General features: G+C 58.2%; 116 protein-coding genes, 1 tRNA gene and 3 pseudogenes (2 of these 120 cut by a window edge). 66 read left to right on the top strand and 54 right to left on the bottom strand.

Annotated elements, in window-relative coordinates:
* Nucleotides 1-247, top strand: the 3' portion of a protein-coding gene (locus V7660_RS00745) for a GNAT family N-acetyltransferase (protein WP_335601205.1). Its footprint begins 197 nt before the window's first position; the window shows 247 of its 444 coding nt (coding positions 198-444); its start codon lies off the left edge, out of view; it ends in the stop codon at nt 245-247.
* A gap of 13 nt (nt 248-260) precedes the next feature.
* Here V7660_RS00745 and V7660_RS00750 read toward each other — a convergent pair whose 3' ends face one another.
* Nucleotides 261-1,019, bottom strand: a complete 759-nt coding sequence (locus tag V7660_RS00750) for a YebC/PmpR family DNA-binding transcriptional regulator (protein WP_335601206.1) — start codon at nt 1,017-1,019, stop codon at nt 261-263.
* Nucleotides 1,020-1,273: 254 nt separating this feature from the next.
* On the opposite strand from V7660_RS00750, the gene V7660_RS00755 reads away from it, so the two are divergent.
* From V7660_RS00755 to V7660_RS00775, 5 genes are all read left to right on the top strand, one after another.
* Nucleotides 1,274-2,020, top strand: a complete 747-nt coding sequence (locus tag V7660_RS00755; RefSeq protein WP_035547930.1) for an electron transfer flavoprotein subunit beta/FixA family protein — start codon at nt 1,274-1,276, stop codon at nt 2,018-2,020.
* A complete protein-coding gene (locus tag V7660_RS00760; RefSeq protein ID WP_335601207.1) occupies nt 2,020-2,949 on the top strand; it encodes an electron transfer flavoprotein subunit alpha/FixB family protein in 930 nt (309 codons plus the stop codon). The genes V7660_RS00755 and V7660_RS00760 overlap by 1 nt, the downstream gene beginning before the upstream one ends.
* Nucleotides 2,950-3,045: 96 nt before the next feature.
* Entirely contained in the window at nt 3,046-3,744 is a 699-nt protein-coding gene (locus tag V7660_RS00765) for an SDR family oxidoreductase (protein WP_335601208.1), read from the top strand.
* Nucleotides 3,745-3,901: 157 nt separating this feature from the next.
* The gene (locus tag V7660_RS00770; protein WP_335601209.1) at nt 3,902-4,780 is read left to right on the top strand and encodes a 3-hydroxybutyryl-CoA dehydrogenase; all 879 of its coding nucleotides are present in this window, start codon (nt 3,902-3,904) and stop codon (nt 4,778-4,780) included.
* 323 nt (nt 4,781-5,103) lie between these two features.
* Entirely contained in the window at nt 5,104-5,709 is a 606-nt protein-coding gene (locus tag V7660_RS00775; protein ID WP_335601210.1) for a sigma-70 family RNA polymerase sigma factor, read from the top strand.
* A 6-nt stretch (nt 5,710-5,715) separates the two neighbouring features.
* Here the strand turns inward: V7660_RS00775 and V7660_RS00780 are convergent, their stop codons facing one another.
* The 3 genes from V7660_RS00780 to V7660_RS00790 form a co-directional block, all read right to left on the bottom strand.
* A complete protein-coding gene (locus tag V7660_RS00780; protein ID WP_335601211.1) occupies nt 5,716-6,363 on the bottom strand; it encodes a hypothetical protein in 648 nt (215 codons plus the stop codon).
* A 57-nt stretch (nt 6,364-6,420) separates the two neighbouring features.
* Nucleotides 6,421-6,723, bottom strand: a complete 303-nt coding sequence (locus V7660_RS00785) for a hypothetical protein (RefSeq protein WP_335601212.1) — start codon at nt 6,721-6,723, stop codon at nt 6,421-6,423.
* Nucleotides 6,724-6,822: 99 nt separating this feature from the next.
* On the bottom strand, nt 6,823-7,122 hold the full coding sequence (locus tag V7660_RS00790; protein ID WP_335601213.1) for a DUF883 family protein: 300 nt from the start codon (nt 7,120-7,122) through the stop codon (nt 6,823-6,825).
* 114 nt (nt 7,123-7,236) lie between these two features.
* On the opposite strand from V7660_RS00790, the gene V7660_RS00795 reads away from it, so the two are divergent.
* Complete coding sequence (locus V7660_RS00795) at nt 7,237-8,049, top strand: Crp/Fnr family transcriptional regulator (protein WP_335601214.1); 813 nt, start codon at nt 7,237-7,239, stop codon at nt 8,047-8,049.
* A gap of 42 nt (nt 8,050-8,091) precedes the next feature.
* Complete coding sequence (locus V7660_RS00800; protein ID WP_335601215.1) at nt 8,092-8,256, top strand: hypothetical protein; 165 nt, start codon at nt 8,092-8,094, stop codon at nt 8,254-8,256.
* Between the two features lie 73 nt (nt 8,257-8,329).
* Here the strand turns inward: V7660_RS00800 and V7660_RS00805 are convergent, their stop codons facing one another.
* Nucleotides 8,330-9,124: a response regulator gene (locus V7660_RS00805; RefSeq protein WP_335601216.1), complete on the bottom strand. Its 795-nt coding sequence runs from the start codon at nt 9,122-9,124 to the stop codon at nt 8,330-8,332.
* A gap of 167 nt (nt 9,125-9,291) precedes the next feature.
* On the opposite strand from V7660_RS00805, the gene V7660_RS00810 reads away from it, so the two are divergent.
* The 3 genes from V7660_RS00810 to V7660_RS00820 are packed head-to-tail and all read left to right on the top strand — an operon-like array spanning nt 9,292 to nt 11,765.
* Nucleotides 9,292-9,480 (top strand): NepR family anti-sigma factor, encoded by a 189-nt coding sequence (locus tag V7660_RS00810; RefSeq protein WP_335601217.1) that lies wholly within the window; start codon nt 9,292-9,294, stop codon nt 9,478-9,480.
* Nucleotides 9,481-9,490: 10 nt separating this feature from the next.
* On the top strand, nt 9,491-10,087 hold the full coding sequence (locus V7660_RS00815; RefSeq protein ID WP_335601218.1) for a sigma-70 family RNA polymerase sigma factor: 597 nt from the start codon (nt 9,491-9,493) through the stop codon (nt 10,085-10,087).
* The gene (locus V7660_RS00820; protein WP_335601219.1) at nt 10,065-11,765 is read left to right on the top strand and encodes a sensor histidine kinase; all 1,701 of its coding nucleotides are present in this window, start codon (nt 10,065-10,067) and stop codon (nt 11,763-11,765) included. Before V7660_RS00815 ends, V7660_RS00820 begins: the two co-directional genes overlap by 23 nt.
* Nucleotides 11,766-11,829: 64 nt before the next feature.
* Here the strand turns inward: V7660_RS00820 and V7660_RS00825 are convergent, their stop codons facing one another.
* Complete coding sequence (locus tag V7660_RS00825; protein WP_335601220.1) at nt 11,830-12,036, bottom strand: hypothetical protein; 207 nt, start codon at nt 12,034-12,036, stop codon at nt 11,830-11,832.
* A 498-nt stretch (nt 12,037-12,534) separates the two neighbouring features.
* On the bottom strand, nt 12,535-12,696 hold the full coding sequence (locus V7660_RS00830; protein WP_335601221.1) for an entericidin A/B family lipoprotein: 162 nt from the start codon (nt 12,694-12,696) through the stop codon (nt 12,535-12,537).
* Between the two features lie 164 nt (nt 12,697-12,860).
* Between V7660_RS00830 and V7660_RS00835 the strand changes: the two genes are divergently transcribed.
* A complete protein-coding gene (locus V7660_RS00835) occupies nt 12,861-13,034 on the top strand; it encodes a DUF1328 domain-containing protein (RefSeq protein WP_034814608.1) in 174 nt (57 codons plus the stop codon).
* Nucleotides 13,035-13,175: 141 nt separating this feature from the next.
* Nucleotides 13,176-14,330 (top strand): AI-2E family transporter, encoded by a 1,155-nt coding sequence (locus tag V7660_RS00840; protein WP_335601222.1) that lies wholly within the window; start codon nt 13,176-13,178, stop codon nt 14,328-14,330.
* Between the two features lie 8 nt (nt 14,331-14,338).
* On the opposite strand, the gene V7660_RS00845 is transcribed toward V7660_RS00840, so the two are convergent.
* A complete protein-coding gene (locus tag V7660_RS00845) occupies nt 14,339-16,669 on the bottom strand; it encodes a glycoside hydrolase family 3 protein (RefSeq protein ID WP_335601223.1) in 2,331 nt (776 codons plus the stop codon).
* 108 nt (nt 16,670-16,777) lie between these two features.
* Nucleotides 16,778-18,709, bottom strand: coding sequence for a sodium:solute symporter family protein (locus V7660_RS00850; protein ID WP_442910007.1), 1,932 nt, complete (start codon nt 18,707-18,709; stop codon nt 16,778-16,780).
* A gap of 242 nt (nt 18,710-18,951) precedes the next feature.
* Here V7660_RS00850 and V7660_RS00855 point away from each other — a divergent pair, with 242 nt between their 5' ends.
* A complete protein-coding gene (locus V7660_RS00855; RefSeq protein WP_335601225.1) occupies nt 18,952-19,953 on the top strand; it encodes a LacI family DNA-binding transcriptional regulator in 1,002 nt (333 codons plus the stop codon).
* A 22-nt stretch (nt 19,954-19,975) separates the two neighbouring features.
* On the opposite strand, the gene V7660_RS00860 is transcribed toward V7660_RS00855, so the two are convergent.
* The gene (locus V7660_RS00860; RefSeq protein WP_335601226.1) at nt 19,976-23,173 is read right to left on the bottom strand and encodes a PAS domain S-box protein; all 3,198 of its coding nucleotides are present in this window, start codon (nt 23,171-23,173) and stop codon (nt 19,976-19,978) included.
* A 454-nt stretch (nt 23,174-23,627) separates the two neighbouring features.
* On the opposite strand from V7660_RS00860, the gene V7660_RS00865 reads away from it, so the two are divergent.
* Nucleotides 23,628-24,398 (top strand): response regulator, encoded by a 771-nt coding sequence (locus V7660_RS00865; RefSeq protein ID WP_335601227.1) that lies wholly within the window; start codon nt 23,628-23,630, stop codon nt 24,396-24,398.
* A gap of 38 nt (nt 24,399-24,436) precedes the next feature.
* On the opposite strand, the gene V7660_RS00870 is transcribed toward V7660_RS00865, so the two are convergent.
* From V7660_RS00870 to V7660_RS00880, 3 genes are read right to left on the bottom strand one after another with little or no spacing between them, the layout of a single operon-like run.
* A complete protein-coding gene (locus tag V7660_RS00870) occupies nt 24,437-25,042 on the bottom strand; it encodes a MotE family protein (protein ID WP_335601228.1) in 606 nt (201 codons plus the stop codon).
* On the bottom strand, nt 25,026-25,541 hold the full coding sequence (locus tag V7660_RS00875) for a hypothetical protein (protein WP_335601229.1): 516 nt from the start codon (nt 25,539-25,541) through the stop codon (nt 25,026-25,028). The genes V7660_RS00870 and V7660_RS00875 overlap by 17 nt, the downstream gene beginning before the upstream one ends.
* Before the next feature lie 4 nt (nt 25,542-25,545).
* Nucleotides 25,546-25,992 (bottom strand): flagellar basal body-associated FliL family protein, encoded by a 447-nt coding sequence (locus V7660_RS00880; RefSeq protein WP_335601230.1) that lies wholly within the window; start codon nt 25,990-25,992, stop codon nt 25,546-25,548.
* A gap of 179 nt (nt 25,993-26,171) precedes the next feature.
* On the opposite strand from V7660_RS00880, the gene fliF reads away from it, so the two are divergent.
* The 5 genes from fliF to V7660_RS00905 all read left to right on the top strand — a co-directional run bounded on the left by fliF (nt 26,172) and on the right by V7660_RS00905 (nt 30,452).
* Nucleotides 26,172-27,692 (top strand): flagellar basal-body MS-ring/collar protein FliF, encoded by a 1,521-nt coding sequence (gene fliF, locus V7660_RS00885; protein ID WP_335601231.1) that lies wholly within the window; start codon nt 26,172-26,174, stop codon nt 27,690-27,692.
* A complete protein-coding gene (locus tag V7660_RS00890) occupies nt 27,685-28,254 on the top strand; it encodes a hypothetical protein (RefSeq protein ID WP_335601232.1) in 570 nt (189 codons plus the stop codon). Before fliF ends, V7660_RS00890 begins: the two co-directional genes overlap by 8 nt.
* A complete protein-coding gene (locus tag V7660_RS00895; RefSeq protein WP_335601233.1) occupies nt 28,254-28,577 on the top strand; it encodes a FliM/FliN family flagellar motor switch protein in 324 nt (107 codons plus the stop codon). The genes V7660_RS00890 and V7660_RS00895 overlap by 1 nt, the downstream gene beginning before the upstream one ends.
* Nucleotides 28,561-29,343: a flagellar type III secretion system pore protein FliP gene (gene fliP, locus V7660_RS00900; protein WP_335601234.1), complete on the top strand. Its 783-nt coding sequence runs from the start codon at nt 28,561-28,563 to the stop codon at nt 29,341-29,343. Before V7660_RS00895 ends, fliP begins: the two co-directional genes overlap by 17 nt.
* Nucleotides 29,344-29,420: 77 nt before the next feature.
* Nucleotides 29,421-30,452 carry a FliG C-terminal domain-containing protein gene (locus tag V7660_RS00905; RefSeq protein ID WP_335601235.1) on the top strand — a complete coding sequence of 344 codons (1,032 nt, stop codon included), beginning with the start codon at nt 29,421-29,423 and terminating at the stop codon, nt 30,450-30,452.
* 44 nt (nt 30,453-30,496) lie between these two features.
* Here V7660_RS00905 and V7660_RS00910 read toward each other — a convergent pair whose 3' ends face one another.
* Genes V7660_RS00910 through V7660_RS00930 form a run of 5 tightly spaced genes read right to left on the bottom strand, consistent with a single transcriptional unit; the run spans nt 30,497 to nt 36,288 of the window.
* Entirely contained in the window at nt 30,497-31,609 is a 1,113-nt protein-coding gene (locus V7660_RS00910; protein WP_335601236.1) for a flagellar basal body P-ring protein FlgI, read from the bottom strand.
* A gap of 2 nt (nt 31,610-31,611) precedes the next feature.
* Nucleotides 31,612-32,592, bottom strand: coding sequence for a flagellin (locus V7660_RS00915; protein WP_335601237.1), 981 nt, complete (start codon nt 32,590-32,592; stop codon nt 31,612-31,614).
* A gap of 1 nt (nt 32,593) precedes the next feature.
* The gene (gene flgK / locus V7660_RS00920; RefSeq protein WP_335601238.1) at nt 32,594-34,042 is read right to left on the bottom strand and encodes a flagellar hook-associated protein FlgK; all 1,449 of its coding nucleotides are present in this window, start codon (nt 34,040-34,042) and stop codon (nt 32,594-32,596) included.
* 28 nt (nt 34,043-34,070) lie between these two features.
* Nucleotides 34,071-35,381, bottom strand: coding sequence for a flagellar hook protein FlgE (locus tag V7660_RS00925; RefSeq protein WP_335601239.1), 1,311 nt, complete (start codon nt 35,379-35,381; stop codon nt 34,071-34,073).
* A gap of 46 nt (nt 35,382-35,427) precedes the next feature.
* Entirely contained in the window at nt 35,428-36,288 is an 861-nt protein-coding gene (locus tag V7660_RS00930; RefSeq protein WP_335601240.1) for a flagellar motor protein MotB, read from the bottom strand.
* A gap of 241 nt (nt 36,289-36,529) precedes the next feature.
* On the opposite strand from V7660_RS00930, the gene V7660_RS00935 reads away from it, so the two are divergent.
* Genes V7660_RS00935 through V7660_RS00970 form a run of 8 tightly spaced genes read left to right on the top strand, consistent with a single transcriptional unit; the run spans nt 36,530 to nt 43,230 of the window.
* Nucleotides 36,530-37,375, top strand: a complete 846-nt coding sequence (locus tag V7660_RS00935; RefSeq protein WP_335601241.1) for a FliM/FliN family flagellar motor switch protein — start codon at nt 36,530-36,532, stop codon at nt 37,373-37,375.
* A 42-nt stretch (nt 37,376-37,417) separates the two neighbouring features.
* Nucleotides 37,418-38,284 (top strand): flagellar motor stator protein MotA, encoded by an 867-nt coding sequence (gene motA, locus V7660_RS00940; protein ID WP_335601242.1) that lies wholly within the window; start codon nt 37,418-37,420, stop codon nt 38,282-38,284.
* Nucleotides 38,284-40,032, top strand: coding sequence for a hypothetical protein (locus V7660_RS00945; RefSeq protein ID WP_335601243.1), 1,749 nt, complete (start codon nt 38,284-38,286; stop codon nt 40,030-40,032). The genes motA and V7660_RS00945 overlap by 1 nt, the downstream gene beginning before the upstream one ends.
* Nucleotides 40,032-40,745 (top strand): flagellar hook-basal body complex protein, encoded by a 714-nt coding sequence (locus tag V7660_RS00950; RefSeq protein ID WP_335601244.1) that lies wholly within the window; start codon nt 40,032-40,034, stop codon nt 40,743-40,745. The genes V7660_RS00945 and V7660_RS00950 overlap by 1 nt, the downstream gene beginning before the upstream one ends.
* A gap of 28 nt (nt 40,746-40,773) precedes the next feature.
* Nucleotides 40,774-41,559, top strand: coding sequence for a flagellar basal-body rod protein FlgG (gene flgG / locus V7660_RS00955; RefSeq protein WP_335601245.1), 786 nt, complete (start codon nt 40,774-40,776; stop codon nt 41,557-41,559).
* Between the two features lie 4 nt (nt 41,560-41,563).
* A complete protein-coding gene (gene flgA, locus V7660_RS00960) occupies nt 41,564-41,971 on the top strand; it encodes a flagellar basal body P-ring formation chaperone FlgA (RefSeq protein WP_335601246.1) in 408 nt (135 codons plus the stop codon).
* Nucleotides 41,968-42,675 (top strand): flagellar basal body L-ring protein FlgH, encoded by a 708-nt coding sequence (locus tag V7660_RS00965; RefSeq protein ID WP_335601247.1) that lies wholly within the window; start codon nt 41,968-41,970, stop codon nt 42,673-42,675. The genes flgA and V7660_RS00965 overlap by 4 nt, the downstream gene beginning before the upstream one ends.
* Before the next feature lie 9 nt (nt 42,676-42,684).
* Nucleotides 42,685-43,230: a flagellar basal body-associated FliL family protein gene (locus V7660_RS00970; protein WP_335601248.1), complete on the top strand. Its 546-nt coding sequence runs from the start codon at nt 42,685-42,687 to the stop codon at nt 43,228-43,230.
* A gap of 36 nt (nt 43,231-43,266) precedes the next feature.
* Here V7660_RS00970 and V7660_RS00975 read toward each other — a convergent pair whose 3' ends face one another.
* Entirely contained in the window at nt 43,267-43,938 is a 672-nt protein-coding gene (locus V7660_RS00975; protein WP_335601250.1) for a flagellar hook assembly protein FlgD, read from the bottom strand.
* 12 nt (nt 43,939-43,950) lie between these two features.
* Nucleotides 43,951-45,405, bottom strand: coding sequence for a flagellar hook-length control protein FliK (fliK, locus tag V7660_RS00980; protein ID WP_335601251.1), 1,455 nt, complete (start codon nt 45,403-45,405; stop codon nt 43,951-43,953).
* A 110-nt stretch (nt 45,406-45,515) separates the two neighbouring features.
* On the opposite strand from fliK, the gene V7660_RS00985 reads away from it, so the two are divergent.
* The 6 genes from V7660_RS00985 (at nt 45,516) to V7660_RS01010 (ending at nt 49,655) form a co-directional block, all read left to right on the top strand.
* Nucleotides 45,516-45,818, top strand: a complete 303-nt coding sequence (locus tag V7660_RS00985; RefSeq protein WP_335601252.1) for a hypothetical protein — start codon at nt 45,516-45,518, stop codon at nt 45,816-45,818.
* The gene (locus tag V7660_RS00990; protein WP_335601253.1) at nt 45,811-46,194 is read left to right on the top strand and encodes a hypothetical protein; all 384 of its coding nucleotides are present in this window, start codon (nt 45,811-45,813) and stop codon (nt 46,192-46,194) included. The genes V7660_RS00985 and V7660_RS00990 overlap by 8 nt, the downstream gene beginning before the upstream one ends.
* A gap of 144 nt (nt 46,195-46,338) precedes the next feature.
* Nucleotides 46,339-47,922, top strand: coding sequence for a flagellin (locus V7660_RS00995; protein ID WP_335601254.1), 1,584 nt, complete (start codon nt 46,339-46,341; stop codon nt 47,920-47,922).
* A 65-nt stretch (nt 47,923-47,987) separates the two neighbouring features.
* Nucleotides 47,988-48,377, top strand: a complete 390-nt coding sequence (locus tag V7660_RS01000; protein ID WP_335601255.1) for a flagellar biosynthesis regulator FlaF — start codon at nt 47,988-47,990, stop codon at nt 48,375-48,377.
* Nucleotides 48,377-48,811, top strand: a complete 435-nt coding sequence (locus tag V7660_RS01005; RefSeq protein ID WP_335601256.1) for a flagellar biosynthesis repressor FlbT — start codon at nt 48,377-48,379, stop codon at nt 48,809-48,811. The genes V7660_RS01000 and V7660_RS01005 overlap by 1 nt, the downstream gene beginning before the upstream one ends.
* Before the next feature lies 1 nt (nt 48,812).
* On the top strand, nt 48,813-49,655 hold the full coding sequence (locus tag V7660_RS01010; RefSeq protein WP_335601257.1) for a DUF1217 domain-containing protein: 843 nt from the start codon (nt 48,813-48,815) through the stop codon (nt 49,653-49,655).
* Here the strand turns inward: V7660_RS01010 and V7660_RS01015 are convergent.
* Nucleotides 49,652-50,977 carry a FliI/YscN family ATPase gene (locus V7660_RS01015; RefSeq protein WP_335601258.1) on the bottom strand — a complete coding sequence of 442 codons (1,326 nt, stop codon included), beginning with the start codon at nt 50,975-50,977 and terminating at the stop codon, nt 49,652-49,654. The genes V7660_RS01010 and V7660_RS01015 overlap by 4 nt on opposite strands.
* An 85-nt stretch (nt 50,978-51,062) precedes the next feature.
* Here V7660_RS01015 and V7660_RS01020 point away from each other — a divergent pair, with 85 nt between their 5' ends.
* The 8 genes from V7660_RS01020 to V7660_RS01055 are packed head-to-tail and all read left to right on the top strand — an operon-like array spanning nt 51,063 to nt 56,661.
* On the top strand, nt 51,063-51,422 hold the full coding sequence (locus V7660_RS01020) for a flagellar biosynthesis protein FlgB (protein WP_335601259.1): 360 nt from the start codon (nt 51,063-51,065) through the stop codon (nt 51,420-51,422).
* 3 nt (nt 51,423-51,425) lie between these two features.
* Nucleotides 51,426-51,809 (top strand): flagellar basal body rod C-terminal domain-containing protein, encoded by a 384-nt coding sequence (locus tag V7660_RS01025; RefSeq protein ID WP_335601260.1) that lies wholly within the window; start codon nt 51,426-51,428, stop codon nt 51,807-51,809.
* Between the two features lie 12 nt (nt 51,810-51,821).
* Nucleotides 51,822-52,118 carry a flagellar hook-basal body complex protein FliE gene (locus tag V7660_RS01030; RefSeq protein WP_335601261.1) on the top strand — a complete coding sequence of 99 codons (297 nt, stop codon included), beginning with the start codon at nt 51,822-51,824 and terminating at the stop codon, nt 52,116-52,118.
* A 15-nt stretch (nt 52,119-52,133) separates the two neighbouring features.
* Entirely contained in the window at nt 52,134-52,397 is a 264-nt protein-coding gene (locus V7660_RS01035; protein WP_335601262.1) for a flagellar biosynthetic protein FliQ, read from the top strand.
* A gap of 7 nt (nt 52,398-52,404) precedes the next feature.
* Nucleotides 52,405-54,483, top strand: coding sequence for a flagellar biosynthesis protein FlhA (locus V7660_RS01040; protein WP_335601263.1), 2,079 nt, complete (start codon nt 52,405-52,407; stop codon nt 54,481-54,483).
* Entirely contained in the window at nt 54,483-55,238 is a 756-nt protein-coding gene (locus V7660_RS01045; RefSeq protein WP_335601264.1) for a flagellar biosynthetic protein FliR, read from the top strand. Before V7660_RS01040 ends, V7660_RS01045 begins: the two co-directional genes overlap by 1 nt.
* 8 nt (nt 55,239-55,246) lie before the next feature.
* Nucleotides 55,247-56,329, top strand: a complete 1,083-nt coding sequence (locus V7660_RS01050) for an EscU/YscU/HrcU family type III secretion system export apparatus switch protein (RefSeq protein WP_335601265.1) — start codon at nt 55,247-55,249, stop codon at nt 56,327-56,329.
* Entirely contained in the window at nt 56,329-56,661 is a 333-nt protein-coding gene (locus V7660_RS01055) for a hypothetical protein (protein ID WP_335601266.1), read from the top strand. The genes V7660_RS01050 and V7660_RS01055 overlap by 1 nt, the downstream gene beginning before the upstream one ends.
* Nucleotides 56,662-56,698: 37 nt before the next feature.
* On the opposite strand, the gene V7660_RS01060 is transcribed toward V7660_RS01055, so the two are convergent.
* Nucleotides 56,699-57,772, bottom strand: coding sequence for a GGDEF domain-containing protein (locus V7660_RS01060; protein WP_335601267.1), 1,074 nt, complete (start codon nt 57,770-57,772; stop codon nt 56,699-56,701).
* Nucleotides 57,773-58,127: 355 nt separating this feature from the next.
* Here V7660_RS01060 and V7660_RS01065 point away from each other — a divergent pair, with 355 nt between their 5' ends.
* Genes V7660_RS01065 through V7660_RS01080 form a run of 4 tightly spaced genes read left to right on the top strand, consistent with a single transcriptional unit; the run spans nt 58,128 to nt 61,524 of the window.
* Nucleotides 58,128-59,270: a tyrosine-type recombinase/integrase gene (locus tag V7660_RS01065; protein WP_335601268.1), complete on the top strand. Its 1,143-nt coding sequence runs from the start codon at nt 58,128-58,130 to the stop codon at nt 59,268-59,270.
* A gap of 20 nt (nt 59,271-59,290) precedes the next feature.
* Nucleotides 59,291-60,289 (top strand): hypothetical protein, encoded by a 999-nt coding sequence (locus V7660_RS01070; RefSeq protein ID WP_335601269.1) that lies wholly within the window; start codon nt 59,291-59,293, stop codon nt 60,287-60,289.
* Nucleotides 60,290-60,329: 40 nt separating this feature from the next.
* Nucleotides 60,330-60,590, top strand: coding sequence for a helix-turn-helix transcriptional regulator (locus tag V7660_RS01075; RefSeq protein WP_335601270.1), 261 nt, complete (start codon nt 60,330-60,332; stop codon nt 60,588-60,590).
* Entirely contained in the window at nt 60,583-61,524 is a 942-nt protein-coding gene (locus V7660_RS01080; RefSeq protein WP_335601271.1) for a helix-turn-helix domain-containing protein, read from the top strand. Before V7660_RS01075 ends, V7660_RS01080 begins: the two co-directional genes overlap by 8 nt.
* Before the next feature lie 258 nt (nt 61,525-61,782).
* Here the strand turns inward: V7660_RS01080 and V7660_RS17205 are convergent.
* From V7660_RS17205 to V7660_RS01105, 5 genes and pseudogenes are all read right to left on the bottom strand, one after another.
* Nucleotides 61,783-62,253 (bottom strand): annotated as a pseudogene (locus V7660_RS17205) (very short patch repair endonuclease).
* Nucleotides 62,254-62,294: 41 nt separating this feature from the next.
* Complete coding sequence (locus V7660_RS01090; protein WP_335601273.1) at nt 62,295-63,017, bottom strand: hypothetical protein; 723 nt, start codon at nt 63,015-63,017, stop codon at nt 62,295-62,297.
* A complete protein-coding gene (locus V7660_RS01095; RefSeq protein ID WP_335601274.1) occupies nt 63,014-63,751 on the bottom strand; it encodes a hypothetical protein in 738 nt (245 codons plus the stop codon). The genes V7660_RS01090 and V7660_RS01095 overlap by 4 nt, the downstream gene beginning before the upstream one ends.
* Complete coding sequence (locus tag V7660_RS01100) at nt 63,748-65,604, bottom strand: hypothetical protein (RefSeq protein ID WP_335601275.1); 1,857 nt, start codon at nt 65,602-65,604, stop codon at nt 63,748-63,750. Before V7660_RS01100 ends, V7660_RS01095 begins: the two co-directional genes overlap by 4 nt.
* Before the next feature lie 121 nt (nt 65,605-65,725).
* Nucleotides 65,726-65,956, bottom strand: a complete 231-nt coding sequence (locus tag V7660_RS01105) for a hypothetical protein (RefSeq protein ID WP_335601276.1) — start codon at nt 65,954-65,956, stop codon at nt 65,726-65,728.
* A gap of 348 nt (nt 65,957-66,304) precedes the next feature.
* Here V7660_RS01105 and dcm point away from each other — a divergent pair, with 348 nt between their 5' ends.
* From dcm to V7660_RS01120, 3 genes are read left to right on the top strand one after another with little or no spacing between them, the layout of a single operon-like run.
* Nucleotides 66,305-67,543, top strand: a complete 1,239-nt coding sequence (dcm, locus tag V7660_RS01110; RefSeq protein WP_335601277.1) for a DNA (cytosine-5-)-methyltransferase — start codon at nt 66,305-66,307, stop codon at nt 67,541-67,543.
* On the top strand, nt 67,536-68,018 hold the full coding sequence (locus V7660_RS01115; protein WP_335601278.1) for a very short patch repair endonuclease: 483 nt from the start codon (nt 67,536-67,538) through the stop codon (nt 68,016-68,018). The genes dcm and V7660_RS01115 overlap by 8 nt, the downstream gene beginning before the upstream one ends.
* Entirely contained in the window at nt 68,015-69,235 is a 1,221-nt protein-coding gene (locus tag V7660_RS01120; RefSeq protein ID WP_335601279.1) for a type II restriction endonuclease, read from the top strand. The genes V7660_RS01115 and V7660_RS01120 overlap by 4 nt, the downstream gene beginning before the upstream one ends.
* Here the strand turns inward: V7660_RS01120 and V7660_RS17210 are convergent.
* A pseudogene (locus V7660_RS17210) lies at nt 69,228-69,587 on the bottom strand (integrase core domain-containing protein); the annotation flags it as partial. The gene V7660_RS01120 and the pseudogene V7660_RS17210 overlap by 8 nt on opposite strands.
* Nucleotides 69,588-70,097: 510 nt before the next feature.
* Between V7660_RS17210 and V7660_RS01125 the strand changes: the two are divergent.
* Together V7660_RS01125 and V7660_RS01130 are read left to right on the top strand one after the other, a co-directional pair.
* The gene (locus V7660_RS01125) at nt 70,098-71,219 is read left to right on the top strand and encodes a hypothetical protein (protein WP_335601280.1); all 1,122 of its coding nucleotides are present in this window, start codon (nt 70,098-70,100) and stop codon (nt 71,217-71,219) included.
* Nucleotides 71,219-71,503 (top strand): hypothetical protein, encoded by a 285-nt coding sequence (locus V7660_RS01130; protein WP_335601281.1) that lies wholly within the window; start codon nt 71,219-71,221, stop codon nt 71,501-71,503. The genes V7660_RS01125 and V7660_RS01130 overlap by 1 nt, the downstream gene beginning before the upstream one ends.
* A 726-nt stretch (nt 71,504-72,229) precedes the next feature.
* Here V7660_RS01130 and V7660_RS01135 read toward each other — a convergent pair.
* The 3 genes from V7660_RS01135 to V7660_RS01145 form a co-directional block, all read right to left on the bottom strand.
* Nucleotides 72,230-72,595 carry a hypothetical protein gene (locus V7660_RS01135; protein WP_335601282.1) on the bottom strand — a complete coding sequence of 122 codons (366 nt, stop codon included), beginning with the start codon at nt 72,593-72,595 and terminating at the stop codon, nt 72,230-72,232.
* A 217-nt stretch (nt 72,596-72,812) separates the two neighbouring features.
* Entirely contained in the window at nt 72,813-73,421 is a 609-nt protein-coding gene (locus tag V7660_RS01140) for a hypothetical protein (RefSeq protein ID WP_335601283.1), read from the bottom strand.
* 51 nt (nt 73,422-73,472) lie between these two features.
* Nucleotides 73,473-76,388, bottom strand: a complete 2,916-nt coding sequence (locus V7660_RS01145; protein WP_335601284.1) for an AAA family ATPase — start codon at nt 76,386-76,388, stop codon at nt 73,473-73,475.
* 228 nt (nt 76,389-76,616) lie between these two features.
* On the opposite strand from V7660_RS01145, the gene V7660_RS01150 reads away from it, so the two are divergent.
* Both V7660_RS01150 and V7660_RS01155 read left to right on the top strand, forming a co-directional pair.
* Nucleotides 76,617-77,765, top strand: a complete 1,149-nt coding sequence (locus tag V7660_RS01150; RefSeq protein WP_335601285.1) for an MBL fold metallo-hydrolase — start codon at nt 76,617-76,619, stop codon at nt 77,763-77,765.
* Between the two features lie 2 nt (nt 77,766-77,767).
* Nucleotides 77,768-78,403, top strand: a complete 636-nt coding sequence (locus tag V7660_RS01155) for a hypothetical protein (RefSeq protein WP_335601286.1) — start codon at nt 77,768-77,770, stop codon at nt 78,401-78,403.
* A 23-nt stretch (nt 78,404-78,426) separates the two neighbouring features.
* On the opposite strand, the gene V7660_RS01160 is transcribed toward V7660_RS01155, so the two are convergent.
* Complete coding sequence (locus V7660_RS01160) at nt 78,427-79,371, bottom strand: DUF4238 domain-containing protein (protein WP_335601287.1); 945 nt, start codon at nt 79,369-79,371, stop codon at nt 78,427-78,429.
* A gap of 726 nt (nt 79,372-80,097) precedes the next feature.
* Nucleotides 80,098-80,174, bottom strand: a tRNA-Arg gene (locus V7660_RS01165).
* A 119-nt stretch (nt 80,175-80,293) separates the two neighbouring features.
* On the opposite strand from V7660_RS01165, the gene V7660_RS01170 reads away from it, so the two are divergent.
* The gene (locus V7660_RS01170; protein ID WP_335601288.1) at nt 80,294-81,061 is read left to right on the top strand and encodes a thermonuclease family protein; all 768 of its coding nucleotides are present in this window, start codon (nt 80,294-80,296) and stop codon (nt 81,059-81,061) included.
* On the opposite strand, the gene V7660_RS01175 is transcribed toward V7660_RS01170, so the two are convergent.
* Entirely contained in the window at nt 81,058-81,945 is an 888-nt protein-coding gene (locus tag V7660_RS01175) for an RNA polymerase factor sigma-32 (protein ID WP_335601289.1), read from the bottom strand. The genes V7660_RS01170 and V7660_RS01175 overlap by 4 nt on opposite strands.
* A gap of 200 nt (nt 81,946-82,145) precedes the next feature.
* On the opposite strand from V7660_RS01175, the gene V7660_RS01180 reads away from it, so the two are divergent.
* Both V7660_RS01180 and V7660_RS01185 read left to right on the top strand, forming a co-directional pair.
* Entirely contained in the window at nt 82,146-82,619 is a 474-nt protein-coding gene (locus V7660_RS01180) for an MmcB family DNA repair protein (RefSeq protein WP_335601290.1), read from the top strand.
* Between the two features lie 5 nt (nt 82,620-82,624).
* Nucleotides 82,625-83,062: a hypothetical protein gene (locus V7660_RS01185; RefSeq protein ID WP_335601291.1), complete on the top strand. Its 438-nt coding sequence runs from the start codon at nt 82,625-82,627 to the stop codon at nt 83,060-83,062.
* Here the strand turns inward: V7660_RS01185 and tkt are convergent.
* Nucleotides 83,059-85,035 carry a transketolase gene (gene tkt, locus V7660_RS01190; protein WP_335601292.1) on the bottom strand — a complete coding sequence of 659 codons (1,977 nt, stop codon included), beginning with the start codon at nt 85,033-85,035 and terminating at the stop codon, nt 83,059-83,061. The genes V7660_RS01185 and tkt overlap by 4 nt on opposite strands.
* Nucleotides 85,036-85,136: 101 nt before the next feature.
* On the opposite strand from tkt, the gene V7660_RS01195 reads away from it, so the two are divergent.
* From V7660_RS01195 to V7660_RS01210, 4 genes are all read left to right on the top strand, one after another.
* A complete protein-coding gene (locus V7660_RS01195; RefSeq protein WP_335601293.1) occupies nt 85,137-85,418 on the top strand; it encodes a DUF4164 family protein in 282 nt (93 codons plus the stop codon).
* A complete protein-coding gene (locus V7660_RS01200) occupies nt 85,411-85,719 on the top strand; it encodes a cell division protein ZapA (RefSeq protein ID WP_335601294.1) in 309 nt (102 codons plus the stop codon). The genes V7660_RS01195 and V7660_RS01200 overlap by 8 nt, the downstream gene beginning before the upstream one ends.
* A gap of 78 nt (nt 85,720-85,797) precedes the next feature.
* Entirely contained in the window at nt 85,798-86,010 is a 213-nt protein-coding gene (locus V7660_RS01205) for an HIG1 domain-containing protein (RefSeq protein WP_335601295.1), read from the top strand.
* A 10-nt stretch (nt 86,011-86,020) separates the two neighbouring features.
* Entirely contained in the window at nt 86,021-86,593 is a 573-nt protein-coding gene (locus tag V7660_RS01210; protein WP_335601296.1) for a cob(I)yrinic acid a,c-diamide adenosyltransferase, read from the top strand.
* On the opposite strand, the gene V7660_RS01215 is transcribed toward V7660_RS01210, so the two are convergent.
* The 6 genes from V7660_RS01215 to argH are packed head-to-tail and all read right to left on the bottom strand — an operon-like array spanning nt 86,590 to nt 93,511.
* Nucleotides 86,590-87,552: an MBL fold metallo-hydrolase gene (locus V7660_RS01215; protein ID WP_335601297.1), complete on the bottom strand. Its 963-nt coding sequence runs from the start codon at nt 87,550-87,552 to the stop codon at nt 86,590-86,592. The genes V7660_RS01210 and V7660_RS01215 overlap by 4 nt on opposite strands.
* Before the next feature lie 52 nt (nt 87,553-87,604).
* Nucleotides 87,605-90,367, bottom strand: coding sequence for a DUF4175 domain-containing protein (locus V7660_RS01220; protein WP_335601298.1), 2,763 nt, complete (start codon nt 90,365-90,367; stop codon nt 87,605-87,607).
* The gene (gene lysA, locus V7660_RS01225; protein WP_335601299.1) at nt 90,346-91,620 is read right to left on the bottom strand and encodes a diaminopimelate decarboxylase; all 1,275 of its coding nucleotides are present in this window, start codon (nt 91,618-91,620) and stop codon (nt 90,346-90,348) included. Before lysA ends, V7660_RS01220 begins: the two co-directional genes overlap by 22 nt.
* 3 nt (nt 91,621-91,623) lie before the next feature.
* A complete protein-coding gene (locus V7660_RS01230) occupies nt 91,624-91,887 on the bottom strand; it encodes a hypothetical protein (RefSeq protein ID WP_335601300.1) in 264 nt (87 codons plus the stop codon).
* A 10-nt stretch (nt 91,888-91,897) separates the two neighbouring features.
* A complete protein-coding gene (lptM, locus tag V7660_RS01235) occupies nt 91,898-92,131 on the bottom strand; it encodes an LPS translocon maturation chaperone LptM (protein ID WP_335601301.1) in 234 nt (77 codons plus the stop codon).
* A 6-nt stretch (nt 92,132-92,137) separates the two neighbouring features.
* Entirely contained in the window at nt 92,138-93,511 is a 1,374-nt protein-coding gene (gene argH / locus V7660_RS01240) for an argininosuccinate lyase (protein WP_442910016.1), read from the bottom strand.
* Between the two features lie 63 nt (nt 93,512-93,574).
* On the opposite strand from argH, the gene V7660_RS01245 reads away from it, so the two are divergent.
* Entirely contained in the window at nt 93,575-94,159 is a 585-nt protein-coding gene (locus V7660_RS01245) for a TlpA family protein disulfide reductase (protein ID WP_335601303.1), read from the top strand.
* On the opposite strand, the gene V7660_RS01250 is transcribed toward V7660_RS01245, so the two are convergent.
* The 3 genes from V7660_RS01250 to rpmE all read right to left on the bottom strand — a co-directional run bounded on the left by V7660_RS01250 (nt 94,148) and on the right by rpmE (nt 95,854).
* Entirely contained in the window at nt 94,148-94,912 is a 765-nt protein-coding gene (locus V7660_RS01250; protein ID WP_335601304.1) for a hypothetical protein, read from the bottom strand. The two genes, V7660_RS01245 and V7660_RS01250, sit on opposite strands and share 12 nt — an antisense overlap.
* Before the next feature lie 71 nt (nt 94,913-94,983).
* Nucleotides 94,984-95,472, bottom strand: coding sequence for a thermonuclease family protein (locus tag V7660_RS01255; RefSeq protein ID WP_335601305.1), 489 nt, complete (start codon nt 95,470-95,472; stop codon nt 94,984-94,986).
* A gap of 163 nt (nt 95,473-95,635) precedes the next feature.
* Nucleotides 95,636-95,854 carry a 50S ribosomal protein L31 gene (rpmE, locus tag V7660_RS01260; RefSeq protein WP_034814727.1) on the bottom strand — a complete coding sequence of 73 codons (219 nt, stop codon included), beginning with the start codon at nt 95,852-95,854 and terminating at the stop codon, nt 95,636-95,638.
* A gap of 158 nt (nt 95,855-96,012) precedes the next feature.
* Between rpmE and V7660_RS01265 the strand changes: the two genes are divergently transcribed.
* On the top strand, nt 96,013-97,845 hold the full coding sequence (locus tag V7660_RS01265; RefSeq protein WP_335601306.1) for an ABC transporter transmembrane domain-containing protein: 1,833 nt from the start codon (nt 96,013-96,015) through the stop codon (nt 97,843-97,845).
* 2 nt (nt 97,846-97,847) lie between these two features.
* Here the strand turns inward: V7660_RS01265 and V7660_RS01270 are convergent, their stop codons facing one another.
* From V7660_RS01270 to gap, 9 genes and pseudogenes are all read right to left on the bottom strand, one after another.
* Nucleotides 97,848-98,006, bottom strand: a complete 159-nt coding sequence (locus V7660_RS01270) for a hypothetical protein (protein WP_335601307.1) — start codon at nt 98,004-98,006, stop codon at nt 97,848-97,850.
* 70 nt (nt 98,007-98,076) lie between these two features.
* Complete coding sequence (locus V7660_RS01275) at nt 98,077-99,573, bottom strand: flavin-containing monooxygenase (RefSeq protein ID WP_335601308.1); 1,497 nt, start codon at nt 99,571-99,573, stop codon at nt 98,077-98,079.
* A 99-nt stretch (nt 99,574-99,672) separates the two neighbouring features.
* Nucleotides 99,673-100,491 carry an inositol monophosphatase family protein gene (locus V7660_RS01280; protein WP_335601309.1) on the bottom strand — a complete coding sequence of 273 codons (819 nt, stop codon included), beginning with the start codon at nt 100,489-100,491 and terminating at the stop codon, nt 99,673-99,675.
* Between the two features lie 8 nt (nt 100,492-100,499).
* Entirely contained in the window at nt 100,500-101,066 is a 567-nt protein-coding gene (gene efp, locus V7660_RS01285; protein ID WP_335601310.1) for an elongation factor P, read from the bottom strand.
* Between the two features lie 117 nt (nt 101,067-101,183).
* Nucleotides 101,184-101,864 carry a thiamine phosphate synthase gene (gene thiE, locus V7660_RS01290; protein ID WP_335601311.1) on the bottom strand — a complete coding sequence of 227 codons (681 nt, stop codon included), beginning with the start codon at nt 101,862-101,864 and terminating at the stop codon, nt 101,184-101,186.
* A gap of 26 nt (nt 101,865-101,890) precedes the next feature.
* Nucleotides 101,891-102,126, bottom strand: a pseudogene (locus V7660_RS01295) (DUF1272 domain-containing protein).
* Between the two features lie 86 nt (nt 102,127-102,212).
* Nucleotides 102,213-103,106, bottom strand: coding sequence for a fructose bisphosphate aldolase (locus V7660_RS01300; RefSeq protein WP_335601313.1), 894 nt, complete (start codon nt 103,104-103,106; stop codon nt 102,213-102,215).
* A 297-nt stretch (nt 103,107-103,403) separates the two neighbouring features.
* The gene (locus V7660_RS01305; protein ID WP_335601314.1) at nt 103,404-104,600 is read right to left on the bottom strand and encodes a phosphoglycerate kinase; all 1,197 of its coding nucleotides are present in this window, start codon (nt 104,598-104,600) and stop codon (nt 103,404-103,406) included.
* A gap of 92 nt (nt 104,601-104,692) precedes the next feature.
* Nucleotides 104,693-105,700, bottom strand: coding sequence for a type I glyceraldehyde-3-phosphate dehydrogenase (gene gap, locus V7660_RS01310; RefSeq protein ID WP_335601315.1), 1,008 nt, complete (start codon nt 105,698-105,700; stop codon nt 104,693-104,695).
* 183 nt (nt 105,701-105,883) lie between these two features.
* Between gap and V7660_RS01315 the strand changes: the two genes are divergently transcribed.
* Together V7660_RS01315 and V7660_RS01320 are read left to right on the top strand one after the other, a co-directional pair.
* Nucleotides 105,884-106,786 carry an aldo/keto reductase gene (locus V7660_RS01315; protein ID WP_335601316.1) on the top strand — a complete coding sequence of 301 codons (903 nt, stop codon included), beginning with the start codon at nt 105,884-105,886 and terminating at the stop codon, nt 106,784-106,786.
* On the top strand, nt 106,783-107,712 hold the full coding sequence (locus tag V7660_RS01320; RefSeq protein ID WP_335601317.1) for a DMT family transporter: 930 nt from the start codon (nt 106,783-106,785) through the stop codon (nt 107,710-107,712). Before V7660_RS01315 ends, V7660_RS01320 begins: the two co-directional genes overlap by 4 nt.
* A 73-nt stretch (nt 107,713-107,785) precedes the next feature.
* On the opposite strand, the gene V7660_RS01325 is transcribed toward V7660_RS01320, so the two are convergent.
* Nucleotides 107,786-108,145 (bottom strand): hypothetical protein, encoded by a 360-nt coding sequence (locus V7660_RS01325; RefSeq protein ID WP_335601318.1) that lies wholly within the window; start codon nt 108,143-108,145, stop codon nt 107,786-107,788.
* Between the two features lie 135 nt (nt 108,146-108,280).
* On the opposite strand from V7660_RS01325, the gene V7660_RS01330 reads away from it, so the two are divergent.
* The gene (locus V7660_RS01330) at nt 108,281-109,084 is read left to right on the top strand and encodes a UDP-2,3-diacylglucosamine diphosphatase (RefSeq protein ID WP_335601319.1); all 804 of its coding nucleotides are present in this window, start codon (nt 108,281-108,283) and stop codon (nt 109,082-109,084) included.
* Between the two features lie 60 nt (nt 109,085-109,144).
* Nucleotides 109,145-111,594: the 5' portion of a helicase-related protein gene (locus tag V7660_RS01335; RefSeq protein WP_335601320.1), read on the top strand. Its footprint extends 265 nt past the window's final position; only the first 2,450 of its 2,715 coding nucleotides appear in the window; its start codon is at nt 109,145-109,147; the stop codon falls past the right edge of the window.

A 111,594-nucleotide genomic window follows, 5' to 3' on the forward strand; every position in this document is an offset into this window, starting at 1 on the left:
GGGCTTCCTGACACTGCGCCCGGATTCCGGCTATGTCGATCATCTCTTCGTCGCGCCGGACTGGCGCCTGTGCGGCGTGGGCCGGGGCCTGTTGCATGTCGGACGGGAAGATATGGGCCAGCCGCTATTGTTGGATGTGGACGCGCAGAATACAGCGGCGCGGGACGCCTATGAGGCGCTCGGCTGGAAAGTGCTGGCCAAGGCCGGTGAGGCTGGCCACGAGCAGATTCGCCTGATCGGACCGTAGGGCGGGGCCTGACTCAACCTTCTGCGAGGCGGGCCATTTCCGCTTCGGACAGTTCGGAATTGTCATAGACGTTCTGCACGTCATCCAACTCGTCGAGCACATCCAGCAACTTCATCAGCGTGTCGGCCGCGTCGCCATCGACCGGAATATTGTTCTGCGGTTTCCAGATCAGCTTGGTGGATTTGGCTTCCACCTCTTCGCCGAAATGTTCGGTCAGCGCGTCCGCCACGGACTGGAGATCCTCGCGGGCGGTATAGATCCAGTGGCTTTCGGCATCGGATTCCACGTCCTGTGCGCCCGCCATGATGGCCGCTTCCATGACTTCGTCTTCCGTCCCCACGCTCACGGGATATTCGATTTCGCCAACCTGATCGAAGCTGAACGAGACAGAACCTGTTTCGCCGAGATTGCCGCCATTCTTCGAAAAGGCTGTGCGCACATCGGTCGCCGTGCGGTTCTTGTTGTCAGTCGAGGCTTCAACGATCACGCCGACACCGCCGGGCCCGAAGCCTTCATAGCGGATGTCCACATAATCTTCGCCGCCGCCGCCCTGACCCTTGTCGATGGCACGCTGGATATTGTCCTTGGGGACCGACTGGCCCTTGGCGTTCTGAATCGCGAGGCGAAGGCGGGGGTTTCCGTCCGGATCTGGCCCGCCCATCTTGGACGCGATCGTGATCTCTTTTGACAGACGCGCGAAAAGGACGGCGCGCTTCTTGTCCTGCGCACCTTTGCGGTGCTGGATGTTTGCCCATTTACTATGGCCTGCCATGGAGCCCTCGTCGAATTTGGTCGGATCAGGAGAAGGGAGGCGTTTAGCGCAGGTTTGCGAAACGGCCAAGCTCCCACTGTGTAACGGGCTCTTTTGGGCCCGGAATTGCGTTTTTGCAGATCGCAGGGCCGGGCTTTGCAAAATTTTCCGCGCCAAATTGACACTTACGTCAACGTCAACCTTGCGTCTTTTATGCGCGGGCGTTAGGCACACCCCACACGAGTTTAATTCCAACAAATGTCTGGAGCGGTTGTATGAAGGTCCTGGTGCCGGTCAAACGCGTCATCGACTATAACGTCAAGGTTCGGGTGAAGCCCGATCAGACGGGCGTCGATCTCGCAAACGTCAAAATGTCGATGAACCCATTTGACGAGATTTCTGTCGAAGAAGCGGTTCGCATGAAGGAAGCCGGTACGGCGACCGAAGTCGTGATCGTCTCGATTGGCCCGAAACAGGCTCAGGAAACCATCCGCACGGCGCTCGCCATGGGCGGTGACCGCGGTATCCTGATCAATACCGACGAAACCGTCGAGCCACTGGCCGTTGCGAAAATCCTTGCAAAAGTCGTTGCCGACGAGAGCCCGGACCTGGTGCTGCTCGGCAAGCAGGCCATCGATGATGATTCCAACCAGACCGGCCAGATGCTGGCCGCGCTCCTGGACTGGCCGCAAGGCACCTTCGCTTACAAGATCGAGAAGGACGGCGACGCCCTGACCGTGACCCGCGAAGTGGATGGCGGCCTGCAGACCGTGAAACTGGCCACGCCGGCCATCGTCACCGTCGATCTGCGCCTCAACGAGCCGCGCTACGCGTCCCTGCCAAACATCATGAAGGCGAAGAAGAAGCCGATTGATGAGAAGGCTCCGGGCGATTATGGCGTCGACATCTCGCCGCGCCTCTCGGTTGTGAAAGTGACTGAGCCGCCTGTCCGCGAGGCTGGTGAAAAGGTCGAAGACGTTGCGACGCTTGTTTCGAAACTCAAATCAGCAGGAGCGATCTAATGGCTGTTCTGGTTATTGCTGAACACGACAATGCGTCTCTGAACGACGCGACCCACAAGGTTGTCACCGCAGCGGCGAAGTTCGGCGGCGACGTCGACATCCTGGTGGCTGGTGAAGGCGCAGGCGATGTTGCGGCTGCGGCTGCCAAGGTTTCCGGTGTCCGCAAAGTCGTTCACGCCGACGGCACCTCGGTTGCCAAGCAATTGGCGGAAGCCATGGAAGCCCTCGTGGTGCCAATGATGTCCGGCTATGACGCCGTCTTCATTCCGGCTACGACGACGGGCAAGAACATGGCTCCGCGTATCGCCGCGAAGCTGGACGTCATGCAGCTGTCGGACATCACGGATGTCATCGACACCGACACATTCGAGCGTCCGATCTATGCCGGTAACGCCATTCTGACCGTGAAATCTTCCGATGCGAAGAAAGTCATCACGGTTCGCGGCACGGCCTTCGAAGCGGCGGGTGAAGATGGTTCGGCATCTGTCGAGACTGCAGAGGTACCTGCAGGCCCGTTCAAATCCGAATTCGTCTCCGAGCAGATGGTCAAGTCCGACCGTCCGGAACTGGCTGGCGCGAAACGCGTCGTGTCGGGTGGCCGCGCACTGGGCTCGAAAGAAGAGTTCGACCGCCTGATCGTGCCGCTGGCGGACAAGCTGGAAGCGGCTGTCGGCGCGTCACGCGCTGCTGTCGATGCGGGCTACGCGCCCAACGACTACCAAGTCGGCCAGACCGGCAAGATCGTTGCCCCGGAGCTTTACGTCGCTGTTGGTATTTCGGGCGCCATCCAGCACCTTGCTGGCATGAAGGATTCCAAGATCATCGTGGCGATCAACAAGGATGAAGAGGCTCCGATCTTCCAGATTGCCGATTACGGCCTGGTCGCAGACCTCTTCAATGCCGTGCCGGAGCTGACCGAAGCCCTGTAAGCTTCTCAGGCCTGACTGAATTCAGCCCGCAACTCCTTGCCGGAGTTGCGGGTTGTTTCGTTTGAGGCCCAAATCAAAGGCAGGCAGGAGATTTCCATGAAGACAATCATCGTGACAGGGGCCGCATCCGGCATCGGCCGGGCAGTGGCAAAACACTTTGCCGGGCAGGGCTGGCAAGTCGCGGCGCTGGACATTGATCGCGACGGGCTCGCCACTCTGGGAGACTCCGTTCGTGCGATTGAATGTGATCTTTCCTCGGAAGACAGCATCCGCGCGGCCGTTGCCGCAACCGGCTTCGACCGGCTTGATTTACTGGTCAACAATGGCGGACCTGCCGACCCTGTTGCAGGGCCAATTGAGGGTATGAGTCTCGCCGACTGGAATAGCTGGATCGCGCCACATCTGACCGGTAGTTTTCTGATGGTGCGGGAGTGCGTTGACCTGCTGCGCGGCGCGAAGGGCAGCGTCGTCAACATGGCGTCCACCCGCGCGTACCAGTCCGAACCAGACACTTATGGCTATGCGGCGGCGAAGGGCGGCATTGTCGGCCTGACACATGCGCTGGCGATTGGTCTCGGCCCTGACATAAGGGCCAATGCTATTGCACCAGGCTGGATCAATTCGGCGAATGAGGAGCTGTCCGAGGACGCGCACGCCCAGCATCCGGTCGGTCGTGTCGGCAAGGTGGAGGACATCGTACAGGCTGTGGCCCACCTTTCCGAGGCCGGATTTGTGACTGGGCAGGTTTTGACGGTCGACGGCGGGATGACGCGAAAGATGATCTATACGGCGTAAAACGGGGTCATTCCCGCTGCGGCGGTTTCATCCGCTGTGTTGGGCCGCCATCCAGGACTGTGGAGGCCCGATCAGGGGCTGCGTCTCAGACTTGTATTTGACGCACTGCACAAACAGGATATGACATCACCTTTTTACGACGTTCTGGACGAATTCTATGGCAGACCTGAAGACGATTGGCGTGATTGGCGCGGGCCAGATGGGCAACGGTATCGCCCATGTCAGTGCACTCGCTGGATATGACGTGATCCTCAGCGATATTTCGGATGAATCACTTGCCAAGGGCATGAAGGCCATCGAACGCAACATGGCGCGCCAGGTGGGTCGCGGCCAGTATGATCACGGCGCCATGGATACAGCGCTGGCACGCATCAAGCCGACCACGGTGTTGAAGGATCATGAGGCGGCAAACATGGTGATCGAGGCCGCCACCGAGCGGCGTGAGATCAAGGAACAGATCTTCCGCTCGATCTGTGAAATTGTTCCTTCAGACACCTATCTTGCCACGAATACTTCTTCCATCTCCATCACGCGGCTTGCTTCGGTAACCGACCGTCCGGAACGGTTCATCGGACTGCATTTCATGAACCCGGTTCCCCTGATGAAGCTGGTCGAAGTGATCCGCGGTCTCGCAACCGGCCAAGAGACCTATGAGACGGCGATCGAATTTGCGGGGCGCCTCGAAAAGACCACCACCAATGCCGAGGATTATCCGGCTTTCATCGTGAACCGGATTCTCGTGCCGATGATCAATGAGGCCGTCTATGCCCTCTATGAAGGGGTCGGAACGGTCGAGAGCATTGATACGGCAATGCATCTAGGGGCCAATCACCCCATGGGGCCGCTTACCCTGGCCGACTTTATCGGGCTCGATACCTGCCTGTCGATCATGCAGGTTCTGCATGATGGTCTCGCCGATACCAAATACCGGCCTTGCCCGCTGCTCGTGAAATATGTCGAGGCTGGCTGGGTCGGCAAAAAGGTCGGCAAGGGGTTCTATGACTATTCCGGCCCTGAGCCTGTCCCAACCCGATAAATTCTCGCATGCTGTCGTTCTAACTGCGCAATGCGAATTTTTGGAAGATGCTTCACGCATAAGTGGTTTCAGGGGCAAAAAATTCAACCAAGAGTAATTGTTAATTCGTTAACCTGCTGCTGCTTTACTTTGCGAGCTGGTCGAACCAGCATGAGGCGGGGACGGATTATGGTTTGTGATTTGAGTGCCGGGAAGAGCAGCTCTTGTGAGCGGGCGACTCCCGAATTGACGGTATGGGCGCGCGGCCACGTGTCGTTCCCCACAGCTCCTCGCTTCGCTGATACAGGCAGAGCCGCCCAAAAAGCGACAGGAGCTCGGATCGTATGACAAAATCTCCAGAGCCTTTTGCTCCACACTGGTCCTTTGTCGACGAGCTGGAAGCCTTGTTGCCCCAGATGCGCGCATTTGCCCGCAGCCTTTGCCACGATGCCACACTGGCAGACGACATTGTCCAGTCAGCATGTCTGAAGGCGTGGGCGGCTTCCGGAACATTTGACCCCACCGCCAAGATGCGGCCCTGGATCCTGCGCATTGTCCGCAATGAATACCTCCAGCATTGCCGACGCGCCTGGCGAAACGTGGATGTCGAAAGCGGTTTCCTCGAAGAGATACTGGTGGATCATACATCGGCGGAAATGCTGAGCGATGCGTCCCGCGCGATCCAGGCGATTTACGCGCTACCTATCAAACAGCGGGATGCGGTTATTCTGGTTCTGGCGGCGGGACTCACCTATGAAGAAGCTGGCGTCATCATGAATTGCTCGCCTGGTACCATCAAAAGTCGGGTGAACCGGGCGCGCGCCATATTAGTGGATGAGTTGAACGGGGTTGTGCCCCTCATCTCCAATGATCTGATGGGAAAACCGGAACAGGCTACGCTGTATGAATTGGTGGTGCACGCCGAAGGCTTGATGGCCGAAGCCGCCTGACCGGAGTTATGCCATGAGCAGGAAGACGCTCACCGAATAGATTATCATTAATGCGCCCGTCTTGATGCCGGCTGAAATCAGGAACGGTCGCAGATCTGACCAGGATGTATCTCGGGCGATTGCGGCCACGGATGTCGCAATGTCATGCTCAAGCCCTTCGCGCGATTGACCGGCGAGGACCAGCATGACTTTCGAAGAGCGCGAGGCCGGCACGGATTGGGCTTCGGTCAGCACTTGCTGGAAGACATGGCCGGCCACCACTTCTCCGAGGGCGCGTTTGGGATGCCAGCCATAGCGGGAGAGTTCCGTCACCCCGAGCCGTACAAAGGGCCAGGTCACCCAGATATCCCGGATGAGGAATACCGCCAGGACGCCGGTCACGCTCCAGATGAAATAGGGACGCTCAAACACGCCTGCATGGGAAAGACCCCAGAGGCTAGCCAGGATAAGTAATTTGATTCCCGTCGCTATAGCGAATGAGCGGAAGCTCTTCCTGAGAAAGTCATCGGCATGACGCTTGATCTGCCGGCGCGTTTCGACCGCAGCGGATTCGATGGCCTTGTTCTTCTGGGCCGAGACACCGCGTTCAAGATACTTCCGGCCAAAGGCCAGTCCGGCACCAACCGCCGATGCAATGAACAGAATGGATCTCATATCTACAATATAGGGATCCTGCTGCGGTTTGTCTGCAAGACATAGGATGCGCTGTGATCAGAGCAGCCCGAGTAGGAGTCGTTGGGCATGGCGCGTAGCTGTTTTCGGGTCGCGCACAAGCGTGTATCCCAACAGCATCGCGCCTGCAGAGACTGAAACCGGGTATTTCTGGACAAGAGATTTCAGCGTGTCGAAGGGCAGGTCGGCCAATGCATTGGCTGTCGACTCTTCCAGATCATCGATTTCTTCGGAGGATTTGCGATAGGGCAGCAGGAAGATGTAGAGCATCAGTGCTGCGATAGCCACGAGAATTGCCGCGATGGTGAAGCAAGCCGCCGTCAGGCCTATTACAGAGGCCAAGGCCAATATTCCGGCTACTGATAATGCAAACATGCCGCCGAAACCGCAAACGATTCCGGCGACAGCTGCGAAAAGCCGAAGCTTGGTCGCATCCATGAATTATTTGCCCCTCATCATCGCGAGGATGAGGCCAGCCCCAAATGCAATCCCCACTGCAGCCAGTGGATTCTTGCGGATTTCCGATTCCACATCGGCGCGTGTTTCCTTGAACTGCCCGGAGGCTTTGTCGGCAAATTCCTTGCCCTTTTCTACGCCGGCCTGGGCTTTAACTTTTGCGAGACCCTGCATGTCAGCCATAACGTTCTTGAGGTCGCCGCGCAGCATGGCGATGTCATCTTTCAACGCTGCGTAGTCGCCTTCAGTTTCGGCTTTCAAAGTAGTCGCTGTCTTGGTATTCACGTTAAATCTCCTGATTTCGTGTGCGCTAATTCAACGCCCGACTTCAGAACTCGTTCCACTCAGGACGCGATTCTTCACGGCGGAACAAAGCCCGTAACGACACGTTGGCTTCGCATGGATGTGTTCAGAAACCGACTCTCCCAATACGTGTCTCTCAAGGATGATACTTGGGAAAAATTCGACCAACTCGATTTCCAGTCGCGTGTGTATCAGGCCGGAGATGATATTATCCGCGTAGGGGAAACCCCTCAGAAGATGTTCTTCGTCAAGGATGGCTGGGCCATACGCTACAGGTCCTTGGATGATGGCCGAAGGCAGATCGTGAATTTCATGCTACCTGGTGACGTTTTCGACATGCAGGTGGTGGCGGGTGTCAAAGCTGACCACTCGGTTACCACGGTCACGCGCACAGTCGTAATGACAATATCCGCCGAACAATTTGTTTCCGTGTTGCGGCATGATGCAGATGTTGCGTCCGCCTTCTGGTGGGCTGCCGTGCAGGAAGAATCCATTTTACGCGAACAGATCGTCCGTGTAGGCCGGCGCTCCGCGAAGGAGCGTATTGCCCACCTCTTGCTGGAATTGCAGCGCCGCCTGTACGCGGCTGTGGGTGGCTCAGAAAACCATTTGCCTATGCCCCTGACGCGCACAGATTTGGCTGATGCACTGGGCCTCACACCCGTCCATGTCTCGCGTACCATGTCCGCTTTGCGTCGGTCAGGGCTAATCGATGAATCACGGGGTCAGGTGACCATTCTCGACAAGCGTAAGCTGGCATGCATGTCGCAGTTCGACACGGATTATCTTCACGCCCGGAAGCTCGACTTTGCCGTGCCCCAAGAATTCAGCGGCCGCAGCGAAATGCCCCGGCCCAATGGCGTGATCCCAAGCCAAGCAAATGCCCCCCGAATGCCTCGAGACGACTGATTGTCTCATTCGCAAGATTCAAATGAAACTGGAGTACATCTCATGCAAGACTCAACACACCAAGATGATCTGTCTACCGTTGAAGCGCGTCAGGGACGCCGACGCATGGGGCTTCTTAGCGTCATGGGAATCGGCATTGCGATCGCGCTTGTCGGCATGCTCTTGGCACTGGCGGTAACGGGCCTGCTTTCGCCATCCGGTGTTTGATCCGGGAGGAAGTATTTATAAAAAAACGCCCCGAACGAAGTTCGGGGCGTTTTTCTTTATGTTATCGGGGGACTTATGCGTCGACCCGCGCGCCATTCGCCGGATGGAAGAAGAGGGCCTGACCGATCGCCGCTTTCACAGTGTTCTCCTGGAAAGGCTTCGGGATGAGATAGGTGGGCTCTGGCCGTTCGCCCGTGAGCAGGCGCTCCGGGAAGGCCGTGATGAAGATGATCGGCACATCATGGTCGGCCAGGATATCATGCGCCGCATCAATACCAGACGATCCATCAGCGAGCTGGATATCGCACAGAACCAGACCTGGCGGATTGGCGCCGAAGAGAGAGAGCGCCTCGCGATGGGTAGTGGCAATGCCGGTAACGGTATGACCGAGATCTTCGACAAGGCTCTCCAGATCGGCCGCAATAATGGGCTCGTCCTCGATGATCAGCACCTTGGTGGCGAGTTCGCCTTCGATCTCTTTCTGGGCATCCTGCTCAAGCACACGCTGCTCTTTTTCGGAAATTCCGAGAATATAGGCTGCTTCCGAGGCGGAGAAGCCTTCAAGGGCTGTCAGCAGGAAGGCCTGGCGCTGGATCGGGGCAAGGGATTGGAGTCGCTTGTCGGCGGGATCACCGGCTGGGCCATCCCTTCCCTCAAGCTGGGCGCCTGTTGTGCCCCAGATCACGTGGAAGAATCGATAGAGGGATAGTCGAGGATCTTCCAAATTATCAACGACTTCCGGGTTTTCGACGAGCGCCTGGAGCGACGTACGAATATAGGCGTCCCCGCTTTCCTGGCTGCCTGTCAGCGCCCGCGCATAACGCCGCAGAAACGGCAAATGGGGAGCAAACGATTGTACCAAACTCATGGGGAACCTCTCTTCTGGGACCGCATTAACAATTCATAAAAACCGCATTGGTTCCACAATAGTGCAAAAAACAGCACTATGTGGGAACTAATGCGCACTCTGGCTGTTTAACTATCAGACTCATATAGTTAGGTATTTAGATCGTGAATCAGGATAGTTTAAGCGGAATGGAAAAAAACGGACGCAATAACTCCGTCAAGTCCGACCTCGGCAGCAAGAGGCGGACGCAGCGCATTGGAGAGCAACTCCGCCGCGTTTATGACGAAGTTGCGCAAGAAGACGTGCCGGACGAGTTCCTGCGGCTTCTCGAAGAAGCCGACAAAGCTCGGCCATCTTCCACCTCAGATAAATCCTGAGGGGATTTCCATGACAGACAATACGGAAAAACTCAGTGACGTTGATTTCAAACGTGAGCTGGCCGCGCTGATTCCTCATTTGCGGGCCTTTGCGCGCAGTTTGTGTGGTGATGCCACGCTGGCAGATGATCTCGCGCAGGACGCGATGCTGAAGGCGTGGAATGCCCGCGCATCCTTTCAAGCCGGTACGAATATGAAGGCCTGGGCATTCACGATCCTCAGAAACGTCTTCTATTCCGAGAAACGCCGGTCCTGGCGCCGGACGCCGCTTGATCCGGAAGTGGCCGAGGCCACGCTTGTCTCCAACAGCAATCCGTCTGACACGCTCGACTTGCTTGCCATGCGTAACGCATTGGGCAGGTTGCCCATCGACCAGCGCGAAGCCCTGATTCTGGTGGGGGCTGGTGGGCTCCCGTATGAAGAGGCCGCAGAGATTTGTGGTGTGGCTGTGGGCACGATCAAGAGCCGCGTCTCCCGCGCGCGAAAGGCTGTCGTCGAAATCCTCGAATCCAATGGTGCGGGCTATAGCGACGACTCCAATATGAAAGCGGAAGACGCATTCAACGATATCATGCGACAGGCGGATGATATTGCCGGTGTCGGATGAAGACGGCGACCTGAACCAGTCAGGCCGGGCCCCCAGCGCCGCACCGCTTCGCAACAAGCTTGTCTTGACGCTAGCGGCGGCACTGACACCTGTTCTGCTCCTGTCTGCGTTCAAAGCGTATATTGATGCGCGCGACATACGAGATAGTCAGGCGCAGAATCTCGTGCTCGTTGCGGGCGCGGCCATTGATGGTGTCAACCAGTCCCTGCAACAGGCGGAACTGTTGCTGTCACTGTATGAGCCCCGACTGGCAGCCGGGGAATGCAGTGGCGTCTACAATGAGCTGTCAGTTTACCTGCCCTCTCTGACCAATGTCGTCGCGTTTGATGAAAATAGTGAAGTCATTTGCTCGGCCGTGGGCACACCGGCTCTCAGCCGCGAAAATCAGGTTCTGCATGACCGCCTGCGGGCAGGGGGAGATTCCTTCGCGCGGAGCGATGCCTTCTTCGGATCTGCCAGCGATGAATGGGTGTTTGCGCTGAACAAGCGCGTCGAAGACGAAGCCGGAAATTTCACAGGCATCAATACGTTTGCGCTCGGCGCGATAGATTTGGCCAACCTCGTGCGGGCGGGATATCTGCCGGACTATGTTTCGCTGTCCATTGCCGACGAAACGGGCCGCGTATTCGGCGATCCTCTTGTCGGGCCAATCCCGGCTGAATGGATTGAGGGAGTGAGGCGTGCCCAGGATGCGCAATTGTTCCGGGTTGATCATCCCGATGGCACATCCGTTGATGTGGTATTGAGGCCTGTCGGTAATTCCAACATTTTCGCCGTCATTGCCCGGCCTTCCTATGGCCTGTGGAATGATTTTTTTGTTCGTCCCGCGACATCCTTCGGACTGCCGTTGTTGGCTTTTGCTGTCACCTTGCTTGCGGCCTGGATGGCGATTGACGGGTTGGTCCTGCGATGGATTTCTCGCCTCACACGCACGGTGCGTATCTATGGCGCCGGCCGGTACCAGTTCAAGGCGGGCAATTCATTTGTGGATGCGCCGTCGGAAATCCGTAGCCTGGCGACGGCGATGGAAGTCATGGCGCAGGATATTGATCATCGTGACCGGGATTTGAAAGAAGCCATTGCCACCCGTGACGCGGCGGTGAAGGAAATCCATCATCGCGTGAAGAACAATCTCCAGATCGTTACCAGCTTCCTGAACCTGCAGGGGCGTCAGTTGAAGGATCCGCAAGCCAAGGAAGCCATCGCCGCGACGCGTCATCGGATCGATGCGCTGGCGATCGTCCACCAGACCCTGTACCAGAATGAGCGGCTCGAAAGCGTCGACATGCGCCCCTTCCTGACGGGCCTTCTTAATCACCTCTCCGATGCCCTTGGCATGTCGGAAGCAGGCATCAGTCTGGTTCAGTCTTATGCCGAAATCCAGCGGGACGCTGACGATGCCATCCCCATGGCCTTGTTCATCGTCGAGGCTGTCACCAATGCCATGAAGTATGCGTTCGAGGAAGACGGAGGCGAGGTGTCGGTCTGTCTGTCGGCGACGGATGACCAGGTTACGTTGGAGATCAGGGATACCGGGCTCGGATACGACAGCACCGATGGCAGTTCGGGCCTCGGCTCGAAGCTGATGGTCGCCTTTGCGCGCCAGCTCTCTGCTGAATTCACGACGGAAGCACGTCCCGGCCTTGGCTGCTCACATAAATTGGTCATGCCATTCTGATCCTTGACGCAGAAAAGCCCGGTCAACTCACCGGGCTCGTCATATTTTTATATGAAAACGGATGTTATTGAGGAGTATCGGTTGGCTCCGTCATGGCTTCGCCCGCATCATTCACCGCAGCTTCAGCGTCATCACCGGCTTCTTCCAACTCGTCGGAAAGCGTGTCTGGTTCCTCAACTGTGATGTCGACCTCGTCGGGTTCGTCCGTGGCATCGCACGCAGCAAAAGTACCGAGGCTGAGAAAGGCTGTCGCAAGCATCATCTTTTTCATGGCTGACTCCTTATCGTCTGCGCCCTTAAAACGCTGAAGGGGGCAGCAGGTTCCCTGGATGGGGTGGGAGCCTTTCCAGCTACAGCGTCAGTTAGGTGCTGGCGGAACCTGTGGCGAACACGCGCGTATGTTTGATATGCTTAACACGGCCCGCCCCCGGATAGATATTCAACGCAGGTCTCGCGGTCTGGCTTCACACTTTCGTACCTTCAAGCGTATTAGCGGCCCAGGCTCGATCGGCAGAGTTGTCTCTCTACTGATCATAGGTTTTGGGCAGGTCTGGGCCTGTATGAGAAAGCACAGGGAATTAATGCGTTCGGGTAGACGCACCCGTGTCCTGCTTATTTCGTTTTCAGGCTGACCGCCTATTTCCTTGTCCTATAGATGTTGATGGCCGACACGGAGTCGGTGTGGGATCATATAAAATCCTGAATACAGCACATAAATAAAGACACGCCCCAAGTGGGGCGTGTCTGGTTCAGTCATGGATGACCCGATTTAGTCGTTGATATCTTCTTCAACGTCCTGAGCAGTGTCCTGAATAACTTCGCCGCCGGCTTCAACGTCTCTGCCGACGCCGTCGACAGTGTTGCAGGCTGCCAGCAGTATGGCAAGCGCGCCAAGGGCGCCGAGACTGGCGATCTTCACGGTGTTTTTCATAATGAGTCCTTTCCGCATTAAGCAGGGAAGAAACGTTACCCCTCTGGCTTGGTTCCAGAGTGCACAGAAAAAATATTCGGGAACTTCGGTGCACGGACTCGGGTTGTACTGGCATCTCATCGGCATGCATCGCCGGTTTGTTTGATTGAAAAGGAGTTATAGTCATGCTCGGTTGGGCAATTGCATTTTTCGTACTGGCGCTAATCGCCGCAGTTCTTGGGTTTGGTGGCATCGCAGGTGCGTCCGCCGGTATCGCCAAGATCCTGTTCTTCGTCTTCCTCGTTCTTCTCGTCCTGTCCTTCGTTGCGCGGGCCGTCCGTGGACGAAACGTGACTTGATGAATGAAGATTACACATAAAAAGGGCGTTGCAGACTGCGACGCCCTTTTTCTTTGGGATATGGTACTGCGGTCTCCCAGGGAACCTCTCCGCTGTTTGCGCGTATGTTAATCGCAATATGGACGGGAGGATAATGGGCCTGTGAAAGAAGACATGGCCTCCCTGACAGGATCTGCCGACAAGCGAGACGTGGTGCGCAACTGGGCTATTACCGGAATTTTCTGGATTCTGGTGCTGGGCGCGCTCAGCCTGGCGCAGGGAGTGTTTGTTCCCATCATTTCCGCCTTCGTACTTGCGCTGACCTTCAGCCCTGTACGCCGCGCGCTTGGCCGTATTGGCATACCTCCAGGTGCGGCAGCCGGGATCATCATGATCAGCCTGTTGGTTGTGTTCAGTGTCCTTTTCTACTTCATATCCGAGGCACTCCAGCAATATCTGAGCGATGCCCCGACCTTTGCGGCAGAGGTGCGCCGGGAATTGAGTGGCCTGTTCGGCACCATTGAGCCTGTCCTGAAGGCCGGGGATCAAATTGATGCCCTGACAAAGCAAGGTGGCCAGCAGACAGTTGCGATTCGAGAACCGGGATTTGTCAGCGTCATGACGCAGGCCACGCCTGCTGTGGTCAGCCAGTTGATCGTCACACTGACCTTGAGTTTCTTCCTGATCGCTTCTGGCGATATGTTCTACGAGAAACTTGTTCAGGTCATGCCGAAACTGAAGGACAAAAGGCGGGCGCTCGCCGCAGCGCGTACGATTGAGAACCAGCTCTCCACGTATCTGTTCACGATTACGGCTATCAATGCGGCGCTCGGCGTCATCATCGGATTGGTCATGTGGGCCATTGGCATGCCCAACCCACTCCTCTTCGGATTGGGCGCCTTCCTGCTGAATTATATCCCGTATATTGGCTCGATCGGGGGCATCGCCGTCACGCTTGTCACTGGGCTGGTCACTTACGACAACACGGTGCACGCTATGCTTCCGGCTCTGTTCTACTGGCTCATCAATACAATCGAAGGTCAGTTCCTGACGCCCGTGCTCGTGGGCCGCCGCCTCAAGCTGAATGCGGTCGTGGTATTTATCTCCTTCGCGCTATGGGCCTGGGTGTGGTCATTCATGGGCATGTTGTTGTCCACGCCAATCCTGCTCATGGCCAAAGTCGTGTCCGATAATGTCAATGGGCTTGAGAGCTTCGGAAAATTCCTTGGCGACCGGGATGATCTATCCGGCTCGGATTCGCGTCTCATGAAGTTCGTGTTCCGTCAAAAGGACCGGCCAGTCGCCGAGGATGCTTGACTCTGTTGTCACCCGTTCGGCATCACCAGTGCCAGATGTGACAGGGTGAGCCGGGCCGGCGCACGGGCCGACAATTCAATGCCTTCGAAGTGGGACACGTCCACACCGGCTTCAGCCAATGTCCTCAGAGGGATTTCGAAGGTGAGAGTCATACCGGCGCACATATGTGACCCCAGACGGGACAGGCGTCCAACCTCTGTGCGCCCGGCTCCCGAATGGATGGACAGCATGGGATCGTGGGAAATGACGGCATATTTTGACGTCGTCAGCGTGAAACAGAACCCGGCATTTGTCTCACGCGTCAGGTCAAGCGGCTCATGAGAAAAGATGACGGGCGCAACTCGCGCGTCTGTCCAGATTATTTCAATGGCGTTCTCCTGCTGGCCGAGATCTGCCGCCTTCAGCTCGACCGCTCCCGATGGAGACCGCTCTGTACCCCCCTGCCATGATGCCGGTCTGCTGGCTCCGTCCAGTTGGATAGACCAGCCGCCCCCCGCCGTGCCGTGCGCGAATATGATGCCATGATCAGGTTTAAAAGGCCTGCGGTTCTCATGGAGAATGCGCAGATTGCCGTTGTCCTTGAGGGAGAGTCCAAATCCGTAGGGGAACAAGGGGGTATAGGGCTGCGAGCCGACATTCAGATCATACTGGTCTGCATGTTCTGGCCAAGAGAAGGACAGCTTGCCAGTGAAGTCATGATCGGAAGTCCCATCAGTGGCAAACAGGAGGTCCGCGAGTGCGCCGGCCTGCGTACCAGGCAGGAAGGCGGCTACGAATGCATCTGACGCATTTAGCGCCGGGTTGACCCATAGGGGGCGGCCGGACAGGAAGATGCAGACAATCGGAATGTCGGCGTCTTGTAGCCGCTTCAGGATATCGAGACCCTCACTATTAGCTGGCTGGAAGTCCAAAGTCGACAAATCTCCCCGGAATTCCGCATAGGGCGCTTCACCAAACACATGGATGGCGAGATCGGGTTTTGTACCGAATTGCCCGTCCCGCGCATAGGATACCTTGCTGCCCCTTTTTACTGCAACACGCCGAATGCCTGAGAGGAGGGTCTCCGCCTGCGGATAATCCATATGTTCCAGATTCCCCCCCTGCCAGGAAAGGGACCAGCCGCCACATTGCATGCCGAGGTCGTCCGCTGCCTGTCCCGTCACCAGAATATGCTGCGGTGATTGGAGCGGAAGGGTTTGGTTTGCGTTTTTCAGGAGCACAGCGGATTTGCGAACGGCCTCGGCCGCGAGCTCTGTATGTGCCTTGCATCCGACTACACCCGTCTTGGCACTGTGAGGCCGCTCGCTTGGCATCGGTTGGGAGCAGAGCCCTGCACGAAATTTCAAACGCAATATGCGGCGGACTGCGTCGTCCAGACGCTCTACAGATATGCGCCCCGATTCCAAATGGCGCAGCAGCGAAACGTGGAGACCTTTCCAGCTCTCAGGGGCCATATACATGTCGAGGCCGGCCATCAGGGCGTCCGGGCAATCGGTGGGGCTCGCACCAACAATCTGTCCGTGTCCATTCCAATCGCCCACGACGACACCATCAAAGCCCCAATAGGTCTTGAGCAAATCCGTCAGAAAGGCCTGGTGGCCATGCATCTTGCGGCCACCCCAGCTGGAGAATGAGGCCATGATGGTCTGGACCCCAGCATCGAGTGCCGAATAGTAGCCGGAGGCGTGTACGTCCCGCATTTCCGCTTCGGTGGCGACTGTTTCTCCCTGGTCCTTGCCAGCGCGCGTTCCTCCATCCCCGATGAAATGCTTGGCGGTTGCAATTATCTTGTCTGAGCCCAGAAAGGGTCTTTCGCCCGGAACGCCTTGCAGGCCGCGCACCAAAGCCGCGCCGAGTTCTGCGACGAGTTCAGGAGATTCCCCATAGGCCTCATAGGTGCGCCCCCACCGGCCATCGCGTGCGACCGAGACTGTGGGGGCGAACGTCCAATCCATGCCCGTTGCGCGAACCTCCCGAGCCGTGGCGGCTCCGATCCGTTCCACGAGATCCGCATCCCTCGTGGCGCCCAGCCCGACATTGTGGGGAAAGATGGTCGCACCAACCAAATTATTGTGTCCGTGTACAGCATCCGTGCCCCAGAGCACGGGTATACGGGGGCCATCTGCGCGCATGGAAGCGGTCCAATAAGCATCGGCCAGGTCAAGCCAGTCAGCGTGACTGGCGCGCTGGTTACCCTTCGGTGCGGAGTTTCCTCCATTCAGCACCGCGCCAAGATGATAGGCCGCGACATCGTCAGGGGCCACAGAGGCAATGTCGGCCTGGATGATCTGCCCGACTTTTTGCGAAGGCGTCAGCCAGTCGATAATGCGAGTGATCATCCCTTCCGTTTTTGGGCAGTGAAGATTGGGGGGATGCGGTTTCGGCCAGTGCGAAAGGGTGAGTGTCGTGGAGGAGGGATCAGTCATGAGCTTAGGCCCGGCGCAGGATTATGGCGCCGCCTCCTCTGTATGGGTGAAATCTTCCGGATAGTCGCGCATCCGGTCGTACCAGTGGAGCTTCAGGAAAATGCTGGTGATTGCGAGAATTGCCAGAGCGGCGAGCATTTTTGGCCAGTCCTGGATCACCAGAAAAATTGGGGTACAGATCAAGGCGGTTTGCCACACGATCCCCACGGCCACGTTGGCAAGATCTCGCTTCATATCCGGGTTACGGGACACAGGCTGCCCTTTGCCGGCGAGCGATTCCACAACCGGCCCCCAGGCGCCCCAAGGCCGTGTCTTGAGGTAGAACCGTTCCAGTGTTTCCATCTCGGTTGGCGTCGTTAGCAGCGACCCGGCTATGACGGCGACCAGACAGGCGGCAAAGAAAAAGGGAAAGGCCTGGAGCGGATTGATATCTATTTGGGGCATGCCCAGGATGAGTGCGAAGAGGATTCCCGTCAGCATACCCCAGAAATAGCCATAGCCATTCATGCGCCACCAATACCATTTGACGATATTGGCTGCGGTGTAGCCACCATAAAGGCCCGCCGTGATCCAGTTGATGACGGTGTCGATGCTGGTTAGGAAGAGGCCGAACAGGGTGCCGATGATCACGAAGACCGTGGAGACGATATAACTCATCCGCAGATAGGTTTTATCGGTCGCGTCGGGCTTGATGTATTTGCGGTATATGTCGTTCACGACGTAGGCGGGGGCGGCGTTGAGGGGGGCTGCAAAACTCGACATGAAGGCGGCAAGCAGGCCGGCCAGCGTCAGGCCCAGCAATCCGACAGGAATGAACTCGCGCAGAGCGAATGGCAGCACCGCTTCGAAATCTGCGTCTGCTCCCATGTCCCGAAGATAGGGACTGAAATAGACCAGAGAGAGCACGGTCAGGCCCGTTATAAGCAGGTAGCGCGGCAGGTTCAGCACGATACTGACCAGCGCGCTCATCTTGGCTGCTTCGATCGGACCTCGTGCAGACAGGATGCGCTGCATGTCATAATTCGGGGCGGGTCCGGCGAGCGATGTGAAAATGCCTTTCAACAGGACCAGCATGAAGAAGATCGAGAAGAGCGAATACCCCTCCTTGGCGATCTTGGTATCCGCCGATGGCAACAAGTCATACCAGTCGAGGCCAAGCTCCCAGCCGAAGAAGGGATTGGTCCACCCATCCGGTATGGCAGCAGCCAGCATGTCGGGTGACACATGCAACATCGCGATCACCGCGACGCCGATACTGGCAATGGTCATGACAATGAATTGCAGGACTTCCGTGAAGACGACGGAGTACATGCCCCCCTTGATGACATAGAGGGAAGTCAGGAAGATCAGGAAGACGCCAAAGGCTTTTTCGTTCAAGGCCGTCATCGCGGCTTCACGTTGTGCCAGGAGATCGCCCGTGAGATCTGGCGCCCGCAAATTGACGGGGAGGAAAAGGTCGAGCTGCAACATGCCGGCGAGGTCGATAGGAATGAACTGGACCGCAAGCTTCCCAATCCCAAGGAAACCATAGGCCATGTAAGCGAGCACCAAGATCAGTGCGAAGAGAACAATGATCAGGTGGCTCAAGCGTGCGGCTGGGCCATCTCCGAAGCGGAACGTGATCCATTCCGCGCCTGTCATGGCGCCTGATCGGCGGAGCCAGATCGAGAGGAATACCATCAGGAATATCTGATTGAAGACTGGCCAGAGCCAAGGGATCCAGATGCTCTTGAGCCCATAAACGAAGAGAATGGATACCAACCACATCGTGCCGGCCACGTCGAACATGCCGGAGGCGTTGGACAGGCCGAGCGCGTACCAGGGCAAACGGTTGCCGCCCAGGAAATAGCTGCGCAATCCTGTGTTCGCTCGATTGGAAATCCAGAAACCGATGAAGAGTGTCAGCCCGATATATGCCGCGATCACCGCCATATCGATAGGATGCAAACTCAAGTCTCCGGCCCCTTTGCTTGCGAGGGCCACTCAGCACTGCCCCAGGTGGCGCCGCGTATATTTTTCTGCAGCCTCGCGAACCGAGGCCGGCGTTATTCTGAGCACGCCTGACCCCAAGAACATTCATTACAAACGGTTTCATTGCAAGCCATCATGGTGTTTGATGAGACAGAAGTTTCGGTGCGCTACTGGATACCGGGGCCGGGACCTCAAGAAGCCAAAAGGCTCGTGGGAGGAATTGAATGGCTCAGATCAGGGATGTCGCAAAGCTCGCGGGTGTATCCCCTGCGACCGTGTCACGAGCGTATTCAGATCCCAGCAAACTGTCGGAATCGACGCTTCATCGCGTCTTGGCCGCCGCGGATGAGCTGAAATACAAGCCAAGTTCGCTGGCTCAGCTTTTCCGTGAAAAACGGACCAATACCGTGCTGGTCATGGTGCCAGATATTGCCAACGTTCTCTTTGCTCGTGTCGTCTCCGGCATTGAGCGCGTAGCGGTCGAGAACAAGTATAATCTGATTGTTTCGGATACAGGCGACAACGCGGCAATCGAAACCGTTGGCGTGGAAATGGTGGAGACCTCTCGCGCGGATGGCGTCATACAATTGGGAGAGCGGCCGCTCAGCGAACTGCATCCTGAGGGGGAGCAGTGCGCGATCCCCTTTGTACAGGCGATCAGTGCTGACCCGCGGGGCCGTTATCCCACGGTCGGAATCGATGACCGGAAAGCGGCGGCGATGATGGCCCGTTACCTGCTGTCTCAGGGGCACCGCCGCATCGGAGTCCTCGCCGGGCTCGAAAACCGTGTCGTCACCCAGGAGCGGCTGGCCGGGTTCAAAGACAGTCTGTCGATGGCGGGTGTGCCCTTTGATGAGGAGGCAGTAGAATATGATGCCTATTCAATGGCAGGGGGCGAAAGAGCAGCCATGCGCCTATTGGCACGGAAAGGGGACCTTACGGCCTTGTTCTGCATGAGTGACGAAATCGCGATTGGCGCCATCCGCGCGGCCCATGATCAAGGATTCGTCCTGCCTCACGACCTGTCCATTTCCGGTTTCGATAATATCGAATTCGGTAAGTACTGCACACCACCCCTGACGACCGTGATGCAGCCGGCCGAACAGATTGGCGAAGTCGCCATGTCGCTGATGTGCGATATGTTGCGGGGCCAGACCATGCCGCAGGTACACGAAATGCTGCCGACAGAACTCGTTGTGCGGGCTAGTGTCCAGAAACTTCCTTAGGGTCGTCTGCTCAATGCGGGAGTCAGACTACAACCTGCTCGGTCACCCGGATGAACTCGCTCAGGCTGTCCACTAGCTCATCTGTAAACAGGCCGTTTTTACTCGTCTTCTGGGCAACAGATTCAAGCGAGAAGGCGGCTTCTGAGACTTCACCGAAGCCAAAACTGCCGGCGGTGCCTGCGATCGAGTGGCACAGATTCCGGATTTCTGTGAGGGCTGTCCTGCGGTCTTCCTGGTTCAGGATTGTTGCAAACTCGGAAGGTATGCCTGCCAGATAGTCCTTGTATTTGAGTTTTAATTTCTCGAGCGGGTCATTAGCAAGAGGTATCGGCTCGGTCTCGGAAACAGGTACGGCCTTTGTGGGGGAAAGCGAGGAGATCAGCGCATTAAGATGCATGATATCGATCGGCTTGGCCGCGTGGTCGGTCATGCCGGCCGCGACACATTGCGCGATCTGGTCCGGAAGCACGTTCGCCGTAAGGGCCACAATAGGCAGGTTTCGCGCAGGTCCTGGCAGGGCCCGGATCGCCCCCGAAGCGGCGATGCCATCAAATTCTGGCATTTGGACATCCATCAGGATCACGTCATACATGTCGCCATTTCGCAGCGATGCAAGTGCTTCGTGAGCGGAGAGAAATCCGTGGACTGAGTGGCCAAACTTTCCGAGTCCAATTTCCAGCAGCTCCAAATTCATGGAGACGTCATCGACGGCCATTACTCGCAATTTTCCTGCAGGAAGGCGCGACGATATCGGTCCGTGGGAGTCCTGCACAGGCAAGACCGCCGGCTTGTAGGGCAGAACCAGTTTTGCGACCGTGCCTTCACCGAGTTTACTCTCCAAATGAAGTTCCCCACCCATAAGGCGCGCCAGGGAGCGGCTGATAGACAAGCCAAGGCCTGTTCCGCCAAATTTACGCGTGACGCTGTTATCCGCCTGCTTGAAGCCCTCGAACACGTTATCCAGCTTGGATTCCGGAATGCCGGGACCTGTATCGGTGACGTCAATTCTCAGGTGTCCGTCTTGAATGGCCGCGTGGACCTGTACAGAACCTTCCGCGGTAAACTTCGCCGAATTGCCAATCAAATTGGTGAGTATCTGCTTCAACCGCACCTCGTCGAGATAGGCTGCCTGGCTTTCAACGTGGGACGTCATGGGCACGGTCTTGCCGTTCCGGCCCGCATGTACAAGGTCGATCGTCTCCTGGACGACACGGGCAATATCGACAGCACGCTCCTCCAGTTGAACCCGTCCGGCTTCAATTTTTGAATAGTCCAGGATGTCGTTGACAATATCGCGCAGCAAGTGTCCTGCAGACATGGCGCGAGAAACAAATAGTTTCTGCTCTTGATCGAGGGATGTTTCGCCCAACAATTGCGTAAAGCCCAGAATACCGTTCAGGGGAGTGCGGATCTCGTGACTCATATTGGAGAGGAATTCAGCTTTCGCTTTGCCTGCGGCCTCAGCGTCAGCGCGCGCTTCGGCTAGAGCCTGTTCGCGCTCCTTACGGTCTGTGATGTCGCGGAAGGTCGAAATGATTTCACGTGCGTGACCATCGCCCTCCTTGATTATTTTCGGATTTCCTTCGAGCCAGATGATGTCACCATTCTTGTCTCGTGCTCTGAATTCTCTCTGTGCAGATGGGTCGATCTCATTACTTTTGAACAAATCCTCGGTGATCTCGGTGGCATATTTTCGATCTTCCGGGATTGTGAAATCCAGCGTTGAGAGACCAATAGCGTCCTCCGGTGAGATACCCAATATTTCGCAGGCCGGAGAGGCATAAGTGATGATTCCATCCATGCCAAACTTGACGATAATATCGGTCGAATTTTCGGCAAGGGTTCGATACTTGGATTCACTTGTGGCGAGGGCTTCCATCATGGTCTGTTCGTCAGTGACATCCTTGAAGACGCCGAAGACGCGCTCGACCTTTCCAGTCTCGTTTGTGAGATAGTCCCCGATTGACCGCACCCGGCGCCTTTTGCCGTCCGACTTCCTCACGATAGTTGCTTGAAATTCCCACCCTTGTGCCTGGCTGACCGCGCGCTGAACCAGACCGCGGACCCGGTCGCGATCCTCCTCTGCATAGAACATGATGGCGTCGCCATACATCGGATTGAATTCTTCAGGGGTTACGCCGTGTATTGCATAGACTTCCGGCGACCAAACCACTTCCTGTGTGAGGGGGTTAAGGGTCCAATGTCCGACGCCTGCCATACGTTCGGCGAGACGCGCCTTTGTCAGCATTTCCTGCTGCTCGCGGGATTTGCGTGTCAGTCGTTCCCGAGAGCGTTTGATGTGGTTCACAAGACGACGACGGTCGGAAGCGGCCGCGCCGATCGCGAGCCCCAGAATAGAATTGGTCGCCAGGAACAATTGCAGAGCCAGAATTTTGGAGGTGAAGTCAGAGGACATCAGGCTGATCGGACCCGTTCCCGCCAGTGTAAACGGCAGGGAAATGGCTGTGATCATGAGCAGCCCGATGGCCGCTGCTTTTACTCCCCCGCTGAAAGCCAGAAATACGAGAGCGGGAGGGACAAGGAAGAGAAAAGGATAGTCGCTCTGTGCAAAGACGAAGAAGGTCGTGGCGCATAGTAGTCCGAGTTTGAGAATGTACTGAATGTCAGGGGCTGTGCTGACGAATTTCCGGGATCGGTCTGCCAGGGACCAGATGATGGGCGCGAACAGGATGATGCCGAGGAAATCTGCTGAAAACCATAGAAGTGCATCGGGAAGGATGACCTTTTCGCCTGTGGCCGACAATCCCATCCCCGCAACGAAGGACGATAGGAGGCATCCCACAAAGGCACCCACAACCAGCGTGGACATGCCAGCGAGGCTGATAAAGCGGATCTTGCGCCGATTGGTGAAGATGTAGGCTACGAAGCAAACTTCGGTCAGGTTGGCGAGCGCCAGAACGGCCGCGCGAAGCATATCGTCCCCGGCGAAACGATTGGCCAGGAACAATCCGGTTACCATTGAGATGAGAAGCGAAGCCCAGCTCTTTCTGGGGGTTTTCAAAAACAGGATAATGAGTATTGCATTGACCGGCCAGATGGTGGCCACGCGTCCGGCACCTCGTGTGAACTCAATCATCGTGGCTGCCATGACGAAGACGAGTACCCCTACCCCAAGATTCCGGGCGAGCGAGACAAGAGGGGCTCGAAGACGTGGGAATCGTCCGAAGGGTGTTGGAATGGCCGGGTCTGGATGGGACATGGATCAAATCTGCAATTAGGATTGTTCGTATAGAGGTGCACACAGAAGATATGGTGGGATTACGCACCACCAATCGTAGAATGAATCACCTGAACGCTGAATGCCGCCAAGCTTACAGTTTCAAATTAGAACAAAAACAAGGCAAGACTATCTTAACACGGGTGAGGCGAGCGGAATGGGACGCTCAGTAGGCCGGTCGAGAGGTTCGTATCTGGTCATGTCAACACGCCCCAACTCCTGAGGGCGGCGAATATACCCAGGGATTGGTAGCGATATCATCAGCGTCCGTCTTCCTGCGGCGACTGCAAGTGAACTGCGGATTTGTGTGGAAACTTGTTTCAATTGAGTTTAGGTCATCAATTTTCCCGCATTGGGCGAAATTTCTTTGTCGAAATGATCGGGCGCGCGGTTTGCTGTAATCCTCAGGTTGAGATGCGGGACGTAAGAGGCTGAGATGTTTTCCGATATCGTATCTTCAGAACTCAGATCCTTGAGATCCTATGCCCAGCTCCTGCTGGGGACGACCGATGAGGGCGACCAGGCTGTTTGTGACGTTCTGCAAGGACTGATCGAAACTGCCACATTCTCTGATATGGGCGGTATGGACCGCACATCCTTGTTTCAACAGCTCGACGAAGCGCTCTACCCTCTGGCTCAGGAGCGTATGGAGAACGAGTGCACCCATCCAATTTTGCATGAATTGACGCTTATCGAGCGCCGGGTGTTGTTATTGTGCATTGTGGGTGGCTTCAATATTCCAGAACTGTCTCGTATCACTGGCTTGCATGAGCCAGAAATCAGGCAGGTGCTCGCCCGCGTACAAACGGTTGTCCATGCGGCCACGCGAACGGGCGTCCTGATCATCGAAGATGAGCCTCATATGGCGGAGTTGCTATCTGTTCTGGTGGAGCAGACCGGTCATTGGGTGGCAGGAGTCGCTCACACCCGGGACGAGGCCGTAAAGCTTGCAGGCGAGCAGAGTTTCGGGCTTATACTATCGGACATTGAACTTGGCGAAGAAGTCTGTGGCAAAATGGCGGTCACCACGATTCGCGAGACGCTCGGCTATGATGTGCCCACCATCTATATTACCGCGCACCCTGAGCGACTTGAAGATGCGGGATCTCCCGGACGGGACGGACTCGTTCCCAAACCCTTTGATATCTGGCGAGTTCGGGAAGCGGTGAATCGCGCGATCAATATTCACATGTCCATCTTCGCCTGAGGGGCGGAAGAATGTGCGCCGTTCGCTAAAGGTCCCGTCTAGGGCGTTAGCATGTCATTCCGTAGATCGCTGTTCGTGGACGCGATCTTGACGCTGACAATGTAGGCTTTCTCGTTTTCCATGTTCGCCAGGATAAGTCCGGCCTGATCGCTCGGGATGAGACGAAGAAAGCCGGCTGCGAACCCTGCATCCATCTGGTTGAAGATACCGGCCGCCTGGTCTGGCTTCATCGCCCCATACATCTGAGCAAGGTGCTGGATGTCCTGATTGGCGGCCTCCGCCATGCGCTGCCATCTGTCGTCCAGCTGCTGCTGAATGACCTTTAGATCCTCTGCCTGCTGGTCGAGTTCCATCTTGCGGTTCTGGAAGTGTATTTCTTCTGTCCGCAGGTCGGAAATTCGCTGTTCAATACTTTTCTGGTCCTGTTCCATCGCTTCGACAAGGTCGCCGGTCAGGCAGACCTTCCTGACCATATCGGAATCATCAACGTAGCTCTTGGGAAGCGCGTCGGCTGGACGGCTGCTTAGGGAATCAGCCCCGGTCGTTGCAAAGGCCTGCGGTAACCAGCGTGTGCCGCCTGCGATCGTGAACAGGACCCCGATGGTGAGAAGAACGTGTGTGCGCCCGCTATTCTTTATGCCCATAGCTCTCATAAACCCTTTTGGTCTTGGCCTTGTCGTCGTCTTCGAAAAGATAGTCTGAACTGTCCAGACTGGAGGCAACCCGGTTGGCAACGCCTTCCAGGCGTGTGGTAAGTCGTGTGATCTCAGCGACCCGGTCGGAGGATTGTGCGAGCGCATCGCGCATGGTGCCGCGAATTTCCGCGTCGGCAGCCTGGATGCGGCGCGAGGTTTCGCGGTCCTTCATCTCGAGGGCGTCTTTCAGCTCGGTGAGTTTCTTGCCAGCCTCGTGCGCTTCGGTAAGGATTGCGGTCAATCGAACAGCGATTTCTCCGGATTGAGCCTGCGCCTCGTGTTTCGCGGAGGACACGGCAGCAACTGATTCGGACATGGCCCGGATCGAGGCGCCGAGCCCATCCTTGGTATTCTGCAGGGCTTTCAGCCGCCGGCTGAGCAAGGCGCAATACAGGCACGCCGCAAATGAGACGAGGAAGAGCGCGATGTCGGAGGGATCGAGAGGCATCATCTCACCGTAGTAGGAATTCGGTTACGAGCACGCCGTGCGACGTGTCCGCACCGAGCACGATTTCGGATCGCATCGCAAGTTGCTCCCTCATTTTGGGATAGAAGTCGGCTGATTCGAAGTCCGACAATTGAAGCGCCCGCAGATAGCCGACAAACGCATCTACCAGCATGGGTTCGGCTTTCTTGACAGCCCCCATATGGCTGCTGTCGGAAATTACAGACGTCTTGATCTTCACGTAGCGTGTGGCTGGCTCGTTGCCGATCGTGACAAGGATTTCCTGCAACTCGACATAGACGTGATCCTCCAGCGCGAGCGGGACATGCGCCGCCGTGCCGTTCGCGCCTGGTGTGCATGCGAGGGCCGCAGGATTCGGGCTGGGCGTTAGAAAGTATACGACACCGAACGCGCCAGCCATGCTGACGACAGCCAGGACGACTAGAGGGATCAAGCCACCGCCGGACGACTTTTTCTCAAGAGGCTCTGTGTCTGAATCTGTAGCCAAGACCACACCTTTGCAAAAAATGCCGCTGACAACGCATATTAATTTCTGGGTAAAGGAAGCGTTAATGATTTCGGGGAAAATGTTAACTAATTGATTGGGGCGTTGGGATCGGGGTTTTCTGGCCTATGAAATTGTTGGACACACTGAAGGCGCTATCCATGGCGCAAAAGCTCGCACTTGCAGGCGCGCTAGCCGGTGTGGTGATTGCCATGACGATGCTGATGCAAGGCGCCGTCAAACAGCCTATGGGATTGCTCTATGCCGGACTCGATCCGATGCACACGGGCGAAGTGATTGCTGAACTCGAAAAACGCGGAGTCGACTACGAGATTCGTGGCGAGGCGATCTTCGTTCCAAATTCCGAACGTGATTCGGTTCGCTTCTCGCTCGCAAAGGACGGGCTGCCGCAACAATCCGTGCAGGGATACGAACTACTGGACGATGTGAACGGCTTCTCGGTCACGTCGGAAATGTACAACGCGACCTATTGGCGGGCCAAGGAAGGCGAACTGACCCGAACCATCCTGGCCATTCCGGGCGTGTCGTCGGCGCGGGTGCATATCGGGGCCAGCCTGCGCTCCGGCTTTTCAAGGTCAGGCCCGTCACAGACAGCTTCGGTGACTCTGGTATCCAGTAACCGGGTCAGCGCCAGCCAGGCGGAAGCGATCCAATATCTTGTCGCGCTCGCTGTGTCGGGTCTTGAGCCTACCGATGTGGCTGTGATCGATCCAAAGCGTGGTCTTCTGGCCGGGCCGAATGTCGACCGGATGGAAGAGCCTGGTGTGATGGCGGAGGGCCAATCCAGCCAGTTGGAACAGAAGATCCTGCGTCTGCTTGAAGCCCGAGTCGGCCCGGGCAATGCGCGCGTATCTGTGACGGTAGATGTCAACCGCCAGCGCCAGCGCGTCTCCGAAGTCGTGTTCGATCCGAACTCACGCGTTATTCGCAACCGCACCAGCAATGACATCAGCGAAGCAAGTGGTGGTGGCGGAGGAGGTGGCGGCGTGACGGTCTCCAGCAATTTGCCCCAAGGGGCAGGTGGCTCAGGTGGCGGCAACAGCACGGTAAAGAACTCCACCGAAAGTGTCGTTTACGACATCAACGAAACTCGCCGGGAAACCGAAACCCTGCCGGGGGAAATCGAACGCATTTCGGTCGCTGTGTTGCTCAACGAGCAAGTGCTGGGCTTTGATGCCAATGCCGAGGATTCGGCGCCGCTGATGCGCAGCCTGGTCTCTGACTTCGAACAGCTGATCCTCTCGGGCGCGGGCCTGAACGCGGATCGCGGTGATTCGCTGACGGTGGATTTGATGCCGTTCCAGGAAATGGAAGTCGAGGAGCTCACGCCCGCTCCCGGCCTCGTCGAGACGCTGACCGAGCGCTATTTCTGGTCCGCCCTGCAGGCGATCCTGCTCGGCCTTGTGGTGATCGTCCTCGGTTTTGGCGTCGTGCGGCCCTTGCTGTCCCAGGGCCCGAAATCCGGTCTGGATACGGCGGTCGGGGCGGCCGCTGCTCCCGCATTGACGAACGAAGCCCCGGATGCGCTGGACTATCTCAAGGATTATACGCGCGAGCGTCAGGATGAGACGGCCAGCCTGCTTCAGGAATGGTTGAACGAGGACCGGAAGGCGCTAGTCAATGAGTGAGTCGCCGTTCGCCAACCTTCCGAGATTTGATCAATCCCCGGACCATGTGGCCGGGGCTATGAGCATCGGGACTTCTGCGCCGCCGGAAGAAAGTTCTCAGGATGTGATGCCTGAAGAACCGGTCGAGATTGTACCGGAACTTGATCCGAACGTGGAAATTCTGCTTAAGCGCCTGTCGGACGAAGTCGAGCGTACCAATGAGCGGGTGCTGGCCCAGACGACATCATGGGTAACGGCGATTGCAGAAAGGCTGTTTCCGGAATTGTCGAAAACCTTTCTTGCAGAGGAAATCGGCCTGCAATTGCCGAGCCTGTTGCCTGAATCTGCAAATCGTGTGGAGATTACAGCACCTGAACCCCTCGCAAATGAAATCCAGGACATTGTGCAGCGCTCAAACAAACTTGCCAGTCTGTGCGCGGTCTCTCCGGCCCCCGCTTCTGCACGTCAGGATGTGGAAGTCTCGTGGGTTACCGGAGGCGTGTCCCTGGAATTCGACGGATTGCTGGAGGCCTGCATGAGCCGACTGCAATCCATTCAATCGCACCAAAAGGAAACATTGTGATGGCAATTCCTGAAATGACGCCTTCGGATGAAAGCATGGTTGAGCAGGATGAAGCCCTGCCGGGCGGCAAGATCTCCCGATCCATCTACAATGTTCCCGTCAATGTGATCGTCTCGATTGGACAGAAACGGCTGACCGTTTCCGAAATCCTCGACCTGAAGCCGGATTCGGTCATCGCACTTTCAGCCCGGATCGAGGACCCTGTCTCCTTGTCAGTCGACAACCGGCTCATCGCGCGCGGTGAACTGATCGAAACGGAAGAGGGCGGCCTGGGCGTGAAGATCACGGAGATCGCGGAGGATCCCGATGCCGCGGGGACTTGAACATCTGCCGCGCCTTGCGGGCGGCTTGTTCATACTAATTCTCCTGTACGTCGTGTCGGGGGCAGCCTACGCGCAATCCGTCGATCCGGCGCAGATTTCCATCCCGGACGGATTCCTCGGCAATGGTGGCGAGGGCGGGTTAAGCGGGTCTGTGGTACTCCTGCTGGTCCTGGTGACCGTACTTAGCCTTGCACCGGGCATCGCCATGATGGCGACTTGCCTGCCTTTCATGATCATCGTGTTCTCGTTCCTGCGTCAGGCCATCGGTGTGCAGCAGGCGCCACCAAACATGCTTATCATGGCGCTCGCCATGTTCCTGACCTTCTTCGTAATGGAGCCCACCTTCATGGAGGCGTGGTCTACGGGTATTTCGCCCTACATGGAGGGCACGATCGACGAGGCCCAGGCCTGGACGGCCACAACGACGCCCTTTCGCGAATTCATGACCGCGCGCGTCGATCCTGAAACCATTCCCGTCCTTGCCGATGCCGTGAACCGTCCGGTGGTGGACGGGGAGGAGCCCACATTTGCCCTTCTGTCGACGGCCTTCATGCTGTCCGAGATCAAGCATGCCTTCCAGATCGGCTTTGTGATTTTCCTGCCCTTCCTTGTCATCGATCTGGTCGTGTCCTCTGTCCTGATGGCAGTTGGTATGATGATGGTCCCGCCGACCGTGGTTTCGCTACCGTTTAAGGTTGGATTCATAGTTCTGGCCGATGGCTGGTTGAAAATAACAGAAGCACTTCTGCGAGGGTATGCCGGATGAGTTCGGTCGTTGAATTGAAACAACCAGCTACACGGCAAGCCGTTGCCAGAACGGGCGCACAGGCTGGCGCCCCGGGTATGATCACACTGACGCGCGCCCAGAAGGCTGCAGTGGTGATCGCGATACTCGGTGAAGCCGAGGCGCGCCCCATCGTGGAGCGCCTTGACGACCAGACCATGGCGCAAGTCGCCGTTGCCCTTGAGACGGTCTCCAAACTCCCGCGTGAGCAACTGGTCGAAATCGCGGTCGATTTCCTCAAGGAATTGCGCGCGGCAAGCGGATCGTTTTCAGGCGGCCAGGACAAGGCCCGCGAAGTCATCGCCAATATTCTCGACCAGAAGCGCTATGACCAGATCTATGGGATAGGCGAACCGCAAGAGGAAATTGTCGTCGAAGAAACGGGCGATACGTGGGAGCGGCTGGAACGCCATGACCCACAGCAGGCGGCGGCATATTTCCGTACGCTGACCCCCAACATCATCGCGCTCATCCTGCGAAAGCTGGATGTGGCGGCGGCCTCCGAGATTGTGGGCTTCCTTGATGATGACCAACTCGATCCAGTGGTCGGTCATCTTGTTGAAGATGAACCTCCGGAACCGGAAATCTATTCCGTCTTGGCCCACATGGTCGAGATCGAATTGCTCAACAATACGAGCCCGGAAGCCGGAGCGGCAGAAGACACGGCGCACCTTGAAGTGATTGGTGAGATGCTAAGCCTTGTGCCAAGCGACAAGCGCGACCGGATTCTTGCGTTCCTGAACAGTGAGCATGAGAGCAAGCTGAAGAGCATCGAACGCGTCATGTTCACCATTGGCAGTCTTCCAGAAATTCTGCCGCGCGAAGCCGTGGCCGTGGTATTCCGCGAATTGGGCGATGAAACCATGACTCAGCTTCTCGCAAGTCTGCGGGAGGGTGGCGCCGAAGTGTCGGACTATCTGCTGAGCAATATTTCATCGCGCCTGGCAGACCAGTATCGCCTTCAGTTGGAAGACGTGCCGCAGGTCTCGGCGGAGAAAGCCGAAAAAATCCAGCGTCAATTTCTGATGTCTCTGATGACGCTCAAGCGCGAGGGTGCCATCAAGGTAGGAAAGCCTGAAGAAGACGAATAGGCTCCAGGCCATTCCCACGACAATCTGGAAAGGGTCGGCCCGCTCTAGCGGATGATAAGGTCCGCGTGCAGGGCGCCGGCAGCCTTCATCGTGCGGATGATGTCGGCAGTTTCCTGCGGGGTCACGCCCAGTGCGTTGAGGCCCGAGATCAGTTCCGAGAGAGAGACATTCGGGTTCAGCATGGCGATATTCTTGCTGCCGGTCTGACCAATCGTAATGCGTGAGCGGGGCAGGGCGATCGACTCCCCCCGCGCAAATGGGTTCGGTTGGGACACGACCGGGCTTTCCACAACCTTGATAGAGATATTGCCTTGGGCAATCGCCACCTTGGAAATCGTCACATCTTCGCCGAGGACGATGGTGCCGGATTTCTCGTCAATTACGATGCGGGCCGGAACCGATACGCTGACAGGCAAATTCTCGATATCGGCAAGGATGCGAGAGGGCGAGCCCTCAATCCCGCGCAGGTCCAGATCGACAGTGCCGGGATCGCGGGTATAGGCAACCGGCGCGCCATAGGCTGAATTGATGACATCCTCGATCCGCGCGGCGGTCGTGAAGTCCGGATCGCGCAGGGCGAGGGTGAGGCTGTCGCGATCATTGAAATCATACCCGATCTCGCGCTCAATACGCGCCCCATTCGGAATGGCGCCGGCGGTCGGCGTGCCGCGGGTCTCACGGGCAGCCGCAGCCTGCACATCTATACCGGATACAATGATGCTGCCCTGGCCTACCGCATAGACTTCATTGTCTGCGCCCTTGAGCGGGGTGAGGATGAGCGTGCCGCCTTCGAGACTTTTGGCATCCCCGATGGAAGAGACCGAGATATCAATGGTCGAACCATTTCGCGCAAAGGAGGGCAGGGTCGCCGTTACCAAGACGGCCGCGGCATTGTTCGGCTTGATGTCCTCGCCTTGCACGTTCACGCCAAGGCGTTCGAGCATGTAGGTAAGGGAGTCTTCGGTGAAGGGTGAATTCCGGACAGAATCGCCCGTTCCGTTCAGGCCGACTACGATGCCGTAGCCGATCAGGTCATTCTGCCGGACACCTTCGACATCGACCACATCCCGTATGCGCGTTTGGGCTTCGGACGAGGAAGGCACTCCGATAAGGCTGAAGCAGAGTGCGGCAATGAGAAGTGTTTTCCGAAGCATCATGTTTAGCCCAGATAATTCAGGAGTGAGAGTTGAGACAGGCGTGCTGTGATCATGTAGGAGGCCTCAAGCGTTGTCTGGAGCGACTGCAGCTCGGTTGCGGCTTCATATTCGTCGCGCGCGGTCAGATTGTTGAACGACGCATTCAGAAGTGTTTCTTCCGTGTCGAGTGTTTTCAAGCTGATGGCGTTACGCTCTTCGTAAACACCCAGGTCGGCGCGCAAATTCGTGATTTTTGTTTCACTTGCCGACAGGCTCAGGGATGTATCCTTGACGAGGTCTGAATAGCCGCCCAAGGAAGCAAGGCTTCCCTCCGGACCGGAAATGGCCAGAACCGCGAGATCCCTGATAAGGGACTTGATAGCGGCATTATCGGCTGTCACGCTTTCAGCGTCAGACGCTGTCGGACTGCCCTTGTAGATGTTTTGCAGCCAGCCCCCGGTGGGAGAGCTGAAATAGTCATCTAGCTGCGTTTTGAAATCTGCTGCGCCGGTGGCTGTGTCTGCAATCAGTTCGAGGTCGGATAACAGAGCGGTCTGGTCCGGGAAGGGCAGGGTGGCTGTGGCGTCTCCTGAAAACAGGAAGCGGTCGCCATATCGCGCATTCAAGGAAGACAGAGTGGCGGACAAGGCAGTCTTTGCATCGCGGGCGGCGATGCCGATTTCCGTTTCATGCTCGCCGCCGATCGCGCTCAACATGTTCGCGGCAATGCCGCTGGAGCTGTCCTGAACTGTGCCAAGGCTCGTCTGAATCAACGACAAGCGTGTCGCACGAAGGTTCAGGACTTCTCGATCCGTGGAAATGTCTGTCAGGGCCTTCTGGCTTAGCATCGCCTTTCCGATTCGGCCGGACAGGTGAAGTGTAAGGTCTTCATACCGGCCCGTGGTGGCTTCGGTAGATGTCTGGCCAATCTGGGAGCGGAGCTCAGAAATGTGCTGGCTGAGGCTGGCCGTCATGAGGCCGGAAGAAATAGCAAAGCGGTCCATGTCAGATATCCATCAGCTTTTGCATCATCTGGTTGGCGATTTCGATTACTCGCGCATTGGCGGCATAGGCTTGTTCGATGGACAGCAGATCCTGCATCTGGCTGTCTATGTCGACCCCGGTTTCCGAGAGTTCGGCCTCCATGAGCAGGTCATGCTGAGTCGAGGCCGAGGAGAGTACGGATTCATGAGAAATACGTGATTGCCCGGTAATGGAGGCCACGTGCGCGACAAGTTCTGCCGCGGAAAAACTGCCCTGGATGCCGTTCGAATCGATGGACTGAATTTTGGTGAAGGCATCAGACATGGCAGAGAGAATCGAATTGTCCCCCGGTGGACCTTCGACGGCGGCGCCCACGCCATCCCTCAGGCGCCAGAGGCTGCCGCCCTGGCTCGGGTCAATCAGGGCGTTTATGTCGATCCGTCCGGCCAGGCCGGGGGCGCCCGGAGTGCCCGTATCGACGAAGAGGCCGAAATCGCCGGGAGTTTTCGTGGGATCAATGGAGTCATTCGACAACCGGGTAACCAAGTCGTTTGCAACCGTATCCAGTTGCGTCCCGAAGGCAGGCAGGTCGGTATCACGCAATGTGAAGAGCGCCCCGAACATGCCGCTGGACACGGCCGCATAGCTTGATGCGCCGGGCGTCAGGTTCTGGCCGTCGATCGTCAGACCGGATAGAGTGCCGCTGTCCAAGGTCATGTCGGCGCCGAACGAGTTGGCTGGCGAAAATTCGAGTTGCTTGGCTTTGCCAGCTACCAGATAGACGCCCTCTACGGTGATAACGTCTATTGCGCCGCCTGCGCGCGGAACCACCTCAATGGGCAAGTATTCCGCGATCACGTCGAGCGTTCTCTGACGCTCGTCCATCAGCGCGGCGGCTTGAGACGTTGACCCGTCAACGCCGACCAGCAAGCCGTTGAGCTCTTCAATCTGCTTGAGAGCCTTGTTGACGACATTGACGCCGTCAGCAATTTCACGATCCGCTTCCGAACGTTGCTGGCTCACCAGTTTCGAGAGGCTGTTCAGCTCGGCTACGACCGCGTTTGCCGAGTCAAGCAGGGCGGCAAGCTGGGTTCCGGATTCGGGAGACGTCACAGACGCCGACAGGGCCGCTTCAAACTTGGAGAACTTGCTGAACAGGCCGGTGCCTTCGGCGTCATCTCCAAGGCGGGAGGACAGCACCTGCCATGTGCTGGACATCAGACTGGCTTGCGCCACATCGCTGGAAAGGGTCCGCCGCTCGGCGGTGAGCGCGGCGTCCGCAGACCGGGTGACGCCGGTCGCCGTGACCCCGCTGGTCCGTCCTCCAACAAGCGTCTCGCCCAACAACACAGAACGCCGGACATAGCCCGGCGTTGATGCGTTTGCGACGTTCGTGGCGACAATGTCGGCCCGAAGGCCAGAGACCTTCAGGCCGGATTGGGCCGCGTTGATGGCGTGGGAAATACTCAAAGCAGAGCTCGCCTGTCAGGTGGGTGGATCAGCGCTTCAGATTGGTTGTTTCCTGAAGCATCTCATCAACGGTTTGAACGATCTTTGCGCTGGAAGAATAAGCGCGCTGCGTTTCGATCAGATCTGTCAATTCCGCAGCGATATCAGTGGTGGATTCCATCAGAGCGTAGCCCTCGATGCTGCCCACGGGACCGGTGCCTGCGTCCCAGAGATAGAGGTTTCCGCTTTCCGCAGAGACGCGGAAGGCCTGGCCGTCCAGTGCCTTCAGGCCGTTCATGTTCGGAACGTCGCCAACCGGAATCTGGTAGAGCGTACGGCGGAAGCCGGTATTGTATATCGCCTGGAGGTATCCATTCTCGTCTATCTCCACCGATTGAAGGTCGCCTATCGGCGCGCCATCCTTGCTGACCGAGGTCGGCGAGAAATTGGCGGAGAGCTGAGTGATACCAGCGCTGTCATTCGGTCGACCTATGAACACCTCGACATCACCGTGGGGCAGATTCAGCGTTACGGTGCCGGTCGTATCATCATAGGTCGCGCCATTGGAGGCAGTTACACCACCAGTGTCGATACGACCGCCATTGACGGCGCTGTCGGAAAAGTTGACGGACAGATCGCCAATTGAAACGGCTGGGTCGCCAGCGCTATCGAATATCTCCACCGACCAGGCGTTGCTGGATCCTGATGCGGGAACGTTCGGACTGAATTCCAATGACAGTGTTTGGGCGCGACCCAGATTGTCGAAGTACTCTATTGGCAGAGTGTAGCTCTCACCTGTTCCACCGGCTGTGGTAGCATCGGCCGGAAGGTTTATGCCGAGTTCGATGCGGGATGTTGGAGAGGCAGTATACTGGGATGCCGCAATGTTGACTGGCTCGAGGTCGGTACCACTATTACGGCTGACATTGCCGATTTCTCCGTCGGAGTTCGCAGGCCAACCAAGCAGGAAGAGCCCGCTCTGAGTCCGGAGGTTGCCGCTTTCGTCCGCGTAGAACGAGCCCGTTGGAAGCATCATCAGGCTGCGCTCCGACGAGAGCGAGTTCACGCCCGTATTATCCGTAACCGGAACTAAACCTCGGCCCGAGACCGCAAGGTCAGTTGCGTTGCCGGTAGAGATGAGCGATCCCGTTGCGGCAATGTCCTTGAAGGCTGTAACCCGGACGCCGCCTGCGGCGTAAGCAGAGGACTGCTGTTGCAGAACCATGCTCGAGAAATCAACCTGGCTACGTTTGTATCCATACGTTGATGAGTTGGCGATGTTATCGGAAATGGCGGAAAGGCGGCTTGAATTCGAGTTCAGCCCCATCACACCCGCATTAAGGGATGAAGAAATGCTCATGGTCGACTCCTACGACAGATGTGGCTCTATCAGTGGAGTGCATTTGTTAATAAGCAGATAACCTTGATTCACCTTTGGGGTCTTGATCCGTCAGGATGATAATCGAGATGCGCCGGTTCTGGGAGGCCGATGGATTATCCGGGGCAAGGGGGTCAGTATCGGCGCGGCCGGAGACCTCGCGGAGACGCGACGGCATCATGCCCTGCTCCAGGAGCAGTTTGCGAATGATATTGGCCCGGTCCGTGGACAGGTTCCAATTGTCATAGTTCGCATTCAGACGGTATTGCAAACTATCGGTATGTCCCACGATCTTGATGTCATTTCGAAAGGCGTCGAGCGAGCCGGAGATCGATGCCAGCAATTCCTCCAGGAGTGGGGTCGGGTTGCTGCTGCCCACAGCGAAGAGGGGGGAGCTATCAGAGTCAATCACTTCGAGTACCATGCCTTCAGGAGACATCTTGATCAGAAGGTGATCGGACAGCCGTTTCGATTTCTGGCTCAGTTCTTCCCGAAGATTGTGGAGGTTCTCCGCGATCTCCTGCGTGTTGGCCTCGGCGCCGGATTTTGCATCATCCTTCGGGGCGTCGACTGTTTGCTGACGCGTGCCGCCGGTGCCCATCTTGGCATAGGTGTCTTCCGTGAACATGGATGAGCCGTTCAGGCCGTCCGAGCCGCCGCCGGAAATTCGACTGATCGGAATGGTCGGGTTGAAATAGTCGGCAATGCCTTTGCGTTGTTCTTCCGTAGTGGCGTTGAGCAGCCACATCAGGAGAAAGAACGCCATCATGGCGGTGACGAAGTCAGCATAGGCAACCTTCCAGGCGCCGCCATGATGGCCGTCAGCTTTGACCACCTTCTTGCGCTTGATGATTATAGGTTGCGTGTTTGCCGATTTGGGATCGACCATTTGGAATCCGCCCTGAGTTCAAGAATGTCCGTAATATCAGGGCTAAATCAAATTACGGATAATCCCGTCAGGTCGTTTGGTCTGGTCTTGGTAACCATTCAGCAACCAAATTACTGAAATCCTACCAGACGGAACTGGGATTCAGAATTGTGGGCTCGTTGTGTCGTCTGTGCTACAGAAAAAGATAGGGGCTGGAGGAGGGTTACCTCCGTCCGTAGGGCAATGCGAAGCCCTATGGGGCATGCTGTCCCTCGCCATTGGCCAATGGGCGCAGGAAGTCTACGGCTTAACCATCGTTCCCACGATTTCTAGCCGCAAAGTCCTAACAGGGAACGAATCGGCTGTGGGTTTTGAGGAATCCTATGCATTCGTTTCGGCCTCGGAGGCCGAAGGACCAGTTGTTGCCGTTGCGATCAATACGCCCGGGGCCCGCAAATATGCAGCGACGCGGCTACGGCAGGACGCCAGCAGCCTCAAGAACGCCCCTGACCTGTTTCTCCGACTGATGTCCGAGCATGCGGCGCGGGCGCTGTGGTTGCGCATGGGGGCGTCGGCCACGAAGCTGGCCCCTGCCGCTTCCTTGCGTCTGGCCGACTTTTCCGCATCCGGCGACACGTTCGGCCAAGACACAACCTATCTCTGCCTCCTCTACACATTGGGCGGTGACGGCGGCGAGGACAGTTGGCTGATCGAAGGGGATGAAGACACTCCCGAAATCCAACTGGTCTTGAAGATGGAAGACGTAAAGAAAATCGTACGCACGCTTCAGGAAAGTACGGAAGCGCCTGTGTCACAGGATTTGAGTGGCCGAGACGTTCTCCGGAAACGGGTGCGGAGCACCACAGTCGTTCTGGATGCCGTGCTCGACTCCATGTCCATGACAATCGGTGAGTGCTCGCGAATGGAGGTTGGGCAGGTGATCGCGCTGCCCGGCGCCAAGATGGACAAATTGGTCCTGAGCGCGGACACGGTCAGCGGGTCTCTGCCGATCAGCCAGGGCGAATTAGGCGCCTGGAAAGGGTTCAGGGCGCTGAAGTTGCGCTTGCCGGTGGCGGAGAACGTCATCAGGGAAATTGCGGAAATTTGAACAAATCCCCGCTGTCGGCGGAGGAATCGAAGGAGTGTATAGGTGAACGCAATAGCAGGTCTGGTTGTCACGGTGGTGATGGTCTTTGGCGGGTATATGCTTGCCGGTGGACATCTGGATATCATCATGCACTCGCTTCCGTTCGAGATGATGATGATCGGCGGGGCCGCCACAGGCGCCTTTCTCGCTGGCAATGATATGACCACGATCAAGCATGCCGGCGAAGACATGATGGCCGCCTTCAAAGGCCCCAAATGGAAGAAGACGGACTATCAGGACCTGTTGTGCCTGATGCATGAGCTGTTGAACGTCCTGAAGAAGAATCCGGTCGATATTGAAACGCATATCGAGGCGCCGCAGGAATCCGAGATTTTTGCCAGATACCCCAAGATCCTCAAGGACAAGCGCGCGATAGAGATGATCTGTGACACCATCCGTTCCATGATCATGAACTTCGACAATGTTCACCAGGTTGAAGAACTCTTGGAAAAGCAACTGGATAGCCTGATCGAGGAAAAGCTGCACGGGTCGCACGCCCTGCAAAACATGGCTGATGCCTTGCCGGCCCTCGGGATTGTTGCGGCTGTTCTCGGCGTCATCAAGACGATGGCGTCCATCGACAAGCCGCCGGAAATCCTTGGCGGCATGATCGGCGGCGCACTGGTCGGAACGTTCCTCGGCGTGTTTCTGGCCTATGGCATCGTGGGGCCGTTTGCGTCCCGCGTGAAACACATCCGTCTGGAAGAGCACAATTTCTACTCGATGATCGGTGAGGTGCTCGTGTCGAACCTGCACAAGAACCCGGTCAACATCTGTGTCGAGGTCGCGCGCCGACATGCGCCGACACGTGTTCGCCCCTCCTTCAATGAAGTTGAGGAAGCCATTCGGGGGTTGAAACAGGCCGCCTGATGACCCGCCGTCTCCCCCTCCTTGCCGGGCTCGCTTTTTTGGCGGGCTTCTCGGCGTTTGCAGAGGCCCCGTCTGCGGCGGGTGAGGAGACGCGCGCGGCGGAAGCCGATGAGCTTTCGGAACATTTTCGCGACTTCGTAGATGAAGCGATCGGGGAGGGGCTGTTGACCCCTACCGGACCGCTCCCGGCGGCTGAGCCGGTGCCGGTACCTGCGCCCGCGCAACTCTTCCGTGGCCGGCTTGCGCCAGCCGATGCCGCCGCGCCGGTGGAGGTGGATTCCGCATGTATTACCGACACGGTCCTAGACACTCAGCCCTTCGAAGAATTCACCTCGTATGAGGACTTTTTGAACTGGCGCGCAGAACAGGTCGTAACCGGGGGCAGCCTGACGCCCGCAGACGTCGCGATGGCATACATGTCCATCGGCCTGTATGCCGAAGCGCGCTTGCAGGTTTCCAGTATGGAAGATCCTGACAGCCGGTACATCCGGAATCTGACCCACCTGCTTGAGAATGGGGCCGTATCCGAAATTGAACTTTTTGAGCAGGTTGCGGCCTGCAACATGTTCGGGGACATCTGGTTATCCCTCGCACGCCTGTCCTTGCTCGATGAGCAGGGCGTCAACCTTCTCGATCTCAACCTGATGACTTATAGGCGACTGCCTTATCGGCTGAAGATCCGGACAGCATCGCTGGCCGTGCCCTCGCTGGATCGCATGGGACAATCGCTCCTGGCGGAAAAACTGATGGCAGATTTCTCTGCCGAGGAAGTAAGGCGCGCGCCCAGCCTGTCGTTCAATCGTGCGGTCCTCGACCTGAATCAGGGTGGTCCTGAGCGGGAACAAGCGCTTCGCAAATTCCTGCAGGTGCCGGAATTGCGGTCTCAGGCGGCAGCGGTGCTGATGCGGCATGGCTTGCCGGTGGAAGCAGACCTGCAGGAAGAACTGGTTGGGGAGCTTCTTGAAAATGTTCAGCGGTTGCCCCGCGGATCTGACGTCCGAGCCAGCCTTGAAACCATGCTGAAAGGTCCGGGCGAGGTATCGGACTATGAAATGATTTCCGAACTTGCCGAGCTTCCGGCCATGCAGGATCCGGAGACCCACAAGATGCTGGGCAATCAGCTGGTTGCCCGGCTCCAGAAAGATTTTGGGGGCGAAGACCGGCTGGCAAGCCTCGCGGCCATGAGCGCCGTCGGCGAGAACAAGGATATCCTGTCCGGCAATGCCAGTCAGGACAACGTGACCGAGTCTGCCGCCCGGTTCGCAGGAACGCTGGGCCTGATGACGGTCATGACGACCTTGTCTCAGGACATTCGCGAAAGCGAAAGCCTGGTTTCCGGTCGCGCCGCTCTGGCTTTCCGCATGCAGGATTTTGCGAGCCTGCGCGACCTCACCCAAACTCGGCCCGGAAATCCGGACGTCATGCGCTTTGCGGCGATGGGCGCTATCTTGATGAATGACCGGACCTGGCTGGCCAGGGTTGGTTCAAAAGTGGCGCTGGACACAGAAACCGTGGTCGATCTTATCGAAACAGATGCGGCCTCCGGCAACTGGATCCTTCCGGCGGCGGTCTATTCGGCCGCCGAGCGCATCACCCAGGAAGAGTACCGTCTGCGCGTCGACGCGGTCCTGGCATTGAAGTTCGGCAAGGCCGAACCCCGCCTTCAACGCATCAAGCTGAGTCAGATCCCGGAGCATCTTCGCCAGATCGGTTCGGCGCTGGATGCTCATTCTCAGGAGACACCCTGATGTCCAATGCGATTTATGCGAGCCTGACCCGGCAAGACGGCCTTCTGCGAGAGATGCAGGTGATCGCCAACAATATGGCGAACTCAAGCACGACAGGGTTCAAATCCAATCATGCCATTTTTGCCGAGCATATTGCGGCCACGGGCGACGAGTCCGGAAGCTTGTCCATGGGTAGTCTGGCCGGTCACAATTTCGATCTTAGCCAAGGTGCGATGAAACACACTGGCGGGCAGTTCGATCTCGCCATTCATGGTGAAGGCTTTTTCGTCCTGGATACGCCAGCGGGCGAACGGCTGACCCGGGCGGGCGCCTTCCAGCTTTCAGCAGATGGCAATCTGATCGATGCCTTCGGCCACCAGGTTCAGGGCGCAGGCGGCGGCGCAATCGCGATACCCCAGGAAGTGACCCGTATATCGATTGCTCCGGACGGCACGATTTCTTCGGGCGAAGAAATTCTGGGACAGGTCGCGGTCGTCGTTGCGGACGGCGAAATCAATCAGGAAGGCGGCACCATGTTCGCTGCACCAGGCGGCTACCAGCAAGTGGAAGAGCCAGCTGTGGTGCAGGGCACGCTGGAGCAGTCCAATGTCTCCTCCATCCTCGAAGTTTCGCGTTTGATCGAAGTGCAGCGCGCCTATGAAGCCGGACAGTCGCTGATTGAAAAAGAAGATGAGCGGATCAACCAGTTGATCAAGACGATGCGCCAGCTGTGAGGCTGGCTATGAACCTGAGGGGAATGAAATGAAGGCTTTGCAGATTGCCGCGACAGGGATGGCCGCTCAACAGATGCGCGTTGAGGTCATCTCGAACAATATCGCCAACATGAGCACGGCGGCCTATCGCCCGCGTACGGCCGAGTTCTCGGACTTGATGTATCAGCAACATCTGACTCCTGGCACGATTACTTCCCAGGTGGGAACGGTGGTGCCGGCAGGGATTCAACTGGGCACCGGGGTGAAACCGTCCTCGGTTTCCATGGAAATCACCCAAGGTGGCCTCCGTGATACAGGTGCCGAACTGGACCTGGCGGTGGATGGAACGGGCTTCTTCGAGATCACCCTGCCATCCGGTGAATCAGCCTATACACGGGACGGAAAGCTGAACCGAAGCGCAGAGGGCGAGATCGTCACCATGGACGGATTTCCACTGGCTGACGGTCTGGTCATTCCTGAAAATGCGCGGAACGTCGCGATTAGCCGCGATGGCGAAGTCGTTGCCTATTTCAACGATGGATCCGAAGGGCAGGCCATTGGAAATATTTCGCTCGTCCGCTTCATCAACGAGAAAGGCCTCGAGGCCATGGGCGACAATTTATTCCGGGAAACCGAAGCGTCTGGCCCGGCAAACCAATTGGTCCCCGGGACAGAGGGCATGGGCCTGATCCGGCAAGGCTTCCTTGAAGAATCCAGTGTCGACGTCGTGCAGGAGATTTCCGAACTGATCGAGGCGCAACGTGGCTACGAGTTGAATTCCAAGGTCATCACGGCAGCAGACGAAATGCTGGCTGCCACAACCAGAGTGAGGTAACAGAATGATACCGGCAATTGCTGTAGGGCTTGGCTTGGCGGCGCACATGTTTGGCGCATCATCGCTCGTGGCCAAGGAAGTTATTCGCGCTGGCGACACAGTCACGGCAGCTAATGCCTCCACCGAGTCCGGAGCGATCGTCGATGCAGACAACCCCCTCATTGGCAGGGAAGTACGCCGCACGGTTTATGTCGGACAGGAATTGTCGATGGATGATACTCGCCCGCCGCGCCTTATTCGGCGCAACCAGTTGGTGACTGTGAAATTCGTCAGTGGTGCGCTGGAAATCACCACGACCGGGCGTGCCATGGGCGAGGCGACCGAAGATGAGTCGGTTGCAATCCTGAATTTGAATTCGAAGAAGATCGTGAACGGAATTGTTCAGAAAGACGGGTGGGTGCTGGTCCAATGAAAAATTATCTTACATTCTCTGCTGTATTGCTCGGCATCTCGGCCTGTGCTTCTGTGCCGTCAGCCGATGCCACTTTCGACATGACCGCGCCGCCGACAACCATGCCGTACATGCAGACGGCCTATGCCGAGCCGGCGGGTACCAGTGATGCATCGCTCTGGACGACGGCTCCAAATGCGTTGCTCAGCATGCGCCGGGCGAAGGCTGTGGGAGACCTTTTGACAGTCGTTGTCGAAATGGATGACAAGGCAAGCCTGCAAAGTTCCCTGTCCCGTAACCGAAACAGTAGTGCTGACGTGAATGTGGATGCCCTCTTCGGTCTGCCGGAATGGGCAAACGGTGTATTGCCCGGCGGTGCGACGCTCTCACCTGGTGTGGATTACAATCGCGGCTCGTCCCTGGATGGCAGCGGCGCGATGAATCGCGCGGAGAAGATCGCCTTCACACTTGCTGCGCGCGTTATTGCAATGGAGCCGAACGGTAACCTCGTTATTCAAGGTTTCCAGCAGACCCAGGTTAGTAATGAGGTACGGATGCTGACGGTAAGCGGCGTGATCAGGTCGCAGGATATTACCCGCACCAATACGGTCACGTATGAAAAGATAGCGGACGCCCGGATATCCTATCTCAATAGCGGTGATGCTACTTCGGTTCCGCAACAGCGCATTGGCCAGAAGATCATCGACAAGGTCGTGCCGTTCTAGGATTTCCTCATGAAACAAATCGTTCCTTCCATTGTGGCCCTTCTCGCCATTTCCGCGGGCGGTGGCACGGCCTATTTCCTAAAGTTATCAGGCTCTTCCAGTCCGAAGCCGGCCAGCGCGGCACACGATGCCGGTGGCGATGAAGGGGAGGGCCATGCGAACCCGAAGACGGAAAAGAAAGAGAAGAAAGGTCATGGCAGCAGCGACAAGCATGGTGATGCCGATGCTGTCGATGTGACCTACTACAAATTCTCACGGGAATTCGTTGTGCCCATGATCGAGGACGACCGGGTGCAGAGCCTGGTCATTCTGAACCTCAATCTGGAAGTGGACACGGCCATTTCGCAGGAATTGTTTTCCAAGGAACCAGTCCTGCGCGACAATATCATGACCACCCTGGTCAAGCTCAGCAGCGGTGGCCGCACGCTGAACTCGATCACGGATGTCGATAATTACGAAACATTGCGCGCCATGATCCTGACCAACCTTCAGAACGAGATTCCGGAAGGCATTCGCAATGTGCTGATTCTGGATATGGCGCGCCAGGATTTGTAGCCAGAAGCGCCTGTTGCGGCCTAGCTAACGGCTAGACTATTCAGGCTCGGAATACTTGCTTACACTGTAAAGGTCTGCCGACAGGTGCGAGGATGTGCCGAAGCGGAGGACGCCGTTCTCACTGCCTACATCCGTAATTGTCGTGATGATCTGAGGGGCACCCAAGCCGATGTATTCCGTGCCCTGGTAAAAGTCGATGTTGAACTCGAAGACTTCATCCGTCGAAGCGGTCTCGCCTGTATTTGTCTGGCCGTTCCAGGTATGAACTTCGTCGTCCATATCCAATTCTTGGGACCAGACGAGTTCCCCTTCTGAATTCCGTACGGTCAGATAGGCATTGTCGGCCTCATCCGGTGTATTGGTGATATATCTGACTTCGGATCCGGTATAGGGCACCCAGGAGGATTCCAGTGTCACCGTTTCTCCCAGCCACTCGCTGGCGAGCATGGTGTGCAGGTCTCCAATCAGGGAGGAGATACCGGCAAGGCTGGAGTTGGTCTGAACCTGCTGTTCAAGCGAAGAGAAGGTCGCGAGCTGATCGACAAACTGGGTTGAATCCATCGGAGAGAGCGGGTCTTGGTTCTGAACCTGAGCGGTCAGCAGCTTGATGAAATTATTGAACTCTTGGCCAAATTGCTGTGTGGCCGAGGACGTGGCGTTTGTCTGTGAAGTGGTCTGGGCGGCGCCGGTCGAATCGATCGTGCTCATGAGTGTTAGCTCCTATACCCGGATATCCAGACCGGCTGAGGCGGATCTGGGCTGGGGCGTACGTGGAAGAGGGGCCGGAGTTTCGGCCATCATGTCGGCCTCGTCCTCGACCGGCGTTATGTCGGCGCCTGTCCAGTCCTGGGCCGGGTTCTGGCCGGAGGCCTGCTCACGGAAGGTCATGTCCTGACTGGACAGGCCATGTTCGTCGAGAACGGATACGAGGTCAGGATGGAAGGCCCGGATTCGTCGAATGGCATCGGCCGAATCGGCCGTGATAACCACATGCTGGAGACCATGAGAGTCGAATTTGAATTCGAGTGAAACGCGGCCAAGTTCCGGCGGATCGAGCTGGACCCGGACATGGTTGGTCTGTCTGTCGGAGGATAATTCCTGCGAAATGATGCTCGCAATGTCTGCGGGGACGGCGACATAATGCGCGGGTGTCTGCGCGGGGGCGACAACCGGTTGAGCCACAGGGGCCGAAGACGGTGGCACAGTGGCAGCCACTGCGGAGACGCCAGACGTCAAGCTCGCAGGACTATCAGACACCGTGCCGGACAATTCTGTTGTGGCGCCCAGCCCGAAAGTCTGCGCAGACGCAGTCGACACCATCGAAGCGGACTGAGAAATTGCGGGCTCGGCTGGTGGCAAATCCGGGGATTCGTCATTCTGTGCCTGAACAGCGTTCGTGGAGAGCCCCACCTTGGGAGCATTCTGAACTGCTTGCTGAAGCGAATCGGTTTCGAGATCGACGTCGGTAACGGAGTCGGATGTGAGGCTCAATTTCACCGCATCCAGATCGTCAGCCGGTGCAATAGCCTTCTCTGCCTTGGGGACCACGGTTTCAACTGGTACGGCTGAAATCGACTGTTCAACAGGACGGGCGGCTACCATCTTGGCATTCAGGTCTGAATTGGCGTTCTCAGCGACGCCTTGCGTGCCAGAAATCATTGTGATGGTGGCTTCGGCGTCTGAAATTTCTTCGGAATTTTCTTCTGGAGCCGGAGCCGTCACGAATATTGTCGGACTCTCAGTGTTCACGAGCCCGTTCTCGTCTGAATCAGATCTTAGCTTCGCCTCCAAGTCAGAATCCGTGTCCTGAGGGGTTTCCGAGTCGCCCTCAGCCGCAATGGCGGCGAGGGCCGATTCGTTAGCCGCCTGAAGGTCGTCGGCATCGAGTCCTTCTGCATCCGTAATCTCAACCTCGACGTTTGCCAGGGTTTCCGGATCAATCCCGGTTTCCAGATTCAAATAAACAATGGGTGAGCCATTCGCACCTTTGGGGTCAATGGTCACCGTCAAAGCCTGATCTGACGAATCGCCCTGTTCGGCACCTTCGGAATTGTGTTCTGAGAATTGTTGCAGGAATGCCTTGCCGAGTTCTCCATCCGCCAGCGGGGACGTGGCAGACGATCCGCCAGACGCGTCGACTGCTGACAATCCATCCAGGCTCAGGAAAGGCGTCATAGGTTAATCCAGATTAGGTTTCTCTTAACCCTGTTTGACCCAATAGTAGTAAAATAAGTTTTAAACATGCGCGGTTCGTCTCGCGTTTATTAGAGAGCAGGAGGGAAAACATGACGGATATTCCGGGTGGGGGCATGGCCACGGCCCTGTCTGCCAACCAGTCCATCTCCAAAAGTGCAAGTCGTAGCGATACCGAAGAAGTCGGTATACGGTTTGAGAAATTGCTCTGGTCCGAAATGTTGAGCCATACCGGGCTGGAAGAAGCCTTTACCCAGTCAGGAGGGGAGGCCGCCTCGGCGTTCTCCAGAATGATGATTGAAGCGATTGCGGAAGACCTCGCCCGGACTCACCCATTGGGATTGAACGCGACCGGAAATACCGTAGACCAGACAGGACCGACCTCCGATGACTGACCACACACACGCACGGCATATTATGTCCCAGGTCGAGAGTGTCCTGTCAGCTGAAAAACATCTCCTCCTGTCAGGCCAGGTCCACAGGGTTGCGGAGCTGGCCGAGGAAAAGGTTCAGGCAATGGAAGCATTTGACTCCCTGCTTCGAGAAGCAGGGCACCTGCTTCGCGCGGAAAATTTCCAGCAACGCCTGAAGGGAATTATTCAGGCCGCCGGCGAGAACTCCATCCACTTCCGGGCCGTGCAGAATGGCCTCCAGAACATTGTCTCCCGGCTGGGCCGCGTATCCCAGGACTCCTATGTGGGGGCTTATCAATCGAATGGCTTGCAGACGCCGTTCACCAAAGCGACCGGAAATTATCTTAAGAAGGCCTGACGGTTAACTGATTATACACGGCTGCTGTATACCCAGTTACAGCGAACCAAGATGGGTTGCGGGAATTCCCGACGTCAGGACGACGTGAGATCGAACCTAGGCGGCGACTAAGTCGCTGGCCTGACGAACATGGGGTACATTCAAATGTCCAGTATTCTGACTAATAATAGTGCGATGGTTGCGCTGCAGACTTTGCGCGGAATCAACAGCAATCTCGAAACGGTCCAGTCCGAGATTTCAACCGGTAAAAAGGTTGCCACTGCAAAAGACAACGCCGCCATCTGGGCTATCTCGACCGTCATGTCTACAGACGTGGAAAGCTTCAACCAGATCACCGACTCCCTGAACAAGGGCTCGTCGACCGTGGGTGTCGCCCGTGCTGCTTCCGAGCAGGTCACGAGCCTCCTGCAGGACATGAAGGAACTGATCGTTTCCGCTCAGGAAGACCTGAACGCGGACGACCGCTCCAAGATCCAGACTGATATCGATGCCAAGCGCACCGCCATCAGCAACATCATCAACGCCGCTCAGTTCAACGGCCAGAACCTGCTCAAAGGTACTGACAGCGTCAGCATCCTTGCTTCGCTGGACCGTGGTTCAGATGGTACGGTCTCCGCGACGTCCATCACCGTTGAGCGTAAGGACCTTCAAACGAGCGCTGCCGTGGACGCCGCTGACAAGGAAGCAACTGACGCTGGTTATGTGTCGACTGAAGACACTGCCACTGAAAATGATGTCGACAAGACTGCCGGTACGGCCGGTACAATCACGTCATCCGACACCGATGGCACCATCTCAGATGCCGCTACCGCAACGCTGACGATCAAAGGCGGAACGGTTGCCGTAGGTGATGTGTTTGCGTTTACTGTCGGCGGTGAGGACATCTCCGTTACTGCCGTTGATGGTGACAACACAAATACGATCGCCGCGAAACTTCGTGCGGCAATTGATGCGGCTGGTGTCACGAACCTTGACACAGCAGGTGGTGATGACGGTGATGATCCCGCTACGGATGATGCTACCGTGACGTTGATTGCTGACGGCGGTGACATCACATTCGCTACAACAAGCATCTCTACGACATACGTCCAGTCTGTCATTGAAGATGGTGAAGCTGCTGATGTGACGATTGCCGGTGGTACGCTTACCGCAGGTGATACATTCACCGTCAGTGCTGATGGCAACGACTATACCTACACAGCTGTGGATGGCGATACAAACAACGAAGTTGCGGCCGGCCTCAAAGCCCTGCTGGACGATGCTGGCATCACCGATCTTGATGTTACAGTCACAGAAGCGGATGATCCAGCAACTGATGCTGCCACGCTGACCTTGAGTGCTGATGGTAGTGACGTAGAAGTCAACTTGGGTGCCTTGGCCTCCCAGAATGCCGCTATTGCTGCGGGCGGCCTCGGTGCCATCGCTGATCTGAGCGTAGAAACATCAGCTGATGCCACGACCGCTCTGAATACGATCGAAGCGCTGCTTGATACGTCGATCTCCGCCGCAACGGCATTCGGTTCTGCCCAGACGCAGATCGAAGGTCAGGGCGAATTCGTTCAGACACTGATTGACTCGATGACGTCCGGTATCGGCGCCATGGTCGACGCGGACATCGAAGCGGCTTCCGCCAAGCTTCAGGCCCTGCAGGTTCAGCAACAGCTCGGCGTCCAGGCGCTGTCGATTGCGAACTCGAACCCGCAGACACTCCTGTCGCTGTTCAGATAGTAACATTAGGGTCCAGGCGCTGATTAGCGCCTGGACCCGCTTATTACCACGCGTAGAGAGGGTGCATGCAACAACTGGCATACAAGGCATATGGTGAGGTCACGAGCCGCACCGCCAATACGGGGCAGATCGAATATGCCCTGTTTCAGGAAATCACGCAGGCACTCAAAAACGTCGACGAGGTCGAAACGCCCCAGCCCGCTGTCTGGGCAGACGCCATCGATCGCAATCTCAAACTCTGGCAAATCCTTTCCACAGACTTGGTGAGCGATGCCAACGAGCTGGACCCGGTTCTCAAGAGAAACCTGATCGCGCTCGCGGAATCTGTCCGCCGGATCAGCTATCACGTGCTCTCCCGCAAGGCTGAAATTATCGAGCTGGTCGAGATCAATGAAATCATCATGCAAGGTCTGGAGGGACGCTCGTCCTCACCGGCCAACGTGGCGGCAGAATAATGTCGGGACTTGTGCTCAAACTGGCAGCTGGTGAACGTTTCGTCGTGAACGGAGCGCTGCTGGAGAACGGGGACAAGCCTTCCATCGTCCGCGTGGTCGATGACAATGCCAGAATTCTTCGCTGCCGTGATGCTCTGAAGCCGCAGGATGTGGATACCCCCACCAAGCGCGTATATTATGCCATCCAGTTGATCATCACGGGCGATTTACCGGAAGATGACGTGTTGCCGGCCGTGCTTGAAGAATGCGACCGACTCGAAGAAGTGTTTGAGACCATCAACCCGAAACTTCTGATCGATCTGAAATCCATGCTGAACCGTGGAAATTTCTATTCGGCGATCTGCCATCTCCGCAACATCATTGCGATTGAAGCGGAGCTCCTGAAAGTGGCCGGCTCGAAATCCTCATTCGAAACGCAAGCCAAGGTCGCCTGACATGGTCTATCAGCCGGTCATCCCTCTTACAGGTTATGGCGGGTGGAAATTCCTGGAATCCACATTCGACAAGCAGTTGGAGGGGTTCACTGATTCCACGAGTGTCAAAAATGACCGGCAATATTTCCAGGACAAAATGTCCTCTCCCATTGCGATGGAAGATTTTCTCTCCGACAAGCGCTTGCTGCGCGTTTCTTTGACGGCATTTGACCTAGGGGGGGAAGAATGGAAGGTCGGCTTTATCCGTCATGTGATGGAGGAAAAGGCCGACCCGGAAAGTAATTTCCTGACCCGGTTGAATAATCAGGCTTACACGAATTTCGCAAACATGTTCGCCGTTACGGATGGCAAGATATCATTGTCCGCCGATGCGATTGCAACATTGTCTGACGATTTTGAGCTGGCCTCGTTCCGCTCGGCTGTCGGCGATGTCGATAACAATATGAAGCTAAGCCTGAACTACAAGGCCAAGATCGGCGAGCTCGTGCGTGAGGAGTCGAGCGATTCGGCCAATCTCTACCGCATTCTCGGCGATGTTCCTGTTCGGACCGTTCTGGAGACGGCACTTAATCTGCCGAGTTCCTGGCAGAAGCTTGATGTCGATCAACAGGCTGACATCCTGAAAGAGCGGATGCTGAGCGTCTTTTCCATTAGCAATGTGACGGATCTCACCAACGAAGACGTGATGGACAAGGTCATCCAGAGGTTCCACACCATGGATTCCATCGCGAACGGCCAGTCGTCGCTTTCATCAGGGTCCGTGGCGCTGACCTTGCTCAACAATGCCGCCGGCTTCGGCTCAACTGCGAGCCAGAATTTATTCCTGAGTATCGTTTCACGCTAGGACTTGGCTGCGGCCTCGGCAGGCTTTCTGTTCAGCAGTTCTTGAAGGTGTTGGAAGGCTTGCGGGATTTGCGCCTTGTTCGGCTCCGATACGAAAGTGTCCAGCTGCGGATAGAGTTCGATGGATCGGTCACCAGCCGCATCATGCCCCCGTTCATACAGGTTCGCGCGCAGCATGGGCGCAATTTCCTCGTAGAGCGCAATGGTTCTTCGATAGTCCCTGATGGTCGTGTTCTCGTCCGGCTTTGCGGCATCGGGCAGGCATCTCGAAACGCTGCGCAGGACATCAATGGCAGGATACCGTCCGCGTTCGGAAATTTCCCGTGACAGGATGATGTGACCGTCGAGTACGCCGCGCACCATGTCGGCCACGGGCTCTTCCATGTCAGACCCGGCAACAAGGACGGAAAAGATCGCAGTAATATCGCCTTGGCCCTTCGCGCCGGGACCCGTCCGTTCGGCAACTTCCGCTATCGCCCGCACGGTGGAAGGCGGGAAGGCATTGAGGGCAGGGGTTTCGCCGGCGGCCAGTGAAACCTCCCGGTGGGCTTCGGCAAACCGTGTGATCGAATCGAACAGGAACAGGACTTGGTGACCCTCATCCCGGAAATGCTCGGCCGTCGCGATGGCGCACAAAGCAGCGCGTTTCTTGGCGCCGGGCGGGTCGTTAGCCGTTGCGGCAACAATGACGGTTCTCGACAGAACGGATTTGGGCAGAGTCTTGTGAACGAATTCATTCACTTCCCGGCTGCGCTCTCCGATCAGGGCAATGACGACACGGTCGGCTTTCACGCCAGCAGCGAGTGACCCCAGGAAGGTTGATTTGCCGACGCCCGATCCGGCAAACAGGCCCATTCTTTGCCCCTGGCAGATGGGCAGGATCGTGTCGGTAATCATCCAGCCGGTCGACAGGCGCTGGCCAAGGCTCTTGCGGGACGTGTTCGCGGGGGGCGCGGCCCTCAAGGGGCGACGGGTCGTGTTTGAGGCAGGCGGGGCGTTCCGCTCGCCCGATATGGTGCCGCGATAGTCGACAATCTGGCCGAGCCAATGGTCGCCAGGCTCAACATAGGCATCCTGTTCCAGTACGGCGCGGTCACCGATGCGGATCGCGTCGGATTCTCCATACAGCATCGCTTTCACGTGCTCGCCTGAAACCGCGAGGACCTCCCCGAACACTTCGCCCTGGCGCGTGCGGACGCGGATCTCGTTTCCAAGACGAGAAAACTCGCTGATGCCCGCAATCAGGATCAGACCCGGAGATACCTCCGTGACAGTACCCCAGACACGGTACAGCCGATCAGGAAAATTAGGCGTCGTGTTCAACAAGTAAACAAATCCCGCTCATTCGTTAACCCTTTCTTCAAATTACCCCGGCAATTCTTCCAAAGTATTAACTAGGAGTGATTCTGTGCCGATTCTCAATCTGGACGTTCTTAGTGTTTACAGCGCCATGGCGCGTCACGCCGCAGAGAGCCAGAAGGTGTCCGCGACCAACATCGCGCACGCCAATGATCCCGGCTACAAGGCAACGCAGGTAGAGGGCTTTCAGGACTTCCTCGCGCGCGCCGCCACGGGCACGGCCGATGCCAACGACCCCCAGTTTCGGACATTCCAGAAGGAAACGACGAATTCACCGAATGGCAATTCCGTGAATCTCGAACTTGAAATGTTCAAGGCGGCCGATGCCCAGAGCCAGCACGAAATGGCGTTGTCGGTCTACACCAAGTCGCTCGACCTGCTTCGAACGGCTATCGGCAAGAGGAGATAAGTCATGGATTCGCTCAAGGCCACGATGCTACAGGCCGTTTCCGGTATGCAGCTCCAGTCGAAACGGATCGACGTTTCGTCCCAGAACGTCTCGAACGCAGACACGCCGGGCTATCGCCGGAAGATCCTTTCTGTCGAACAGGCGCCGACCGCCGCAGATGCCTTCATTGCAACGCGCGTGGACCTGGACGAGACGGAAGGCGAACGCCTTTACGATCCGGCCAGCCCGCTGTCTGATGAAGACGGCTATGTCACCGCGTCCAACGTATCCCTGGTGACCGAGATGGCCGACATGCGCGAAGCCAATCGTAGCTATGAGGCCAACCTCAATTCGTTCCGTCAGGCGCGAAGCATGTACCAGTCACTTCTCGATATTCTCAGGCGTTAAAAGGGGGGCAGAATGTCCAATGTAGGTTTCAGTGCATATGCCGCGCTCGGCTCGGTCAAGCCGACCCAGGTGTCCGAAAAGCCGGCGCAGAACCCGACTGAAAAGTCAGGTCTTGCCGAAGGCTTCTCCACGTTCAAGGCCGCGCTTCAGGGCGCGGAACAGGCCGCGATGCAGACCGCCGTTTCCGGCGCCGACCCCCATGCCATGGTTGAGGCACTGGCCCAGGCTGAATTGGTGCTCGACGCGGCCGTCACTGTCCGAGACAAGGTCGTCGAAGCCTATCAGGAATTGCTCCGGATGCCGGTCTGATCAGGGCGGCCACATATGACCGAACTTGCGATCTTTGAAGTGCTGCGCGGGGCGCTCTGGGCGGCGGCCATGATGGCGCTTCCCATTCTTGCCGTAACGCTGGTCCTTGGTTTCGTCATAGGCCTGTTGCAGGCGCTGACGTCCATTCAGGAAATGACGCTCACCTTCGTTCCGAAGATCCTTGCCGTGGTCGTCGTGTTCTTTCTGTCGCTTGGCTACATGACACGTATCTGTCTGGACTTTTTCAACAATACCGTCCTCCCCATGATCTCGCGTTAGGGCCTCCATGCCGACTTCACGCTTCTTCGATTTGTCCAAGCCAACAGCGGTCCTTGCGATTGGCTTGATGATGATCATTCTCATCATGGTCCTGCCGGTTCCGGCCTGGGTCATGGATATCGGCCTTACCGCGTCATTTGCCTTCGCCATCCTGATTTTCACAACCAGTATCTTTATCGAGAAGCCGTTGGACTTTTCGTCTTTTCCGAGTGTGCTTCTGGCCTCTCTGATGCTTCGCCTGGCGCTGAACGTGTCCTCGACCAAACTGATCATCAGCCAGGGTCATACGGGGACGGATGCTGCGGGAAATGTCATCGAGGGCTTCGCCATGTTCATCATGGGCGGAAACCTGTTTGTCGGTCTCGTAGTGTTCGCGGTGCTGGTCATCGTGAACTTCATGGTCATTACAAAGGGTGCAGGCCGGATGGCAGAGGTCGGCGCACGCTTTGCACTGGACGCGATGCCGGGCAAACAGATGGCCATCGACTCCGACCTCGCCGTTGGCGCCATCAGCCATGACGAGGCGCGCAGCCGCCGCCAGAAGGAACAGGAGGAGGCTGCATTCCTGGGCTCTCTCGATGGTGCGTCAAAATTTGTAAAGGGCGATGCGATCGCCGGCTTGCTGATCACTGCGCTGAACCTTGTCGCCGGTATCGGTTTTGGTATCGCGGCGCATGGTCTCAGCTTTACGCAGGCGCTCAGCAATTACTCCATCCTCACCGTGGGCGACGGTCTGGTGTCCCAGATCCCGTCCGTCATCGTGTCTGTGTCCGCCGCCATGCTCTTGGCCAAGGGCCGCGAAGACGGCGCGATTGATCTGGCTCTGGGCGCCCAGTTGGGCGGCAATGCCACGTCCCTGATGATCGTGTCCGGTATCCTGGCCGTCTTCGCGCTCTTTCCCGGCTTGCCCTTCATTCCCTTCATGCTGGCTGCGGCGGCGTTCGCCACGGCATCCTTCTACATCCGCAGCCGCGAGCGGGAGTTGGCCGCCAAAGCGGAAGCGGGCGAAATCGAAGAGCCAAAGACCAGCCTCGCCATTGGCGACTCAATTCATTCCGACGAAATCCATCTGGAAGTTGCCCCGGACCTGGTCGGCATGGTGCTGCAGGGGGCAGGCGGGTTCGAGAGCCGTATCGACAAGATTCGCAGGTATATCGCGGAAGAGTACGGCTTTGTCCTGCCGTCCATTCGGATGACCGACAATCCAACCCTGACGAAGAACGAATACCGTATCCGCATTCAGGGCGTCCGCGTGGACAGCGGGCTCGTTCGTCCGGGCTCCCTGCTTGCGCTGATGGAAGATGGCCAGCTGCCGCACCTTCAGGGCGAGAAGGTCAAGGAGCCAGTCTACAAGGCGGCGGCGCGCTGGCTGCCGAATACAAAGAAACAGGAACTGGCTGCCGCCGGCATCCCGGCCGTCGAGCCCACCGAAGTGCTTGCCACGCATATGCTGGAAGTCATCCAGGCCAATTTCACCCTCGTCTTCACGCGTATGGTCATGCTCGACACGCTGGATGCGCTGACTCATATCAGCGACAGCGAACGGGCGGCTGCAAACCGGCGTTTTCTCGATGAATACATTCCAGGCAAGGTCAGCCCGGAACTCCTTCTGTCGGTCCTTCGCCTGTTGCTGGAAGAGCGCGTTTCGATCCGCAATTTGTTCCTGATCGTCGAAACGATTGCCGAAGTGAAAGCCCAGTCCAGCGCGCCGTCGCGTATCGTCGAGCTGGTCCGCCAGCGGCTTGGCTTCCAGATCGTGGACCGGCTTCAGGATGGCCAGGGCCGTCTGCCGCTGCTCCAGCTCTCGACGAATTGGGAGCAGAAATTCAACGAGCACGAAATCTCGCGGGAAGATGGCGGATCGGACATTGCCCTGCCGCCGGAAATGTTTGGAGAGCTGACAACAGCGGTCCAGGCAAAGCTCAACGAGATGGCGCAAAAAGGCGTCGTTGCCGCGGTGGCCACCTCCTCGCGCCGGCGGCGTTTCCTCCAAACGGTCCTCGCCAGCAAGGGCGTTCGCAATGCCGTGCTCGCCTATGAGGAGATTGGCTCCAAGAGCAAGCCGTATATTGTTGGCGTCGTCTGATGCTGGAAGGGTTGCCATTCGGGCCGCAACTCTCGGCCTGGATCATCCTGTTCATGCTGATCGTGGCCAGGCTCACCTTTGTGATCTTCCTGATGCCGGGCATCGGCGACCAGACCGTGCCCGCGCGTGTGCGCGTATCTCTCCTGCTCGGCGCGGCGACCCTGTTTGCCATGTCGGGTCTCGTGTCGGCGCCTTCTGAGATTTCCATCGCCGATTTTGTGGGCCTTGTGGGGGCGGAGACGATCATCGGCCTGGGCCTTGGCGTCCTGTTGCGAACATCGATCTGGATATTGAATATGGCGGGCGCCCTCATCGCCCAGACGATCGGGCTGTCGCAGATGCTCGGCATCGCGCTCGACACAGAAGCGCAGACCGTTGTGTCCAACATGCTGGCCATGGCCGGCGCTGTCCTGCTCCTGTCTGCCGACTATCATGTCAGCGTCTTTGTCAGGTTGGCGGAAATCTATTCCGAGATCCCCGTGGGCGCGCTCACCCAGTTCGACCGGTCCTTTGTGATCGAGGGCATGTTCACGGCCATCAAGTTCGCTGTTCTGATTGCCTGGCCGTTCGTGGCGATCAATTTGCTCTACAACATTTCGCTGGGCTTCATAAACAAGGCGCTGCCGTCCCTGATGGTGGCCTTTGTCGGCGCGCCCTTCATGATCGGGGCAGGATTTGTGCTTCTGGCTATTTCGGTGTCAACTATCCTCATAGTCTGGATGGACCGGGTGTCCGGCTCCATTGGCTGGTGGTGAGGTAGGCAATGGCCGAAGATCAGTCCGGAGGCGGCGAGAAGGAGTTCGAGGCAACCGAACAGAAGCGCCGCGAGGCGCGACGGGAAGGCAATGTTGCCCAGTCCAAGGAAGCCAACACTTTCGCTCTGTTCGCCGGCATCATCATCGCAGCCATTGTGTTCAGTGCAGTGGTGGCGGGCGCGATGTTCAACGAGCTTTCCTCGTTGATGTATCATGCTGACAGTTATGCGACTGACGTATTTGATGATGGCGGCGGTGCGACCAAAGCCTGGCTGGTTCGCACGCTGGTCAAGGTAATTCCTCTGTTTGCGATACTTGCGGCTCTGGTACTTGCGACGCTCGTCATCCAGCAGTCGATTGCGTTCTCGGTGAAGAAGATAAAGCTTGAATTCAACAAGATTTCCCCGACCGAAAACCTGAAGAAGAAGTACGGCACGAAGGGCCTGCTCGATTTTCTCAAGGACATGGCGAAGATGCTGTTTGCAGGCGGCCTGGCTGCCGTGTTCCTCTATGGGTTCGCCCAGCACTATTACGCCAGTAGCGCTGTCCAGCTTGGCCAGTTCTTCAATTTCACCTTCAGCCAGGTGCTGACCCTGTTCCTGATTTTCGGCGTGTTCCAGTTCGCGCTCGCCGCGATCGACTTGCCACTCCAGCGCCAATTGCATTCCAACAAGCTCAAGATGAGCCGGGAAGACATCAAGAAGGAACAGAAGCAGAGCGAAGGCGACCCGCAGCTCAAGCAGAAGCGACGTGAGAAGGCGTCCAGCATGAGCCGCAACCAGATGATGCAGAACGTCAAGACGGCGACCGTCGTCATGGTCAACCCGGAGCATTACGCCGTCGCCCTCCAATGGGACCCAGAAGGCGGTCGTGCGCCCGTCTGCGTTGCCAAGGGGGTTGATCACCTCGCCGCCAAGATTCGCGAAACGGCGAAGGCCAATGACATACCGATCTATCGCGACCCTCCCTCGACACGGTCGATCTATCGGCTTGTCGATATAGATGAGGAAATCCATCCGGATCATTTCGCCGCGGTGGCTGCTGCGATCAGCTTCGTGGATCGCCTCCGCAAACAGACACAGGGGAGTTGATGGCAGACCCGCGCCCGAAACTGCTCAAGCTTGTCGCACTGAAACGTCAGAAGGCAGAGCAATCTCTGGCCATCGTTCAGACTCGCTTGCGCGAGCTTGCGAAAGAACTGGACGGCCTGCAATCGGAACTCTCCAAAGCGGACCAGGCCGGAGACATCCAGGCGCTCATGCTGGCAAGCCGGAATGGCCATGCCGTGCGTGTGCTGCGGGAGATGGACTTCAAACGGTCAGAAATCGCGGAGGCAAGGCGGCACCTTCATCAGGCCAGGGAAGACCTCAAGATGATCCTGAATTCCGAAGACCAGCTGAACCAGATGGGGGCGAAGTCCTGAAGGCCAGGTCATGGCCCGGCGCTATATGGTGATTATATCAGGCGGCGTTTGAGGCCAGATCGTCGGCTTGCACGCGATTGCGGCCATTGCTCTTGGCGAGGTAAAGTCGCTGGTCTGCCTGTTCGACCAGGTCGCTCATGGCCATGCCGGGCTGATACTGGGTGACCCCGAAAGAGGCCGTGATGGCGCCAATGGGGGTTTTCGTTCCCTTCAGGACAAGTTTCCGCTGGAACATTTGTTCCCGGATCCGGTCGATCAGCTGGGCCGCCTGTTGTACGCTCGTCGCTGGCAGGATGATTGCAAACTCCTCGCCGCCATAACGCGCCACAAGATCCTTGCCCTTGATGTTGTTGGTGATGATCGATGCGAAGATCTTGAGGATCTCGTCACCCACCCGATGCCCGAAATTGTCGTTCACGCGCTTGAAATGGTCGAGATCGGCCATCACGAGACTCAGGCTGGAACCATGTTTCTTTGCCGCATCCACTTCTGCGGCCAGTCGCAGGTCAAAGGCGCGCCGATTGTAGATCGAGGTCAGCGGGTCGCGCATGCTCTCATTGCGGACGGCTTCGAGCTCCTGCTGCAATCTTTCGATCTGCTTCTTGGAGGCTGTCAGGCCTTCACTCAGCTGGCGGCTGTGTTCGGTCATGCGGCGGCTTTCCGACATCAGGCGGGCCACTGCGGTGGAGAGGGCGTTCGACGAGCTCGTATCGGACAGGCCGCGCTCAATCTGCTTCAACGCAAGTTCGAACTGGTCGCTGTTCTCCACGCTGGTGCCGACAAGGTCCAGAACGCTGGACAATTGCTGTTCGACTTCGCGCCCGATATTTTCCCGTTTCACATGGTCATCGGTGGGACGAAGGTGCAAATTGTAGACTTCGTCGATTTCATACTGGCATAGCCCGCCACGTTCCAGCATCTCGTCGACTGCGACCACGATCTTCTTGTCGGATTTCGCGGCGTAGGCGAACATCAACGCGAATGTGTTGGGGAAGGGCGGCGTGCCATGTTGCGCGATCAACTCGGTCGCAACACCTGCGTGTTCATACACTTTGGCAAAGGCCTGCTGGTCCTCAGGACATACGAATACAGGCGTTTTGGACTCGTCCATCTGAATCCATCCCCATTGATCAATTATCAGTCGTCAGCCGTGACCTTAAAGGGGGCCTGTTCAAATAAGGTTAAATGAATTGGCAAGACTGCACGTTGATTCGGTTTTCAGCGGGGAAAATGCCCAAAATGGAAAAACTTCTCCCCAATCCCTGGCGATCCCGGCGCGATTCGAACGCGCGACCTACAGATTAGGAATGGCTCCCAGCGCTCTGCGCTGGGCTACTCTGAACTACGTAACACCTTATTTTTTCTGTGAATTTGTGAAACTTGATTCGCGGGGTGCACGTTGAAATACGCCCCAATTCGAGTTCAAATGGTTCCCCCATGGTTCCCCGAATCAGCCGGAGTAACAGATGCAGAAACTGACCAAGAGAGTAGTAGACAGTATTCGGCCTAGCGGCGCCGACAAGAAGATCTTCGACAGCCAGCTACCCGGTTTCCATGTGAGAGTTAAGCCGAGTGGAACAAAAAGTTATGCTTTGAAGTATCGGGTGGCGGGACGCCAGCGAAACGTTACCATCGGACGACATGGTGTGATCACGCCGGACCAGGCAAGGATGGAGGCCTTTCGTCTTCTCGCGACAATTTCGGAGGGGGATGATCCTTCAGCCATCCGCAAGGCCGCCTTTCGAGACCCGACCCTGGCTCAGCTCTGGGAAGAGTATCTGGAACGCCACGCGCTGCCGCGCAAGGCGCCCAGCTCCATCAGGGAGGATCGGGGGCTCTGGCGACTCTATATTGGACCCGCGCTCGGATACCTGAAGGTCAATGCCATCAATCGAAACGACATTTCCAGGCTGCATGATTCAAAACGGCATCAGCCCGCTTGCGCAAACCACATCCTGTGCCTGCTCTCAAAGATGATGAACCTTGCGATCGAGTGGGAGTACCGTTCTGACAATCCGTGCCGCGGCATCAAGAAGTTTCACGAAGAACCTCGCAACCGGTTTCTGAGTACGGAGGAGCGTGACCGGCTGACCCAAGCGCTTCACGAGGAGCCAGACCAGGCGAGTGCAATCGCGATCTGGCTGTGCCGGTTCACCGGCGCAAGGAAGGGGGAAGTATTGCAAGCGCGCTGGGAACAATTCGATCTCGATGCGAAGATCCCGGTCTGGCAAATTCCCGCGACATATACCAAGCAGAGACGCGTCAACCGAAAGCCTCTGTCCCGCCCGGCAGTGGTCTTGTTGTCGGAATGGAAGAAGGTCTGTCCGCAATCGTCCGCAGGATGGGTCATACCAGGCAAGGATCCCGAGAAACGGAGATCAGACCTCAATGGTCCGTGGCGCCGTATTCGTGATCGGGCAGAGCTCGTGGACGTCCGCATGCACGACCTCCGGCACGATTTTGCATCAATCGCCGTGGCGCAGGGCGCGTCTCTTGAAATCATCGGCCGGTATCTCGGTCATGCCTCGATCCAGACAACCCAGCGGTACGCGCACCTTCTGGACGATCCGTTGCATGCGATGGCTGAACTGATCGGAGAAGCCCTGTGACGGAACGCCCAAGACAGGGAATGCTTGTACCGACCATTCCCCTTACTGATCTATTCGAGCAGCTGCGCAACGAGACCATCGAGACTCCGGAATCGGCTTCAGCGAAGGCCAGCTTGAAGCGGATATGGAGTGACTTTGCGCTAATTCAGGTAGTTCAGAAGCCCTGCGATGATGAAGACTGGATAGAGATCGAATTTCCGGGATTGGCGAACTTCAAAGAAGCCTTCGAGGCAGTTCGTCTTGCACAAGAACTGCTGGAAAGCGGGTATGTACCTGACGTAGCTCCACAGAAGTACGGTCGCGAATGGCGCGCGCGGCTGAGGCGCATCCGGCACGAACTCAAGTTGTTGCTCCTTCACAAGGTGTATCTGAGAAGTTGGGAAATCTCGGGCCACTCAGATCTCCTGGATTGCCGGGTTGTTATTCCCATGGCGTTACTGGAGCATCAAGGCTTCCATATAGATGATGACTGGCACTCTGGTAGATTTGGCAGCCTGAACTTTTACAATCTCCAAATTCATCGACATGATCTGCTTGGCTCGACACGAAACGATCATCCTGCGGTTCCGGAAAGCAAATTACCGGCTCGTCTCACGGAAAAGCTGCTTCGCCGGACTTTGACGCGTGAAAGGCCGGAACTCATTTATCGAGTATCCGCTGAATACGCTATCCTGCACGACCTCTTGAAGTACCAACCTTCAACAATTGATCTCGAGGCCGCGGGCGCAATCTATGCCGAGCCCTATCGTGCCGGACTGAAGAAGAGAGGAAGAAAGTCGAGACTGGAGCAGACCAGAGAGTTCTTCCTGCGAATGGTCGATGAAGGACTTTCAGGCATGACGCTTACCTCTGCAATCGATCAGTTTCAACGTCGGTGGGAAGAGGAGCACGATACCAAGGTCGCACCATATCTAGAGTTCGAGTCAATTCGGAATCATCTCGTTGAGCTTGGTTATTGGGATGATGGCTCCTGGAACATAGAGCTGATCATGAGGGAAAGGGATAATCTGGGTCTGTAGTGAATATTGCAGGTTTGAATTAGCCGGAATTATTCCCCCTATGAAATTCTGGTCACCAAAGCACTCTTGTCACATCCTTTTTCAAACCAGGAGAATTACTGTGACAATTCGTTTACTGATCAATACACTAGAGGCGGCTGAGAGGACTGGATTGTCTCCACGGACTCTGGAAACACTTCGGCTGCGGGGCGGCGGGCCTGCGTTCATAAAGCTTGGACGCTCGGTTCGCTACGAGCTTTCTGCACTGGAGGCGTGGATCGATGCCAACCGTTCGGCATCGACGAGTGAATATCATGCATAATAGCAAGCAGAAAAAGAAAATCGGTCGTGCCTGGCGAGAGATCCTTGTCAGGAGAATGACGCATCTGCCACGCGCTCAACGCATAGTCCTCAAGGAGCTGGTGTTCATGGGAAATCAGCGTGGGTTTTGCTGGCCGCCAGTGAAGACTCTGGCAGAGCAAACGGGCTATTGTCCGAAAACCATTCAGAGGGCCTTGAAGGAACTTGAGCGGAAGAAGCTCATTCGCCGTCGAAGAAAGATCCGCTTGGATGGCAGTCAAAGCGTATATGAGATTGCGATCACCTTGCCACTTGGTGTCCAGTGCACTGGACATGGCCGGCCCTCAGAGGTGGACAGAATGTCCGCGCTTAAAGAAAACTATCAAAACAAATCCAAAGCCGTGACGTGCGAGGTCCGCTCTCTCGAAGATGACCTTCTGAAACTCTTTGACCGAGTTATTGATGAGAAGTCCCATCCGGAATTGCTGAGCCTGTATGAGGTGACTTCATGGCTGTTTGATCGACTGGATGAACCGTGGCAACAATTGAAGAGCCTGATTCTGAACCGGGCCATTGAGCTGCGGGACGAGTTGCACCAATCCGGCCAGAGGCTTCATTCATGGTCTCAGCTTGTCGATCGACTTGGTGCTCGAAGCAGCGGTCGGGTCAGCGAACCGGGTTCGCCAGTTCTAGGCCGAAACGGCAAAGGGCGGTTCGGTGAAAATGCGGCTCGGCTCGGTATCAACAGCAGTGATCCTAGACTGGCCATGCTCCTTTCGGAATTTCGCTTCGAGCAGAAGGGCGCCAGTATTCGGCTTGTCACCGAGTCTCCTTCGGCTGCTGGCCAACTCGTGCAGGACTACTCCGGCATTCTTCGAAAGTCTGCGCTGGAGCATGGGACCGAGACCGCGGTCGTGTGCCGCGACAAGGTCGTATTCTCGACTGGAGGCCGGTAAATGGCACGCCAATCTGAAGTGCGGGATGCGGGCTTGTGCCCGCATTCTGTTCACCCAGGCGGTCAAAGGCTGCGCGCAGCAGCTTGTTCGCGCGGCAGCAAGAATTGCTATGAGTATGGCGAGGGCGTCCGGGCTGCGGAACTTGCGGGTCCTGTCCGGCGAGTTGACCATGCGGGCAAGCGAAGCGCGCAAGCGATTTTCAGTACCGGCCCCCGAAAGAAGGGTTGCGCAACAGGGAAGGGGCAAGGTTGCGGTTCGTCAGTCGACGGACAGAGACAGAAGATCGTTTTTCAAGCCGTCATCGATCCAGGCTATCAGCTCGGCCAGATTCGGTTCCATGATTTCCTTCTTGAGGCTGCATTCCCATACCACGGCTACGCGCCAGCCCGCTGCCCGGAGCGCTTCGATATTCCGGGCATCTCGCTCGACATTCTGGCGGAACTTCTCCTGCCAGAATTCCGGACGGGTTGCCGGGGTCGTGGCGTATCTGCAGCCAGCATGACGATGCCAGAAACATCCATGCACGAAGATAGCGACCTTTCGTTTTCACATCACGATGTCAGGGCGACCTGGAAGTTTTCGATCATGCAGGCGATAACGATAGCCATGGGCGTGAAGCGCGCGTCGCAGGGTCAGTTCCGGTTTGGTGTCCTTGCCACCAATCCCGGCCATCATGCGGGAGCGCGTTTTCTTGTTGACGATGTCAGCCCGAATTAATGATCGGAGCATACATCGTATGCCGCCCGATGCTGGAATAATCGTTGTAGTGACTAGGCGTTGAGCCGTTTCGAAAACTCTTTCGGCAACAGGCCGGCAAGAGCATCGTCTGACATCGATTCGAAATCATAAGTTAGCTGGAACTGGCGCAAAACTTGGATCAGGCGGCGCGGAGAATCAGCGCCCTTGCCACTGCTGCCTTTGCTTTGGCGCCTAGTTTCTGGATCCTCATAAAGCCGCCGCCCGAGCCGGATCACAGTCTGAGATGATGTGGTCATCTGATTTGCGGCGATCTGACCCATGATTTCACCGCCGCCAAATTCCAGCGGGTAGTCGCGGTTCGATACAGGCATCAATAAGTACCGACCGTTCTCACCATACGTGCTGATCGCCCACCAAGCTGCCCAGACGAGGTGTCTGTATGATTTGCGTTGTGGTTGGAATACATAGCGGGCCATCTCGCCTGGCTTGCGCGCACCGTCCACCCGTGGGGGACAAATCTGATCAATAAGCACCAAAGCAACTGACGACCAGAACCCACCATCATAGAGGACTTCAGATGCGTGGTTCTTCAGAGCGTCAGTCAGCCACTCTCCAAGCTCGGCTCTGTCCTCGAAGACACGACCGGCCAGCGCAAGTTCGTAGTTAGTCTCTTCACTCGTTGCGGGGTTTGAAAGCAGAGACAAAGGTGGCTCTGACTTTGGATTGTCAGTCAGGGAGACGATCCAATGCTCAAACTGGGCAACACCTTGTTCGTTCAGCTTTCTGAATTTCATTTTGCAGCTCCTGACGTGGGTTCAGTGGCGCGGCGGGCAAAGCCCTGCTTGCGCGAGAATGCGGTAATAATTGTATCTATCCATTCATCGCGATCATCGTTCTCAAGCGTATGATCAGGGTTGGTATCGGGGTTCCACCGCCGGGCGAACTCAAGCCAGTCTTGCTGCCAAACGTCTCCGTCGGGTGTTTCTGCCAGAACTTCGAGCACTTTACGGATAGCCGGCAGCAGCACCGCTCCTCCGAAGACCGGGTCGTCCAGAAGCCGGCTCTCGATAGACGGTATTCGACTGTTCAGAATAAGCTTCGGGTGCAGGCTTTCAGAGACTTCGATCTTCCATATCTGCTCGCCAAGGGTCGGATTTGTCTCCACTGGCAACAGAGCCCGGCGACCCGATTCTTCATTTAAGCCTGTCAGTCTTATCCTGTCGCCTGCCGCAGTCAGACGCCCGTCTTTCCCTGAGACCTTAACTCGAAACTGAATAGACCCACCGGAGCTCAGATCCGACAGGTCGAGTGAGACTGGAACTGTCGGTGCGGAAACTTGGCCGCAGTCTATCCGCTTTGCAATATTTCCAACATAAGGTTCAATTACAATGCGGTCTTCCGAAGTCACTTTCAGACCATCGAGATTCAGCGAAACCGCCGCGATCAGAGGGTCTTCGCTGATGACATTCGCTGAGAAATGTTCGCTCGTGATTCGCTGGCGACCGGTATAGTTAAAGCGGCGGGTCATACTACGATCCTCGGGTCGATAATCAGGTCACGGTTCATATCGAAACCAGTGACTTCCAGCACGAAGTCCGGATCGGTACACTCGAGTACGATAGCCCCCGGAAGACGCTCGGCGACCTTGATACTCTTAGCTCGGAATTTCAGCGAGTTCTTCGACATGTCGAAGTCGAATGGAGTGTGAAGCTTGAATGGATTTCCGGAAAGAACATCGTAGGCCACGCGGATGCGCATCCGCACCGGGTATTCTTTGTCCTCCGCACCCGGGCCTGCACGGAGTCGGAATCCTCCATCAACTCGCTGTTCGGAGAAGAATTTGGGCTTAGGCGGGGACAAGTGAATGTCTGGCTTGGTGCGAGTTCGCGGACCCTTCGATCGCTTCGGACTAGGGTCTGCTACTGACAGAATATTTAAGAGGAGGTCTCGATGATCTTCTCGCAGTTCGGCTGTAATCAACCTGTAGAGAGCGGACAGGCTGAGGCGAATGTTCCGGATGGTGCCGGCTCCATTGCGCCAGTTCAACTTCACCTTTTCGTGGGCATTCCACTTGGTGTGCGCCGGATTTTCAGCATCCCGCAGAAGGCTGCAAACGGCGGGGTCACGGGCGATGAGCGCACCGAAAGCGGCATCACTGAACGATGCGCGAGACTCTCCGGGCAGCACAAGGGACTCACGGGCGAACAGCGCCCATGGCGCGGCGTCTTCTGGCTTCTTCGTCAGAAACAAATCAACAAAGGACGCAGCTTTAGCGCCAAGTTTCGGTTGGGTAGTGACCGGCAAGCGGACTGAAACGATCTTCCCGCTCTGATACTGTTCACGTAGGACAGTCAGTATGTCTTCTGCGATTTCGACCTCGCCAAGCCGCATATTCCCAGGGTGCTCCGAGAGCACAAGTGGTGGTGTGTCTCCAAGCTTCGGCACCAGGCGCTGCACGAATTCTAGCCGGTGTTTCTCATCGACCGAAAGACCCGTCTGCATAGAGGCGATTTCGGCGAAATTATCCTTTCGTAATTCAATATCGCCAACTTCGACGATCAGGTCACCGGACAAAATCGGAAAAAAGTAATTCGTCACGACGGCACGTATCAGCGCTTCGTGGCTGATATCGTCGAGCACGTAGGGCACAGCAATAGAAAGTCCAGTCTCCGTCGTCCGCCGAAAACCCATCAGAGCCGAGATCTGAGCAATGAGATCCTCATCGCGGGCAGGAAGCTGAATCTGTCCCGGCATTTGTGTCGGCGTCCAGTAGCCGTGAGCGGGCAAGCGCCTACCGTCAATCTTATGATTATTGAGGATGGCCTGCCCCATCAGAAGCGGGCAGAGGTCATTCTTCCGGATAGTGAGACCGAAAATTGCGCCGATCTGAGACGCTGTTGAAAATACAAGCTTGCCGAGGCCATGGCTACCGCCTTTCGTTGCATCCTTGTTGGAGCCGCCGTGTCTACGCCAGAACCCGCTGAAGTTTCCGTCGTCGTGCTGATCTACAGAACCAATGAGGCCGAACGTGTTGAAATCTTCCACGACTAAAACCCTCGCGGCATCACTGGAGAGTACGCTGACATCCAGTTTGCAGGCGCTGCAATTCATCGCAATCGGCTCGAGCAAACTGCGCAATGCCGCGCTATCTTCGGGACCAAGCGTGCGTATCGCGAACCTCAGGCGAACAGGATCAATGCCTGCTCGGCTGTCCGTTGAGTTTTGAGTAGCCTCTCGCACCAGGGACTGAAACAATTCCACGGAGTCATTTCTGAACTGATCGCGTTGGGTCACATCCGGGGCAACCTGATCGTCTGGAATATCAGCAAACCGCCAGGTAGGTGTCAGCTCATCTGTTGCTTCAAATTCTGTGTCTGGCATGCGCTTGCCTCTTCATGTCTAATGCTTGCCGGCCGAAAATTTTCGCCAGGGATGCCTTTAAATCAGTACATATTCATTCGTGAAGCAATTCAACCTCACCGAGATAAACGCTGCGCGTTCCTTATGAGCCGCCACCGAGCCGAAATACCGGGTTTGATGCGACGCCCGGTTCGGTGAAGCGCGATTTTGCGGAATCAAGTGCTTTCTGGAGGGCCTTAAAAATCTGCTTCACATCCTCCTCGTCGTATTCGTACGCCGAGCGGTTCGACAGATTTCCTATAAGCTGCAGTTCTTTGAGCGCTTTACTAACGCGCGACTCCGCAAGTTTTGTAAACTTCTCTCTCTTTGACATCCAAATGGGCCCCTGATCACCTAAAACTGGCATCCGGCTTCTCACAATTTCATTATATTGGCAACATTATTCACAATTTTAGATTATATGTTGCGCTTCTGGCATCAGCCTCGGGCCAATCGAAACAGCAATGGGCGCTAGCAGAAAGCCAGCTCGAAAACTCGAAAACCCAGTACACCCGGAGTGGGGAAGTAATCAGCACCCTGGCTAGCCAGCGCCAGAGCACCCAGCCTTGGCTCGACCTTCGATTCTTCCACAGCTTTTTGGAATAAATCAAGAACATCACGTTGACCCCCGGGACGAATACTGACATCCCGTCATCATTGCTCCCCAATGAGGCGACTCAGTATGATCAGCGAATTTACCCTAATGAGATGCCGGGCTGGCTTCACTGTTCCCGAGCTTGCCGCCCATGTTGGCGTGACTGAACGGACTATCTATCGCTGGGAATCCGGCGAGGTAACTGCCAAGCCATTAGTCGTCCGCTGGCTCGAGGAGCGCATCGCAAAACCAGTCCGCGGCCAAGGCAGCGCCGGCTTCCGGTTCATTGATCTGTTCGCCGGAATCGGCGGCCTGCGAACCGCCTTCGAAGATGAAGCTGTGGGTGGTCGCTGTGTGTTCACGAGCGAATGGGATAAATATGCCCAGCTGACCTATCAGGCCAATCACCGCGACAACCAGCCAATTGATGGCGACATTACAAAGATTGATGTCGATGACATCCCCGCGCATGATGTACTGCTCGCCGGATTTCCCTGCCAGCCATTTTCGATAGCCGGTGTTTCCAAGAAAAATGCACTCGGGCGTGCGCATGGTTTCCTGGATGAAACCCAAGGCACACTGTTCTTTGATGTCGCCCGTATTCTCGAAGCCCACCGGCCAGCCGCCTTCCTGCTCGAGAATGTGAAAAACCTGACTAGCCACGATAAAGGCCGGACATTTGAAGTGATCCGACGTACACTGACCGAGGACTTGGGTTACCACGTGAAATTCCGCGTTATAAATGCCAAACATTTTCTGCCGCAGCACCGCGAGCGAATTGTGATCGTTGGATTCCGCGAAGCAACGGGCTTTTCTTGGGATGATCTCAGCCTGCCGCAGATCGGCGTCCGAACTATGTCGTCAATCCTGCACCCGGAAGATGGTTCGGAAGCGCCTGAAGGCCACTTCACGACCGGCGCAAAGGCTCTGGTGAACGAAAAGTATACTTTAACCGATCATCTCTGGAAATACTTGCAGGACTATGCCGCAAAGCACAAAGCAGCCGGAAACGGTTTCGGGTTCGGGCTTGTCGGCCCGGACGATACCTGCCGCACGCTATCTGCGCGCTACTACAAGGATGGATCCGAGATCCTAATCGACCAAGGCCGAAATAAAAACCCCCGCCGTCTGACACCACGCGAGTGCGCGCGCCTGATGGGCTATCCTGACACGTTCCGGATTCCGGTCTCGGATACGCAGGCCTACAAGCAGTTCGGCAATTCGGTAGCTGTGCCGGTGTTCCGGGAAGTCGCAAAGATCATGAAGCCCCATATCCTGGCGAACCTCGCACCGACAGAGGGCATTCCTCTTCTACGCTATGCCTGACGTTCATGACCGGGCAACTCGCAGCCGCAACATGTCCGCAATTTCTGGCAAGAACACAAAGCCGGAACTGGTCATTCGCAAGGCCCTACATGCAACGGGACTGCGTTATCGCCTGCACAGGAAAGATCTGCCTGGCCGACCGGATCTGGTCTTTCCAAAATATCACGCCGTTGTATTTGTAAACGGGTGCTTCTGGCACGGACACGACTGCGCCCTATTTCGCTGGCCTGGCTCCCGGCGCGAATTCTGGGAAAACAAAATCACGAGCACCCAGGTCCGGGACGCCCGAAACTTAAAAGACCTCGCTCACCGTTGCTGGCGCACCGGCATTGTGTGGGAGTGCGCGCTGAAGGGCAAAAACCGCCTTGCCCTAACGAGCATCACCGACGATATCAGAAAATGGTTGTTATCAGATGCACCAGGCTTGTCCATCGATGGCAGCGGGACAGTCATTAGCGGGAACGACACGGCATGAAGTTTGGATCACTCGCAGATCATTTCCTCGGCGCTGGTGCCAAGTACCTGACAGACGTTGAGATTAATCTTCAGACCTCCAATCAACACGAGTTCCAAGGCGTGGGTGGGTTCCGTCGATTCCTTGGCGCTCCGCTGGAAAAAGAAACCTTCCCAGCGGTCTTCCTCTGGCTTGATGACAACGAAGATGAAGAGCGCCCCCGTGCGGAGGCTTTTTGTACCTGGAGCAATGTGCGACGCAACCAGCCGCAGCGGAGTGCAGAATACCATCTCTATTATTCAGCGAACTCGCGCACAGTCGTGCATCGGGCCCACGCAGGTGACTTTCTGCTTATTGCGCAGAGACCAGACCGGTCCCTGCTTATCATCCTGTCGCCGGCTGGTTCGACCATCGGTCAGCAATTGCAGTGGCTCTTTGGTCTTGACCTTGTCGAAGACAAAGCGGTCTCGAAGGAAATCAGCGTCTCAACGGCTCGTGGACTTGACTATGCCGCCCGGAAAGTCCTTGCCGAACTCGACATCGAGCCTGATCAGGCAGAACCGTCCGACTTCGACCGCCTGATCGGCCAGTTTGGCCTCTCATTCCCATCCACAGCGGAGTTCTCGCGCTTTGCCAGAGAAAGTCTTAGCGGTATTGATCCTCTCGCAGATCCTGACGAAGCGCTGATTGCGTGGATGGATCAGGAAGAGGCACTGTTTCGCAGTCTTGAAAAGTTGATCGTCTCTGAACGGTTGAAAACCGGCTTTCACGGTGAGGGCATGGCCGACGTCGACGGGTTTCTCAAATTTTCGCTCAGCGTCCAAAATCGCCGAAAGTCGCGAGCGGGCTACGCCTTCGGACATCATGTCGAAGCAATCCTCGCAGCAAACTCTATTCGTTATCGTCGCGAAGCGACGACGGAGAAACGCAAAGCTGCGGACTTTCTCTTTCCAGACGAAGCTTCCTACGCGAACGAGCAATTCCCCACAGAGCGCCTGAAAATGCTGGCCGTTAAAACGAGCTGCAAGGATCGTTGGCGGCAAGTGCTGTCTGAGGCAGACCGTATCAGCCCAAAGCACCTACTAACGCTGGAGCCGGCTATTTCTACCGCACAGACTGATGAAATGCGCAGCCAGGACTTACAGCTCGTGCTTCCGCGCGCACTACACACAAGTTTTCGTCCGCAACAGCAGGCTTGGCTCTTGGACATGAGAGCGCTTATCAATCTGGTCAGATAGAAACGAAGGCAGATCGAGATCGTCCTCTATTGCCGCCTGAGCTAAGCTCGCGGGTCCGGCGCGAATCATACCAGCATCCTGGGGCACTTGATGAGGGTCGTGCTGGCGGGGAAGGGGTGACCCGCCCCCATAGCGCAGCCGGTTTCTGCGTAGTGTTTTCGTGTTTGATTTGGAAGGGCGACTTCGTTTCGGGGGCCGGTGGACGATAGCCGAGTGATGAGTGAAGCCAGATGCGATTGTATTGTTTGAGTCTGGTGTTAATGACGGTTTGGGCCTGTTCGAGTGAAATAAACCACTCGACGTTCAGAATTTCACGGTGCGGCGTTGCATTAAAGCGTTCATTGTATCCATTTTTCCATGGGCTGGATTCAGGCCTTGAGCTTTAGTTAGACGAGCACCTCTTTGAGGGTCTGCTTGTCCAGTTTCAAGCCAGCTACGTTTTGCTTCGGGCGGGCGTTCTCCCTCTCCAAACCTTTCTTCTTGGCCAGTTGGCACTTACTGACACCGCCAGTCTTGCACCAATTGTAGGCATCGGACGCGCTACCCATGCGGCAGGCAGTCACAATATCGAGACCCTCTGCTAACCACAGCTTGATCTCCAAGAACAACCGAAGAACGTCTACATCCAAATGCCGCTTTCGAGCGAACCTTAGTCCCTCCTGAACCGCCAGAATCACTAAGATTAATTTGGTTTAGGTTGGGGGGCGCTCCGGAAAGGCATGGAATATTCCCCGGACTATTGAAACATGCGCCGCTCACCAAAAGATTTAACGGGCAATTCAGATTATTCACTTGACCATTTATTATTTCAGCATTAGTTCTTGGGCAATCAAAATAACTTAGATACCCGAGGACTATAGATATGCACACTTTGGCAGACGAATTTTTTGACCGAATCTCTGAGTTTGAAGGCACTTATGAGTGGGAGGAACACGATGACGGAAAGTCGATCCTCACCCTGATTGGCGAGCTCATTGAACACATGACCACGCGCCATCATGCCAATATTAGCATGGCGGTACTGACCAAAATCATGAGTTATAGCGATCTCATCGAATGGGACTGGTCAATGCTTTCCAAGGTCCATATCTCCGCCGACTGGCGCGCGGAGCTGGAAGAGGCGATGTCGTATACGATCTTCGATGGCCCCTACTTGTTTGATCATCTGCACGATCTCCACGCCTTGGCCTATTACGGAATTCTTCCTGGCTGGAGATCCAATCTTTCACTTGATGCGACCGCCCCTGCAGCGGCCGAACTTCAAAGCCGCTACACCGCCCAACACGACGTCGCAAAATGGGTTGAATTTATTTGCGCTAAAATCGACGAGGTCGAGCAGCTCCTATCTGCAAGCAGGCTCAAAGATGGGTTGTTTGACAACTGCGCGCGGGTAAGAACCGCCGCTAGGGCTCGGCTGGCTTATGACAAAGGCGAGCCACTCACTGTCGCTGAACTCGCCGCCCTCTCCGGCGTATCGATGAAGCGGCTGCAAAATGCGATCTATGCCAAAACCGATGAGGCTCCGCTGGTTGGAAAGAAGGGTAAAATCGCAGCCGATAATGCCCGCCCCTGGCTGGAAGTAAGGGACTACAAGCCCTCTCTCTGGCAAGCTGTAGAGAAATTGCAACCTCTGAAACCTGACTGGGGCGAAGATGTTCCCTATGGTTCAGACACGCCTGAAGTCGCGCTCGCCGATTACGTCTTTGTGCCGGTTGCCAATGACGGGTCAGAATTCCTTCCTGACGTCTGCTGGCGCAAGGGTAAAGGCGAAAACGACGCCGGATACACGATCGGCGCAAAAGGCGCTGAACAGAGAATCTCAGACTACCGCGCTGCATTGGAGCTCTTGGCACGGATGGATACACCGCGCTGGCGCCGGCCGAATGCCGATAGTGGGAACTGGGGCATTGTCACCGGACATAGCTGGCGTCGGGTTGCCCTTGAGAGCCTTCAACTTCCGAACCCAGAGAAGGAGGACGTGTAATGACGCACACCGATATTCTTTCATCCTGCCGGGTATCCCGGCACGCAAAGATACGCCAGTCGCAAAGAGGCGTGCCCGATATAGCACTGGAGCTTCTCGTCAAATTCGGGTCCAGCGAATCGAGCTTTGACGGCACAGAACGGCTCTATTTTTCAGAGCGGGATTGGAAGCGCGTGAAGAAACATTTCGGGTCATGGATGCCGAATAAATCCGGAAAGCTGCGCGATCTCTATCTCATCCTTGCCGGTGACGGCACCATCGTGACTGTCGCGCACAAACACTAACCTACCCAACAGAACAACCACAATTAATTGAGTATACTATGCCTTCGCATTCTTTTCCTTATCTCGACCGATTTTGCCTTTCAAGCGTGATCCGACCTCGAGCGCCAGGCATTCGTGGGAGTAGGTATCAATCGCTGTCAGCAAGCGGATCTTCGTGCTGCAGGAAAACTGGCCGTGAACGAAGTCGAGGCTTCAGGCTTGGTTTAGTTCTGACGGTTGCCACCGGGCGTCCCGATGAACTGCGAGCTTGCGCCTGCGGGGCGGTTTGGCCCGCAAACGTAGACCATTTCGACCATGGAGCCGATAGACTATGTGCTTGCTAACCTGGCAGGCTTCGCAATTCGGGAGGATGTGCATGCGCCGGTAACCGAACCACAACCGGGGCGCCGCGATCTCATGCATGGGCTGATGCAACTAGGTCAGCGAGTCTGTCCGCAGCTGCTTCCATTGTGTTGAATGGTTCTGTCGCGTCAGACCACGTGCCTTTCGCTGGCTGTAGCTGTGCTGACCCGCCTTCCATCACGAGGGATGCCATGGTTACATAAGGAGTGGCTGCGCAATCGGGGTCTCGTCATATCCCTTTGCGAATTCAAAGTTGATTTACATTAGGATGAGCGAGTCAAAATTAAATAGCCTTTTGAAGAGGCTCAGCGGTCACCTATCCGGCCAATTGGGTAACATGGGAATCAGTAATTACGCAAAAACACAGAACATGCAGTTTACTTACTACACTGCAGAAGTTCTCCGTGGCTTTGGTGATACTACAGTGGGCTCGAGCCACTTCTTGCGATGCAAGAGATAGGTTTTCAGTGACGGCCAGTGTTTGTGGTGCTCCTGCGGCCCAGAGTACCATTTTGGCCGGACCTTTATCACCGAATGCCTGACAAGGTTTTCTATGGGACGGTATTCCGCTTCGACCATTGCTATGGCTTCCGCGAGGTCTTTTTCGCTATCGCCGGACCAAGCCCCATATCCCTCAAGTTCCGCTTTCCACTCAGTGGCTGCGGCTTCAATCGACCCCAACCGATGCAGTTTGTCTCGAATCTGTTTAGCGAAGCTGTTGACTTGAGGGGATGACATTTTGATTTCCATGTGATTTCGCTCAACAATTGAAAATCGAGAATCGCGATCGAGGTCTATCAAAAAGTTTCGATGTGCGCGCTTTGTACCCCAGTTAACGGGCGAGTCGGGTGCGCCATCGGAGCTTGCGGACAGGACTTTAGACTCGAGGGACACTCCAATGTCCGCGCCTTGGAAAGCCGGCGCTAAAAGAGCTAGAACCCGATAGAATCCAGACGTTCAAGTATAGTCATTTCGAGGCTGGCAGATTCTGATCGTCAGGGCGCGATTCATGCCACTCCTTAATCAACTTCTTGCGATACTTTTTGATCACCTTCAGTGCATTGGCTGATCCGCGAACCGGTTGTTTGGGGGCAAGTATGGTCGGAGGGTCATCGAGACTGATGCTGACTTGGACACCCCGGAGAACGGCGACGACATGGGGCCGGCCGCGGTGTTGGCTTTCATTTGATCGGAAAATTACTTCGAACTCTTTGACGACGCCACTTCGTCGTTCCGTCAAAAATTCCGGCGCGCCCTGATCGGCGTCCCATCCTGCCCGCAGCTCATCGCATAACGTGTCTGACAAACCGTCTGAAACGAGGCATTCCTGCCAATCTTCGCGGCGCGCATCCGGACGAGCCTTGTCAAGGGAGCGGTCAATTTGTTCTTGGCTCGCGCCTTCCGACCGGAGTTGCTCGACTGATTGTAGATAACCCAAATCCCAAAGTGTCAGGATGATGCTGCCCGAAACATCATCTGCAACATCGTTCGGATACGGGACTTCTCCTTTAAGGAAAGGAGCTCCTTTTTGAATTGCCAATGTCCGCAGGCGATCCTCAACTTCTTGGTCAGTCATCCGTGCGCCCTCCCAACAAACTCGTGGCCGTTCGCTCGGGTTCTGAAGTTGCTATCCATTTAGACAGCATTTCTTGTATTTGCGACCGGATCCACAGGGGCATAGTTCATTGCGGCCGATCTTTCTAGCACCAGCGTGCCGTTGTCGCACGGCGCGATCCGGTCCACCTAGTGGCGAGCGCCGTTCCGGTGCTCTGATCTCTCCCACCGCAATCTGCTCGATCAGCTCGCGTTGATTGGCAAGGCCCGCTTGGTGAGCTTCCGGGAGTGTGGAGATGAAAGGCTCCAACTGAGCCATCTGCCTGCGAGCATCTACGATCTTGCCATTGTAAGCGAGAAGCACTGCATAGTGGCTATATACATCCATATACTCACCGTCGAACTGAAATGCAGTCATCAAAGGGAGGACATGGTTTTCCATGGCGATAACGGCGGCTTCAGTATCTCCCAAATCGAGACAATCATCTGCGAATTCCTGTGCAACTTTCATTTGCGAGCGCCACGCACCTACCAAAAAATAGAATTTGGCTGCATGTATCGCCAGAAGTCGCGGATGCTCACCGAGCGCACGCTTGATCTTACCTGTGAGTGACAAACAGTCAGCCAAGTGCTTCAAATCAGATTGCGCCTCCTCAATATCCGCCACCAGCTCGCGCATTCGCTGGTTAGTCGCCCCCAAAACATCAGCCGGAAGGATATCGAGTACATCATAATACTCCGCATAAAGCGTTTCCGCGATAGGGAGAGCTTTTCGATTTTCCCCCAAGGTATGGAGTGCTGCGGCATAATTGTAGCGAACCAGTCGAAGTTTGGATGGATATCCTTCGGCCTGCGCCCGGCACCGGTTGTAGCTCTCGTGAACAACAACGGCATCGCCGCGCGCTCCCCCGGACATCATGGTTTTGATCCCGATTCGTAACGGACCATCCGGGTCAATTCCGGGATGTTCGTCGAGAATGGCCTGCATCCGAGTCAGACGCGGTCCTGGATCGTAAACCCTCGCGTCACTTTGCAGATCCCAGAACGCCAAAGCCTCCAAAGCCCAATATTCACTCTCCGGTCCGGCATCCGGGTCTGCGGCCAGCGCTTCCAAAGCGAGTTTCAAATCGGTCGGGTCGCCATACTCATGGAACATTTCTTCCATGGCAACATCGGCAAGAACCTCGGTTCGCCCTGTCGGCGCCAGCAAACGCATCCAGGCGGATAGTCGGGCAATATCCGGTCGTGCTTGCAAGGATTGAAATAAAACGTCCCGCAACCGGACCAGACATTCAAGATGCAAATCGGGGGATACACTGTCCAAAAGCGATCGTGCAGGAATGGTGACGGCGTCATGGACCTTCCATTTACCGTTGGCAAAACGCTGAACTAGGCCGCTTCGCGACAACTCCCGCAGAACCCGCATTGAACTGTCGGGACGGGAGGGTAGACACTCTACAATATGGCCTATTTCATCTGGATCTAGCGACAGGCGAGTCAGCGACAAAACACTGAGCACGGCCCTTTCATCCGTGTTAAGCGTATCCAACACCTCTTCAAGTAGCACTTCTTGCGCGACAGGTTGGGCATGCGAACCCGCCTCTAGTTCGGCCAGAAACTTCTCTACATCCCCTCCGTAGGTCTGATGGCACACGCGAGCGGCGCTTTCGACAAATAGCGGCAAACCCCCGGTAACAGTGTGCCAGCGCCTTGCGATAGCTGGACTGATAGGGACAATCTTTTCGGCAAAAACGCTCGCGATTGTTTCCATGCTCCACCCGCTTAACTCTTCGGCAGAAACACCAAGATGAACTTCGAAACGGGCGATATGATCGCCGGGCTGCCCAAGAAGAACAAAACGGACATTTGAACAGCAAGCGATGATATCGCGAATGACTTCTGGCCGGCATCGATGCACGTTGTCCAAGACCATCACTGGTGTGGATTGGGAGGCATCGATGTGCCTGTTCAAGGCCGCCAGCAGCTCCATTCCTGTACCAGCGGGGAGTCTCGCCGTGTCGCCGGGTCCGCCCGTCAGCATGCGCGCCGCGAGTTCGCGCGCCAGAGAGCTTGCGAGCGCCGTGTCCGGCAAATCACAAATATCGAAGTATCCGACGACCTCAGGCGTGTGCGATGCGTGTGAGGCGGCCCAGAGCGTTTTGCCAGCACCGGAAAAACCGACAATCAGGCGGACGCCCTCGCCCGAGATCAGGGGGGGCTCGTTCTCCTGCGGCCGGTAAGTATCAGGCACCTCCGGAAACTCCTGAAGCTGATCGACATAAGACTCGAACAGGTTTGGAAGTTCAATTCTTGAAATACTGTGGTCAGCCCGATCCGCGCCTGTCGCCGCAAACTGCACTTTCGCCGCAAGTTTCCAGACAAGCGTGTCCGGTTGGAGCGAGCGGAAGGGCAGAGGCTCGGCGAGTGTTCTCGTATAATTTATCGCATCGTTGAGGTCTGCCGTAGCTTCGGGAAGGAAAGGATGATCCTCCAATGTCCGACCAGGACAGATAAAGTGAACGTCATCAGGCCAAGACTCGATCTCTGCTGTGAGCTTAGGGCCCGGCGGCTGATTAGAGACAATTGCGAAAACCACTGAACGCTCACCAACCTTGTCCGAATGCTCCTCGCGCAACTCAGAAAAATGCATGAGAACACCCGCAAGATCGCTGGGCATCAACAGGTTCTGGCGGGTTTTTACCTGAAGAAAATAGACAGCGTCCGGCGTTTCGCACTCGATGTCTTCATCACGTTCGATGAGAACAGCACCACCCTCCAGCGCATGAAGTTTAAGTAGGCAGGCCGCGGCATACAAATGCTGGTAGAGAAAACCTCGATGCACCGCTTCGATGCGAGCAAGCTGTTTAGAGTCTAAGACTACCCGTTCACCGGGTGCACCCCCTATTGCCGCATTCATGTCACCATCCCCTCCATAGAGCACATGATGCTGGCGCAGGTTACAATCAATAGGAGAGAATTGGTGCTGCACTCAAATGCCATCCTGGCGTCCGGCTCGTGCCCCTCATTCTGCTGAGCTACGGGATCGCTGCTTGCAATTACAACAGGTTGGGTAAGAGGGAATCCCAGGGACTTGCGGTCTGGCGCCCATTCTCGGCACGCATCCATCGTTCACACGGACATTGGTTTGTGAATCGTTCTGGTTGAGCGCAAGGCGCGACTCAGGTATGTTCCCCATAGGTTCTGGTCGGAGGTCGTCATGGACGGGTGCTACGAGATCGATTTTCTAGACTCGGCATGCGACAGCAGCGCCGACGCGATCGTAAAACGATACTGGCATAACGGCAGGTTCGTTCTGCAAGTAACAGACGCTGGGTACGCCTGTACCGCCGAGCGAGTGCTCGACCATATTCGCGCCTTCTACCCGGACCATGACTCGATTGATCATCTTGTCGTTACCCATGACGACCGCGACCACGCGAGTGGTGCTCAATTTATATTGGAGAACTTCCGGGTTGGTCAGGTTTGGATGAACGCCCCGTGGCATCATTTGGTCCAGTTGAAGCCGAGGTTCCCCCGCATTCAGACGATGGCGGCGCTGTTCGACAGGCTTTGGTCGGAGTACTCAGACTTGGCAGAGATCCAGCGCATCTGCGATAGAATTGGTGTGAAAGTGAATACCGCGCTTGCTGGCACCCGAATCGGCGCCTTTCGAGTTCTGTCGCCGACGCTGGAATACTTTCTGAACATGGTTGAGGCCTCACCCAAATCGCCATTCAGCCCGGAAGAGGGAATCAAAGCTCGCGGCGTGCGGCTAACCCCCGGACCTCTGAGCCAGACCTCAGGCGGTACGATCAACGCGCTCGCTGAAACTCGTTTGCATACGAATAGTAGTGGCACGAAGATGCGAACCGCGCCTTGGGGGCATGAGATATTCGCCGTGGAAGACACGTCTCCCGACAACCAGCTCAGCATCGTACAATTTGCCAACTTCGGCGGGCACAAAGTTCTGCTGACGGGCGACGCGGGGCGTGAAGCTCTTGACTGGGCCTACATTGTGGCCGTGAGTTTTGGCATCGACTTCTCCAACCTCAAGATCTTTCAGGTTCCGCATCATGGCTCTCGACACAATCTAGACTCCGAGATACTGGATACGTGGCTTGGCCCCGTGCTGCCCGAGATAGTCGGTATGGGCAACAACTGCGACCGCTGGGCCGTGATTTCGGCGGCCAAAAGTGATCCACTGCATCCACGCCACGCGGTGATCAGAGCTATGATTCACCGAGGCTACCGGCCTTACACGCATGAGCGTGGCGCTTGGATGCGATTCTACAAAGGTTTTTCGCCCCGGGCAGAAGAGGTGGCGCTTGTTCCGTTGGCTTATCCGAATACCGTTGAGGTGAACTAGTGGTGGCCCAGGACAAATCGCACAAGCAGCAGAACCTCCTGCCGCTGAGCGTGCTGACCGCGGTGCACATCGTCGGCTTTCTACTCGCGACTGGAATTGGCGGCGGCGTGATGGACGAAGCGGCCGACTGGTCCAAGTTGGGTGTCGCCTCGTTCGTTGCCGCCGTCGCCGCGCTCTTTGTTTTGATGATCAACGCCCAGGCGAGCGATGTGCTCAAAGCGAGGCTTGTCTATCTCCGCTGGGACGATCCCCTTCCCGGAGGTGAGGCCTTCTCCAAATGGATGGCGACGCACCCCAACATCGACCCCGGCGCGGTTCGGGCGGCAGTGGGAGAACTGCCCGAGAGCAGAGCCGAGCAGAACATGGCTTGGCTGCAGCTCTACAGGGAGTGCGAGAATCAAGTTGGGGTCGGCGGCGCGAGCCGAGAATATCTTCTGGCCCGAGACGCGACGTTCCTTGGTTTGATATTCACGTTCGTGTTGGGCTCAGCGGTCTGGTTCTATCAGAGCCAAATCGTGTGGAAGTTAGCCTACGTTCTGCCGGCCCTTTCATTCATGCTGCTGACGTGGCGAGCTGCTAGGCTCAACGGCATACGTCTGGTGAAGTTGGTACTCGCAAGACAGTCATCGCCGCGCTGAGTGATGTGTCCGGCCCATCTGTACTAAGCCCTACCAACTTCTTGCTGAAACCCATCTTTCCATCCCACGGGGGTCCATATCCTTCTCGGATTGCACACAATTTGAAAATGACGGTTCTTTTCGATAAAAGGGTCCATCCAGTCTTGCCATCGTGACGACAGCAAGAGGTCTTCGGCGCACTTCACTAGCAGCCCGTTCAGCCCAACGGCCTCCGGGCGCGACAGCCTAATATGTTGGTAGCTGAAATGGCGAAACGAGAAACCAAGTTTCGCCCCCCGTAGGCGTGGATCAGGTCGAAACCTCACAGCGAGGTTTGGGGACAAGGGAAACACACGATTGACCATTCCCCTTGCTTCGTCGGGCTCCACACCAAATGGGAAGTCGCTTGTGAAGAATGGGCAGTCCGCGTGTTCGTTGTGCAAAACCTCCCAATGCTGGTTCCCGAACGCTGTAACGCGCCCAAGTATGTCCGCTACTCCAATTGCCTGCACCATTTTTGGGTCAACTTTAAATGCGATCTTACCTTGTTCGATCAACTCGGTTAGGTCCTTACCAACCAACGATGCGGGTGGCGGCTCGAAGACCTGCTCGCGATCCGCCTCCAGAGCAGCCAAGGCCAATTTGCCTTCGATTGGGCCTGCATTGATCCTCTGGGCGCCCGGCGAACAACTCAGGATGTAGCTGGCCATCCCTGCGATCTTGTAAATGCAGTCTTCATCGGGCTTCGTCGCTGCCAGCATATCAACCGCTGCATTGAAGCCACCTTCGACAGGCACCAAAAAGCTCTCGATAGCTCGGGGTTCCGTTAGGTAATCATTGGTATTGCCTTCGTCCAACCGACATATGTCTTTGGTTCGCGGCGTAAATTTTTTGAGATCAGACTTGCGAATACCATAGAGAAGATTCCCGAGATCGGGAGCCAGGAATCGCCTTAAGTAGACTTGAGATATGTAGTGATCGAGAGCCATCGTTCGACACGCGTAGACTGATTCAATGAGCCGATGAAGCCTGAGGCTAACTCAGGCTGATGATCCGCTGTCTACAAGTGTCACAGAACCGGGGACCGTGCTGGGTCGCCCCAAATTCATTCCGACATCGCAGACATGCGTGGGTGACGACAGACGTCATCACCGCGCGGGCATGCTCCTGGGAGGCCTCGCTCGCCTCTGGCAAAATAGCATTATGAGCAGGCTCTTTGGACGAAGCCGACGTGGCGTCTGCTTCTTGGACGGGGTGACAACATCGACACTCTCGCCCATCAATTCGCCCTCAACGTGGATTGCGCGGGCGTCGGCGTGGCCCGAAACGACCATCTTGAGACCCCGGCGTCGGAGGGCGTCGATGTGCCCACGCACCTAGCTGGGCGTCAGCGCTGATGCTTTGCACGCTGGCCGGCAGGTAGCGGCGGACGAGTTCAGGAACTGTCACAGGGCTAACTTTTGGATCGCCTTCTTGGTCTTGGGCGGCGCGGACTGTCGGAGGGCACAGACCTCGCTGTACTGCGCGCCGTTCGCACGCACTCACGCACATCATGCTCCGACGCGAGCTGCGCACTCTCGACTGGGGAAAAGTTCGCCTCTGATTGCCGTTTCGTGTTCTTGCGGGAATTAAGCATGCATTGCTCGATTGGTTCCCCCGTGGTTCCCCGAGCGTAATTCGCGCCAGTTCAATGAGACATAACCAATTGTTTTTATTGGTGATCCCGGCGCGATTCGAACGCGCGACCTACAGATTAGGAATCTGTTGCTCTATCCTGCTGAGCTACGGGACCGCTGGGTGGGTTCGGCTATACGGTAAATGCGGCGCGGATTGAAGTCGGCAATTTCCGGCTCTACGCTGCCGGGAGCAGGGCTGTGCGTGCGCCTGCGACAAGCTAGATGGGCGGATTGGATGGCGCGAGCGACAGCAGGGTTCTGGATCCTCACGATCCTGGCTGCATGCAATGCGGCGGGCCCGCTGGATGGTCTTGAGCCGGGAGAGCGGGGCCGGGTCGTGCGGGTCGTCGACGGAGATACGATCGTGCTGGATACGGGCCAAAGCGTCCGCCTGGTTGGTATCGAGGCCCCATCCGGCGGATACAAGGAGCGCGAACCCCAACCATATCACACCGAGTCCAAACGCATGATGGAAGACATGGTGCTTGGCCGGGAGGTCCAGCTCCATTATGGCGGCCTGACGCGCGACCGATATGATCGCGCGCTGGCCCATGCGCAGACCGTGGATGCCCTCGGGCCCAAGCTCTGGCTCAATGCGGAGATGGTGAAGCGTGGCGGCGCGCGGGTTCGGGTCTATCCGGATACGGCAGCCGCGAATGCACCCCTTTTGGAGTTCGAGCGCGACGCACGGGGGCAGGAAACCGGCTTGTGGCGAGCAATGCAGTATCGCATACCCTATGCCAGAGATCTGCCGGATCCCTTCGAGGGCTTCCAGCTCGTGCATGGGCATGTCGTCGATATGCAGGGGGCGGACGGATATGGAGCTGTGTGCGACCTGTCGCTTGAGGACTCCTTGCTGAAACTGCAAATCCAGACAGCGGCTGCGTCGCTATGCCAGGAAGCGCCTGGGCATATGGTTCTGGCGCGTGGCTATGTGCGCGACAACGAGATGGAAATCTCCCATGCGCTCAATTTCGAGTTCGTGGAGACTCCGACGCATTAGGTGCCGGGCAGCAGGCCGGCTTCGTCCGGGTCGCCGACAATGCGCTCGAGCGCGCGGCGCAGCTTGCCGAGGGCCTGATGTTCGATCTGCCGCACACGTTCCTTCGAAATGCCGAGTTCGTGGCCAAGGGTCTCCAGCGTGACGGAATCCTCGCAAAGGCGACGCTGCATGATGATGTGCGTCTCGCGCGGGTTCAGCGCCTTCAGCGCATTGGCGATCCATTCCTTGCGTCGGGTCGAGTCCCGCGACTCCATGACCTGCTGTTCGGGAATGGGCGCGACATCGGGCAGGAGGTCCTGCCACTCGCCATCGCCATCCACTGCCATGGGGGCGTTGAGAGACCGGTCGGAAGCGGACAGGCGCGACGCCATGTTTTCCACGTCGCGCTCCGGCACGCCGAGATGCTCGGCAATCCATGTCCGGTTTTCCCGCGTCATCACACCGTCGCCAGTATCGTCGATACGGGCGCGCAGGCGCCGGAGATTGAAGAAGAGCGATTTCTGGGAGGAAGTTGTCCCCGTGCGCACAATCGACCAGTTGCGCAACACAAAGTCCTGAATGGAAGAGCGGATCCACCAGCTCGCATAGGTCGAGAACCGTACCTTCCGGTCAGGCTCGAACCGGGCGGCGGCCATCATCAGGCCGACATTCCCTTCCGAGACGAGGTCCGGCATGGGGAGGCCATAATGGCGGAATTTCGAGGCCATGGCGATCACGAGGCGAAGATAGGCGCGGGTCAGTTCATGCAGGGCGCGCTCATCTTCTTCCTCGCGCCAGCGGCGGGCCAGATCCAGCTCATGCTCGGCTTCCAGCATCGGTGCCTTCATCGCCTTTTTCACATAGGTTCGATCCGCAGGTCCGTTGGAGCTATAGGCATTTGCCATGACGGGTCATCTCCTTCTGCGACGGGCATGTTGCCAAACTAACACAGTCTCTACGGGCTAGAGCGCATGCTGGATCAGAATAGTTCCCAACTTTAATCACTTTATGGAGAGCGCCATGATGAGCGCGGCTTGGGCTTGACCTTGTGGCGACATCGCCAGTACGGTTTACGGAACATTAGGCGAACGAAATTGAGGGGCTCATGGCAGAGCTGGCAGATATAGGCATTCCGGACTCGCGGGCCGGGGAAATCGTTCGGGGGACGCGGCGACTGCTTGGCGGGCTCGGCTTTTTCGGCGTGACGGAAATGAGCCTGGCCAACAATCGCCGGGCGGACATTGCTGCCGTCGGTCCTTCAGGCGAAATCTGGATGGTGGAGGTAAAGTCATCGATTGCCGATTTCCGGTCGGATTCGAAATGGCCTGAATACATGCCCTTTTGCGACCAGCTCTATTTCGCTGTCGCCAGCGATTTCCCGCAGGAGCTTATCCCGGATGAGACGGGCCTGATCGTGGCCGATGCATTCGGTGGGGCGGTCATCCGGGATGCGCCGGAGGACAGGCTGCCAGCGGCGCGGCGCAAGGCCGTTACCCTGCGCATGGCACGCCTCGCCGCCATGCGTTTGACCCAGACGGCAGATATCGGCTGGACGGCGGCACCGGGCTTGCTTACCTGAGCGCCATGAGTCACGCCTTTCCCATTGCGATACGTGTCGAAGACGCGCTGAGACCGGGCGTCAAAGCGGCCCGTACCCGCAGCGACGCAGAAGCGCTCGCGCCCGGATACACGGTCGAGTCGCTATCGACTGACTGGCTGAACGTGACCGAGGAAGAGGCCGAAGCCTATCTGAAATCGCACAATGATGAAGAGGGGGCCCACGGCCACCTTCAGAAATATGAAGACAATGAGGGCAAGCCCGTCCTCGCTGTGACCTGGTGGAAACTGGTCGACCCTGCCCTGGTCACGCGCCTTCCGGCAGCGCGCAAGAAAAAACCGGCGACTGAGAAGCCGCCGGTCGAAGATCATACCGATGATCTCTATTTTCGGTCTGGCCGAACCAAGCCACGCCGCAAGCGCTACATTGATCCTCGCCAGATGGATCTGTTCAAGTCCAGCTAGAGCAGACCCTTGACCGCCTCGGCGACCTTGTCGGCCGTAATGCCGAAATATTCGTACAGCTTCTGGTAAGGCGCACTGGCGCCGAAGCTGTCCATGCCGACAAAGGCGCCTTTTGAGCCGAGCCAGCGATCCCAGCCGAAGCGGACGCCGGCCTCGACGGCCACTTTTGGCAGGTCACCGCCCAGCGTTTCGCGCTGGTACTTCTCGTCCTGCTGCGCGAACAACTCCATGCATGGCATCGAGACGACGCGGACATGGATTTTCTCTTTCGCCAGCTCAGCCTGGGCCTGAAGTGCAATTTCCACTTCCGAACCGGTCGCGATCAGTACCGCAGCTTCGCGCGACTTCACGCCTGATGGCGAGACGACATAGCCGCCGAGCGCGCTGAGATTTTCGTCCGTGTGCTCCTTGCGCGCCGGGGCAAGACCCTGGCGGGTAAGCGCCATTGTGGCGGGGCCGTCGGCATTGTTGAGGGCAACTTCCCAGCATTCGGCAGTTTCGACACCGTCGGCCGGGCGGAAGACCCGCATGTTCGGCATCGCGCGGAGCGAGGCAACTTGTTCGACCGGCTGGTGGGTCGGGCCGTCTTCGCCGAGGCCAATCGAGTCATGGGTCATGACATGCACCACACGTGCGCCCATCAGGGCGCCGAGCCGGATGGCCGCGCGACTATAGTCCGCAAAGACGAGGAAGGTGCCGGAATAGGGGATGATGCCACCATGCAGCGCCATGCCGTTCATCGCGGCGGCCATGCCGTGCTCCCGCACACCATAATGGACATACCGGCCCGCCCAGTCGGACGGCGTCATCGGCGTCGTTACCGCTGTCTTCGTATTGTTGGACCCGGTCAGGTCAGCCGAGCCGCCGACCATTTCCGGCACAAGATGCGTGATGACTTCGAGGGCTGCACCGCTCCATTGGCGGGTAGCTTTCTTCTCGCCGCCTTCGACGACCGCCTTCTTGTGCTTGATGATCGCCTTGGAGAGGTTCTTCGGCAGGCGTCCGGCCATGGCGGCGTTGAACTCGCCCTTGTGCGGCGAGGCCATCTGGCGCTCTTTCCAGGCCTTGCGGGCCTCGGCGCCGCGTTCGCCGACCTTCTTCCAGGCTTTCTCGATGGCCGCGGGAACTTCGAACGGCGCGTGAGGCCAGCCAATGTTCTCCCGGATACCGGCGATCTCGTCGGGGCCGTAAGGACCGCCATGGGCCTTGCCGGTACCGGCCAGCTTCGGCGCGCCATACCCGATGATGGTCTTGATCGCGAGGAAGACGGGCTGCTTCTGTTTCTGGGCCCATTTCAGAGCGGCCTCGACGTCTTTCTCGTCATGGCCGTCCACTTTGCGGGTGATCCAGCCGGAGGCTTCAAGACGTGCGCACTGGTCGGTGGAATCTGCGACATCGATATTACCGTCGATGGTGACCGAATTGTCGTCCCAGAGAACGATCAGGCGGTCGAGTTTCATGTGACCCGCGAGCGTGATCGCTTCCTGGCTGACGCCTTCCATCAGGCAGCCATCGCCAACAATCACGTAGGTCTTGTGGTCAACGAGGTCGTCACCGAAGCGCGCATTCAGATGACGCTCTGCCATCGCCATGCCGACGGCGGTGGCGATGCCCTGGCCGAGCGGGCCGGTCGTTGTCTCGACGCCCTTGGTGACGAAGTTCTCAGGGTGGCCGGGTGTGTTCGCACCGAGTTGGCGGAAATTGCGGATGTCATCCCGGCTAACGGATTTATAGCCGGTGAGGTGCAGCAACGAATAGATCAGCATCGAGCCGTGGCCTGCTGACAGGATGAACCGGTCACGGTCTGGCCAGTCAGGCTGCGAGGGGTCGAATTTCAGGAATTTGCGGAAAAGAACGGTTGCAGCATCTGCCATGCCGAGCGGCAGGCCGACATGTCCGGATTTGGCCGCCTCGACGGCGTCCATGGATAGGGCGCGGACGGCGTTTGCCATGTCGCGGTTCGTGACAGCCATTCTGCTAGTCTCCTTTGGTTTGCGGAAGTCGTAGGCCAGACTAAGGCCGTTGCGTCAAGTCGCTTGGCGGATTGGGATAATACCGTTACTTCATTGTGTATATGAGTGAAATCGATCCTGCCATCCGCCAGCTTGATGAGGCGTTGATACGACTGGAAGGCGCGCTCGACAGCCTGATGGCGCGCGCCGGCAATCCCGACGTGATCAAAGCCGAGCTTGCCGCCCTCGTTTCTGACCGATCTGACCTGGCTGAACAGCTTGATGCATCTCTGGCACGGGAGAAGCAATTGCAGCTGCTGGCAGACGAAGCAAGCGAGGCCCTTGGCTCTGCCATCGAGGAAGTCCGCGCCGCCATTGGCCGGGAAGGGCAGCCGGATGGCTAAGGCAGATATCCAGCTTCGCGGCCGGTCATATTCCATTGCCTGCGCCCCCGGCCAGGAGAGCCGCATTGAGGCCCTGTCCAAGCAACTCGATGCGCGGGTGAACCAGATCGCAGGGGCGGTGGGTGACATTGGCGATGAGCGCCTGCTGCTGATCACGGCACTGGCCTTGCTTGACGAATTGGATTCAGCGCGCCGCTCCGCGCCCGGTAGCGCCGCCAGCGAAGCCAGGGCCGCCGAAGCCCTGCTCAAGGCGGCCAGCCGGATTACCTCATTGGCCGAACGGATGGAAAGCGGCAGCTGACCCCCGCGACGCTTTGCGCGTGGCAAACAGCCTCTCGCGCTTTATGCTCTCATCTTCACGCTGCTTGAAAGGCCGCCCATGCAAACCATCCTGATGACTGGCTTCTACGTCGCGCTTGCGGCGCTGGTGGTCGTATTGGGGATCGGCATCGCCAACATCGCCCGCACCGATGACAAACAGGCAAGCCGGTCCAACAAGCTGATGCGTCTGCGCATCATGATTCAGGCGATCGTGATTGTGCTCCTTGTTGCGCTCGGTGTGACGCTGGGTGCAGTCAAGATCGGTTTCTGAGGGGCGCGTCATGGTCAAACTGGACAAGATCTACACCCGCTCCGGCGACAAGGGAAAGACACGCCTCTCGACAGGTGAGCCGGTCGACAAATGGCATCCGCGCGTCGTTGCCTATGGCACGGTAGATGAGACCAATGCCGCGCTCGGTGTGGCCGCGCTCAAGGCCGAGGGTGATATGCTCGCCGCCATCCGCCGTATCCAGAACGATCTTTTCGATCTTGGCGCCGACCTCGCAACGCCCGACCGGGGCAAGACGCTGGAATGGACTCCGCTGCGCATCATTGAAAGCCAGGTGAAACGACTTGAAACCGAAATCGACGCGATGAACGAGCGTCTCGCCCCATTGGACAGCTTCATCCTGCCGGGTGGCAGCGACCTCGCTGCGCACTTCCATGTCGCGCGTACGCTTTGCCGCAGGGCCGAGCGGGAAGTGGCGGAAGTCTTCGCGATGGAAGACGAAATCGTCAGTCCCGAAGCGCTTGCCTACATTAACCGACTGTCGGACTGGATGTTCGTCGCCGGCCGTGTTGCCAATAATAATGGCGCCGACGACGTCAAATGGGTGCCCGGCGCAAACCGCTAGGCGCGCTGCGTGTCTCGCACCTCTGCCATCAGGCCGAACAATTCGATCACGGGTGTAACCACACCATCCCCGCGATATTCCCGGTAGAGCGTATCGACATTGAGGGCGATGCGTTCGGCGTCGCCCCAGCTTGAGTAGTCCCCGAGTGCGATATCCAGCGCGGCATCCCGCACACTTAGGCCAGCCTCAAATCGTCTGCGCGCTTCGGCGTCCACGAATTTGAGGTATTCAGCAACGCGGCGGACGCCCGCCTTGTCCGTCACCGGACCATGCCCCGGCACAATGACATCGACGTCCATCTCGCAAATCCGGTCGCACGCCCCGACCCAGTTGGAGACGGGCCCGGCCCACATCAGCGGCGTGCCATCAATGAACAGGATATCGCCCGTGAAAACCGTCTTGTCGTCTGGCACATGTACCAGTACGTCGCCTTCTGTATGGGCTGGCCCGACTTCTATCAGCTCGACCACCTTGTCGCCGACCTTCAGATCCATCTGACCTGCAAAGGTCTGTGTCGGTGCGCGCTCCTCGACGTTGTCGAAATCGAACGGCGCAAAGATGTCCGCAAAATAGCTGCCGGCAGGTCCAAGCTGCCCGCCGAGCTTCTTGAACTGGGCCAGCATGGCTGGGGGCACTTCAATCATTTCCTTCGCGCTGGCTTCCGACGCGATGATATCCGCCTGCGGACAACAGCCATTGCCATGACAATGATCGCCATTTGCGTGCGTATTGACGATGACACCAATGTCCTCTGCGGCAAGAGCGGTCGCGTCCTGCATCGCGCACAGCATGGTGCGGGTAAGCGGCATGTCGAACAGCGTGTCCACCAGCAGAGACTGGTCACCGTCCCGGATCAGGCCGGCATTCGACCAGCCCCATCCGCCATCCGGCTGAAGCCAGGCATAGAGCCCGTTCCCCAGATCTTTCAGTCCATGCGTGTAGGTCCAGCGCTCGGCCATGTCCGTTTCCTCCCGTTTCTATCAAGTCAGGGAAAGAGAAGGGGCGCAAGGGTCAGAACCGGTCGAGCAGTCGGCGCAAATATTCGCGCTCTTCCTCATCATCGGATTCATTGTAGCGCTGGCGCAGCTCTTCGAGGATGTCCTTGGCGCGCTGTCGTTCGCTTGCATCCGGAATGTTGACCTCTTCGCCACTATTGCCCGGCCCTCCGGCGGGGCGACCGAAAGGATCGCTGGCCTGAGCGTCCTGGCCATTGCGTTCGCGTTCCAGCGTATCCAAACGCTCGGCCAGATCACGGGAGACTTCAGAGAGCGCGTTTGTGGCCATTTCCTGATTGCGGGCGGCACGGCGCTCATTGCCTTGTTGCAGGGCGTCTTCGGCCTGGCGCTGGGCGCGGCGAATATCCTCTAGCGCGTCTGGATCGACGCGCCCTTCGAGCGCATTCTCGCCTTCCGTGCCGGCGCCTAATCCCTGTTCGCGGGCAAATTCCTCGACCAGCCGACCAAGGCGGGCCTGCCGCTCGGCAAGAGATTCCGATTGTCCGGGACCAGAGCCTTCGCCTTCATTGCCTTCGGCAAACTCTCCGCCGCCGCTGCCGGGACGTTCGCCATTCTCCTCGCCACCTCCTTGCGGGGATTCGGTCTGGCCGCTGCCCGCTTCGCCGCCGCCGGGTTCGCCAGATTCCTGTCCCTGCCGGGTGCCGGATTGCTGGCCGGGTTGTTGGCCAGGCGCCTGGCCACCCTGTTCCTGTCCTGACTGGCCGGGACGCTCGCCGCGTTCCTGGGCCAGCGTGTCATCATTCAGTTGGCGCTGCTCACGCAGGATTTCGGACAGACGGCGCATGGCATCGGTCAGTTCCTGTTCTTCCGGCGGCAGGTCTTCCTGTTCGCCGTCGGCTTGCTGACCGGGCATGCCCGGCATGCCACCCGAGCCGGACTGACCCTGCTGGAATTCGAGATTCTGCAGCATGTTCGTAATGTCGGAAAGCAGCTGCCGGGCTTGGTCCGTCGCGCCGGTTTCGGTGAGGTCCTGCAGGGCGTTCAGCATGTCCTCGAAATCCTGCCCGCCGAGATCTGGCCCGCCGGACATGGCTTCCTGATCCATTTGCATTTGCGGCTGCTCACCGCCATTGGCGATGGCCTCGGCCATCTTGGCGGCAAGGTATTCATTTGCCGCATCCCGGAAGGCTTCCATGCGCTGCTTGATCTCGTCTTCGGAGGCGCCATCACGCAGGGCCTGTTCGAGGGCGCGGCGCGCGGCTTCAAGCCGTCTCAGCGCATCGGCTGCGCTGCCATATTCGGCGCGTAGCGCCAGCGCCCAGAGCAGGGGATCTACCTGTTCGGCTTCATCTTTTGTGGCGGCTGTGTCGAGGATGCTCCGGGCAGTCCGGAAGGTGAGGTAGACGCCCTGGTCACGGATATAGCGCTCGCCCTTATAGGTCATCGCATCCAGCATCAGCGCGGCTTTCTGGATATCCGGCGGGGCGGTGCCGAGGCGATTTGCGGCGGTCAGATTGAGGGCATCCTGTTGCAGCGCGTCGTCATTCTTCGACAGGTCAGCGTAGTCGCGTGGTTCGCGCAGCACGGTGACGCGAACTTCCTGCGCAACACGGGCAATCGGGTCGAGGAAGAGTTTTTCGGGCAGCTTGAAATCCACCGGGGCGCTGAGGCCGGTCTGACCGGCGCCATCTGTCGCGACGAGGCGCAAGGTGACCGGCATACCGGCCCAGCGATGGCGGGTGAGGTCCAGCTGGGTGATGTCCTCGGCAGAGGTGGGCGCCGCGCCGGACAGGGGAATTCCCACATGATCGGCTTCGTCCGGCGCAGCCGGGTTGGGCGTTTGCAATCTGATCTGAAGCTCCAGCGAGGAGACACCATAATCATCCGATACGGCCCAGACGATTTCAGTCCGGTCCTGCCGGCCCATTTCAGGCGCCTTCACGAAGCGGGCGGCCGGCGCGTCATCTGGAGAGGTCAGCAATTGCCAACCTGCCCGCTCGCCCCACCAGTTCACGGACAGGCGTGTGTCCTCGACAATCTTCGCGCGGGCTTCATAGGCGCCATCGGGCGTAGGTTCGAACCGCTGCTTGTGGGTGGTTTCGCCCTTCAGGATCAGTTTCGGCGCGCTATGGGCCTGGGTACGCAGGGTCACTTCAGAGCCTTCCGGCACGCGCACATTCTGCAGCTCAGGTGTCAGGAAAATCGGCGCGCGGCCAGTATGTTCCGGCGGTGTGATCCACGCTTCGACCACCATGCCGTCAGCGCCCACCAGGGCGCCATAGTCCGGAAACAAGGCGCGTTGCAGACGCGCGCCCGCATCCGTTCCGGCAAACACACCCATCAGGAGGAGCAAGGCCGGCAGGACCGCTCGCATCCAGTAGGGGTCGAGGCGGTTCCAGTCCCGCGACAGGGAGGGCGGCTTCAGGCGTTTGGCTTCTTCCAGCAGGCGCAGGCGATGCTTCTGCCACAATTTCTGCGATCCGCGGCTCACGCTTGCCGGGCGATCGGTCAGGGAGGATACGGGCCGCAAATCTGATTGCTGATCGAGCAGGCGCGCGGCGTCCTCACGGCTGACGGGCGTATAGCGCCGGCCGCCTTGCAGGATGAACAGGATGGACCCGCCGAGGAAAAGAATCGTCGCCACGGCGGCGACGGCTGCGCCCATGCGGTCAATGACGCCCGCCAGAGCAATGGCCAGAAAGATGGCAACAAAGGTCAGGAAGGGCCAGAACGCCTTGAAGAAGGCGTAGACCGTCAGCTTCCGCCGTGTGGCGGAAACCTTGGCGTGGAGCGCCTTCATGCCGTCTGAGTTAGCCAATCAGGTACCTTTTCAAGGGCGATCATTTCTTCAAAGTCCGGACGACGACGCACAATGTCAAATGACGACCCGTTCACCAGAACTTCCGGAACCAGCGGCCTTGCATTGTAGGAGGATGACAGCACAGCGCCATAGGCACCTGCAGACATGAAGGCGATCCGCTGGCCGGGCCGCACGGCGGTCATCTCACGGGCCTTGGCAAATTTGTCTGTCGACTCGCAGATCGGGCCGACCACGTCATAGGTCTTGCGCTCCGCCCCTGCGCCGGCCTGAGCCAGAGGCAGGATATCGTGATGGGCGTCATAGAGCGCGGGGCGCATGAGGTCGTTCATGCCGGCATCAATGATCAGGAAATTCGTGTCGGGCGCTGTTTTTTCATACAGCGCCGTGCTGAGCAGCACGCCGGCATTGCCCGTGATCACACGGCCCGGCTCAAGGATGACCTGCACGCCGAGATCCTGTGTCACCTCAGCGATCATGGCGGCGTAATCAGAGGGCGGCGCGGGCGCGTCGCTGTCCCTGTAGGGGATGCCCAGCCCGCCGCCGAGATCAATGCGGCGGATATCATGGCCAGCTTCGCGCAAGCGTTTGGCGAGGCCCACAACCTTCTCAAAAGCGGCCCGCATCGGAACGAGGTCGCCGATCTGGCTGCCGATATGCACATCCACGCCGACCACACGGATGCCGGGCAGCGTGGCGGCTTCAGCGTAGAGGTCTTCGGCATCGCTCCACGGCACGCCGAACTTGTCGCCCTTCTTGCCGGTCGAAATGTTCGGATGGCCGCCTGCGGCGACATCGGGATTGACCCGGATTGCGACGGGCGCCTCGGTGCCGGTCAGGCTGGCGACCTCTGACAGGCGGCGCAGTTCGGCCGCGCTTTCCACATTGAACTGGTGGATGCCGGCGCGCAGGGCCAACTGCATTTCCTCGGCCGTCTTGCCGACTCCGGAGAACACGATGCGGTCCGCCGGAATGTCCGCCCGCAGGGCGCGCTGCAATTCCCCGCCGCTGACGACATCTGCGCCGCAGCCTTCCTGCGCCAGCGTCGACAGGACGCCGAGATTCCCGTTTGATTTAACGGAATAGGCGATCAGGCAATCCTGGCCCTCAAAGGCCGAGGCGATAACGCGGGCATGCCGCACCAGGGTCGCTGATGAATACACATAGCAGGGCGTGCCGACTTCATCGGCGATCTGGTTGAGGTTCACGCCTTCGCAATGGAGGCTGCCGTCCTGATAGGTAAAGTGATGCATGGACTACTCGACTTCGCCGAGCGCGCCATTATCGATGGGCGTCGTCGGCTTGGCTTCCGGGACGACACCGCCCCATTGATTGGTCACCGGGCCTTCGGCTTCGGTCACATCGAGTTCGGTCGCAACGGCGACCGGTTCGACAGGGTCAGCGGGGGCGACGGCCTCCACCACCAGCGTGGTCGGCTGGCTTTGGCATGCGGCGGCGAGGCACAGCCCCGTAAGGCCGGCGATCAATCGCACGGCCAGCAATGGTGTTGGTAATTTCATGGACCGCTCCCTACGCGCCGCCGAGTAATTCGTCATCTGCATCCGTATCCGTGTCTTCGTCCTCACGGTCGGGCAGACTTGGCAAATTGTTCTGGTTCTGGGGCGGCAGTTCAGCAGGCTCCAGGCCATCGCTCGGCTCACCCCAGAGCGGATCGGGGCGCTTCAGGTCTCCGGTCAGGCCGCAGGCTGCCAGATTGGCAGACGTGACCATGAGAGCGGCGGCGAAAAGGAGGGGGCGTTTCATCAATGACTACTCCAGTCGAAGTCTCTGTTTCCACTGTGCCACTTGTTCGGCAACGCGAACAGGGCTTGTAGCGCCATAAGATGTCCGAGATGAGGCAGAGGCTTCAACCGTCAGAACATCAAATACCGCATCTGTTATATCGACATGCACGGCCTGCATGTCTTCCCGTGTCAGATCGGACAGATCGCAGGCTCTGGCCTCGGCTTTTGCGACCAGTTCCCCGGTAATATGGTGCGCGGTCCGGAAGGGCAGGCCGAGTTCGCGGACCAGCCAGTCGGCCAGGTCGGTCGCGGTCGAGAAGCCCTTTGCGGCAGCGGCACGCATATTGTCCGGTTTGAAGCGGATCGTCTCGATCATGCCCGTCATTGCGCGGACGCACAGAGTGTAGGTGTCGAAGGCTTCGAAGGTCAGGCGTTTGTCGTCCTGAAGATCCTTGGCATAGGCCAGCGGCAGCGCTTTCACGGCCCCTTGCAGGGATGTGTAGAGCCCGGTGATCAGGCTTGCCTTGGCACGGATCAGTTCGGCGGCGTCCGGATTGCGCTTTTGCGGCATGATGGATGAGCCGGTCGACCAGGCGTCAGTCAGCTGGGCAAAACCGAATTGCGCGCTGGTCCACAGCACGATTTCTTCAGCAAGCCGGGACAGATGCGTTGCCGCGATGGACAGGGCGGCGAGGGCCTCAAGCGCGAAGTCACGGGCCGAGACAGCGTCCAGCGAATTGGCCATCGGACGGGCAAAGCCGAGCGCCTCTGCCGTCATGTCCCGATCAATGGGAAAGCCGGTACCGGCCAGAGCGGCGGCGCCAAGAGGACACTCATTCAGGCGTTCAGCGCAGCCCAGCAGGCGCGAGCGGTCGCGTTCCAACATTTCAGCATAGGCCAGCAAATGATGGCCAAGCGTGACCGGCTGCGCGGTCTGGAGATGGGTGAAGCCGGGCATGACGGTGTCGGTGTTTTCGTCGGCACGTTTGACCAGTGCGCCCTGCAGGCCAGCTATCAATTGCATGGCCTCATCCAGCGCGCCACGCGTCCAGAGGCGGAAATCGGTCACGACCTGGTCATTGCGGGAGCGTGCCGTGTGCAGGCGGCCAGCGGGCTCTCCGATCAGCTCCTTGAGGCGCGCTTCGACATTCATGTGGATGTCTTCCAGCTCGCGGCGGAAGGGGAACGATCCGTTCCTTAACTCCTCGGAAATCTTGTCCAGCCCGCCCTGAATGGCGTCATTGTCGCCCTCAGAGATGATGCCCATTTCGGCCAGCATGTCGGCATGGGCGCGGCTGCCGGCAATGTCTTCCGCCGCCATACGGCGATCGATATCAAGGGATGCATTGATTTCTTCCATGATATCGGACGGGGTCGCGGCAAAGCGTCCGCCCCACATTGTCTGGCCTTTGCCTGTCGTCACTGCCATATCCCTTCAAACTCGTATTGGAGACCGTGCCCCATGACCCGTCTGGCCTATATCGCCCTCTTCTTGGTCGGCCTGATCGCAATTGTCTATGCGCTGATGAGCGCAGGCGGCGGAAAACCTCCCGAAAACCGGCTGGAAGCCTTTGCAACAGGCGAAATCGAGAAACTGGACTTCGCCAATGTCGGCACCCCGGCGGCCGAGGCGCCTTTCTATCAGGAAGACGGATCTCCCGGCACGCTGGCCGACTACCAAGGGAAGGTCATTCTCGTCAATTTCTGGGCCACCTGGTGCGCGCCGTGCGAGAAGGAAATGCCATCACTGGGTGCGCTTCAGACTGCACGAGGCGGGGACCGGTTTGAAGTCGTCGCGATCAGCGTCGATTCCGAGGAAGACCGCGCCTATGCCGCCCAGCGTCTCGGCGAACTGGGCGCCAGCAACATCGCCTTCCACAGCGCGACGCCGGAACAGTATGAAATTGTCTATGACAGCGGTGTGCAGGGATTCCCGACGACGATCCTGTACGATGCCGCCGGGGCCGAGATTGCCCGCCTGGCGGGGGATGCTGACTGGAGTTCTATCGAAGCCGTTGGATTTATTGACGCCCTGCTAAAGCAGTGAGGCGGCGAGGCGCGCCCGGGCAATCTGGGTGCCCATTGCCGGTTCGGGGGCAACGGCCTTGGTCATGACCGGCCCTTCGCTGGGCCACATGCGCACAAGCAATTCCAGTTCGAGCACCAGATCGCCCGCGCCTTCCATCTGGCGCGCCACATTGCGGGCCGTGACGGCGTAGCCATAGGCGGCCTGATAGGCCGGGGCGCGGTGGATGGCGGCGTCCATGACCCCGGCGCCATATTCATCCCCGCACAATTCCAGCAGGAAGAGAATGAGATCCAGCTTTTCCATGCTGGCAGCCTCGAGCGTTGCGGCGAGATTGGCTTCGGCGGCTGTCAGCGCCTCCTCAATTTCCTCAGCGGGAGTTCCAGCCGTGGCGGCCGCGTGGACGGTTTCAAACACTTCAGGGTCGAAGCCAAAGCGGTCAAATCCGTTGCGCTCGGTGGCTGTCTCGCGGGATGCGGCCGAGTCCAGTTGCGCGGCGGCGAGATCCGGTTCGCCGGCCCGGTAGAGGGCGATCCCGGCGGCAACATGTCCTGCCATGACGGCAAGCCGCTTTTCGGTGGACAGGATGCGGACGCCAGCCGATGTGCTCACTTCGTTGCCAGCAAGGGCGCGGTCCGTTTCGACTTTGGCGGAATTGTCAGGCAGGCCGGTTTCGGGCGCTGGCGCCGCGTACGGGGCCTGGCCATCGCAGGCAGGCAGAATGGCCAGGCCGAGCAGGAGGGACGCGGCAACGGCCTGTTTGGGAAAGATCATGCTGGACGGCTCCTCGCGTAACGGTTCCTAAGCCTAGAGACCCTGGCCGAGCGGAGCAATGCGCGATCCCGTTACGGGCTGAGGGGGCTGGAGAGCGTGGCCTTCCGGGGCGGCGTACACCAGTCGGGCTTTGGCGCCCCGCCATCATAGTCCCAGATCTGGTGGGTGCCCTCTGAAACCAGCGTCGTGGCCAAGTCTGCTCCGTCGATGCTGATATCCACCACCAGACGCTTGTATCGGTCGAGACCATAATCACGCGTAACGGCAATCTCCTTGCTGCGGGTCAGTTCGATCACTTTTTCCTTGGCGATATAGCCCTGTTCGCGCTCGGCCTCGCACTCGGCGCCGCCCAGCTGTTTCAGGCTGCGGGTCTCGGGCGCATCGACGCCATGCAGGCGGAATTTCGTGCCGTCGGGCAGGCGGCCGGAATCGCCGTCGGACCAGTAGACGAGGCCGTCCTGTTCAATGGCGGCCTGCGCGGCAAGCGCAGCGGCCCCACCAAGTCCGGCAAGGATCGCAACGGAATAGAGGATGGATTTGAACTGAACGCCGCGCAGCATGGCCTGCCTCCCTGAATGTGGGGTGCACGCTGGCTATGGCGGGTTAAGCGGCAGTTAACCGGTCAGGCCCGCGCCTGAATTTGGAGGAGGGAGTCCCCAAAGAAAAACCCCGGCCATTCGGTCGGGGCTTTCCACTATACGCATCATGCGAAGCGAAGAACGCTTACATGAAGCCTTTGAACTTGTCTTTGAAGCGCGACACGCGGCCACCGCGGTCGAGCATCTTGCCGTCGCCGCCGGTCCAGGCCGGGTGCGATTTGGAATCGATGTCCAGAACCAGGCGATCGCCTTCGCTGCCATAGGTGGAGCGGGTCTGGTATTCAGTGCCGTCTGTCATCACTACGGTGACGAAGTGATAGTCGGGATGACCTTCTTTTTTCATGGCCTTCGCCTCTCTTGAACTCTAATGACAACCGCGCTGCCATCGCTTGGGTGCGCGGGCTTGTCTCAGCCTGTTTTCGAAGTGGGGCGTGTAACTGAAAGACGTGGCCTCTGCAAGAGGTTGCTGGCAGGGAATCTGAAAGGATTTATAGACACCGCATGGCCGATACCGACAGCTCCTACACAGAAGACCGCCGCGCAACAGAACCTGCAGGGGGCGAGGCGATCAACCGGCCCAAGGCAAAGTCCCTGAAACCGCTGGCCCTGTTGATGCCTTATGTGGCCCGTCACTGGGTGACCGTGTTGGTCGCCTTGGTGTTCCTGGTGCTCGCAGCCGCCGTGAGCCTGGCCATTCCGCTGCTGCTCGGCAGCGCGGCAGATGCGGGTCAGGCGGCGCGAGGCAGTGCCGAGGAATTGCTGGCACTGGTCGACCGCGCGTTTCTCTGGGTGGCGCTGGCTGCCATCCTGTCCGGCGTCCTCGGTGCCGTTCGGTTCTATTTCGTTTCCCGCTTCGGCGAGCGCATCGCGGCTGATCTCCGCAAGGACCTCTATGCGCATCTGCTCAAGCTCTCGCCCCGCTATCATTCGCAGATGCGCTCAGGGGAGGCGGTCTCGCGTCTGACGGCCGACATCACGCTGATCGAGACCTTCCTTGGCTCGTCGGCCTCGCTGGCCGCCCGGACGCTGCTGACGACGACGGGCGCGCTGACCATGATGCTGGTCGTTAACTGGAAGCTCGGTCTCACCTTGCTGGCCATGTTGCCAGTGGCGGTCCTTCCGGTCATGGCGATTGGCCGGGTGATCCGGAAGATGTCGAACCGGGCCCAGTCACGCCTGGCCGATGCAGGCGCAGAAGCGGCCGAGGCGCTGGACGCAATCGAACTGGTTCAGGCCTATAATCGCGAGCAGAGTCGGCTCGGCGCGTTCACCGAAGCGGTCGAGGCGACGTTTGATGCCGCGATGCGCCGGATCGGGGCCCGGTCCCTGATGATCGTGCTGGTCTCTGTCCTGCTGTTTGGCGGCTTTGTGGGTGTGCTCTGGATGGGCGCACGGGCCGTAGCCACCGGGTCGATGAGCTTTGGCGATCTCGCCTCCATGGTGCTGTACGCGCTTTATGCGGGGTCGGGCTTTGGCATGCTGGCGGAAGTCTATGGCGAAGTGATGCGCGCTGCCGGCGCCGCAGACCGCGCGGCTGAAGTTTTGAATGCCGAACCCGAGATCACCGCGCCTGAGCATCCGGTGGCCCTGCCAGGCAAGGTGACCGGCGCGCTCGCCTTTGACGATGTCAGCTTCCGCTATGGGGATGAGGCGGTCTCGGCGCTCGACCATTTCTCGCTGTCGGTGAAGCCGGGCGAATTCGTGGCCCTGGTGGGCCCGAGCGGCGCAGGCAAGACCACCGTCTTCCGTCTGGCCCTGCGCCTGTTTGATGTGCCGTCGGGTGCCGTCACGCTGGATGGGGTTTCCGCCATGCAGGCCGACCCGCGCGACTGGCGCCAGCAATTTGCCTATGCGCCACAGGAATCGGCGCTGTTTACCGGCACCGCGGCGCAGAATATCGGCTTTGGCACGGACACGCCTGACGCGGCATTGCTGGAACAGGCGGCCCGTATGGCCGAGGCGTTTGACTTCCTGGCGGAGAAGGATGGGCTGGCCACAGATCTCGGCCAGAAGGGCCGCAGCCTGTCAGGCGGTCAGCGCCAGCGGATCGCGCTTGCGCGGGCGCTCGTGCGCGATGCGCCGGTGCTCTTGCTGGACGAAGCGACCTCTGCGCTCGATTCCGAGAGCGAAGCTGCCGTGCGCCGCGCCATTGCAAACGCTGCCGAGGGCCGCACGACGCTGGTCATCGCGCACCGCCTGTCGACGGTGCGCCGGGCTGACCGGATCATCGTGATGGAACATGGCCGCATCGTCGAGGAAGGCAATCACGAGGAACTCGTGGCCAAGGGCGGCCTCTATGCCCGCCTCGCCGAATTGCAGTTTGCGGAAGGCTAGGCCTATTTCCTGCGGAGTTTCTTGACCTTGCCGTCAATCGTGAAGGCGAAGGCCAGCGACAGGATCAAGGGCACCCAGATGGGCAGTTCTCCCAGTCCCGGCGCGTTGAGCGCCGCCGCGAGATGATCGTCCACGCACCACCACAATAGCCATAACCACATATCCGTATTCCCTTCATCAAGCCCCTACACTTGAATATAGGGAGCTCGATGACGGAAATACAGGAAAACGCTATTCGGCGGCCTGAAGGGCAGGCCGTTTGCTTTCAGCCTCTTCGGCTTTCGTGAAGTCCATCACGCCATCGGCGATTGGCCCCCGGCGGAGATTTTTCACGTCCGCGCTGTAGTTCTGGTTCAGCTTCCACGGTTTCTCAGTGTGCTGGCGCGGGAACTGGTCCATCACACGCTGGAAATAGCCGGAGGAGAAGTCCACGAACGGCTCGGTCTGGTTCGGATACTGCTCCAGTTTCGGCATGGCGGACGTGTAGCCGTGCTGGTCCATATAGTTCAGCAGGCGGCAGACATATTCAGACGTCAGGTCGGCCTTCAGGGTCCAGGAAGCATTGGTATAGCCGAAGGTAACCGCCAAATTCGGCATGTTGGACAGCATCACGCCCTTGTAGTTCAACAGGCGCCCGGCGTCTGTCTTTGTGCCGTCAACGGAGACATCGACCCCATTCATGAACTGCAATTTCAGGCCGGTCGCGGTGACGACGATGTCTGCTCCAATCTCCTTGCCGGATTTCAGCTTGATGCCATTGGCCGTGAACGTCTCGATATGGTCGGTCTCGACACTGGCCTTGCCCGACTTAAGCGCATTGAACAGGTCGGAATCCGGCACAAGGCAAAGCCGCTGTTCCCACGGATTGTAGGCCGGGTTGAAATGGGTCTCGACCGGATAGTCTGGACCGAGTTCTTCCTTGACCATGCCGATCAGGCGTTCGCGTGCCTTGTCTGGATTGGCGCGGGTCTTCTTGAAGAAGAATTGCTGCAGCAGGACGTTCCGCCAGCGGATGAAGGAATAGGCCCAGCTGTCAGGCAGCACCTTGCGCAGGAAATTGGCGAATTTGTCGACCGCCGGGCGGGAGACGACATAGGTCGGTGACCGCTGGAGCATGGCCACATGCGCGGCCTTGTCGGTCATCGCCGGGACCAGTGTCATGGCGGTGGCGCCAGAGCCGATAATGACGACTTTCTTGGCGGTATAGTCGAGGTCTTCCGGCCAGTGCTGGGGATGGACGAACTGGCCCTTGAAGGCCTCTTCGCCCGGAAAGTCCGGCCGGTAGCCCTCATCATAGCGGTAATAGCCGCCACACATGAACAGGAAGCGGCAGGTCGTGACGCTGCGGGCGCCATATTCGTCCTCATGCGTCACATGCCAGGCCTGGTCGGGCGTGGACCAGTCGGCGGCGACGATGGTCGTGTTGAACTTGATATGCGGGGTCACGCCGTATTCGTCGGCGGTGTCCTCGACATATTTCCGGATGGACGGCCCGTCCGCGATGGCCTTGGCCTCGGTCCAGGGTTTGAAATTATAGCCCAGCGTATGCATGTCGCTGTCAGAGCGGATGCCCGGATATCGGAACAAATCCCATGTTCCGCCAATCGCGCTGCGTTGCTCGAAGATCTGGTAGCCGATGCCCGGGCATTTCTTTCCGAGATGCACGGCGGCGCCGATGCCGGAAAGGCCCGCCCCAATGATTAGAACGTCCGTATCGGTATGTGTCATGATTGTTTCCTGCCCATTTTTTAAGCCTATAAGGCCAAAAAATGACGCAGGTGTCACGGGCTTTCTGGGTCGGCTTGGCCTTGCCGCAAGGGAAGGGGGTTAGTCGGCCTTACGCGTAAAGGCAGCTGCGTGGCGCAGCTGCTTCTCGATCAACGGGTGCAGCTCTTCATTGGCTGCGAGGACAGACCCGGATTGCATCATGTCGCCGCCATCGATTTCGGCCACGGTGCCGCCCGCTTCGCGTACCAGGACAATGCCGGCCGCGATGTCCCAGGGCTTCAGGCCGCGTTCCCAGAATCCGTCAAACCGTCCGGCCGCCACATAAGCAAGGTCCAGTGCGGCTGAGCCATACCGGCGGATGCCGGCGCAGGCGGGCGTCATGGCAAGCATTTCGCGCGCGAAATTCACGTGCATTTCTTCCGATTTCCCATGCCAGGGTGTTCCGGTAGCAATCACCGCTTCATTGAGACGGCTGCGGGCGGCTACGCGCAGCTTGCGATTTTCCAGCCAGGCGCCGCGGCCCGTTTCGGCCCAGAAGATCTCGTTCTTGGCCACGTCATAGACGACGCCGGTCAGCAGCTTGCCTTCACGCTCCAGCGCGATGGAAACCGAATAATGTGGCTGCCCATGCAGGAAGTTCAGCGTGCCATCGAGCGGATCGACGATGAATTTGTTCGACTTGTCCGTACCTTCGACAATGCCGCGCTCTTCCATGACAAAGCCATAGCCGGGTCGCGCCTTGGCGAGGGAACTATAAATGATCTCTTCGGCGCGATGGTCGGCGTTCGAGACGAAATCTGCCGGGCCTTTCTTGGAGACCTGCAGGTTTTCGACTTCGCCGAAATCGCGGGCGAGCGACCGGCCGGCCGCGCGCGCGGCGGCGATCATGACGGTGCCGACGGGGGAGGGTTTGGACATGGGAGTTCCTAGTCGGAGCGACGGAGATAAGTGGAGTCAGCGGTCTGGACAACGATCCGCTCGCCGGGGCCGACGAAAGGCGGAACCATGACACGGACACCGCCGTCACAGATTGCTGGCTTGAAGCTGTTGGCGGCTGTCTGGCCTTTCACGACCGGCTCGGTCTCCTGGACTTCCAGGATCACCTGTTCGGGCAGGTCCACGCCAATTGGCGTTTCGCCATAGAATTCGATGGAGACGGTCATGCCATCCTGCAGGAAGGCGCCCTGGTCGCCGATGAAGTCCCGCTGGATCGCGATCTGCTCGAAGCTTTCCTGGTCCATGAAGGTGAAGGCATCATCATCCGCGAAGAGGAATTGATGGTCTTTCTGCTCCAGACGGACCTTTTCAACGGTCTCGGACGAGCGGAAACGGACGTTCGATTTCGAGCCGTTCAGCAGGTTGCGCAGTTCGACCTGATTGAACGCGCCGCCCTTGCCGGGCTTCACCGAAGCCGTCTTCAGGGCGCGCCAGACCGTGCCATCATGCTCGATGACGTTGCCGGGCTTGATTTCATTGCCATTGATCTTGACCATTGGGGCATGTCCTCTTGGGGTTTGGCGGGGGCGTAAGCCCTTGGCCTGAAACGGTCAAGCGGGCGGAGTGTTAATGCAGGCGCAACCGGGGCGGGGATTTGCAGTTCCCGTGCGCGCTCAGGCGCCTGCCTGCTCCAGCCGGTCCAGCAAGGCGTTGAATTCCGCGATCGCGAGGGGCGCGCCCTTCGGATGGTTCCAGACGCCGGACGAAACGGCGAGGAAATCGGCGCCGGCGAGGATCAGCGGTTCGGCATTCTCAACCGTGATGCCGCCAATCGCGACGCAGGGTACTTCCATGCTCTCCTGCCAGATCTCCAGCAGTTCGGGCGACGCCTCGACGGTGTCTTCCTTGGTGCCGGTCGGGTAGAAGGCGCCAAAGGCGACATAGTCCGCCCCGGCTTCGCAGGCCTGCATGGCGGTGTGGCGGGAATTCTTGGCGGTCGCGCCGACGATCATGTCCGGGCCGACAATTTCGCGGGCCTGTTTGACCGACATGTCCCCAAGGCCGACATGGACCCCGTCCGCGCCAAGCTCCACGGCTAGGTCCGGGCTGTCATTGATGAGGACGGCGACGCCATAAGCCTGCGCCATTTCGGTGACCGCCGCGCCGACTGCGCGGGTGGCCTCGGCGTCGATCTCGCCGGCGCCTGTCTTCAGGCGCAGCTGAAGACAGGCGACATCGCCCGCCGATAAGGCCGTTTCCAACAAGGCGGCAAAGCCCTCCACATCCTCGATGCGGGGCGGCGTGATCAGGTAAAGCCGCGTGCGCGGGCGGACATAGTCTTTGGTCTTGCTCATGCGGCGCGCTATAGCGCAGGGTGTGCCTAGCCGGAAGCCTTCAAAACCCGCTGCGTGCTGGCCGGATAGGCATCGAGCGGCTTGCCGCGCCGCATCGGCCGGGGCTGGAGGTGTCGCCGCCGCAATTCGGACAGCGACCTTCCAGCGGGCCGTTCGTGCAGTCAGAGCAGAACGTGCATTCGAACGAGCAGATGAAGGCCCCGACCTCGTCCGCCGGAAGGTCCGTATCGCACTGTTCGCAATTGGGGCGCATATCCAGCATGGAAAGCTCCTACACGGATTTTGTGACGGGCACAAAAAAGGCGGCCCCGCGCGGGCCGCCTTTTGAGATCAGGAAGGGGGGCTGGATCAGCCCGCCTTCGAGGCCTGATAGATTCCGTCGATCGTGGCGGCGAGGGTCGTGTTGAATTCCGCGTCGCTCTGGCCAGCCGAGAGGCCTTCGGTCAGGGCGCGGGAGAAGCTGGCAATCATGCCGGTATTCTGGGCGAGCTTGCCGCAGGCATCTTCGCGGGCATAGCCGCCCGACAGCGCCACGACGCGCATGACGCGCGGATGGTTGACAAGGGATTTGTACTGGTTCGCCTTGGTCGGCAGGGAGAGTTTCAGCATCACCTGCTTGTCACCGCCCAGCGCGTCGAGCTGCTTGGTGATCTCGGCAAGGAGGATGTCTTCTGCCTCGGCCTTGTCGGCGATGGTGATGGTCACTTCCGGCTCGATGATCGGCATCAGGCCGTGGCCCAGGATCTGGCGGCCGACATCGAATTGCTGCGCGACGATGGCGGCGATGCCTTCCGGATTGGCGGCATGGATGACCGAGCGCATCTTGGTGCCGAAGATGCCCTTGGAAACGGCGCGCTCAAGCAGATGGTCGAGATCCGGCATCGGCTTCATCATCTGGACGCCATTGGATTCGTCGGCGAGGCCCTTGTCGACTTTCAGGAAGGGAACGACCTGGTGTTCGTTCCAGAGATATTCAGCGGTCGGCGTGCCGTCGACTTCGCCGTCCATCGTGCGCTCGAACAGGATCGCGCCGATGACTTTCTCACCATTGAAGGCCGGGGCCTTGATGATGCGGGCGCGCATCTCGTGGATCAGGCCGAACATTTCCTCATCATTGGAATAGGCGTCTTCATTCACGCCGTAGAGGCGGAGGGCTTTCGGCGTGGAACCGCCGGATTGGTCAAGTGCTGCGATGAAGCCATTCTTCTCGGCAATCTGCCGGGCCATTTGTGGATTGGTCATGATTTTACCGGGGAGTCCCTTGCATGCGTGGAATTTGCAAACTTTGCATTCAAGTACCGTGCCTGTCAGACGGGTCAACCGGACAGCGGAGATTGTAATGGGCACGCTCCCATTCGCCCGATTAGCAGGCGGCACGGGGGATTCAGGAGAGCGAGGTGCCAAAGCTGTGCACGATTCCGGGCCTGAAATCGATTTCACCAGACGCATCAAATTTTTCTGACGCTCCGCAGCAGCGCGATGGGAACGTTGTCATTTTGCTTGCCCTGCGCGATATGCCGCAGGCTGTCTCAAAAGAGATCAGGCCTTGAGCGCTTCGACGCCGGGCAGGGCCTTGCCTTCCATCCATTCGAGGAAGGCGCCGCCAGCGGTTGAGACAAAGGTGAAATCGCCGGCCGCATCGGCATGGTTGAGCGCTGCGACCGTATCGCCGCCGCCGGCCACGGCAATCAGCTTGCCCTGGCTGGCGCGTATTCCGGCGGCCTGGGCTGCGGATACGGTGGCTTTGTCAAACGGCGTCATCTCGAACGCGCCGAGCGGGCCATTCCAGACCAGGGTCTTCGATTTGCCCATCGCATCCACCAGATGGGCGACCGTGACCATGCCTGCATCCAGGATCATCTCGTCGGGCGCGACCTCATCCGGGGCGCAGGTGCGGTTCTCCGCATAGGCCGCGAACTCCTTCGCGACGACAACGTCCTTGGGCAGAAGGATTTCGCACTTGTTCTTTGCCGCGATCTCCATGATTTCGCGCGCGGTATCGGCCAGATCATGCTCGCAAAGGGACTTGCCCACATTGATGCCCTGGGCGGCCAGGAATGTGTTGGCCATGCCGCCGCCAATGGCGAGGCGGTCCACCTTGGTGACGAGGTTCTTGAGCAGGTCGATCTTCGAGGAAACTTTCGCGCCACCGACGACGGCGAGCACCGGGCGTTCCGGCGTGCCGAGCGCCTTGTCCAGCGCGTCCAGCTCGGTTTCCATGTTGATGCCGGCATAGGCTGGCAGCAGCGTCGCGAGGACGGCCGTCGAGACATGTTTGCGGTGGGCGGCGGAGAAGGCGTCATTGACGTAAATGTCGCCGAGCTCCGCGATCTCTTTCGCCAGTTCCGGATCGCCTTTTTCCTCGCCTGCATAGAAGCGGGTATTCTCCAGCAGGATCACGCCGGCGGGGTCCAGCTGGGCCATGGCCTGTTTCACATGCTCGCCCTTGCAGTCGGCGATGAAGCTGACATTCGAGCCGAGGACCTTGGCGAAGGCACCCGCGATTGGCGCGAGGCTCATCTCTGCAACGCGCTCGCCCTTGGGACGGCCGAAATGTGCGAGCAGGGCAACCTTGGCGCCCTGGGTGCGCAGGGTCTGGACCGTATCAATGGCGGCGCGCAGGCGTGTGTCATCGGTGACGAGGCCGTTTTCCATGGGGACGTTGAAGTCGACGCGGACGAGGGCGGTCTTGCCGGTCAGGTCGCCGGCATCGGCAAGGCGTTTGAAGCTGGACACGGGATTTCCTCCAGTATGCCCGGCCAACCGGGCGCGATGCGGCAGGGAAAGAAAAAGAGCGCCTCCCGGCCAGGAGGCGCTCTCGAAAGGCTTTAGATGAGTTTCGACATGGCGAGCGCGGTGTCGCTCATGCGGGTCGCGAAGCCCCACTCATTGTCATACCAGGACAGGACACGCACCATCGTGCCTTCGATCACCTGCGTCTGGTCGAGCGCGAAGGTGGACGAGTGCGGATCGTGGTTGAAGTCCGAGGAGACGAGCGGCTTGTCGGTATAGCCGAGGACGCCTTTCATCGGGCCGTCAGCGGCGGCCTTGATGGCGGTGTTGATCTCTTCAACCGTGGTCGGCTTGCCGGCATCGAAGACGAGGTCGATCATCGAGACGTTTGGCGTCGGGACGCGGATGGCGGAGCCGTCGAGCTTGCCCTTCAGTTCCGGCAGGACGAGGCCAACAGCTTTCGCCGCGCCGGTCGAGGTCGGGATCATGGACATCGCCGCCGCGCGACCGCGATAAAGATCCTTGTGCATCCGGTCGAGGGTTGGCTGGTCGCCAGTATAAGAGTGGACCGTCGTCATGTAGCCGCGCTTGATGCCGACCGTATCGTTCAGAACCTTGGCGACCGGGGACAGGCAGTTCGTGGTGCAGGACGCGTTGGAGACGACGAGGTCATCCTTGGTGAGCGTGTCATGGTTGACGCCAAAGACGATGGTCTTGTCGGCATTGGTGGCCGGAGCCGAGACCAGGACGCGCTTTGCGCCAGCCTTCAGATGGGCAGAGGCCTTTTCCTTGTCGGCGAAGATGCCGGTACATTCCATCGCGATATCGATGTCCAGCTCGGCATGCGGCAGGTCAGCGGGGTCGCGCACGGCAGTGCAGAGGAATTTGCGGCCGCCGACGATGATTGTGTCACCGTCCACTTCAACCGGCTGGTTCAACCGGCCATGCACGGAATCATACTGCAGGAGGTGGGCATTGGTGGCCACAGGGCCGAGGTCGTTGATGGCGACGACTTCGATGTCCTTGCGGTCATGCTCGATGATGGAACGCAGAACGAGACGGCCAATGCGGCCAAAACCATTGATTGCAACGCGAACGGCCATGAAAGATCTCCTTTGGAGCGGCAGGCTATAAATCTGCTGGCCCTTTACGATGCCCGCGCAATTTCGTCCACCCGCCTGCTATGCGGCTTCCCGCCGCCGACTGCCTGTTTACGGTAACAGCGATCAGGCGTGGACTTGGCCTCACCCGCCTCGTATTGCCTGAACCCCAGAGGAGCGGAAGTGATGCGTCAGGTAGAGATCGGAGCCAGCGGCCGGCGCGTTGGAGCGTTGGGCTTTGGATGCTGGCGCTTCCTAGGACATGAGCTGGCTCAGGCCGAGACGCTGGTCGAAACCGCGCTGGATCTCGGCATGACCCTGATTGATACCGCCGACATTTACGGTTTTGGTGGGGCAGGATTCGGCGCGGCCGAAGCCTTGCTCGGCGAGGTCCTGAAGGCCGATCCTGCCCGCCGGGGCCGGATGGTGCTGGCCACCAAGGGCGGGATCATTCCGCCGGCGCCGTACAATTCCAGCCGCGCCTATCTCATTGAGGCCTGCGAAGCGTCGCTTGCGCGTCTCGGTGTCGAGCAGATCGATCTCTACCAGATTCATCGCCCTGACCTGCTGACTCCCTGGGAAGAGGTCGCGGGCGCGCTGGACACGCTGATCGCCGACGGCAAGATTGCGGCGGCCGGGATTTCGAACTTCACCATTGCGCAGGGCCGCGCGCTGCAGGCGCATTTGGGGTCCAGGATTGTCAGCACGCAACCCGAATTCTCGGCGCTCCAGCTCCTGCCGATGGATGATGGCACGCTGGACTGGTGCCAGGAGACCGGCGCGGCAGCGCTGGTCTGGTCGCCGCTGGCCGGGGGGCGGCTGGGGGAGGGGTATGTGCCGCAGGCGGATGACCCGGCTTGCCTTGCAGATGTCCACGCGGCGCTGGACCGGATTGCTTCCACGCATGGCGCGCGCCGGAGCGATGTGGCGCTGGCGTTCCTCCTGAGGCATCCGGCGCGGCCTGTCGTGTTGCTTGGCACGCAGACGCCAAATCGCCTGAAGGCCGCGATACGGGCACTCGAAATCGACCTCAGCCGGCAGGATTGGTACAGCATCACCGAGGCGTCGCGCGGCGCGCCGATGCCATGAAGGGGCCCCAGCTTCAAAGCCGCTCTGCCGCCGATTGGGGGCTGTTTGCCCTGCTGACCCTGTTCTGGGCGGGCGCGTATGCGCTCACCCGAGTGGCCGTGGACAAGGGCAATCCGGATATGGGCCTGCCGGTTGCCTGGGTGTTGCCGGGACGGCTGACGATTGGGGCGATCGTCTTGTGGATCATGATGCTGGTGCGCGGGCAGAGATTGCCATCCTTCAAGGATCGCAAGCGGTGGCTCGCAATTGTCGGCATGGGGCTCGCCGGGTCTGTCTTTCCCTTCTTCCTGATCACGACGGCGCAGGAGACGGTGAATTCCAGCCTCGCTGCGCTCTACACGGCGGCGGTTCCGATCTTCGTGGTGAGTGGGGCGACCTTTCTGTTTGCGGATGAACGCATGAATCGCGGGACGGCGATTGGCGTGCTGACCGGCTTTGCCGGGGTGGCGGTCCTGTTCGGGCCGGACGCCATTAAGGGCCTCGGCAATGCGACGGTGGTAGCGCAGCTGCTGCTGATCCTCGCCACGATGAATTATGCCCTGTCCAGCCTGATGGCGCGCGGGGCGCCGAAGATCGCGGCCATTCCGTTTGCCACCGGTTTTGTCACGCTGGCGGCATTGGTGTCGTGGCCGCTGGCCTTCACGGTGCACCCGTCCGAGGTCAATGCCGACTGGACGCACTGGGCGGCGGTGGTTGGCCTGGGCGTGATACCGACCGCGATTGCACAGGCGCTCTACATGTTCCTGATCGCGCGGACGAGCGCGACCTTCCTGTCCCTGACGGGCTATGCGATCCCGGTGGTCAGCGCCGTGCTGGGCTGGGTCTTCTTCCGGGAGACGCAGAGCTGGCAGGCGCTGATTGCCTTCACCCTGATCCTGGGCGGCGTCTGGCTCGCCCGGCGCGGCGGCGGCGTGAAGGCAGGCTAGACCTGTTCCTGCACATGCGACGCCCGTGAAGGCGCTCGGAGGGACGGCTGAGTTTTCACCGGGAGACTGCGGGTCAGGTATCGGGGCGCGGCAGGAGCGTATCGGTCGCGCAAAGTCTCAGTCGTGCCGGAAGGGTGCGAGCTGGCCGCAGCCGCTCACCCATTGGCATGACCGCATCGGCTTCGCCCATCGCCATCAGGAAAGCCTTCGAGGGCTCGAAGGCGAGCGGGTCAGGTCGGGCGGTGCCCGGCACATCCCCGACAGCCACAATATCCACCGCTCCACGCGGCGAAATGCGCACCAGCATGGCGCGCGCATCCCGCCTTATGTGGCGCACATGAAAGGTGAGGATCACGATCTGCAGCCAGATCCAGAACCGGTGCGGCTGGAGGTGCGGGGGCAGGTTTCGCAGGGTGGCGAAGGCGTGGTCCATGTGCCCATTATACCTCCGCCTGCGGAGGGGGAGGATAAGTCTTTTTCTTCCCCCTGTTTTTATTGCGGTTTTATGACGAAATTGGGGGATAAATTGTCATAAAACTCATACCGAACGGGATTAAGGGCCGTCATCATGACCCGTCCTGATTATCGCTCGATTTTCATTTCCGATGTGCATCTCGGCAGCGCCGGATGCCAGGCCGATGCGCTGTGCGCCTTCATGAAGACGCATACGTCCGAACAGCTCTATCTGGTCGGCGACATCATTGATGGCTGGCGGATGCGCAAGAAATGGTTCTGGCCGCAATCCCATACCAATGTCATCCGCCGTATCCTGACGGCTGCGAAGCGCGGCACGGATGTGACCTATATCATCGGGAACCATGACGAGTTCCTGCGCGCCTTCCTGCAATTCCGGCTCGCCTTTGGCGATATCAAGGTGAAGAACCGCGCGGTGCATGAGGGCGAGGACGGCAAGCGCTATCTCGTCGTGCATGGCGACATGTTCGACGGCATGATGCGAGCCGACCGCAAATGGATCATGCATCTGGGCGACCATGCCTATAATTTCCTGCTCTGGACCAATACCAAGCTGAACGCGATCCGCCGCTGGTTCGGGATGCCCTACTGGTCGCTGTCACAGGCCCTGAAGAAGCGCACCAAGCGCGCGCTGAACCATATCCACAATTTCGAGGGCCATGTGGCCGACTATTGCCGCCGCAAGGAATATGATGGCGCGATCTGTGGCCACATCCATGTCGCCGAGATGCGCGACATTGACGGCATCACCTACATGAATGATGGCGACTGGGTGGAGAGCTGTACCGCCCTCGTCGAGCATCATGACGGACGCTGGGAACTCCTCCACTTCCAGCCGCATGTGGTGAAGGAAAAGGCGCCCACCGCCGAGCCTGCCCGCGTCGAGGTGATGGCCTGATCTGCGCCGGGTTTGAGCCCTCGGCTTGACTTCCCCTCGATCCGCCGCCACGCAACGTCGATGAGTTCCACCCTGAAGGCCATTCTCGGCCCCACCAATACCGGCAAGACGCACTACGCCATCGAGCGGATGACAGGATTCGGCACCGGCATGATCGGCCTGCCGCTGCGCCTGCTTGCGCGCGAGGTCTATGACCGCGTGGTCGAGCGCAAGGGCCCGGCCCATGTCGCGCTGATTACTGGCGAGGAGCGGATTGTTCCGCCTACGGCGCGCTATTGGGTGTGTACCGTGGAATCCATGCCGACCGACCTGAGAGTGGATTTTGTCGCGATTGACGAGATCCAGCTGGCCGAGGACCAGGACCGGGGCCATGTCTTTACCGACCGCATCCTCAATCTGCGCGGCAATCACGAGACGTTGCTGCTTGGCAGTGACACGATGCGCGGTGTGCTGCGGACGCTGGAACTGGGCGCGGAGACCGAGCCGCGCGAGCGCTTTTCCGAGCTGCGCTATATCGGCCATACCAAGATCACAAAGCTGCCGAAACGGACGGCCATCGTCGCGTTCAGCGCCGATGAGGTCTATGCGATTGGCGAGCTGCTGCGCCGCCAGAAGGGCGGGTCGGCCATCGTCATGGGGGCGCTCAGCCCGCGCACGCGCAATGCGCAAGTTGAGCTCTACCAGTCCGGCGAGGTCGATTATATCGTTGCCACGGATGCCATCGGCATGGGGCTGAACCTGGATGTGGACCGGGTCGTGTTTGCCTCGCGCTCGAAATTCGACGGCCGCCGCCACCGCCTGCTGACGCCTGCGGAATGCGCGCAGATTGCGGGCCGGGCAGGGCGGTTCCGGACCGATGGTGAGTTCGGCGAGACGGCGACTTGCCCGCCCTTTGACGAGGCCACATGGCAGGCCATCGAGGCGCACCGTTTCGATCCGGTCGATCATCTGCAATGGCGCAATTCGGCGCTGGATTTCTCCAGTCTGCGCCGCCTGATCCTGAGCCTGGAAAAGCCGTCCGGCCATCCCGCCCTGATCCACAATCCCCATGCGCTGGACGAATGGGTGCTGCGCCGGATGGCGGAAGATGCGGCCATCGGGCCGAATATTGCCGGCGCGCGGCAGGTGCGGCGGTTGTGGGACCTCGCCCGGCTTCCCGATTTCCGCAAGGCGGGGCCGGAAGGCCATGCGCGGCTCGTGCTTGGGCTGGCGGAGACGCTGGCCGACCCGGATGCGCGCCTGTCCGACAAGGGCCTGGAGCGGCGTCTGGATGATCTCTCCTCGACCGAGGGCGATATTGCGAAGCTGCAGCAGCGCCTTGCCAATATCCGGACCTGGACCTATGCCGCCCATCGGCCGGACTGGCTGGAAAACCCGGAAAAATGGCAAGACCGTACGCGGGAGATTGAAGACTCCCTGTCAGACGCGCTACACGAAGCGCTCACTGCCCGGTTTGTGGACCGGCGAACAACGGCTTTGCTAGCCAGCCTGAAGAAGGAAGACGCTCTCGTGACCGAATTGACCCCGGAAGGTGATGTCCGTGTGGAAGGCCATGTTGTCGGACGCCTGAAAGGCCTGACCTTCGAGCCTGTGCTGGATGCCCGGACGCTGGAAGGCAAGGCTGTGCGCGGCGCGGCGCAGGCCGCTGTGCGCCCGCTGATCCTGGAGCGGCTGTCGCTGATCGTGGCGGCCCCGGATGATGCCTTCAAGCTGAATGATGAAGGCCAGATCGAACATATCAATTCGCCGGTCGCGCACTTGACCAAGGGATCGGGCTGGATGGCCCCCCGGGTCGAGATTGTCGGCGCGGCGGAAGTCGACCCGGCCGAGCGGGAAGCGGCGCGCCAGCGGCTGGAGCAATGGGCCGTGGCCGAGATTGCCCGCCTCCTGCCGACGCATACCAAACTCGCTGTCGACAAAGCCGGCGATGCGCTGGAAGGGCTCGCGCGCGGCATTGCGTATCGTGTGCTGGAGACCGGCGCGGCGGTCGATCTGCGCCAGGATGATCCGGGCCTGCGCCTGACGGGAGAGCAGCGCGAAGCCCTGAAGGGCATTGGCGTGCGGGCGGGCCGTGTCGCTGCGCATGTGCCGGATGCGCAAAAACCTGCGGGCCAGCGCATGATCGCCATCCTGCGCGCCGTGTTCGAAGGCCAGCCCTTCCCGCTGGCCCCGGAAGGGGCAGGATCCTTTGCGCTCGACGGTACCTGGCCCGAAGAAGCGCTGGCCGCGAATGGCTATCTGCGCTTTGGCCGCCGGGCCGTGCGCGCAGACCTTGCCGAACGTCTCGGCTGGGAGATCGCCAAACGCCGCAAGGAAGCCGGCAAGAATGCCTTCCCGATCGAGATCGACCTGGCTTCTGTCGTGTCGTGCCCGGCCGATGACTGGCCGGCCGTGCTGAAGGGCTTCGGCCTCGCACCGGCGGAAAAGGACAAGGAAACCGACGCCATTGTGCTGTGGCGCTATGCGTCGCGGGCACGCCCGGAGGGGCGCCCTGAAGGGGGCCGTCCGCA

This window comes from Hyphomonas sp. (assembly GCF_036964145.1).
In the GTDB taxonomy this organism is placed as follows: Bacteria; Pseudomonadota; Alphaproteobacteria; order Caulobacterales; family Hyphomonadaceae; genus Hyphomonas.

Coding starts and splice junctions, on each gene's coding strand:
- V7660_RS00990 (WP_335601253.1), top strand. CDS start 45,811: ATGACTGACCACACACACGCACGGCATATTATGTCCCAGGTCGAGAGT.
- V7660_RS01065 (WP_335601268.1), top strand. CDS start 58,128: ATGCAGAAACTGACCAAGAGAGTAGTAGACAGTATTCGGCCTAGCGGC.
- V7660_RS01045 (WP_335601264.1), top strand. CDS start 54,483: ATGCTGGAAGGGTTGCCATTCGGGCCGCAACTCTCGGCCTGGATCATC.
- V7660_RS01215 (WP_335601297.1), bottom strand. CDS start 87,552: ATGGCCGAGCGCTGGACCTACACGCATGGACTGAAAGATCTGGGGAAC.
- V7660_RS00860 (WP_335601226.1), bottom strand. CDS start 23,173: ATGTCCCATCCAGACCCGGCCATTCCAACACCCTTCGGACGATTCCCA.
- V7660_RS00755 (WP_035547930.1), top strand. CDS start 1,274: ATGAAGGTCCTGGTGCCGGTCAAACGCGTCATCGACTATAACGTCAAG.
- V7660_RS00845 (WP_335601223.1), bottom strand. CDS start 16,669: ATGATCACTCGCATTATCGACTGGCTGACGCCTTCGCAAAAAGTCGGG.
- V7660_RS01205 (WP_335601295.1), top strand. CDS start 85,798: ATGCAAACCATCCTGATGACTGGCTTCTACGTCGCGCTTGCGGCGCTG.
- V7660_RS01320 (WP_335601317.1), top strand. CDS start 106,783: ATGAAGGGGCCCCAGCTTCAAAGCCGCTCTGCCGCCGATTGGGGGCTG.
- V7660_RS01255 (WP_335601305.1), bottom strand. CDS start 95,472: ATGCTGCGCGGCGTTCAGTTCAAATCCATCCTCTATTCCGTTGCGATC.
- V7660_RS01245 (WP_335601303.1), top strand. CDS start 93,575: ATGACCCGTCTGGCCTATATCGCCCTCTTCTTGGTCGGCCTGATCGCA.
- V7660_RS01000 (WP_335601255.1), top strand. CDS start 47,988: ATGCAACAACTGGCATACAAGGCATATGGTGAGGTCACGAGCCGCACC.
- V7660_RS01100 (WP_335601275.1), bottom strand. CDS start 65,604: ATGCCAGACACAGAATTTGAAGCAACAGATGAGCTGACACCTACCTGG.
- V7660_RS01175 (WP_335601289.1), bottom strand. CDS start 81,945: ATGGCAAATGCCTATAGCTCCAACGGACCTGCGGATCGAACCTATGTG.
- V7660_RS01005 (WP_335601256.1), top strand. CDS start 48,377: ATGTCGGGACTTGTGCTCAAACTGGCAGCTGGTGAACGTTTCGTCGTG.
- V7660_RS00945 (WP_335601243.1), top strand. CDS start 38,284: ATGACCCGCCGTCTCCCCCTCCTTGCCGGGCTCGCTTTTTTGGCGGGC.
- V7660_RS01050 (WP_335601265.1), top strand. CDS start 55,247: ATGGCCGAAGATCAGTCCGGAGGCGGCGAGAAGGAGTTCGAGGCAACC.
- thiE (WP_335601311.1), bottom strand. CDS start 101,864: ATGAGCAAGACCAAAGACTATGTCCGCCCGCGCACGCGGCTTTACCTG.
- V7660_RS01130 (WP_335601281.1), top strand. CDS start 71,219: ATGACGCACACCGATATTCTTTCATCCTGCCGGGTATCCCGGCACGCA.
- V7660_RS00905 (WP_335601235.1), top strand. CDS start 29,421: ATGATCACACTGACGCGCGCCCAGAAGGCTGCAGTGGTGATCGCGATA.
- V7660_RS01105 (WP_335601276.1), bottom strand. CDS start 65,956: ATGTCAAAGAGAGAGAAGTTTACAAAACTTGCGGAGTCGCGCGTTAGT.
- V7660_RS01185 (WP_335601291.1), top strand. CDS start 82,625: ATGAGTCACGCCTTTCCCATTGCGATACGTGTCGAAGACGCGCTGAGA.
- V7660_RS01150 (WP_335601285.1), top strand. CDS start 76,617: ATGGACGGGTGCTACGAGATCGATTTTCTAGACTCGGCATGCGACAGC.
- tkt (WP_335601292.1), bottom strand. CDS start 85,035: ATGGCTGTCACGAACCGCGACATGGCAAACGCCGTCCGCGCCCTATCC.
- V7660_RS01080 (WP_335601271.1), top strand. CDS start 60,583: ATGCATAATAGCAAGCAGAAAAAGAAAATCGGTCGTGCCTGGCGAGAG.
- lysA (WP_335601299.1), bottom strand. CDS start 91,620: ATGCATCACTTTACCTATCAGGACGGCAGCCTCCATTGCGAAGGCGTG.
- V7660_RS00760 (WP_335601207.1), top strand. CDS start 2,020: ATGGCTGTTCTGGTTATTGCTGAACACGACAATGCGTCTCTGAACGAC.
- V7660_RS00965 (WP_335601247.1), top strand. CDS start 41,968: ATGAAAAATTATCTTACATTCTCTGCTGTATTGCTCGGCATCTCGGCC.
- V7660_RS00780 (WP_335601211.1), bottom strand. CDS start 6,363: ATGAGATCCATTCTGTTCATTGCATCGGCGGTTGGTGCCGGACTGGCC.
- V7660_RS01040 (WP_335601263.1), top strand. CDS start 52,405: ATGCCGACTTCACGCTTCTTCGATTTGTCCAAGCCAACAGCGGTCCTT.
- V7660_RS01250 (WP_335601304.1), bottom strand. CDS start 94,912: ATGATCTTTCCCAAACAGGCCGTTGCCGCGTCCCTCCTGCTCGGCCTG.
- V7660_RS00795 (WP_335601214.1), top strand. CDS start 7,237: ATGGATGTGTTCAGAAACCGACTCTCCCAATACGTGTCTCTCAAGGAT.
- V7660_RS00820 (WP_335601219.1), top strand. CDS start 10,065: ATGATATTGCCGGTGTCGGATGAAGACGGCGACCTGAACCAGTCAGGC.
- efp (WP_335601310.1), bottom strand. CDS start 101,066: ATGGTCAAGATCAATGGCAATGAAATCAAGCCCGGCAACGTCATCGAG.
- V7660_RS00750 (WP_335601206.1), bottom strand. CDS start 1,019: ATGGCAGGCCATAGTAAATGGGCAAACATCCAGCACCGCAAAGGTGCG.
- V7660_RS01330 (WP_335601319.1), top strand. CDS start 108,281: ATGACCCGTCCTGATTATCGCTCGATTTTCATTTCCGATGTGCATCTC.
- V7660_RS01010 (WP_335601257.1), top strand. CDS start 48,813: ATGGTCTATCAGCCGGTCATCCCTCTTACAGGTTATGGCGGGTGGAAA.
- argH (WP_442910016.1), bottom strand. CDS start 93,511: ATGTGGGGCGGACGCTTTGCCGCGACCCCGTCCGATATCATGGAAGAA.
- V7660_RS01200 (WP_335601294.1), top strand. CDS start 85,411: ATGGCTAAGGCAGATATCCAGCTTCGCGGCCGGTCATATTCCATTGCC.
- fliP (WP_335601234.1), top strand. CDS start 28,561: ATGCCGCGGGGACTTGAACATCTGCCGCGCCTTGCGGGCGGCTTGTTC.
- V7660_RS00895 (WP_335601233.1), top strand. CDS start 28,254: ATGGCAATTCCTGAAATGACGCCTTCGGATGAAAGCATGGTTGAGCAG.
- flgA (WP_335601246.1), top strand. CDS start 41,564: ATGATACCGGCAATTGCTGTAGGGCTTGGCTTGGCGGCGCACATGTTT.
- V7660_RS00865 (WP_335601227.1), top strand. CDS start 23,628: ATGTTTTCCGATATCGTATCTTCAGAACTCAGATCCTTGAGATCCTAT.
- V7660_RS01090 (WP_335601273.1), bottom strand. CDS start 63,017: ATGAAATTCAGAAAGCTGAACGAACAAGGTGTTGCCCAGTTTGAGCAT.
- V7660_RS01120 (WP_335601279.1), top strand. CDS start 68,015: ATGAAGTTTGGATCACTCGCAGATCATTTCCTCGGCGCTGGTGCCAAG.
- fliK (WP_335601251.1), bottom strand. CDS start 45,405: ATGACGCCTTTCCTGAGCCTGGATGGATTGTCAGCAGTCGACGCGTCT.
- V7660_RS00775 (WP_335601210.1), top strand. CDS start 5,104: ATGACAAAATCTCCAGAGCCTTTTGCTCCACACTGGTCCTTTGTCGAC.
- V7660_RS00985 (WP_335601252.1), top strand. CDS start 45,516: ATGACGGATATTCCGGGTGGGGGCATGGCCACGGCCCTGTCTGCCAAC.
- V7660_RS00950 (WP_335601244.1), top strand. CDS start 40,032: ATGTCCAATGCGATTTATGCGAGCCTGACCCGGCAAGACGGCCTTCTG.
- V7660_RS00970 (WP_335601248.1), top strand. CDS start 42,685: ATGAAACAAATCGTTCCTTCCATTGTGGCCCTTCTCGCCATTTCCGCG.
- V7660_RS00930 (WP_335601240.1), bottom strand. CDS start 36,288: ATGGTCGATCCCAAATCGGCAAACACGCAACCTATAATCATCAAGCGC.
- V7660_RS00765 (WP_335601208.1), top strand. CDS start 3,046: ATGAAGACAATCATCGTGACAGGGGCCGCATCCGGCATCGGCCGGGCA.
- V7660_RS01035 (WP_335601262.1), top strand. CDS start 52,134: ATGACCGAACTTGCGATCTTTGAAGTGCTGCGCGGGGCGCTCTGGGCG.
- V7660_RS01125 (WP_335601280.1), top strand. CDS start 70,098: ATGCACACTTTGGCAGACGAATTTTTTGACCGAATCTCTGAGTTTGAA.
- V7660_RS01025 (WP_335601260.1), top strand. CDS start 51,426: ATGGATTCGCTCAAGGCCACGATGCTACAGGCCGTTTCCGGTATGCAG.
- rpmE (WP_034814727.1), bottom strand. CDS start 95,854: ATGAAAAAAGAAGGTCATCCCGACTATCACTTCGTCACCGTAGTGATG.
- V7660_RS00825 (WP_335601220.1), bottom strand. CDS start 12,036: ATGAAAAAGATGATGCTTGCGACAGCCTTTCTCAGCCTCGGTACTTTT.
- V7660_RS01135 (WP_335601282.1), bottom strand. CDS start 72,595: ATGGAAATCAAAATGTCATCCCCTCAAGTCAACAGCTTCGCTAAACAG.
- V7660_RS01030 (WP_335601261.1), top strand. CDS start 51,822: ATGTCCAATGTAGGTTTCAGTGCATATGCCGCGCTCGGCTCGGTCAAG.
- V7660_RS00925 (WP_335601239.1), bottom strand. CDS start 35,381: ATGAGCATTTCTTCATCCCTTAATGCGGGTGTGATGGGGCTGAACTCG.
- V7660_RS01300 (WP_335601313.1), bottom strand. CDS start 103,106: ATGACCAATCCACAAATGGCCCGGCAGATTGCCGAGAAGAATGGCTTC.
- V7660_RS01160 (WP_335601287.1), bottom strand. CDS start 79,371: ATGGCTCTCGATCACTACATATCTCAAGTCTACTTAAGGCGATTCCTG.
- V7660_RS01060 (WP_335601267.1), bottom strand. CDS start 57,772: ATGGACGAGTCCAAAACGCCTGTATTCGTATGTCCTGAGGACCAGCAG.
- V7660_RS00800 (WP_335601215.1), top strand. CDS start 8,092: ATGCAAGACTCAACACACCAAGATGATCTGTCTACCGTTGAAGCGCGT.
- flgG (WP_335601245.1), top strand. CDS start 40,774: ATGAAGGCTTTGCAGATTGCCGCGACAGGGATGGCCGCTCAACAGATG.
- V7660_RS01315 (WP_335601316.1), top strand. CDS start 105,884: ATGCGTCAGGTAGAGATCGGAGCCAGCGGCCGGCGCGTTGGAGCGTTG.
- V7660_RS01230 (WP_335601300.1), bottom strand. CDS start 91,887: ATGAAATTACCAACACCATTGCTGGCCGTGCGATTGATCGCCGGCCTT.
- V7660_RS01070 (WP_335601269.1), top strand. CDS start 59,291: ATGCTTGTACCGACCATTCCCCTTACTGATCTATTCGAGCAGCTGCGC.
- V7660_RS00830 (WP_335601221.1), bottom strand. CDS start 12,696: ATGAAAAACACCGTGAAGATCGCCAGTCTCGGCGCCCTTGGCGCGCTT.
- V7660_RS01075 (WP_335601270.1), top strand. CDS start 60,330: ATGAAATTCTGGTCACCAAAGCACTCTTGTCACATCCTTTTTCAAACC.
- V7660_RS01270 (WP_335601307.1), bottom strand. CDS start 98,006: ATGTGGTTATGGCTATTGTGGTGGTGCGTGGACGATCATCTCGCGGCG.
- V7660_RS01195 (WP_335601293.1), top strand. CDS start 85,137: ATGAGTGAAATCGATCCTGCCATCCGCCAGCTTGATGAGGCGTTGATA.
- V7660_RS01115 (WP_335601278.1), top strand. CDS start 67,536: ATGCCTGACGTTCATGACCGGGCAACTCGCAGCCGCAACATGTCCGCA.
- gap (WP_335601315.1), bottom strand. CDS start 105,700: ATGGCCGTTCGCGTTGCAATCAATGGTTTTGGCCGCATTGGCCGTCTC.
- dcm (WP_335601277.1), top strand. CDS start 66,305: ATGATCAGCGAATTTACCCTAATGAGATGCCGGGCTGGCTTCACTGTT.
- V7660_RS01265 (WP_335601306.1), top strand. CDS start 96,013: ATGGCCGATACCGACAGCTCCTACACAGAAGACCGCCGCGCAACAGAA.
- fliF (WP_335601231.1), top strand. CDS start 26,172: ATGAAATTGTTGGACACACTGAAGGCGCTATCCATGGCGCAAAAGCTC.
- V7660_RS01140 (WP_335601283.1), bottom strand. CDS start 73,421: ATGACTGACCAAGAAGTTGAGGATCGCCTGCGGACATTGGCAATTCAA.
- V7660_RS00890 (WP_335601232.1), top strand. CDS start 27,685: ATGAGTGAGTCGCCGTTCGCCAACCTTCCGAGATTTGATCAATCCCCG.
- V7660_RS00975 (WP_335601250.1), bottom strand. CDS start 43,938: ATGAGCACGATCGATTCGACCGGCGCCGCCCAGACCACTTCACAGACA.
- V7660_RS00855 (WP_335601225.1), top strand. CDS start 18,952: ATGGCTCAGATCAGGGATGTCGCAAAGCTCGCGGGTGTATCCCCTGCG.
- V7660_RS01280 (WP_335601309.1), bottom strand. CDS start 100,491: ATGTCCAAACCCTCCCCCGTCGGCACCGTCATGATCGCCGCCGCGCGC.
- V7660_RS00995 (WP_335601254.1), top strand. CDS start 46,339: ATGTCCAGTATTCTGACTAATAATAGTGCGATGGTTGCGCTGCAGACT.
- lptM (WP_335601301.1), bottom strand. CDS start 92,131: ATGAAACGCCCCCTCCTTTTCGCCGCCGCTCTCATGGTCACGTCTGCC.
- V7660_RS01095 (WP_335601274.1), bottom strand. CDS start 63,751: ATGACCCGCCGCTTTAACTATACCGGTCGCCAGCGAATCACGAGCGAA.
- V7660_RS00915 (WP_335601237.1), bottom strand. CDS start 32,592: ATGGACCGCTTTGCTATTTCTTCCGGCCTCATGACGGCCAGCCTCAGC.
- V7660_RS01210 (WP_335601296.1), top strand. CDS start 86,021: ATGGTCAAACTGGACAAGATCTACACCCGCTCCGGCGACAAGGGAAAG.
- V7660_RS01170 (WP_335601288.1), top strand. CDS start 80,294: ATGGCGCGAGCGACAGCAGGGTTCTGGATCCTCACGATCCTGGCTGCA.
- V7660_RS00835 (WP_034814608.1), top strand. CDS start 12,861: ATGCTCGGTTGGGCAATTGCATTTTTCGTACTGGCGCTAATCGCCGCA.
- V7660_RS00875 (WP_335601229.1), bottom strand. CDS start 25,541: ATGCCTCTCGATCCCTCCGACATCGCGCTCTTCCTCGTCTCATTTGCG.
- V7660_RS00910 (WP_335601236.1), bottom strand. CDS start 31,609: ATGATGCTTCGGAAAACACTTCTCATTGCCGCACTCTGCTTCAGCCTT.
- V7660_RS01275 (WP_335601308.1), bottom strand. CDS start 99,573: ATGACACATACCGATACGGACGTTCTAATCATTGGGGCGGGCCTTTCC.
- V7660_RS00870 (WP_335601228.1), bottom strand. CDS start 25,042: ATGGGCATAAAGAATAGCGGGCGCACACACGTTCTTCTCACCATCGGG.
- V7660_RS00815 (WP_335601218.1), top strand. CDS start 9,491: ATGACAGACAATACGGAAAAACTCAGTGACGTTGATTTCAAACGTGAG.
- V7660_RS00935 (WP_335601241.1), top strand. CDS start 36,530: ATGCTGTCCCTCGCCATTGGCCAATGGGCGCAGGAAGTCTACGGCTTA.
- V7660_RS01055 (WP_335601266.1), top strand. CDS start 56,329: ATGGCAGACCCGCGCCCGAAACTGCTCAAGCTTGTCGCACTGAAACGT.
- V7660_RS00770 (WP_335601209.1), top strand. CDS start 3,902: ATGGCAGACCTGAAGACGATTGGCGTGATTGGCGCGGGCCAGATGGGC.
- V7660_RS00810 (WP_335601217.1), top strand. CDS start 9,292: ATGGAAAAAAACGGACGCAATAACTCCGTCAAGTCCGACCTCGGCAGC.
- V7660_RS00805 (WP_335601216.1), bottom strand. CDS start 9,124: ATGAGTTTGGTACAATCGTTTGCTCCCCATTTGCCGTTTCTGCGGCGT.
- V7660_RS01325 (WP_335601318.1), bottom strand. CDS start 108,145: ATGGACCACGCCTTCGCCACCCTGCGAAACCTGCCCCCGCACCTCCAG.
- V7660_RS01180 (WP_335601290.1), top strand. CDS start 82,146: ATGGCAGAGCTGGCAGATATAGGCATTCCGGACTCGCGGGCCGGGGAA.